The sequence below is a fragment of the Acinetobacter sp. ANC 3903 genome (assembly GCF_002135315.1).
Taxonomy (GTDB): Bacteria; Pseudomonadota; Gammaproteobacteria; order Pseudomonadales; family Moraxellaceae; genus Acinetobacter.
The window spans coordinates 1-115,343 of the sequence record NZ_NEGA01000010.1; the positions used below are offsets into that span (position 1 = coordinate 1).

Annotated in this window: 108 protein-coding genes and 6 pseudogenes (1 of these 114 running past the window's edge); 62 read left to right on the top strand and 52 right to left on the bottom strand. The window is 41.5% G+C overall.

Going from position 1 to position 115,343, the window contains the following annotated elements; translation table 11 throughout:
- The 3 genes and pseudogenes from B9T29_RS09230 to B9T29_RS09240 all read left to right on the top strand — a co-directional run.
- A pseudogene (locus B9T29_RS09230) lies at window positions 1–205 on the top strand (IS982 family transposase); the annotation flags it as partial.
- A 245-nt stretch (window positions 206–450) separates the two neighbouring features.
- Window positions 451–1,299: a trehalose-phosphatase gene (gene otsB, locus B9T29_RS09235; RefSeq protein ID WP_086175644.1), complete on the top strand. Its 849-nt coding sequence runs from the start codon at window positions 451–453 to the stop codon at window positions 1,297–1,299.
- On the top strand, window positions 1,287–2,720 hold the full coding sequence (locus tag B9T29_RS09240; RefSeq protein ID WP_086175645.1) for an alpha,alpha-trehalose-phosphate synthase (UDP-forming): 1,434 nt from the start codon (window positions 1,287–1,289) through the stop codon (window positions 2,718–2,720). Before otsB ends, B9T29_RS09240 begins: the two co-directional genes overlap by 13 nt.
- A 97-nt stretch (window positions 2,721–2,817) precedes the next feature.
- Here the strand turns inward: B9T29_RS09240 and B9T29_RS09245 are convergent, their stop codons facing one another.
- The 4 genes from B9T29_RS09245 to B9T29_RS09260 form a co-directional block, all read right to left on the bottom strand.
- On the bottom strand, window positions 2,818–4,008 hold the full coding sequence (locus B9T29_RS09245; RefSeq protein WP_086175646.1) for an MFS transporter: 1,191 nt from the start codon (window positions 4,006–4,008) through the stop codon (window positions 2,818–2,820).
- 714 nt (window positions 4,009–4,722) lie between these two features.
- Window positions 4,723–5,223 (bottom strand): pyridoxamine 5'-phosphate oxidase family protein, encoded by a 501-nt coding sequence (locus B9T29_RS09250; RefSeq protein WP_086175647.1) that lies wholly within the window; start codon window positions 5,221–5,223, stop codon window positions 4,723–4,725.
- Window positions 5,224–5,576: 353 nt separating this feature from the next.
- On the bottom strand, window positions 5,577–7,268 hold the full coding sequence (locus B9T29_RS09255) for an AMP-binding protein (protein WP_086175648.1): 1,692 nt from the start codon (window positions 7,266–7,268) through the stop codon (window positions 5,577–5,579).
- A 97-nt stretch (window positions 7,269–7,365) separates the two neighbouring features.
- Window positions 7,366–8,001 carry a TetR/AcrR family transcriptional regulator gene (locus B9T29_RS09260; RefSeq protein WP_086175649.1) on the bottom strand — a complete coding sequence of 212 codons (636 nt, stop codon included), beginning with the start codon at window positions 7,999–8,001 and terminating at the stop codon, window positions 7,366–7,368.
- A 147-nt stretch (window positions 8,002–8,148) separates the two neighbouring features.
- Between B9T29_RS09260 and B9T29_RS09265 the strand changes: the two genes are divergently transcribed.
- The 8 genes and pseudogenes from B9T29_RS09265 to B9T29_RS09300 all read left to right on the top strand — a co-directional run.
- Entirely contained in the window at window positions 8,149–9,321 is a 1,173-nt protein-coding gene (locus B9T29_RS09265) for an isovaleryl-CoA dehydrogenase (protein WP_086175650.1), read from the top strand.
- Window positions 9,322–9,356: 35 nt separating this feature from the next.
- On the top strand, window positions 9,357–10,958 hold the full coding sequence (locus B9T29_RS09270; protein ID WP_086175651.1) for a carboxyl transferase domain-containing protein: 1,602 nt from the start codon (window positions 9,357–9,359) through the stop codon (window positions 10,956–10,958).
- Window positions 10,959–10,970: 12 nt separating this feature from the next.
- Window positions 10,971–11,765 carry an enoyl-CoA hydratase/isomerase family protein gene (locus B9T29_RS09275; RefSeq protein ID WP_086175652.1) on the top strand — a complete coding sequence of 265 codons (795 nt, stop codon included), beginning with the start codon at window positions 10,971–10,973 and terminating at the stop codon, window positions 11,763–11,765.
- A 19-nt stretch (window positions 11,766–11,784) separates the two neighbouring features.
- Window positions 11,785–13,779, top strand: coding sequence for an acetyl/propionyl/methylcrotonyl-CoA carboxylase subunit alpha (locus tag B9T29_RS09280; RefSeq protein ID WP_086175653.1), 1,995 nt, complete (start codon window positions 11,785–11,787; stop codon window positions 13,777–13,779).
- The gene (locus B9T29_RS09285; RefSeq protein WP_086175654.1) at window positions 13,776–14,678 is read left to right on the top strand and encodes a hydroxymethylglutaryl-CoA lyase; all 903 of its coding nucleotides are present in this window, start codon (window positions 13,776–13,778) and stop codon (window positions 14,676–14,678) included. The genes B9T29_RS09280 and B9T29_RS09285 overlap by 4 nt, the downstream gene beginning before the upstream one ends.
- Before the next feature lie 93 nt (window positions 14,679–14,771).
- On the top strand, window positions 14,772–15,476 hold the full coding sequence (locus B9T29_RS09290; RefSeq protein WP_086175655.1) for a CoA transferase subunit A: 705 nt from the start codon (window positions 14,772–14,774) through the stop codon (window positions 15,474–15,476).
- A 2-nt stretch (window positions 15,477–15,478) separates the two neighbouring features.
- Window positions 15,479–16,117: a CoA transferase subunit B gene (locus B9T29_RS09295; protein ID WP_086175656.1), complete on the top strand. Its 639-nt coding sequence runs from the start codon at window positions 15,479–15,481 to the stop codon at window positions 16,115–16,117.
- Between the two features lie 42 nt (window positions 16,118–16,159).
- Window positions 16,160–16,336, top strand: a pseudogene (locus tag B9T29_RS09300) (DUF4198 domain-containing protein); the annotation flags it as partial.
- A gap of 91 nt (window positions 16,337–16,427) precedes the next feature.
- Here the strand turns inward: B9T29_RS09300 and B9T29_RS09305 are convergent.
- The 3 genes from B9T29_RS09305 to B9T29_RS09315 form a co-directional block, all read right to left on the bottom strand.
- Window positions 16,428–17,762, bottom strand: coding sequence for a DcaP family trimeric outer membrane transporter (locus tag B9T29_RS09305; RefSeq protein WP_086175657.1), 1,335 nt, complete (start codon window positions 17,760–17,762; stop codon window positions 16,428–16,430).
- 108 nt (window positions 17,763–17,870) lie between these two features.
- Window positions 17,871–19,241 carry an MFS transporter gene (locus B9T29_RS09310; protein WP_086175658.1) on the bottom strand — a complete coding sequence of 457 codons (1,371 nt, stop codon included), beginning with the start codon at window positions 19,239–19,241 and terminating at the stop codon, window positions 17,871–17,873.
- Between the two features lie 292 nt (window positions 19,242–19,533).
- Window positions 19,534–20,448 (bottom strand): LysR family transcriptional regulator, encoded by a 915-nt coding sequence (locus tag B9T29_RS09315; protein WP_086175659.1) that lies wholly within the window; start codon window positions 20,446–20,448, stop codon window positions 19,534–19,536.
- A gap of 115 nt (window positions 20,449–20,563) precedes the next feature.
- Here B9T29_RS09315 and B9T29_RS09320 point away from each other — a divergent pair, with 115 nt between their 5' ends.
- The 14 genes from B9T29_RS09320 to B9T29_RS09385 all read left to right on the top strand — a co-directional run bounded on the left by B9T29_RS09320 (window position 20,564) and on the right by B9T29_RS09385 (window position 33,669).
- Complete coding sequence (locus B9T29_RS09320; protein WP_086175660.1) at window positions 20,564–21,673, top strand: muconate/chloromuconate family cycloisomerase; 1,110 nt, start codon at window positions 20,564–20,566, stop codon at window positions 21,671–21,673.
- A 21-nt stretch (window positions 21,674–21,694) separates the two neighbouring features.
- A complete protein-coding gene (gene catC, locus B9T29_RS09325; RefSeq protein ID WP_086175661.1) occupies window positions 21,695–21,985 on the top strand; it encodes a muconolactone Delta-isomerase in 291 nt (96 codons plus the stop codon).
- Window positions 21,986–22,124: 139 nt separating this feature from the next.
- Window positions 22,125–23,045, top strand: coding sequence for a catechol 1,2-dioxygenase (gene catA / locus B9T29_RS09330; RefSeq protein WP_086175662.1), 921 nt, complete (start codon window positions 22,125–22,127; stop codon window positions 23,043–23,045).
- A gap of 81 nt (window positions 23,046–23,126) precedes the next feature.
- Entirely contained in the window at window positions 23,127–24,515 is a 1,389-nt protein-coding gene (gene benA, locus B9T29_RS09335; protein ID WP_086175663.1) for a benzoate 1,2-dioxygenase large subunit, read from the top strand.
- The gene (gene benB, locus B9T29_RS09340; RefSeq protein ID WP_086175664.1) at window positions 24,512–25,003 is read left to right on the top strand and encodes a benzoate 1,2-dioxygenase small subunit; all 492 of its coding nucleotides are present in this window, start codon (window positions 24,512–24,514) and stop codon (window positions 25,001–25,003) included. Before benA ends, benB begins: the two co-directional genes overlap by 4 nt.
- 90 nt (window positions 25,004–25,093) lie before the next feature.
- Window positions 25,094–26,110, top strand: a complete 1,017-nt coding sequence (gene benC, locus B9T29_RS09345; RefSeq protein WP_086175758.1) for a benzoate 1,2-dioxygenase electron transfer component BenC — start codon at window positions 25,094–25,096, stop codon at window positions 26,108–26,110.
- Between the two features lie 292 nt (window positions 26,111–26,402).
- A complete protein-coding gene (gene benD / locus B9T29_RS09350; protein WP_086175665.1) occupies window positions 26,403–27,188 on the top strand; it encodes a benzoate diol dehydrogenase BenD in 786 nt (261 codons plus the stop codon).
- Window positions 27,189–27,248: 60 nt separating this feature from the next.
- The gene (gene benE / locus B9T29_RS09355) at window positions 27,249–28,490 is read left to right on the top strand and encodes a benzoate/H(+) symporter BenE (RefSeq protein WP_086175666.1); all 1,242 of its coding nucleotides are present in this window, start codon (window positions 27,249–27,251) and stop codon (window positions 28,488–28,490) included.
- Window positions 28,487–29,158, top strand: a complete 672-nt coding sequence (locus tag B9T29_RS09360; protein ID WP_086175667.1) for a 3-oxoacid CoA-transferase subunit A — start codon at window positions 28,487–28,489, stop codon at window positions 29,156–29,158. Before benE ends, B9T29_RS09360 begins: the two co-directional genes overlap by 4 nt.
- A 19-nt stretch (window positions 29,159–29,177) precedes the next feature.
- Entirely contained in the window at window positions 29,178–29,831 is a 654-nt protein-coding gene (locus tag B9T29_RS09365) for a 3-oxoacid CoA-transferase subunit B (protein WP_086175668.1), read from the top strand.
- 139 nt (window positions 29,832–29,970) lie between these two features.
- Window positions 29,971–31,173 (top strand): 3-oxoadipyl-CoA thiolase, encoded by a 1,203-nt coding sequence (pcaF, locus tag B9T29_RS09370; protein ID WP_086175669.1) that lies wholly within the window; start codon window positions 29,971–29,973, stop codon window positions 31,171–31,173.
- Window positions 31,174–31,232: 59 nt separating this feature from the next.
- On the top strand, window positions 31,233–32,009 hold the full coding sequence (gene pcaD / locus B9T29_RS09375) for a 3-oxoadipate enol-lactonase (RefSeq protein WP_086175670.1): 777 nt from the start codon (window positions 31,233–31,235) through the stop codon (window positions 32,007–32,009).
- Window positions 32,010–32,159: 150 nt separating this feature from the next.
- Window positions 32,160–32,876, top strand: a complete 717-nt coding sequence (locus B9T29_RS09380) for an SIR2 family NAD-dependent protein deacylase (RefSeq protein ID WP_086175671.1) — start codon at window positions 32,160–32,162, stop codon at window positions 32,874–32,876.
- Between the two features lie 82 nt (window positions 32,877–32,958).
- Window positions 32,959–33,669, top strand: a complete 711-nt coding sequence (locus tag B9T29_RS09385; RefSeq protein WP_086175672.1) for an HAD family hydrolase — start codon at window positions 32,959–32,961, stop codon at window positions 33,667–33,669.
- 48 nt (window positions 33,670–33,717) lie between these two features.
- On the opposite strand, the gene B9T29_RS09390 is transcribed toward B9T29_RS09385, so the two are convergent.
- The 4 genes from B9T29_RS09390 to B9T29_RS09405 form a co-directional block, all read right to left on the bottom strand.
- Entirely contained in the window at window positions 33,718–34,074 is a 357-nt protein-coding gene (locus B9T29_RS09390; protein ID WP_086175673.1) for a hypothetical protein, read from the bottom strand.
- A gap of 225 nt (window positions 34,075–34,299) precedes the next feature.
- Complete coding sequence (locus B9T29_RS09395; protein ID WP_171264021.1) at window positions 34,300–35,799, bottom strand: acetyl-CoA hydrolase/transferase family protein; 1,500 nt, start codon at window positions 35,797–35,799, stop codon at window positions 34,300–34,302.
- A 121-nt stretch (window positions 35,800–35,920) separates the two neighbouring features.
- Complete coding sequence (locus B9T29_RS09400) at window positions 35,921–37,090, bottom strand: thiolase family protein (RefSeq protein ID WP_086175674.1); 1,170 nt, start codon at window positions 37,088–37,090, stop codon at window positions 35,921–35,923.
- Between the two features lie 107 nt (window positions 37,091–37,197).
- The gene (locus B9T29_RS09405; RefSeq protein WP_086175675.1) at window positions 37,198–38,979 is read right to left on the bottom strand and encodes an acyl-CoA dehydrogenase C-terminal domain-containing protein; all 1,782 of its coding nucleotides are present in this window, start codon (window positions 38,977–38,979) and stop codon (window positions 37,198–37,200) included.
- A gap of 605 nt (window positions 38,980–39,584) precedes the next feature.
- Between B9T29_RS09405 and B9T29_RS09415 the strand changes: the two genes are divergently transcribed.
- Complete coding sequence (locus B9T29_RS09415; protein ID WP_086175677.1) at window positions 39,585–40,184, top strand: TetR/AcrR family transcriptional regulator; 600 nt, start codon at window positions 39,585–39,587, stop codon at window positions 40,182–40,184.
- Window positions 40,185–40,208: 24 nt separating this feature from the next.
- Here B9T29_RS09415 and B9T29_RS09420 read toward each other — a convergent pair whose 3' ends face one another.
- Both B9T29_RS09420 and cysK read right to left on the bottom strand, forming a co-directional pair.
- Window positions 40,209–41,144: a LysR substrate-binding domain-containing protein gene (locus B9T29_RS09420; protein WP_086175678.1), complete on the bottom strand. Its 936-nt coding sequence runs from the start codon at window positions 41,142–41,144 to the stop codon at window positions 40,209–40,211.
- A gap of 346 nt (window positions 41,145–41,490) precedes the next feature.
- Entirely contained in the window at window positions 41,491–42,489 is a 999-nt protein-coding gene (gene cysK / locus B9T29_RS09425) for a cysteine synthase A (protein WP_086175679.1), read from the bottom strand.
- A 267-nt stretch (window positions 42,490–42,756) separates the two neighbouring features.
- Between cysK and plsB the strand changes: the two genes are divergently transcribed.
- A complete protein-coding gene (gene plsB / locus B9T29_RS09430; protein ID WP_086175680.1) occupies window positions 42,757–45,258 on the top strand; it encodes a glycerol-3-phosphate 1-O-acyltransferase PlsB in 2,502 nt (833 codons plus the stop codon).
- Between the two features lie 192 nt (window positions 45,259–45,450).
- The gene (locus B9T29_RS09435) at window positions 45,451–45,768 is read left to right on the top strand and encodes an ArsR/SmtB family transcription factor (RefSeq protein WP_086175681.1); all 318 of its coding nucleotides are present in this window, start codon (window positions 45,451–45,453) and stop codon (window positions 45,766–45,768) included.
- A 48-nt stretch (window positions 45,769–45,816) separates the two neighbouring features.
- Here the strand turns inward: B9T29_RS09435 and B9T29_RS16560 are convergent.
- Together B9T29_RS16560 and B9T29_RS09440 are read right to left on the bottom strand one after the other, a co-directional pair.
- Window positions 45,817–45,959 (bottom strand): annotated as a pseudogene (locus B9T29_RS16560) (IS5/IS1182 family transposase); the annotation flags it as partial.
- Window positions 45,952–46,143, bottom strand: a complete 192-nt coding sequence (locus B9T29_RS09440; RefSeq protein WP_086175682.1) for a hypothetical protein — start codon at window positions 46,141–46,143, stop codon at window positions 45,952–45,954. The pseudogene B9T29_RS16560 and the gene B9T29_RS09440, both read right to left, overlap by 8 nt.
- 213 nt (window positions 46,144–46,356) lie before the next feature.
- Here B9T29_RS09440 and B9T29_RS09445 point away from each other — a divergent pair, with 213 nt between their 5' ends.
- The gene (locus B9T29_RS09445) at window positions 46,357–48,918 is read left to right on the top strand and encodes an EAL domain-containing protein (protein ID WP_086175683.1); all 2,562 of its coding nucleotides are present in this window, start codon (window positions 46,357–46,359) and stop codon (window positions 48,916–48,918) included.
- 27 nt (window positions 48,919–48,945) lie between these two features.
- Here the strand turns inward: B9T29_RS09445 and B9T29_RS09450 are convergent, their stop codons facing one another.
- The gene (locus B9T29_RS09450) at window positions 48,946–50,511 is read right to left on the bottom strand and encodes a sensor domain-containing diguanylate cyclase (protein WP_086175684.1); all 1,566 of its coding nucleotides are present in this window, start codon (window positions 50,509–50,511) and stop codon (window positions 48,946–48,948) included.
- Between the two features lie 379 nt (window positions 50,512–50,890).
- On the opposite strand from B9T29_RS09450, the gene B9T29_RS09455 reads away from it, so the two are divergent.
- From B9T29_RS09455 to B9T29_RS09480, 6 genes are all read left to right on the top strand, one after another.
- On the top strand, window positions 50,891–52,615 hold the full coding sequence (locus tag B9T29_RS09455) for a SulP family inorganic anion transporter (protein WP_086175685.1): 1,725 nt from the start codon (window positions 50,891–50,893) through the stop codon (window positions 52,613–52,615).
- Window positions 52,616–52,948: 333 nt separating this feature from the next.
- Complete coding sequence (sstT, locus tag B9T29_RS09460; protein ID WP_086175686.1) at window positions 52,949–54,142, top strand: serine/threonine transporter SstT; 1,194 nt, start codon at window positions 52,949–52,951, stop codon at window positions 54,140–54,142.
- Between the two features lie 33 nt (window positions 54,143–54,175).
- Window positions 54,176–54,850: a YoaK family protein gene (locus B9T29_RS09465; RefSeq protein WP_086175687.1), complete on the top strand. Its 675-nt coding sequence runs from the start codon at window positions 54,176–54,178 to the stop codon at window positions 54,848–54,850.
- 14 nt (window positions 54,851–54,864) lie between these two features.
- A complete protein-coding gene (locus B9T29_RS09470) occupies window positions 54,865–55,401 on the top strand; it encodes a DUF2058 domain-containing protein (RefSeq protein WP_086175688.1) in 537 nt (178 codons plus the stop codon).
- A gap of 172 nt (window positions 55,402–55,573) precedes the next feature.
- A complete protein-coding gene (locus B9T29_RS09475; protein WP_416202484.1) occupies window positions 55,574–56,857 on the top strand; it encodes a mechanosensitive ion channel family protein in 1,284 nt (427 codons plus the stop codon).
- Between the two features lie 111 nt (window positions 56,858–56,968).
- A complete protein-coding gene (locus B9T29_RS09480) occupies window positions 56,969–58,390 on the top strand; it encodes a cryptochrome/photolyase family protein (protein WP_086175689.1) in 1,422 nt (473 codons plus the stop codon).
- A gap of 681 nt (window positions 58,391–59,071) precedes the next feature.
- On the opposite strand, the gene B9T29_RS09485 is transcribed toward B9T29_RS09480, so the two are convergent.
- Window positions 59,072–59,299: a hypothetical protein gene (locus B9T29_RS09485; protein ID WP_086175690.1), complete on the bottom strand. Its 228-nt coding sequence runs from the start codon at window positions 59,297–59,299 to the stop codon at window positions 59,072–59,074.
- Between the two features lie 122 nt (window positions 59,300–59,421).
- On the opposite strand from B9T29_RS09485, the gene B9T29_RS09490 reads away from it, so the two are divergent.
- Together B9T29_RS09490 and B9T29_RS09495 are read left to right on the top strand one after the other, a co-directional pair.
- Window positions 59,422–59,817, top strand: coding sequence for a transposase family protein (locus B9T29_RS09490; protein WP_086175691.1), 396 nt, complete (start codon window positions 59,422–59,424; stop codon window positions 59,815–59,817).
- Window positions 59,765–60,235, top strand: coding sequence for a transposase family protein (locus B9T29_RS09495; RefSeq protein ID WP_086175692.1), 471 nt, complete (start codon window positions 59,765–59,767; stop codon window positions 60,233–60,235). The genes B9T29_RS09490 and B9T29_RS09495 overlap by 53 nt, the downstream gene beginning before the upstream one ends.
- Before the next feature lie 303 nt (window positions 60,236–60,538).
- On the opposite strand, the gene B9T29_RS09500 is transcribed toward B9T29_RS09495, so the two are convergent.
- Window positions 60,539–60,808 (bottom strand): hypothetical protein, encoded by a 270-nt coding sequence (locus tag B9T29_RS09500; RefSeq protein WP_086175693.1) that lies wholly within the window; start codon window positions 60,806–60,808, stop codon window positions 60,539–60,541.
- 535 nt (window positions 60,809–61,343) lie between these two features.
- Between B9T29_RS09500 and B9T29_RS09505 the strand changes: the two genes are divergently transcribed.
- The 4 genes from B9T29_RS09505 (at window position 61,344) to gcvH (ending at window position 65,229) form a co-directional block, all read left to right on the top strand.
- Complete coding sequence (locus B9T29_RS09505; RefSeq protein ID WP_086175694.1) at window positions 61,344–63,197, top strand: ABC transporter ATP-binding protein; 1,854 nt, start codon at window positions 61,344–61,346, stop codon at window positions 63,195–63,197.
- Complete coding sequence (locus B9T29_RS09510) at window positions 63,197–63,646, top strand: MaoC family dehydratase (protein WP_086175695.1); 450 nt, start codon at window positions 63,197–63,199, stop codon at window positions 63,644–63,646. The genes B9T29_RS09505 and B9T29_RS09510 overlap by 1 nt, the downstream gene beginning before the upstream one ends.
- A gap of 108 nt (window positions 63,647–63,754) precedes the next feature.
- On the top strand, window positions 63,755–64,783 hold the full coding sequence (locus B9T29_RS09515) for a helix-turn-helix transcriptional regulator (protein ID WP_086175696.1): 1,029 nt from the start codon (window positions 63,755–63,757) through the stop codon (window positions 64,781–64,783).
- Between the two features lie 71 nt (window positions 64,784–64,854).
- On the top strand, window positions 64,855–65,229 hold the full coding sequence (gene gcvH, locus B9T29_RS09520) for a glycine cleavage system protein GcvH (protein WP_086175697.1): 375 nt from the start codon (window positions 64,855–64,857) through the stop codon (window positions 65,227–65,229).
- A gap of 116 nt (window positions 65,230–65,345) precedes the next feature.
- Here gcvH and B9T29_RS09525 read toward each other — a convergent pair whose 3' ends face one another.
- Together B9T29_RS09525 and B9T29_RS09530 are read right to left on the bottom strand one after the other, a co-directional pair.
- Window positions 65,346–66,533, bottom strand: coding sequence for a PilT/PilU family type 4a pilus ATPase (locus B9T29_RS09525; RefSeq protein WP_086175698.1), 1,188 nt, complete (start codon window positions 66,531–66,533; stop codon window positions 65,346–65,348).
- Between the two features lie 334 nt (window positions 66,534–66,867).
- Window positions 66,868–67,929, bottom strand: coding sequence for a 3-deoxy-7-phosphoheptulonate synthase (locus B9T29_RS09530; protein WP_086175699.1), 1,062 nt, complete (start codon window positions 67,927–67,929; stop codon window positions 66,868–66,870).
- A 739-nt stretch (window positions 67,930–68,668) separates the two neighbouring features.
- Here B9T29_RS09530 and B9T29_RS09535 point away from each other — a divergent pair.
- Window positions 68,669–69,874, top strand: a complete 1,206-nt coding sequence (locus tag B9T29_RS09535) for an aromatic amino acid transaminase (protein WP_086175700.1) — start codon at window positions 68,669–68,671, stop codon at window positions 69,872–69,874.
- 81 nt (window positions 69,875–69,955) lie between these two features.
- Here B9T29_RS09535 and B9T29_RS09540 read toward each other — a convergent pair whose 3' ends face one another.
- Complete coding sequence (locus B9T29_RS09540) at window positions 69,956–71,071, bottom strand: S-(hydroxymethyl)glutathione dehydrogenase/class III alcohol dehydrogenase (protein ID WP_086175701.1); 1,116 nt, start codon at window positions 71,069–71,071, stop codon at window positions 69,956–69,958.
- Between the two features lie 121 nt (window positions 71,072–71,192).
- Here B9T29_RS09540 and B9T29_RS09545 point away from each other — a divergent pair, with 121 nt between their 5' ends.
- Window positions 71,193–72,752, top strand: a complete 1,560-nt coding sequence (locus B9T29_RS09545; protein WP_086175702.1) for a phospholipase D family protein — start codon at window positions 71,193–71,195, stop codon at window positions 72,750–72,752.
- Here the strand turns inward: B9T29_RS09545 and B9T29_RS09550 are convergent.
- On the bottom strand, window positions 72,745–73,176 hold the full coding sequence (locus tag B9T29_RS09550; RefSeq protein ID WP_322853470.1) for a hypothetical protein: 432 nt from the start codon (window positions 73,174–73,176) through the stop codon (window positions 72,745–72,747). The genes B9T29_RS09545 and B9T29_RS09550 overlap by 8 nt on opposite strands.
- Window positions 73,177–73,517: 341 nt before the next feature.
- Here B9T29_RS09550 and B9T29_RS09555 point away from each other — a divergent pair.
- Both B9T29_RS09555 and B9T29_RS09560 read left to right on the top strand, forming a co-directional pair.
- A pseudogene (locus B9T29_RS09555) lies at window positions 73,518–73,950 on the top strand (hypothetical protein).
- Between the two features lie 195 nt (window positions 73,951–74,145).
- The gene (locus tag B9T29_RS09560) at window positions 74,146–74,616 is read left to right on the top strand and encodes a pyridoxamine 5'-phosphate oxidase (protein ID WP_086175703.1); all 471 of its coding nucleotides are present in this window, start codon (window positions 74,146–74,148) and stop codon (window positions 74,614–74,616) included.
- A 31-nt stretch (window positions 74,617–74,647) separates the two neighbouring features.
- Here B9T29_RS09560 and B9T29_RS09565 read toward each other — a convergent pair whose 3' ends face one another.
- The 6 genes from B9T29_RS09565 to B9T29_RS09590 all read right to left on the bottom strand — a co-directional run bounded on the left by B9T29_RS09565 (window position 74,648) and on the right by B9T29_RS09590 (window position 80,194).
- Complete coding sequence (locus B9T29_RS09565; protein ID WP_086175704.1) at window positions 74,648–75,241, bottom strand: uracil-DNA glycosylase family protein; 594 nt, start codon at window positions 75,239–75,241, stop codon at window positions 74,648–74,650.
- 30 nt (window positions 75,242–75,271) lie between these two features.
- Window positions 75,272–75,982: an SGNH/GDSL hydrolase family protein gene (locus B9T29_RS09570; RefSeq protein WP_086175705.1), complete on the bottom strand. Its 711-nt coding sequence runs from the start codon at window positions 75,980–75,982 to the stop codon at window positions 75,272–75,274.
- A gap of 243 nt (window positions 75,983–76,225) precedes the next feature.
- Complete coding sequence (locus B9T29_RS09575; RefSeq protein ID WP_086175761.1) at window positions 76,226–76,969, bottom strand: SDR family oxidoreductase; 744 nt, start codon at window positions 76,967–76,969, stop codon at window positions 76,226–76,228.
- Window positions 76,970–76,995: 26 nt separating this feature from the next.
- Window positions 76,996–77,694, bottom strand: coding sequence for a histidine phosphatase family protein (locus B9T29_RS09580; RefSeq protein ID WP_086175706.1), 699 nt, complete (start codon window positions 77,692–77,694; stop codon window positions 76,996–76,998).
- Window positions 77,691–78,812, bottom strand: coding sequence for a phosphotransferase family protein (locus B9T29_RS09585; RefSeq protein ID WP_086175707.1), 1,122 nt, complete (start codon window positions 78,810–78,812; stop codon window positions 77,691–77,693). The genes B9T29_RS09580 and B9T29_RS09585 overlap by 4 nt, the downstream gene beginning before the upstream one ends.
- Before the next feature lie 134 nt (window positions 78,813–78,946).
- Window positions 78,947–80,194, bottom strand: coding sequence for an acyl-CoA dehydrogenase family protein (locus B9T29_RS09590; RefSeq protein ID WP_086175708.1), 1,248 nt, complete (start codon window positions 80,192–80,194; stop codon window positions 78,947–78,949).
- A 93-nt stretch (window positions 80,195–80,287) separates the two neighbouring features.
- Here B9T29_RS09590 and B9T29_RS09595 point away from each other — a divergent pair, with 93 nt between their 5' ends.
- Both B9T29_RS09595 and B9T29_RS09600 read left to right on the top strand, forming a co-directional pair.
- Entirely contained in the window at window positions 80,288–81,205 is a 918-nt protein-coding gene (locus B9T29_RS09595) for a LysR family transcriptional regulator (RefSeq protein ID WP_086175709.1), read from the top strand.
- A gap of 360 nt (window positions 81,206–81,565) precedes the next feature.
- Window positions 81,566–82,120 carry a thermonuclease family protein gene (locus tag B9T29_RS09600; protein ID WP_086175710.1) on the top strand — a complete coding sequence of 185 codons (555 nt, stop codon included), beginning with the start codon at window positions 81,566–81,568 and terminating at the stop codon, window positions 82,118–82,120.
- A 125-nt stretch (window positions 82,121–82,245) separates the two neighbouring features.
- Here B9T29_RS09600 and B9T29_RS09605 read toward each other — a convergent pair whose 3' ends face one another.
- From B9T29_RS09605 to B9T29_RS09615, 3 genes are read right to left on the bottom strand one after another with little or no spacing between them, the layout of a single operon-like run.
- Window positions 82,246–82,359 (bottom strand): DUF2474 domain-containing protein, encoded by a 114-nt coding sequence (locus tag B9T29_RS09605; protein ID WP_086175711.1) that lies wholly within the window; start codon window positions 82,357–82,359, stop codon window positions 82,246–82,248.
- A gap of 9 nt (window positions 82,360–82,368) precedes the next feature.
- Window positions 82,369–83,373: a cytochrome d ubiquinol oxidase subunit II gene (gene cydB / locus B9T29_RS09610; RefSeq protein WP_086175712.1), complete on the bottom strand. Its 1,005-nt coding sequence runs from the start codon at window positions 83,371–83,373 to the stop codon at window positions 82,369–82,371.
- Complete coding sequence (locus B9T29_RS09615; RefSeq protein WP_086175713.1) at window positions 83,370–84,809, bottom strand: cytochrome ubiquinol oxidase subunit I; 1,440 nt, start codon at window positions 84,807–84,809, stop codon at window positions 83,370–83,372. The genes cydB and B9T29_RS09615 overlap by 4 nt, the downstream gene beginning before the upstream one ends.
- A gap of 283 nt (window positions 84,810–85,092) precedes the next feature.
- Between B9T29_RS09615 and B9T29_RS09620 the strand changes: the two genes are divergently transcribed.
- Window positions 85,093–85,536, top strand: a complete 444-nt coding sequence (locus tag B9T29_RS09620) for a MarR family winged helix-turn-helix transcriptional regulator (protein WP_228146589.1) — start codon at window positions 85,093–85,095, stop codon at window positions 85,534–85,536.
- Window positions 85,529–86,734, top strand: coding sequence for an MFS transporter (locus B9T29_RS09625; RefSeq protein ID WP_086175714.1), 1,206 nt, complete (start codon window positions 85,529–85,531; stop codon window positions 86,732–86,734). The genes B9T29_RS09620 and B9T29_RS09625 overlap by 8 nt, the downstream gene beginning before the upstream one ends.
- Before the next feature lie 221 nt (window positions 86,735–86,955).
- Here B9T29_RS09625 and B9T29_RS09630 read toward each other — a convergent pair whose 3' ends face one another.
- From B9T29_RS09630 to B9T29_RS09665, 7 genes are all read right to left on the bottom strand, one after another.
- On the bottom strand, window positions 86,956–87,558 hold the full coding sequence (locus tag B9T29_RS09630; RefSeq protein ID WP_086175715.1) for a nitroreductase family protein: 603 nt from the start codon (window positions 87,556–87,558) through the stop codon (window positions 86,956–86,958).
- Between the two features lie 281 nt (window positions 87,559–87,839).
- Window positions 87,840–88,331, bottom strand: a complete 492-nt coding sequence (locus tag B9T29_RS09635) for a hypothetical protein (RefSeq protein WP_086175716.1) — start codon at window positions 88,329–88,331, stop codon at window positions 87,840–87,842.
- Between the two features lie 260 nt (window positions 88,332–88,591).
- Complete coding sequence (locus tag B9T29_RS09640) at window positions 88,592–89,731, bottom strand: sensor domain-containing diguanylate cyclase (protein ID WP_228146590.1); 1,140 nt, start codon at window positions 89,729–89,731, stop codon at window positions 88,592–88,594.
- Between the two features lie 1,297 nt (window positions 89,732–91,028).
- Entirely contained in the window at window positions 91,029–91,169 is a 141-nt protein-coding gene (locus B9T29_RS16290; protein ID WP_171264022.1) for a hypothetical protein, read from the bottom strand.
- Window positions 91,170–91,325: 156 nt separating this feature from the next.
- Window positions 91,326–91,526 (bottom strand): hypothetical protein, encoded by a 201-nt coding sequence (locus B9T29_RS09655; RefSeq protein WP_086175719.1) that lies wholly within the window; start codon window positions 91,524–91,526, stop codon window positions 91,326–91,328.
- 199 nt (window positions 91,527–91,725) lie between these two features.
- Window positions 91,726–93,120, bottom strand: a complete 1,395-nt coding sequence (fumC, locus tag B9T29_RS09660; protein WP_086175763.1) for a class II fumarate hydratase — start codon at window positions 93,118–93,120, stop codon at window positions 91,726–91,728.
- Between the two features lie 113 nt (window positions 93,121–93,233).
- Window positions 93,234–94,241, bottom strand: a complete 1,008-nt coding sequence (locus B9T29_RS09665; protein ID WP_086175720.1) for an SDR family NAD(P)-dependent oxidoreductase — start codon at window positions 94,239–94,241, stop codon at window positions 93,234–93,236.
- A 71-nt stretch (window positions 94,242–94,312) separates the two neighbouring features.
- On the opposite strand from B9T29_RS09665, the gene tusD reads away from it, so the two are divergent.
- Genes tusD through B9T29_RS09685 form a run of 4 tightly spaced genes read left to right on the top strand, consistent with a single transcriptional unit; the run spans window position 94,313 to window position 95,705 of the window.
- Window positions 94,313–94,681, top strand: a complete 369-nt coding sequence (tusD, locus tag B9T29_RS09670) for a sulfurtransferase complex subunit TusD (protein ID WP_086175721.1) — start codon at window positions 94,313–94,315, stop codon at window positions 94,679–94,681.
- Window positions 94,682–94,724: 43 nt separating this feature from the next.
- Window positions 94,725–95,075 carry a hypothetical protein gene (locus B9T29_RS09675; RefSeq protein ID WP_086175722.1) on the top strand — a complete coding sequence of 117 codons (351 nt, stop codon included), beginning with the start codon at window positions 94,725–94,727 and terminating at the stop codon, window positions 95,073–95,075.
- Between the two features lie 20 nt (window positions 95,076–95,095).
- Window positions 95,096–95,380: a DsrH/TusB family sulfur metabolism protein gene (locus B9T29_RS09680; RefSeq protein ID WP_086175723.1), complete on the top strand. Its 285-nt coding sequence runs from the start codon at window positions 95,096–95,098 to the stop codon at window positions 95,378–95,380.
- A 13-nt stretch (window positions 95,381–95,393) separates the two neighbouring features.
- The gene (locus B9T29_RS09685) at window positions 95,394–95,705 is read left to right on the top strand and encodes a TusE/DsrC/DsvC family sulfur relay protein (protein WP_086175724.1); all 312 of its coding nucleotides are present in this window, start codon (window positions 95,394–95,396) and stop codon (window positions 95,703–95,705) included.
- Between the two features lie 15 nt (window positions 95,706–95,720).
- Here the strand turns inward: B9T29_RS09685 and B9T29_RS09690 are convergent, their stop codons facing one another.
- On the bottom strand, window positions 95,721–96,203 hold the full coding sequence (locus B9T29_RS09690) for a winged helix-turn-helix transcriptional regulator (RefSeq protein ID WP_086175725.1): 483 nt from the start codon (window positions 96,201–96,203) through the stop codon (window positions 95,721–95,723).
- A gap of 243 nt (window positions 96,204–96,446) precedes the next feature.
- Window positions 96,447–97,346, bottom strand: a complete 900-nt coding sequence (locus tag B9T29_RS09695) for a LysR family transcriptional regulator (RefSeq protein WP_086175726.1) — start codon at window positions 97,344–97,346, stop codon at window positions 96,447–96,449.
- 99 nt (window positions 97,347–97,445) lie between these two features.
- Here B9T29_RS09695 and B9T29_RS09700 point away from each other — a divergent pair, with 99 nt between their 5' ends.
- Together B9T29_RS09700 and B9T29_RS09705 are read left to right on the top strand one after the other, a co-directional pair.
- The gene (locus tag B9T29_RS09700; RefSeq protein ID WP_416202485.1) at window positions 97,446–97,871 is read left to right on the top strand and encodes a CidA/LrgA family protein; all 426 of its coding nucleotides are present in this window, start codon (window positions 97,446–97,448) and stop codon (window positions 97,869–97,871) included.
- 1 nt (window position 97,872) lies between these two features.
- A complete protein-coding gene (locus B9T29_RS09705; RefSeq protein WP_086175728.1) occupies window positions 97,873–98,565 on the top strand; it encodes an LrgB family protein in 693 nt (230 codons plus the stop codon).
- Window positions 98,566–98,614: 49 nt separating this feature from the next.
- Here B9T29_RS09705 and B9T29_RS09710 read toward each other — a convergent pair whose 3' ends face one another.
- From B9T29_RS09710 to B9T29_RS09745, 9 genes and pseudogenes are all read right to left on the bottom strand, one after another.
- The gene (locus B9T29_RS09710) at window positions 98,615–99,370 is read right to left on the bottom strand and encodes an adenosylcobinamide-GDP ribazoletransferase (protein WP_086175729.1); all 756 of its coding nucleotides are present in this window, start codon (window positions 99,368–99,370) and stop codon (window positions 98,615–98,617) included.
- Between the two features lies 1 nt (window position 99,371).
- Entirely contained in the window at window positions 99,372–99,983 is a 612-nt protein-coding gene (locus tag B9T29_RS09715; RefSeq protein WP_171264023.1) for a histidine phosphatase family protein, read from the bottom strand.
- Between the two features lie 18 nt (window positions 99,984–100,001).
- The gene (gene cobT, locus B9T29_RS09720; RefSeq protein WP_086175731.1) at window positions 100,002–101,054 is read right to left on the bottom strand and encodes a nicotinate-nucleotide--dimethylbenzimidazole phosphoribosyltransferase; all 1,053 of its coding nucleotides are present in this window, start codon (window positions 101,052–101,054) and stop codon (window positions 100,002–100,004) included.
- On the bottom strand, window positions 101,054–101,572 hold the full coding sequence (gene cobU, locus B9T29_RS09725) for a bifunctional adenosylcobinamide kinase/adenosylcobinamide-phosphate guanylyltransferase (protein WP_086175732.1): 519 nt from the start codon (window positions 101,570–101,572) through the stop codon (window positions 101,054–101,056). The genes cobT and cobU overlap by 1 nt, the downstream gene beginning before the upstream one ends.
- Window positions 101,569–102,180, bottom strand: coding sequence for a 2'-5' RNA ligase family protein (locus B9T29_RS09730; protein ID WP_086175733.1), 612 nt, complete (start codon window positions 102,178–102,180; stop codon window positions 101,569–101,571). The genes cobU and B9T29_RS09730 overlap by 4 nt, the downstream gene beginning before the upstream one ends.
- A gap of 208 nt (window positions 102,181–102,388) precedes the next feature.
- Window positions 102,389–103,627: pseudogene (locus B9T29_RS09735) on the bottom strand (MFS transporter).
- Between the two features lie 268 nt (window positions 103,628–103,895).
- Window positions 103,896–104,027 (bottom strand): hypothetical protein, encoded by a 132-nt coding sequence (locus tag B9T29_RS16750; protein ID WP_265733366.1) that lies wholly within the window; start codon window positions 104,025–104,027, stop codon window positions 103,896–103,898.
- Window positions 104,028–104,363: 336 nt separating this feature from the next.
- Window positions 104,364–104,831 (bottom strand): Cys-tRNA(Pro) deacylase, encoded by a 468-nt coding sequence (ybaK, locus tag B9T29_RS09740; protein ID WP_086175734.1) that lies wholly within the window; start codon window positions 104,829–104,831, stop codon window positions 104,364–104,366.
- Window positions 104,832–105,292: 461 nt separating this feature from the next.
- The gene (locus tag B9T29_RS09745; protein WP_086175735.1) at window positions 105,293–105,757 is read right to left on the bottom strand and encodes a MarR family winged helix-turn-helix transcriptional regulator; all 465 of its coding nucleotides are present in this window, start codon (window positions 105,755–105,757) and stop codon (window positions 105,293–105,295) included.
- A gap of 296 nt (window positions 105,758–106,053) precedes the next feature.
- On the opposite strand from B9T29_RS09745, the pseudogene B9T29_RS09750 reads away from it, so the two are divergent.
- Window positions 106,054–106,500, top strand: a pseudogene (locus B9T29_RS09750) (arsenic resistance protein); the annotation flags it as partial.
- Between the two features lie 195 nt (window positions 106,501–106,695).
- Here the strand turns inward: B9T29_RS09750 and B9T29_RS09755 are convergent.
- Window positions 106,696–107,904, bottom strand: a complete 1,209-nt coding sequence (locus B9T29_RS09755) for an alkane 1-monooxygenase (RefSeq protein ID WP_086175736.1) — start codon at window positions 107,902–107,904, stop codon at window positions 106,696–106,698.
- A gap of 194 nt (window positions 107,905–108,098) precedes the next feature.
- Here B9T29_RS09755 and B9T29_RS09760 point away from each other — a divergent pair, with 194 nt between their 5' ends.
- A complete protein-coding gene (locus B9T29_RS09760; RefSeq protein ID WP_086175737.1) occupies window positions 108,099–109,022 on the top strand; it encodes an AraC family transcriptional regulator in 924 nt (307 codons plus the stop codon).
- A gap of 1 nt (window position 109,023) precedes the next feature.
- Here B9T29_RS09760 and lpxB read toward each other — a convergent pair whose 3' ends face one another.
- A complete protein-coding gene (lpxB, locus tag B9T29_RS09765; RefSeq protein ID WP_086175738.1) occupies window positions 109,024–110,214 on the bottom strand; it encodes a lipid-A-disaccharide synthase in 1,191 nt (396 codons plus the stop codon).
- Between the two features lie 830 nt (window positions 110,215–111,044).
- Here lpxB and B9T29_RS09775 point away from each other — a divergent pair.
- The 3 genes from B9T29_RS09775 to B9T29_RS09785 all read left to right on the top strand — a co-directional run bounded on the left by B9T29_RS09775 (window position 111,045) and on the right by B9T29_RS09785 (window position 113,740).
- Window positions 111,045–111,935: a sulfite exporter TauE/SafE family protein gene (locus B9T29_RS09775; protein WP_086175740.1), complete on the top strand. Its 891-nt coding sequence runs from the start codon at window positions 111,045–111,047 to the stop codon at window positions 111,933–111,935.
- 126 nt (window positions 111,936–112,061) lie between these two features.
- The gene (locus B9T29_RS09780) at window positions 112,062–113,153 is read left to right on the top strand and encodes a 3-deoxy-7-phosphoheptulonate synthase (RefSeq protein ID WP_143223881.1); all 1,092 of its coding nucleotides are present in this window, start codon (window positions 112,062–112,064) and stop codon (window positions 113,151–113,153) included.
- Between the two features lie 62 nt (window positions 113,154–113,215).
- Window positions 113,216–113,740, top strand: coding sequence for a protein tyrosine phosphatase family protein (locus B9T29_RS09785; RefSeq protein ID WP_086175742.1), 525 nt, complete (start codon window positions 113,216–113,218; stop codon window positions 113,738–113,740).
- On the opposite strand, the gene ispF is transcribed toward B9T29_RS09785, so the two are convergent.
- Complete coding sequence (gene ispF / locus B9T29_RS09790) at window positions 113,728–114,219, bottom strand: 2-C-methyl-D-erythritol 2,4-cyclodiphosphate synthase (protein WP_086175743.1); 492 nt, start codon at window positions 114,217–114,219, stop codon at window positions 113,728–113,730. The two genes, B9T29_RS09785 and ispF, sit on opposite strands and share 13 nt — an antisense overlap.
- 99 nt (window positions 114,220–114,318) lie before the next feature.
- Between ispF and B9T29_RS09795 the strand changes: the two genes are divergently transcribed.
- The gene (locus B9T29_RS09795) at window positions 114,319–114,969 is read left to right on the top strand and encodes a hypothetical protein (protein WP_086175744.1); all 651 of its coding nucleotides are present in this window, start codon (window positions 114,319–114,321) and stop codon (window positions 114,967–114,969) included.
- Window positions 114,932–115,343: the 5' portion of a hypothetical protein gene (locus tag B9T29_RS09800; RefSeq protein WP_143223882.1), read on the top strand. The gene runs 188 nt beyond the window's last position; 412 of the gene's 600 nt are visible here — the first part of the coding sequence; it begins with the start codon at window positions 114,932–114,934; the stop codon falls past the right edge of the window. The genes B9T29_RS09795 and B9T29_RS09800 overlap by 38 nt, the downstream gene beginning before the upstream one ends.

The following is a 115,343-nucleotide window of genomic DNA, read 5'->3' on the forward strand; positions in this document are numbered from 1 at the left end:
ACTCTCAATATCAGATGAATATCACTTAAAGCAGCGTAATAAAATAGAGACTTTATTCAGCCTGTTAAAAGGGAAATATCATTTGGTGACGAGTAAAGCGAGAAGCATTGAAGGGTACTTAGCTGGAATTTATGCATCTTTATGTGCTTACCAGTTATGCCATCAAAACAAGCCAGCTATTCGAGTAATGGAATTATCGGCTTAAGCAGGATTCAGGTTAAATAAACCATGAAAATGTAATATATCATACATTTTACAGCTTTTCAGATCCTTCAATTCTAAATTTTACTCGAATAACAGCATGTTATTCAAAGTAAAAATGTTTCGAATTTGAAATAAGAGTAAAATATGTAAACTTTATTTAATTTATGTAGTTGAAATAATAATTTGTATTCTTCACTCATTTTTTAATGCTATTAATTATTGACCAGATAATGAGCAGAATTGAAAATGTATACCCCTAGTTCCTATTATCCAGATGAAAGATATTATTCAAAAAATTTATTACAACTTGTTACTTCTTATTTAAACGCAGATAAAAAAATTTGCTTATTTCTGGATATTGATGGCACGCTCTCAGAATTTCATGCTGATCCTTCCCGAAGTTTCATCCCTAAAACCACATTAAAAACATTGCAGCAAATCAATAATTTTAGTGTTGCCGTTAGCTTTGTTACGGGACGTTCCGTACAGATTGCTGAACGACTGATTGCCCCGCTTGAAATGCCGATTGCCGGAACGCACGGTCTAGAAATTAAAATAAATCATGAGGTGCAATTTAATATTGCAGCTGAAGAATTTGATTTATCACTCATTCAGCAAGAGATCCAGCAACTTTGCTGCCCTTACCCGCAGCTGCTCATTGAAAATAAGACCTATTCCGTTGCCCTTCATTATCGGCAATGTCCGGAATTGGCTGATATTGCCCGACAAATTGCTGAAGATGTACAGCACAGGCATGCGGGACTGAAAATTAATGAAGGCAAGTTTGTATTTGAACTGCTTCCGTTACAGGCCGATAAAGGCAAAGCCATTGAAAAAATATTAAAACATTTAAATTTCAGTGATGTTTTGCCTATCTTTATTGGTGATGACAGAACCGATGAATCTGGCTTCAAAGTCATCAATCACTATAACGGTATCAGTATAAAAGTTGGCCCAGAATCAACTCACGCTCACTACCGACTGAAGAATGTCTCTGATGTCGCCAATTTTCTCAATCTATTTTCACAATTTTTAAAAGCACGTTTTTTGGGACTGTCTCAAGTATCAAATGGAGAAAAAGCATGTCTAAATTAATCGTATTATCAAATCGTGTAAGTTTACCTAACCCCGATAAAGTAACGGCTGGCGGGCTGGCGGTGGCTTTACAAGATGCACTGACTGATATTGGCGGAGTCTGGTTAGGCTGGAACGGTGAAAAAATTGAAAATCATCAACAGCCCTATTTTAATCAAACCGAACATAAAGGGGTTGAATACGTTACTTGCCCTTTAACTGAGGAACAGTACCAAAATTATTATTGTGGCTTTGCAAATAATACTTTATGGCCAGCCATGCATGATCGAGCAGATTTAATTGAATATCATCCTCAGCAATATAAGACCTATCAACAGGTGAACCGTCTATTTGCCCAACAGCTCAAGAAAATTGCTCAGCCCGACGATATCATCTGGGTGCATGATTACCATTTTTTTAGCGTGGCCCGTTACTGTCGTGAACTCGGCATGAATAATAGAATGGGGTTCTTCTTGCATATTCCCTTCGCCGGCATAAAAATCTGGAATTTAATTCCTACTGTACATTCATTGATTCAAGACCTTTGCCAATATGATGTGGTGGGTTTGCAAACTGAACATGACCAAAAGAAATGTATGCAAGTATGTAGTTATTACCTGGCTACAAAACCTGTTCATAGCCAAATGTTGAACTGTAATCATCATCCGGTGACGGTGAAATGTTATCCCATTGGGGTTAACCCGGAACTGATACAAAAAGTCGCGCAACAAAAAGATGAAAATGCTTCTGCGGTATTTGAATTCGACAGTTTAGCTGATCAACAGACCATTATCAGTGTCGATCGCATTGATTATTCCAAAGGATTAATCGAACGGTTTAATGCCTTGGAAACATTTTTACAGAACAATCCTGAATATCATAAACATCTGACCGACATACAAATTGCCTGTCCCTGCCGGATGGAGATCGCAGCGTATAAAGATTTATTTGAGCATCTGCAATCCAAGGTCGATTTGATTAATCAGGAATTTTCCCAAGATGACTGGTTGCCGATTAACTGTACCCATGACACCATTTCACATGACCAATTAATGAAAATTTACCGGCAGGCCAATATTTGCTGGGTCAATTCATTACGCGATGGGATGAACCTGGTGGCCAAAGAATTTATCGCGGCACAAAATCCTGAAAATCCTGGTGTACTGATTCTTTCAAAATATACCGGTGCAGCAGCGCAAATGTCTGAAGCGTTAATTGTCGATCCTGAAAGTTGTAGCAGTATGATTCAGGCGCTAAAAAAAGCCTTAACCATGGCAAAATCAGAACGGTTAGAGCGTTATCAACAATTAATGAATGGGTTAAAACTTTTTGATATCAATGACTGGCGTAATGCATTTTTAGCCGATCTGAAAGGAGCTGATGAATTCAATATTCATCCATCACCCGCGAAAAAAACCTATCATAAAATTGTGAATTATTAAGTATTTAAAACAAGAATTTTATATTTTTTAGTGATAAAAAACGAGCATATCAACTCTTGAATATGCTCGTTCTATTTTAATAAATTAAATCAAGACACTAAGAAACTTTGACTTGAGTAAAACGGTTTAAAAAAGCAATTGTTAAAAGCAAAGTCGCAATAAACCCAAAGACGACAGACAAGCTCATCATTTCACTACTGATCCCGACCAAAGCAGGTCCCAATAAAGAGCCTGTATATGCCATGGTAGAAACACAGGACAATGCTGCTGCTTTAGACATGACATTTTGACGGCCCACACGTGAAAACATCACCGGAACAATGTTTGAACAGCCCAAGCCCAGTAAAGCATAGCCCAATAAAACCACAATCCAGTGAGGAGCAACCACCACCGTAAACAGTCCAAGCGCTGCACAAAGTGCACCGTAAATAATGATATTTTTTTCGCCCAACGCCTTGATTAAATAATGACCCGAAAAACGACCCAAAGTCATGGCGATTGCAAAGCAGGTATAAGCCAGCCCGGCAACTGTAGGTTTTACCCCATACTCACTGATTAAATAGATCCCACTCCAGTCCATAGCAGAACCTTCTGAAAGAAAGGCAATAAAACAAACCACACCCATCAAAATGATTAACGGACTGGGGAATTTTTTAGCTTTCTTTTCAACTTCAGTAGTATCGGTTTTTGGTTCTTTTTCAATGACCGATAAACTGTTAGGCACAGCCATGACACTCAAAATCACCAATAAAAGACAAATTGCCAAAGCACTCATCAACGGGCTCACACCTGATGCAAGTAAGGCAGTTACCGTCATTACCCCAGCCAGGCCACCTAGACTGCACATGCCATGAAACTGCGACATCATGCTTTTGGAACTGTTTTTTTCTACCATAACCGCTTGAAGATTAATAGCTACACCCAAGCTACCGGCTGCTGTACCAAACAGGAACAAAGCAATCGCCATGATTAATATACTGCTAGTCAAGGCAAAAGTAGGCAATACCATGAGCAATAATAAAACGGCTACCGAAATAATGGCACGACAACCCACTTTCTGAATCAATAAACCTGTTGCAGGCATAGCCAGCATAGAACCTGCACCGATACACAACAATAAAGTACCAAAATCGGCATGATTCAGGTGAAGTCGCTGCTGTGCAAAAGGAATAAGCGGTGCCCACGCTGCAGTACTTAGTCCTAAACTAAAGAAACTGAGCAAGGTGGATAGACGCTGTGCAGAGTGCTGAGTTGCATGATCCAGATGTGTTGTTTTAGATAAAAACATATGTGTGTGCCACCACAATAAATAAGCTGTTTGGCAGTCCCTTTCAGGATAATTCCCATAGAAAAAGCCCTGCACACTTATAGAAATTTCCTATAAATTCACAAGGGCTTTAATTTGGCGAAATTATACACAAAAAAACTGCAAATCAACCCTATTTTTTAGAAATTCTAAAAAATATTTTGTAACTGATACCAGAATATAATCAGCTTATATTGTTGAGCAATAAATAAACAAAAGAGTTCAAAACTCAATATTAAAAAATATTATAAAACAATAACTTATATATTAATATTTTATTCAGGTTATTATCTTTCTGAAATAATGCTTAAAAATTTTTCAGGGAGTTTGCACAGTTATTTCCATAAGAATCTTATCGTTATTATTTAGAAAAAAACTAACTTTAATGCGGTTATCTATCACTATTTTTTATATCTTTTTTATAAGAGATAAGACTTATTTTAAAATTATCTAAAGATTCATTATGTTAACTTTATGACATGTATATACTTCACTTTATGAAAACCAGTCAGCTCATTTTTTAACAAGTAAAAGCGTGGATTTTTATGAGTTGGCTAAACCTCACTACTTTTCCCTTGAAAAGTAGAATGATGATTCAATGAATTTGACTGTTCTATAATGAGAAAAGCCCAGTAGTTTTCACTACGGGGCTAAAATTTTTAAGTTGCTTCTTATCCATCAGTAGATTTTTAAATTTTATAGATTCATTTTTTTATGCTCTGCATGAGGCACATCGGTTTTACCGGTAAGACTACCTTTCATCACCTTAAACAGTTGGGTCATTTTATTATCTGTAACGTTCCAATACTCTGCGCTGACTGCTTCCGCAACCAGAATTCGTACACTCGGATCATCTCTTCCTTCAAACCAGTTTTCAGCCCATGCATTCCAAAGTTCATCGATCAGGGCCGAGTTTGTACTGATATGTGCATGCGCACTAATCGAAACATAAATACTGTCAGAAGGTTTGGCGAAGGATAGGCCAATCTGATTACGGCCAGATTCAATCGCATTGACCAGATCATTGGTATTTCTCAAGATAAAATAAAGATTTTGGCTTTCATTGATTTGCTCAGAGTTGAGCATGGTCATCGGTTGTGCATGGATTTCCTCAGATTCAGTGGTGTGACTGATCATGGAGAATCGTACATCCTTAATCAATTCCCATAATTTTTCACGATTTTGATTATCTGTCATAACTGTTCTCCTGAAGCTAAACCGAAATAAGAAAAAATGCTCTAATTTTGTGGATTAACTTATTTTCCAGATTAGTTTTAGTTATATTTTCCAGTTTGAATATCCCGCCTCACTGATCTTATACATTTGCACCATAAAAGCTGCTAGCAATACTCATAAGAAATAACGGAAATCAGCTGCTTTTTCCTGATTGAGTGAATGCTCTCTTTTTTGCAGTATTGAATAGCCGTGTTCCCAAAATCGATTAAAAATTCGTAAATAGTGAGCAGAAAAGGAATGCCGGCCATAAAAAAGCACTTGTGTCTAGTTTTAAGGCTAAAGACAAGTGCATAATGATTAAAATAAATGAATACTTATGAGGCGATATCCTGCAATTGCAGCTCTTGGCGCATCAACTCCTGTAACTTAAATTTTTGCGCTTTGCCTGACGCCGTCATCGGGAATTCATGAAAGAAACGTACATAACGTGGCACTTTATTGTGAGAAATATGCTCAGCACAATATTGACGAATTGCTTCTTCGGTACATGGATCATTTTCATGCAGAATGATGCAGGCACAAAGTTCTTCACCATAACGATGATCAGGCACACCAATCACCTGTACATCTGAAACTGCAGGATGGGTATAAAGGAAATCTTCAATTTCTTTCGGGAACAGGTTTTCACCACCACGAATTACCACATCCTTAATCCGACCCTTGATTTTGACAAAGCCATTATCGTCCATTTGTGCAATATCGCCAGTATGCATCCAGCGCGCAGCATCGATCACTTCCTGAGTTTTGTCCTGATCTTCCCAATAACCGAGCATCACGGAATAACCACGCACACAGAGTTCGCCCAATTGACCACGTGGAACCACTTTGCCATTTTCATCGACAATTTTGACTTCCAGATGCGGATGAACCCGGCCAACCGTACTGACACGTCGCTCGACACTGTCTTCAGTGGAGCTTTGTGCACTCACCGGCGCAGTTTCAGTCATACCATAACAGATGGTAATTTCAGTCATATGCATACGTTCAATCACACGCTGCATGATTTCCTGTGGACATGGGCTACCCGCCATAATGCCGGTACGCAAGCTGGACAGGTCGAATTCGTCAAATTGCTCATGTTCCAGCACGGCAATAAACATGGTTGGCACACCATAGGCCGCAGTACATTTTTCTTGCTGGATGGCTTTCAATGTTTCCAGCGGATTAAACACGGCTGAAGGATAAATCATGGCTGAACCATGGGTAATACAGGCCAGATTACCCATCACCATGCCAAAGCAGTGGAATAGCGGTACGGAAATACAGACCCGGTCTTGTGGCCCCAAATGAATGGCTTCACCGACAAAATAGCCATTATTCAGAATGTTATTGTGGGTCAGCATGGTGCCTTTCGGATTGCCTGTAGTCCCCGAAGTAAACTGGATATTAATGGTTTCATCGAACTGCAATTCACTCGACACTTGCTGTAAATTTTCCACGGCTTTTGCGCTCGGCTCAACCAGTAGGTCTTGAAAACGATGGATACCATTATGCTGCTGATCATCAATTTTAATCACATGCTTTAAATGCGGCAGACGCTCTGCTTTGAGTAATTTGCTTTCAGCCTGCTTTAGCTCAGGGGCAATTTTGGTCAGAATTTCCTGATAGTCCGTGGTTTTGAACTGCGCTGCAATCACCAGTCCCTTACAGGACACCTTGTTCAGGACATATTCCAGCTCATTGCTTTTATAGGCCGGATTCAGGTTGACCAGAATAATTCCTGCCTTGAACGCAGCAAACTGGGTAATGGTCCATTCCACACAGTTCGGCGACCAGATGGCCAGACGGTCACCTTTTTCCAGGCCCAGTTTCTGCAAACTGCAGGCAAAAGCATTCACTTGCTGTTGCAGCTGCTGATAGGTTAGACGCACATTCTGATGCAAGCTGACGATTGCATCAGAATGTGCATACTGTTCGCATGCCTGATCAAATTTTTCACCAATCGTCATCCCCAATAAGGGTTGACTGCTTGTTCCATAGGCATAGCTTAACCGTACTTGTGTCATTGAATCGATCTCCTTGATTCTTTGTAATTCTGATTTTCAACTTTACTAATTGTTTTATGACCACGACGACCTTGTCTATATGCCTGTTTTTGTGTGCTTATGCTGCTGAATTTCCCTCCTGTCGACGTACTGCGTTAACACAAAAATCGGCAATCTGTGTGACAAAGTGATCCTTATACTTCTGATCAAACATTACATTACGGGATGGATTCAAAGGTTCAATCACCACAAAGGTCATGGCACCCACCACGCCCAAAGCTACGGTATTTAAATCTTCAAATTCGAACTCTCCGTTCACCTTCCCTTCGGCCAGAATCTCCTTAATGCTTTGTTTGATCAGCTGTTTACTGCGAAAACGCTCATGTTCCATTTCCGGATCGACCGGCTCGAACATCAGTGAATACGCCAATTGGGGGCTGTTCATGGCACGCTTCACAAAAGTTGTAACAGATTTTTGCAATTTCAGTTTTGGCGACAAATCTGACCCGGCAATATGGTTCAAAATTCCTACTTCATGCTGAATCGCTGCCGATAAAACCTCAATCAAAATCTGGTTTTTGTTTTCGAAATATCGATATACCAGCCCTGTAGAAACGCCTGAACGTTCTGCAATCGCCTGAATCGATGCCTCCTTAAAGCCCCCTTGAGTAATCAGTTCACGAGCAGACTGTAAAATCGACAAGCGATTTTGTTCCATTCGTTCCTGCATCAGTGATGATCTTTTATAACTCATAAAATTATTCTCAACAAGATAAAATGAATTGTAAATCATTTTGTGAATATGGGTTCACTTTTTTAATTTTTCGTTGTATGTTAAAAAACAAGCACAACAAAAATGCTTTTTTGGACACAACAAATATAACCTCAGGATGGATGAAGAATGAATTTACAAAGCTTGGATTTCGGTTTGGATGAAACTCTTATTGCGCTTCGTGATTCAGTGGCCGCTTTTTGCGCCAAGGAAATTGCCCCTATTGCCCAACAGGTTGACCGTGACAATGAATTCCCTGCTCAGCTTTGGAAAAAATTTGGCGAGATGGGCCTGCTCGGCCTCACTGTGAGTGAAGAGTATGGCGGTTCGAATTTCGGTTATCTGGCACACATTATTGCCATGCAAGAGATTTCGCGTGCTTCAGCATCGATTGGTTTGTCCTATGGCGCACATTCTAACCTATGTGTGAATCAAATTAATCGAAATGGTAATGAAGAACAAAAGCAGCGTTATCTGCCAAAACTGATCTCGGGTGAATATGTCGGTGCGCTAGCGATGTCAGAACCAAATGCTGGCTCGGATGTCGTCAGCATGAAGCTTAAAGCTGAAGACAAAGGCGATCATTACCTGCTGAACGGTGCAAAAATGTGGATCACCAACGGTGGTGATGCCGATGTACTGGTGGTGTATGCCAAAACGGATTTGCAGGCTGGCGCCAAAGGCATGACGGCTTTCCTGGTGGAGAAAAATATGCCAGGTTTCAGTCATGGCACGCACCTAGACAAACTGGGCATGCGTGGTTCCAATACCTACCCCCTGTTTTTTGACAATGTTGAAGTACCAAAAGAAAACGTACTCGGTGGTGTCGGCAATGGTACCAAGGTGCTGATGAGTGGCCTGGACTATGAACGCGCAGTTCTAAGTGCGGGTCCACTGGGCATTATGGATGCCTGTATGGATACCGTCATTCCTTATATTCACGACCGTAAACAGTTTGGTCAGGCACTCGGTGAATTCCAGTTGATGCAGGGCAAAATTGCTGACATGTATTCCACCTGGCTGGCATGTAAAGCCCTGGTGTATGCAGTCGGTGCTGAATGTGACAAGGCAGATCATCGCCGTAGCCTGCGTAAAGATGCAGCCAGCGCCATTTTATATGCTGCTGAAAAAGCTACGTGGATGGCGGGTGAAACCATTCAGACCCTGGGGGGTAATGGTTATATCAACGAGTTTGCTGCCGGCCGTTTATGGCGCGATGCCAAACTGTATGAAATTGGTGCAGGCACATCGGAAATTCGCCGTATGCTGATTGGCCGCGAACTGTTTAATGAAACAGCCTAAACCTTAATAATCAGAATAAAACAAGGATGTTCGTCATGAATCAGTTACAGAGCAAGATCAATATTCGTAGTGAAGAATTTAAGACCAACCAGAATGCCATGCTGCAACTGGTGGATGACCTTAAACAGAAAGTTGAAAAAATTGCACTCGGCGGTGGAGAAACTGCCCGCCAGAAACATCTGGATCGCGGCAAACTGTTACCGCGTGAACGGATTAACCACCTGATTGATCCAGGGACTGCTTTTCTGGAAATTGGTCAACTGGCTGCCTATCAGGTTTATCAGGATGATGTACCTGCGGCTAGCGTTATTGCTGGTGTGGGTCAGGTCAAGGGTGTGACCTGCATGATTTTAGCCAATGATGCCACCGTTAAGGGCGGAACCTATTATCCCCTCACCGTTAAAAAGCATTTACGTGCGCAGGAAATTGCCGAACAGAACCATCTGCCATGTATTTATCTGGTCGATTCTGGCGGTGCTTACCTGCCTTTACAGGATGAAGTTTTCCCGGATCGCGACCACTTCGGCCGTATCTTCTACAATCAGGCACGTATGTCGAGCCAAGGCATTGCCCAGATTGCCGTGGTGATGGGTAGCTGTACTGCGGGTGGTGCTTATGTGCCTGCGATGTCGGATGAAACCATTATCGTGCGTAATCAGGGTACGATTTTCCTCGGTGGCCCTCCTCTGGTCAAAGCCGCAACCGGTGAAGTGGTTTCCAGTGAAGATCTGGGTGGCGGTGATGTACATACCCGCCTCTCAGGTGTAGCCGATCATCTGGCAGAAAATGATGAACATGCGATTGCGATTGCCCGCAATATTGTGGCCAATTTAAATAAAAAACTGAACAAGACCGCGGATGAAATCGAAGCACCGCGCTTTGACAGTTCAGAACTGTATGGCATTGTGCCAAGTGATGCCCGCAAGCCTTTTGATATACGTGAAGTGATTGCTCGTATTGTTGACGGCTCACGTTTTGACGAGTTCAAGGCGCGTTTTGGTACCACACTGGTGACCGGTTTTGCCAAAATCTATGGTATGCCGGTCGGGATTATTGCCAATAACGGGATTCTGTTTTCCGAGTCGGCACAAAAAGGTGCACATTTTATCGAACTGTGTACCCAGCGCAATATTCCGCTGATTTTCCTGCAAAACATTACCGGTTTTATGGTCGGTCGCCAGTATGAGAATGAAGGCATTGCCAAAAATGGTGCCAAGCTGGTGATGGCAGTAGCCACAGCCAATGTTCCGAAACTGACTTTGGTGATTGGCGGTTCTTTTGGTGCCGGTAACTACGGCATGTGTGGCCGTGCCTACTCTCCACGCTTTATGTGGACCTGGCCGAACTCGCGTATTTCGGTGATGGGTGGCGAACAGGCCTCCAGCGTATTGTCTACTTTAAAACGTGATCAAATTGAGCAAAAAGGTGGCAGCTGGTCGGCTGAAGAAGAAGACCAGTTTAAGCAGCCGATTCGTGATCAGTATGAGCGCCAAGGCCATCCTTATTATGCTTCAGCACGTTTATGGGATGACGGTGTGATTGATCCGGCGCAATCGCGTGAAGTATTGGGTCTGAGTTTGGCCGCAGCCCTGAATGCACCTATCCAGCCAACCAAATTCGGCGTGTTCCGCATGTAAGAGGTAACGAAAATGGATTATCAATTTTTACAGCTCGAACAGCAGAATCAGGTGGCAACGGTCTGGATCAATCGTGCTGAATTACACAATGCCTTTAATACTCAAGTGATTGAAGAGCTGCATGCCTGCTTCCAGTCTCTAAATGACCGTGATGATGTACGTGTGGTGATTCTGGCGGGTCGAGGCAAAAGCTTCTCCGCTGGTGCCGATCTGAACTGGATGAAACAGGCCGGTCAGGCATCACAAGCGGATAATGAAGCGGATGCCTTAAAACTGGCAAAAATGCTGCAAAGTCTGGCAACCTTGAAACAGCCCACCATTGCTCGTGTGCATGGCATTGCTTTTGGCGGTGGTATGGGTCTGGCATCGGCTTGTGATATTTGCATAGCCAGTACAGATGCAAAGTTTGCCACTTCTGAAGTACGTTTAGGTTTGGCTCCTTCGACCATCAGCCCGTATGTGATTCGCGCCATCGGTGCGCGTCAGGCTTCACGTTATTTCCTGACAGCCGAGCGAATTTCTGCGGAACAGGCCAAAACCATTGGACTGGCACATGAAGTCACCACACCAGAACAGCTCGACAGCAAAATTGATGAGATTGTTGAAGCCCTCTTACTCGGTGGCCCAGCAGCACAGAACGCATCAAAACAATTGATTCAACTGGTCGATCAGCAAGTCCTGACCGAAGACCTGCTGCTTAAAACAGCACAGCATATTGCCCATGTTCGCCAGGGAGATGAGGCGAAAAATGGACTGAATGCATTTTTAAACAAACAAAGCCCGGCCTGGATCAAGACCACGGCATAACAACAAGAAGGATCGTACGATGTTTGAAAAGATTTTAATTGCCAACCGTGGTGAAATTGCCTGCCGTGTGATTCGTACAGCAAAAAAGCTGGGGATTGCCACCGTTGCGGTCTATTCCGATGCCGATGCTCAGGCACAGCATGTCAAACTGGCCGATGAAGCGATCTATATTGGTGAATCGCCAGCAGCACAAAGCTATTTGCAAATTGAACGCATTATTCAGGCAGCCAAAACCACAGGCGCCCAGGCGATCCATCCGGGTTATGGTTTCCTGTCTGAAAATGACCAGTTTGCCCTAGCCTGTCAGGACAACAATATTGTCTTTATTGGCCCTCCTGTCGATGCCATCTTGGCGATGGGTCTGAAAGCCACCTCTAAAGTGCTGATGGAAAAAGCCGGTGTACCTTTAACTCCGGGTTATCATGGCACCAATCAGGATGCAGATTTCCTGAAACAGCAGGCAGACAATATTGGCTATCCGGTACTGATCAAAGCCAGTGCTGGAGGTGGTGGTAAAGGCATGCGTCTGGTGGAGCGCAGTGAAGACTTCTTAAGTTCACTGGCATCCTGTAAAAGTGAAGCACGTTCCAGCTTTGGCAATGAAGATGTGCTGATTGAGCGCTATGTGATTCAGCCACGTCATATTGAAGTACAGGTTTTTGGTGATACCCACGGCAATTATGTGCATCTATTCGAGCGTGATTGCTCGGTGCAACGTCGCCACCAGAAAGTGCTGGAAGAAGCCCCTGCACCCAAAATGCTAGAACATAAACTTGAAGCCATGCGCCAGGCTGCGATCGATGCTGCGCGTGCAGTGAATTATGTCGGTGCCGGTACGGTAGAGTTCATCGTTGAACAGGATGGCACGGCTTATTTCATGGAAATGAATACCCGTTTGCAAGTTGAACATCCGGTGACTGAAATGATTACCGGTCAGGATCTGGTGGAATGGCAACTCCGTGTCGCCTTCGGTGAGCCTTTACCTAAACAGCAACACGAATTGCAGATTCACGGTCATGCACTGGAAGCGCGTGTCTATGCTGAAGAGCCAGAAAAAGGCTTTATTCCTGCGATTGGCCAGATCAGCTATTTACATTACCCAACGCAAAATGACAGCGTGCGTGTGGATAGCGGCATTGTCGAAGGCGATGAAATCAGCACTTATTATGATCCGATGATTGCCAAACTGATTGTATGGGGCAAAAACCGTGAAGCAGCTTTAACCCAGATGCATCATGCACTCGGTCAGTTCCATGTTGATGGTTTAGGAAATAACATTGCTTTTCTGGATCGTCTGGTACTGTGTGAGTCATTTAAAAATGCACATTTGGACACAGGCCTGATTCAGCGTGAAGAAGAGTTTTTACTCAAGCCTTCTACTGAAATCAGTGCCGAGTTGGTGGCCAGTGCTGCACTGATTGAACTGCTATCGCGCCAGGCACAAAATCCGGTTCCGAGTAATCCGGTCTGGCAGCAGAAGCCGTTCTGGCGCCTGAACCAGCAAAATGCATATACAGTACAATTGCAACGCAATGGCATTAATCTTAAAGTTCAGTTCAGCACTCAGGATCAAGGCTTTGTGGCCAACTACAATGGTCAGCAGATTCAGCTTCAAGGTCAGTTCATTGATGCGCATACTTTAGCGCTACAACTGGCGGGCAAACAGCAAAAATTGGCCTTTAGCCAGACTGAACATGGCATTACCCTGTTCCACAATGGTCAGACGCATAAATTCGATTACCTAAAGTCTGATTTTAATAGCCAGGATGAACAAGGTACTGAAAATAACCTGACTGCACCAATGCCGGGTGTGATCACGCAAGTGCTGGTGGCTGCCAATGACAAAGTCAAAAAAGACGATGTATTGATGACTTTGGAAGCCATGAAGATCGAATATTCGATTCGTGCCCCACATGACGGCATCATCGCAAGCTCATATTTCCAGAAAGGTGATCAGGTCAAAGCCGGTGATGAGCTGGTGGAATTCCAGCCACTGACGGAGGAAGTTGCATGACTGATTTCGTCAAAATTGTAGAAGTCGGGCCACGCGATGGCTTGCAAAACGAAAAAACACCTTTAACGCTAGATGACCGTAAAAACCTGATTCTGGATTTGATGAAGACCGGTCTACAGGCGATTGAAGTCGGCTCCTGTGTTTCAGCCAAATGGGTGCCACAAATGGCCGACAGCGATGCGCTATTTGCCAGCTTGCCCAAAGACCCGAACATTCAGTTCAGTTTGCTCACGCCGAACCTGAAAGGTTTTGAAGCCGCTTTGGCGGTGGGTTGCAAGGAAGTTGCGGTCTTTACCGCAGCGTCCGAAAGCTTCACCCGCAAGAACATCAACTGCTCGATTGATGAAAGCTTTGAGAAGTTTTCGGATGTGATGGCAGCAGCCAAAGCCAATGATATTAAGGTACGTGGCTATGTCTCCTGTATGGTGGACTGTCCTTATGAAGGTGCCATTGATCCGAAACAGGTGGTGAAAGTCACGCAACGTTTGCTGGAGATGGGCTGTTATGAAGTATCGCTGGGTGAAACCATTGGCACGGCCACTCCGGATCGGGTGAAAAACGCCTGGGAAGCTTGTTTGGCTCAGATCGATGCCAAGGTTCTGGCGGGACATTTTCATAATACCTATGGCATGGCCATCGCCAATATTTACCAGTCGCTATTACAAGGCATTCGGGTATTTGATTCTTCCATTGCTGGCTTAGGTGGCTGCCCTTATGCCAAAGGCGCTTCTGGCAATGTTTCAACTGAAGACCTGTACTACCTGCTCTCGAATATGGGCTTTGAAACCGGTATTCAGCTGGATGCCCTGATGCAGGCCAGCCGTAATATCAGTGAAGTCTTACAGCGCAACAATCCATCTAATTATGCCAATGCCTATTGGCAAAAAGCCTGTGCTTGAAAATAAGCTTGCTTGAGCAAAATGATCTCAAACAAGCCATAAGGATATAAACAGCAGATTAAAGTCTGCTACAACAATAATAGAGGTGACAAGATGTCAAATAAGGTTTATGACAGCGCTCAATCCGCCTTAAAGGATGTGGTGCAAGATGGTCATACTCTGGCTGTCGGTGGTTTCGGCCTATGTGGTATTCCGGAAGCTTTGATCGCAGCTTTAAAAGAAACAGGTGCTAAGCAACTAACCTGTATTTCCAACAATGCCGGCGTTGATGGATTTGGCTTGGGACTCTTGCTGGAAACCAAACAGATTAAAAAAATGATTTCATCTTATGTGGGTGAAAACAAGGAATTCGAACGTCAATATTTAAATGGCGAACTGGAAGTTGAACTGACCCCACAGGGTACACTGGCAGAAAAATTACGCGCTGGCGGTGCCGGTATTCCGGCATTTTATACTGCAACCGGTGTAGGTACTGTCATTGCTGAAGGCAAGGATGAACGTGAATTTAATGGCAAGTCCTATATTCTGGAAGAATCATTAACGGCTGATGTCGCTCTGGTGAAAGCCTATAAGGCCGATAAAGCCGGCAATCTGATTTTCCGTAAAACTGCACAGAACTTTAATCCGGTGTGTGCCATGGCCGGCAAAGTCACCGTTGCTGAAGTAGAAGAAATTGTCGAGATTGGTGAGCTTGATCCCGATGAAATTCATCTACCCGGTATTTATGTGAACCGAATTGTCTTAAATACCCAACCGGAAAAACGTATTGAACAAATGACCTTAAAGGCGGAGGCTTGATCATGGCTTGGACACGTAATCAAATGGCGCAGCGCGCCGCACAAGAGCTTGAAGATGGTTTCTATGTCAATTTGGGAATCGGCCTGCCAACACTGGTTGCTAACTACATTCCAGAAAACATCAACGTCTGGCTGCAGTCCGAAAATGGCTTGCTCGGTATTGGTGAATTTCCAACGGCCGATACCGTGGATGCTGACCTGATCAATGCCGGGAAACAGACAGTAACTGCCCGTAAAGGCGCATCTTTCTTTTCCAGTGCAGACTCCTTTGCCATGATCCGTGGCGGTCATGTCAATATCGCCATTTTGGGGGCCATGGAAGTGTCTGAAAATGGCGATCTGGCCAACTGGATGATTCCGGGTAAAAAAGTCAAAGGCATGGGCGGTGCCATGGATCTGGTCGCTGGCGTGCAAAAAGTCGTGGTCTTGATGGAACACTGTGCCAAAGATGGTACGCCTAAAATAGTTTCACAATGTAGCCTGCCGCTCACCGGCCAGGCTGTGGTCAACCGGATCATTACCGATTTGGGTGTACTCGACATTACGCCACAAGGCGTACAACTGGTCGAACTGGCACCGGATGTGAGTTTTGAGGAAATCCAGAAAGTCACCGGTGTGCCTTTGCTCCGAAACGCAGCCTGATTTTCCCAGCCCTTAAAATAAAAATTTTAAGGGTTTCTTTATGCCAAACGTGAACAACCGCAAGCCAAAACCAATGCTAAAGGTGAAGTCGAAATTAAATTCGAACAAGCCGGTATCTATTTAATGACTGCATCTTATCCGGAAGCAAATCCGGATGCCACTAAAAAGCCGGCAACAGATAGTTTTACTTATGGCTTGACTGTTGAAGTCGCTGAATAATGTTTATAAGTAGATAAAATCTAAAAATGATGCATATAAGAAAGCCCCTATTTGAGAATAGAGGCTTTCTTATATGAATCGCTATAGAAGATTAAAAGTTATAGATCGCTACAACGTTCAGGCGGTTATCTTCACCGGTTTTACTGCCGTTTGGTGCGGCACCAAATGCTTCACGTTCACCATAGACGTATTCAAGGCCAAAACTTAAAGGCTTGGTTGGGCTATAGAAAACATTTGCCCATGCCTGCCAAAGTTCTTTGTTGGCTTTGGTTTTATCTGCAAGAGCGGCAATATAGTTTTGATCTTCTTCAAAACTCATATAACCATAACCTAGTGTACCGTGCAGTTTGTCACTGAATTTTTGAGTCACACCGACCATAATTGAATCAAATTCACTTTGAACGAGACTACCATCTGTCCGGGCAACTACACCGCTATTGGTAAATGATACGAAGCTGCTGTCCCCTTTCACATGGTAGTAATCGGCTTTTAGGGTCGTTCCCGGCACCACATCATATTTGGCTCCCACACCTACGCCCCATGCCATTTCTTCTGCAGAATTGATACGCTTTTCATGGCCCATCGCACGTGCACTAACATTCAAGTTATCTGCAAACTGGTGATTTAAACGTGCAGTGAGTGCAGGTAAACGCTGACTCACGGTGCTGTCTTTAGGATCTTCTGCTGCAACAACTAAATTGGTTTGTGGATTAAATTTAGCGGTATAACGAACTTGCGGTGTACGTTTTACAGCACCACCGACAAAAGCTAAAGCATCAATCGTTTCTGGCATATAATCTGGAATGGCAAAATTTGACCAGGTTTGACCCATTAACCAGTTTCCATAATTTAAGTAGGCATGACGAATGCGTAAATTATCGAGGTTTGCTCCACCCAAGAAGTCTACTTCGATTTTACCTTTTACGTCTTGCTCACCCACACTCATAGGGCTTTTGAAATCCAAGCCTAAACGTGTTGCAGAAAGAGTTGATCTTAAACGATCACTTTGTTCTGCATTGCCTTCAAGCGGTACGCCGTTAATTTGGTTATAAGGCATATCTTTCGCACCGCCTTCTACTTGATAGGATGCATCTAAACGCACATTACCATATAGATTAAACTCGGCACCTTTGGCAGTTTTTAGTACAGGGTTCGCTGGTGCGGCTGCAGCACTACGTTGTACGTTAGCAATTGCAGTTGCAGTTTGTGTATTTTGTACTTTTTGCTGCTCAACCAAACTGCGTAAAGCTTGAACTTCTTGTCTAAGTTGTTCAATTTCATTTTGCTGCTGGGTTTGTGCTTGAGCTGCAACACTCATGCCACCCATACTTAATGCAATCATGCTCATCATGAGCGTACGCTGCATTGTTGGTCGAACTGTTGTAGCTTGTAAATCAGTTGTTTGGGTTAATGTTTTCGCGTTCATCCTAAACTCGCTTGTTATTGTGCGATCAAATTTTAGCAACAGATCACCATCGCTTACGATGGCGAGCTATATCATTGATGACAGTAGGTTAATAAAAAGGTAAAGAAATTATTGAGTTGCTTTTTGCGCAACTGGATTGTTGTTCGCAATAGACTCTGTAAGATTTTTCGCATCTACAGAAGCTTTTAAGTTCACCATGAAGATTGCTAACGCCGCAATTACACCTGGAATCGCAATAGCCAAGAAGTTCATTTGGTGCGGTAAATTCATGGTTAATAATGCACCTGTTAATACTGGTCCAACGATTGCACCAATACGACCAATACCTGATGCCCAGCCCATACCTGTAGAACGTACAGTTGTTGGGTAGTACTGTGCTACAAAAGTATATAACAAGATTTGTGAACCAATGGTTGCTGCACCTGCTACTGCAATTAAGGTATACAACACGATTTGGGGGCTATTGAAACCAAGTAAAATTAACGCTGCTGAACCGCATACAAACATAATCGTGAGTACTTTTTTGATATGGAAACGGTCAGCCAATGCACCCCCACCAATCGCGCCAATCATGCCGCCAATGTTCAAGGCAAACAGGAAGATCATACTTGCACCAAGTGAGTAACCTGCTTGGATCATCAATTTTGGTAACCAGCTGCCTAATGCATACACCATCAATAAGCACATGAAAAATGCAATCCAGAACATGAAGGTACTGAAACTACGGCCTTGCTGGAATAACGCTTTGAGTGGAGCTTCGTCGCCTTTTAACACATCATTCAGGACAAATTGCGTATCTTTTTGAATGCTGAGTTGAGGCGCAATTTTCTGGATAATGCCATGCGATTTTACGGTCTGATTTTTCGCAGTTAAATACATCAACGATTCAGGCAGGAACATCCAGATCACCGGCAAAAGTAATAATGGCGCACCGGCAAGAAGAAACATGATTTTCCAGCCAAACTGCGGTACCAACCATGCACCCAATAATGCAGAGGACATTCCACCAATCGCATAACCACTAAACATCAGCGCAACGAGCGTGCTGCGGATACGTTTTGGTGCATATTCGGTCATGAGGGCGACCACGTTTGGCATCACGCCACCAATTCCCAAACCTGCCAAGAAGCGAAGAATACCGAACTCAGTAGGGTTGCTGGCAAAAGAACCTAAAAAGGTAAAGCCACTGAAAAGTGTTACACAGATCATAATGGTTTTTTTACGGCCAATTTTATCGGACAGGGTTCCGAAACTCATGGCACCAAACATCATGCCAAATAATGCGGTACTGGCCAGTAAACCCGCCTGTACTGTATTGAGTGCCCATTCCTGCATTAACAATGGTAGCGCTACTCCGTAAATCACCAGATCATAACCGTCAAAGATAATGATCATCAGGCACCAGAATAATACGCCCCAATGAAATGGTGTAAATTTTGCTTCATCAATCAATGTATTGATATTTATCTTATTGGACATGTTTCACCTCCTAATTGTGAAATCCTGTGAATGACCTCACAATGCAGAAAATGCGAAAAAATGTCCAAAACCGATTGCATATATATTCATACCTTAAAAGTTGTCTGAAAGCGCTGCAATACTTTAAAGATATCTGCAAAGGGCATTAATCAAGCTAAGTTCTTTTTTTATCATTCTTTTTATAAAAAAAATGCAGCGCATTACACCGGTTAGGATGAGCCTGCATAATGAAATGAGATGCCGCTGATTTTTTTCAGCCAGTCAAAAAATTGCGATGAATGGCGCTCGAAATTCAGATGATGCTACGGTCATAGGCAATGGCTTCCAGGTCATAGACCTGATAAATACAGTCAAATAGTGAACGGATATGCTCACTTTCATCCATGCTGCGAATGGCCAGAAAAATGGGGCTAACCGCGGCATCATCCAGTAAGGGAATATAATGCAGATGCGGTAACTGAATGGTTTTGGCACTTTCCGGGACAATGCAAATCCCTTCCCCTGCAGCCACCAGACCCAGAGCCAGCTGGATTTCACGCACTTCCTTCAAACTTTTTGGATCCAGACTATATTCTGAAAACAGCGATCTGACCTGGGTGGAAAAATTCGGTTTGGGATGGCTGGGATACAGGAACAGGTTTTCATCCACAATATCGGTCAGGAAAACTCCCTTTTTATGTTGCACGAGCGGATGGCTGGCATGCATGGCGACCATTAGCGGCTCTTCACGTAAAAGGATTCGTCTCACCGCAGGGTCAGAAATTCGTAGTCGACCAAAGCCTACATCTATCCGCCCTTCTTTAAGTGCTTGAATTTGATCTTTGGTGCTCATTTCAATCAGTTCAATTTTTAAATGCGGCTGCTGCTGACGGAATAAATACACTATTTTCGGCAATAAGCCATAAAGCAGCGAACCGACAAAACCCATGGTTACGGTTTTTTCGACCATCCCCACCCGTTTGGTCATGGCTTTAATTTCTTCTGCATTAGACAAAAGTTTAACCGCATGCTGATAAAAGAATTGCCCGGCTTCAGTGGTTAATAATGGTCGGCTACCCCGCTCAAAAAGCTGAATTCCCAGCTCTGCTTCAAGGTTCTGTATCTGCCGGCTTAAAGGTGGTTGAGCAATAAACAGTTTTTCCGCCGCTTTAGTGAAACTCTGCTCTTCTACGACGGCCACAAAGTAGCGTAAATGTCTCAGTTCCATGATCTTCTATACCTTTAAAGCATATTAAAATGCAAAATTGATCTTAGACAGTGAATATCTATTCTTTTAAGGTATATCACAAGAGATACACAAAGCAAGATTGAGAAGCTCAAAGATGTATAAATCCATAGAAACGTTGCTTGTCGAAATTCCAACCATTCGCCCACACAAGATGGCGGTAGCGACGATGCAGACCCAAACACTGGTACTGGTAAAAATCAGCACAGAAGATGGTTTTGTGGGCTGGGGTGAAGCGACAACCATTGGTGGACTAGGCTACGGTGACGAAAGCCCGGAGAGCATCAAGACAAATATCGATACCTATTTTGCGCCTCTATTGAAAAGCTTAACAGGGCTAAACGTTGCGCAAACTGTACAGACTTTAAAAAAGCATATCAATGGCAACCGTTTTGCCAAATGTGCCATTCAAACAGCCTTACTGGATATTCAGGCACAGCGTCTCGGTATTCCTTTAAGTGAACTGCTTGGCGGTCGTCTACGCAATAGCGTGCCGGTACTTTGGGTATTGGCTTCTGGCGATACCGAAAAAGATATTGCTGAAGCGAAGAAAATGATTGAGGCCAAACGCCATAACATTTTCAAGTTGAAAATCGGTTCACGTGCGGTCGAAGCCGATGTTGAGCATGTACTGGCCATTAAAAAGGCGCTAGGTCAAGACATTTCTATTCGCGTCGACGTTAACCGTGCATGGTCAGAGTTACAGGCCGTTAAAGGCATTCAGCTGTTGCAAGATGGCGGCGTGGACCTGATCGAGCAACCCTGCGCAATTGACAATATTGATGCCATGCAGCGTCTGACCCGTAAATTTGACATTGCCATTATGGCTGATGAGTCGTTGATGGGACCACAAACTGCATACCAGCTTGCCAAGTGCAACGCGGCATCAGTATTTGCAGTCAAAGTCGCGCAGTCTGGTGGACTGATGGAAGGCTGTGTGGTTGGCAAAATCGCCCAACTGGCTGGAATTGACCTGTATGGCGGCACCATGCTGGAAGGTCCTGTGGGCACGATTGCATCTGCGCACGTGTTCTCGACTTTTGAAAACTTGGCGTATGGCACAGAGCTGTTTGGCCCTCTGCTACTCACTGAACAAATTTTAAAAACCCCGCTTCAATACCAGAATTTTGAACTTGCCCTTCCAAAAGGTACTGGTTTGGGTATAGAGCTGGATGAAAACAAGATTGACAACTTACGTCGTCACTAATTGAAGATCAAGGAGTTTCACATGCTTTTTCAGGTACGTATGGACGTGAACATTCCACTGGATATGCCAGCGGAAAAGGCCAATGAAATTAAAGCAGTTGAAAAAGCTTATTCACAGGATTTACAGCGCCAGGGTAAATGGCGACATATCTGGCGCATTACCGGTCAGTATTCCAACATCAGTATTTTTGATGTGGAGAGCAATGAAGAACTGCACAACATTTTGCAGGGTCTTCCGCTTTATCCATACATGAATATCGAAGTGATGGCTTTAAATCGTCACCCTTCTTCAGTTCGTGACGATGACAGCTGATCAATAAACTGGAAAGGGAACTAAATATTCCTTTTCTGTAAACAAAACGCAGTTCAAACAAGGAATGTGGCAGCCAGTGCTCTCAAAACAAACACTGAGAAACTAGCCACCCAAAGGCATACTTCCAAGGAGTAGTAAAATGGATCGTCAAACCATTGAAAATGTAGTTAAAGCTTGTAACGTGGACACTTCTGAAGGTCCAGTAGATGCGCGTTTACAACAAGTTGTTGTTCGTCTGGTTACAGACTTTTACCAAGCCATTGAAGATCTTGATCTTAGCCAATCTGAAGTTTGGAAAGGTGTTGAAGCGCTTATCGACATGGCAAAAGCTGATGAGTTTGCCCTTTTGGGTTCTGCAATCGGCCTGGAACACTTCCTGGATCTTCGTGCTGATGAAGCTGATGCGAAAGCAGGCTTGACCGGCGGTACTCCTCGTACCATCGAAGGTCCTCTATATGTTGCTGGCGCACCTGAATCTGTAGGTTTCGCTCGCATGGACGACGGTACTGAAGAAGGCAAAATCGCAACACTCATCATCGAAGGTAAAGTAACTGACACTGATGGTGAAGTTCTTTCTGGTGCTAAAGTTGAAATGTGGCATGCGAACAGTAATGGTAACTACTCTTACTTCGACAAAACTCAATCACACTTCAACCTTCGTCGTACCATCCTTTCTGATGAAAATGGTCACTACACTGCACAAACCACGATGCCTGTAGGTTACGGTTTGAACCCGGAAGGTCCGTTACAACACATGTTGAACAAACTTTCTCGTCATGGCCAACGCCCTGCACACGTGCACTACTTTATTTCTGCTCCTGGTCACCGCAAGTTGACAACTCAGTTCAACATCGAAGGCGACAAGTACCTTTGGGATGACTTCGCATTCGGTACACGTGAAGGTCTGGTTGCAACTGCTGTAGACGTTACTGATGAAGCTGAAATCGCACGTCGCGGTTTGAAAGGTCCTTTCAAACACATCCAGTTTGACGTTGTACTTCAAAAAGACAAAGAAGGTGCTCCTTCTACTGAAGTTGAACGTCGCCGCGCAAGCGCTTAATGACCTCATGATAGGAAATCGAGATGTCAGTTTAATGACATCTCGGTGACTTGCCCAAAGTTGGACAGTCGGAGAACGGACATGCCTCGTATCCCAGTAATTAACACCAGCCATCTTGATCGTATTGATGAACTTTTAGTTGACGATTTTGAAAGTGGCGAATTTAAGCTTCACCGTTCTGTATTTACAGATCAAGCCCTGTTTGACCTAGAGATGAAATACATCTTTGAAGGCAACTGGGTTTATTTGGCTCATGAAAGCCAGATTCCAAACAACAACGATTTCTATACCACTTACATTGGTCGTCAGCCAATCATCATTGCACGTAACCGTCAAGGTGAACTGAATGCAATGATCAATGCCTGTTCTCACCGTGGTGCACAATTGTGCCGCAACAAGAAAGGCAACAAAGCGACTTATACTTGTCCATTCCACGGTTGGACCTTTAACAACTCTGGTAAGTTGTTAAAAGTTAAAGATCCGGCAGATGCAGGCTATTCAGACTGCTTCAACAAAGACGGTTCGCATGACTTGAAAAAAGTAGCCCGTTTTGAAAGCTATAAAGGTTTCTTGTTTGGTAGCTTAAATCCGGACGTTCCTTCACTGGAAGAATACCTGGGCGAAGCGACTAAAATCATTGACATGATTGTCGGTCAGTCTGATGAAGGTCTGGAAGTGTTACGTGGTTCTTCGACTTATACCTATGAAGGTAACTGGAAGTTGACTGCTGAAAACGGTGCCGATGGTTACCACGTGTCTGCTGTACACTGGAACTACGCTGCAACAACTCAGCAACGTAAAGAAAAAGAAGCGGGTGACAATATCCGTGCGATGAGCGCAGGCTCATGGGGCAAACAAGGCGGTGGTTCTTACGGCTTTGAACACGGTCACATGCTGCTTTGGACTCAATGGGCCAACCCGGAAGACCGTCCAAACTTTGCCAAGAAAGATGAATATACCGAGCAATACGGTGAAGCGATGGCGAAATGGATGATCGAACGTTCACGTAACCTGTGCCTCTATCCAAACGTGTATTTCATGGACCAGTTTGGTTCACAAATCCGTGTATTACGCCCTCTTTCTGTCGATAAGACTGAAGTGACCATTTACTGTATCGCACCTAAAGGTGAAGCACCGGAAGCACGTGCACGCCGTATCCGTCAGTACGAAGACTTCTTTAACGCATCAGGTATGGCAACCCCAGACGATCTTGAAGAATTCCGTGCCTGTCAGGCGGGCTATGCGGGTATCGCGCTGGAATGGAACGATATGTGCCGTGGTTCTAAACACTGGATCCAAGGTCCGGATGATGCTGCCAATGAAATCGGCTTAAAACCAAAATTGTCTGGCATTAAAACTGAAGACGAAGGTTTATACCTGGCTCAGCACCAGTACTGGCTAGAACTGATGAAAAAAGGCATTGCTATTGAGAAAGAAATTGCGGCATCTACTGAAGGAGAAAACGCATGAGCGACATCACTTTAGAAAAAGTTGCGCAGTTCCTGTATCAAGAAGCCCGCTTTTTAGATGATGAGCAATGGGATGACTGGTTAAAGTGCTACGCCCCTACTGCATCTTTCTGGATGCCGTCATGGGATGATGATGACAAGCTGACCACAGACCCACAGTCTGAAATTTCTTTGATTTATTATCCGGACCGTCAAGGTTTGGAAGACCGTGTGTTCCGTATTAAAACTGAACGTTCGTCTGCAACCATGCCAGACACACGTACTAGCCACAACCTTAGCAACATTGAAATTGTTGAACGTGATGGCGACAAGGTAACGGTTCGTTTTAACTGGAATACTTTGAGTTTCCGTTACAAAACCAACTACAGCTACTTCGGTATGTCACGTTATGTGATCGATTTTTCAGGCGACAAACCACAAATTTTAAGCAAGTACGTGGTGCTGAAAAACGATTACATCAATCAAGTCATTGATATTTATCACCTCTAAGACTGTTGATACAGCAAGGTAACCCCTTTCAGCTATATGGAAATTTGGCTGAAAGGTTCAGTTTTAAAGATTAATATAGGATATTCAGCCATGTCAAACTTAAATGTTGCTCTTCAATTTGAAGATGGCGTTACACGTTTTATCAGTGTCGTTCAAGGCGAAACTTTGTCTGATGCAGCATACCGTCAAAAGATCAATATTCCTTTGGACTGCCGTGATGGTGCTTGTGGAACGTGCCGTGCTTTTTGTGAATCAGGTTCGTATGACATGCCTGAAGAAACTTATATTGAAGATGCATTAACCCCTGAAGAAGCAGCTGAAGGCTACATTCTTGCATGTCAGTGTAAACCAACTTCAGATGCGGTATTTCAGATTCAGGCCACTTCAGATGTCTGCAAAACCGAAATTCACGCCTTCGAAGGGACTCTGGCCCGTGTCGAAAACCTGTCTGATTCAACCATTACCTTCGACATTCAGCTCGATGAAGGTCAGCCAGACATACACTTCCTTGCCGGTCAATATGTCAATGTCGGTATTCCGGGCACCACTGAAACCCGCTCTTACTCATTCAGCTCTAAACCGGGCAACCGTTTAACCAGTTTTGTGGTCCGTAACGTACCTAACGGCAAAATGAGTGAATTCCTAAGCCAAAATGCCAAAGCAGGCGACAAAATGACCTTCACCGGTCCATTTGGCAGCTTCTACCTGCGTAATGTCGCCCGCCCTGTATTGATGTTGGCAGGCGGTACGGGTATTGCGCCGTTTATGTCGATGTTGCAAGTACTGGAAGAAAAAGGTTCAGAACAGCCAGTGCGTCTGGTATTTGGTGTCACCAATGACTTCGATCTGGTGGCACTTGAAAAACTGAATGAACTGCAAGAAAAATTCCCGTGGTTTGAATACCGCACCGTGGTGGCAAATCCGGAATCTGCACATGAGCGTAAGGGTTATGTGACCGGTCATATCGATAACGAATGGCTGAATGGTGGTGATGTCGATATCTACCTGTGTGGTCCAGTCCTTATGGTCGAAGCTGTTCGCGGCTGGTTAGAAGCCGGTGGTGTTAAACCAGCAAGCTTCCTGTTTGAAAAATTCTCTGCAAATTAATGATTTTAAGCTGCGTATTTGTTTAAAACGATTTGATACGCGTAAACGTCATCCGCTGCTGTACGAGGCAAACCCAATTTAGATATATCTAAGTTTCTGCGACAAATTTAATTTACACGATGCAATGGACGAGTTCAGCGGATGACAATGGTTTTGCTTACTTTTCCCGAAAGAAAAGTAAGTCGAACCGAAGGTTAAACCTAATGTTGATTTATAAACAGTAAGACTCCGTCTTATCAAATTTAAAGGTTTTTAATCGCACATATAAAAATTGGTTCATGAGTTAAAAAATATGACTTCAAATCAAAGATTTCAAAATAAAGTTGTGATCGTAACCGGTGCCGCACAAGGCATCGGCCGTGGCGTGGCATTGCAAGTAGCCAGCGAAGGCGCTCAGGTTGTGCTAGCCGATATATCTGATTATGTCGAAGAGACATTAGCGGAAATTGAAGCACAAGATGGTGATGCAATTATCGTCAAAGCCAACCTAGAAACTTTTGCCGGCGCAGAATCTGTGGTTGCCAAAGCGATTGAGACCTATGGCCGTGTTGATGTGCTCATCAACAACGTCGGTGGTGCCATCTGGATGAAACCTTTCCAAGAGTTTTCTGAAGAAGAAATTATCAAGGAAGTGAATCGTTCATTGTTCCCGACCATGTGGTGCTGCCGTGCCGTGTTGCCTGAAATGATTAAAAATCAGCAAGGTACCATTGTAAACGTATCTTCAATTGCCACACGTGGTATTAACCGTGTGCCCTATTCGGCTTCAAAAGGTGGTGTAAACGGTTTAACCGCTGCCCTCGCCTTTGAACATGCCAAAGATGGTATTCGTGTCAATGCAGTGGCTACAGGTGGAACTGAAGCACCTCCCCGTAAAGTACCACGCAATGCCAATCCATTAACCGAATCTGAACAAGCCTGGATGCAGCAAGTGGTTGATCAAACTATTGATCGTACTTTCTTGGGCCGCTACGGCACCATTCAAGAGCAAGTCAATGCCATCACTTTCTTGGCATCTGATGAATCGTCTTATATGACAGGAACTGTGGTCCCTGTAGGTGGTGGCGATCAGGGTTAAACCTGATCTCATCAAAATTCAACAGGATCATTGAAATCTACGCATGGAGGCAATAGCCCAATGGCATCCCTGTTTAAAACTTTAAAAGATGATTGGTCACTTTCAGCAACGGTTGCAGGATTTCTAGCCGTGCTGATTTCCTATTCCGGGCCATTAATCATCTTTTTTCAGGCGGCACAAAAAGCCAATGTTGCCCCCAGCATGATGATTTCATGGATCTGGGGAATCTCTATTGGTGCAGCAGTTGCCGGCATTTTTTTATCGATTAAATACAAAGTGCCGGTGATTACGGCATGGTCAGCGCCCGGCACGGCTCTGCTGGTCACGCTATTCCCCAATATTTCTTTAAATGAAGCGGTCGCTGCCTATATCACGGCCGCTTTGGTGATTCTTTTTATTGGTTTGATAGGCTATTTCGACAAGCTTTTGAAATGGATTCCCCAATCCATTGCAGCGGGCATGATGGCCGGGATTTTATTTCAATTTGGTTTGGGACTGTTTACTGCTACAAACAGCATGCCCCTCATCGTGTTTGGCATGCTACTGGTTTTTTTAGTATCCAAGCGTGTAAGTCCACGCTACAGCATGGTTTGGGTACTAATTGCAGGAGTTTTACTGAGTTTAATTCTCGGCAAAATGAATCCAGTCACTGTTGATTTCAGCCTTGCCATTCCGCAGTGGATTAGCCCTGAATGGTCAATCAATGGCATGTTGAATCTGGCGATTCCACTAATCTTGGTCAGTCTTAGCGGGCAGTTTTTGCCCGGTATGGCCATCATGAAGCTTAGCGGTTATGACACCCCGGCCAAACCGATCATTACAGTCACCAGTATTGCTTCATTAGCGGTGGCCTGTGTCGGCGGGATTACCATTGTGCTGGCTTCTATTACCGCTGCTTTGTGTATGGGTAAGGATGCACATGAACTTAAAGATAAGCGCTATATCGCCGGGATTGCCAACGGCATTTTTTACATTCTAGGCGGTTTATTTGCCGGCAGCATCGTGATGTTGTTCAGCTTGCTGCCTAAAGAACTGGTCGCCGCATTGGCAGGCTTGGCTTTGCTGGGTGCAATTGGCATCAATATTACAACCGCCATGAAAGATGAACATCAGCGAGATGCCGCACTGATTACATTTTTAGCTACGGCTTCAGGCATGCATTTTTTAGGGCTCAGTTCCGTATTTTGGGGAATTTGTATTGGCTTAATTGCCCATCTCATGCTGAGTAAAAAAGCAGACACCCCGCCTCCTCATTCAATGTCTAATCAAGAAACGCCATTATTGCGTCAGGAAAAACTATGATTGATAAAAGTACAGCGTCTCTCACCGAAGCGCTCTCGCAGATTAAAGATGGTGCCATCATCATGATTGGTGGTTTTGGTACGGCTGGTCAGCCGGCAGAGCTGATTGATGGCCTAATCGAACTTGGTGTGAAAGATCTGGTCATTGTGAATAACAACGCCGGTAATGGCGATTACGGTCTAGCCAAACTTTTAAAGACGGGTGCTGTGCGCAAGATCATCTGTTCTTTCCCGCGTCAGTCCGACTCTTATGTATTCGATGAAATCTACCGTGCCGGCAAAATTGAACTGGAACTGGTTCCGCAAGGCAACTTGGCCTGCCGTATTCAGGCTGCAGGTATGGGCTTAGGTCCCATCTACACGCCTACCGGTTTTGGAACCTTGCTGGCGGAAGGCAAACCGACCCTGAACTATGAAGGCAAAGACTTCGTTTTAGAAAACCCGATCAAGGCGGATTTTGCCTTAATCAAGGCGCATAAAGGCGACCGTTGGGGCAACCTGGTGTACCGTAAATCTGCGCGTAACTTCGGTCCGATTATGGCCATGGCAGCAGACGTGACCATTGCTCAGGTGTCTGAAGTAGTTGAACTGGGTGCACTGGATCCTGAACATATCATTACCCCGGGAATTTTTGTTCAACACGTTGTTCAAGTTAAACCTGCACAATAATCGGTATCGGAGAGAAACAATGAGCTATAGCAAACTGACCCGTGACCAGATCGCTGAACGTGTGGCACAAGACATTCCTGATGGCGCCTATGTCAATCTCGGCATTGGCTTACCCACCAAAATTTCCAGCTACCTGCCTTCAGACAAAGACGTGTTTTTGCATTCTGAAAATGGTTTATTGGCTTTCGGTCCTCCTCCTGCTGAAGAAGACCGTGATCCTGAACTGATCAATGCCGGTAAAGAATATGTGACCTTACTGGAAGGCGGTGCTTACTTCCATCACGGTGATTCATTCGCCATGATGCGCGGCGGTCACCTGGACATCGCGGTACTTGGTGCTTTCCAGGTCGCTGAAAATGGTGACCTGGCCAACTGGCATACCGGTGCACCGGATGCGATTCCTGCGGTGGGCGGTGCAATGGACTTGGCTGTGGGTGCGAAAAAAGTCTTTATTACCACCGATCACGTGACTAAAAAAGGCGAGCCAAAAATCGTGGCTGAGTTGGCTTATCCAGCAACTGGCCTGAAATGTGTCGACCGTATCTATACCGACCTCTGCGTGATTGACGTGACACCTGAAGGTATGAAAGTAATTGAGAAAGTTGAAGGTCTGTCATTTGAAGAATTGCAGTCAATGACCGGTGCCAAACTGATTGATGCAACTCAGGGTTAATCGTCTTTAAACATAATTTTAAATCCCCCTAAATCCCCCTTTTTCAAAGGGGGACTTCCACCTCGTAATTTTAGGTAGGAATCTCCTCCCTTTTTTAAAGGGAGGTTGGGAGGGATTAAAAGATTTGGAAAAATAAAACATGAAAAATGCATATATCGTTGATGCCATCCGTACCCCATTCGGCCGTTATGCCGGTGGCCTTGCTCCTGTCCGTACCGATGACCTCGGTGCCTTGCCGATCAAAGCCTTGATGCAGCGCAATCCCTCAGTGAACTGGGAACAGGTTGATGACGTGATTTATGGCTGTGCCAACCAGGCCGGTGAAGATAACCGTAACGTCGGGCGTATGTCAGCACTTTTAGCGGGTTTACCGTACCAAGTACCTGCAACGACCATCAACCGTCTTTGTGGTTCATCACTGGATGCGATTGCCATGGCTGCGCGCACCATCAAAGCAGGTGAAGCTGAACTGATTATCGCCGGCGGTGTCGAGTCAATGAGCCGTGCGCCATTTGTAATGGGTAAATCTGAATCTGCCTATGGTCGTAGTCAGAAGATTGAAGACACCACCATGGGCTGGCGGTTCATCAATCCTAAACTGAAAGAAATGTACGGCGTAGAAACCATGCCGCAAACGGCTGAAAATCTTGCGGAACAGTTCAATATTAACCGTGCCGATCAGGACCAGTTTGCTTTAAGCAGCCAGCAACGTACAGCTGCTGCCCAAGCACGTGGTTTCTTTGCCAATGAAATCATTCCTGTCGTAATTCCACAGCGTAAAGGCGATCCAGTTGTAGTGGATCAAGATGAACATCCACGTGCGACCACTACAGAAGCTTTGGCAAAACTGAAGCCAGTAGTGAAAGCCGATGGTACCGTAACTGCCGGCAATGCTTCCGGGATCAATGATGGCGCAGCTGCCCTATTAATTGCATCTGACGAAGCAATTGCTCAACATGGGTTAAAACCACGTGCCAAAATTATCGGTTCGACAGTAGTGGGCGTTGAGCCACGTATTATGGGCTTTGGTCCTGCACCTGCCATCAAGAAATTATTGGCGCAAACCGGTTTGACCATTGAACAGATGGACGTGATTGAACTGAATGAGGCTTTTGCAGCACAAGCTCTGGCATGTACTCGTGACTTGGGCATTGAAGATGGTTCAGAGAAAGTCAATCCAAACGGTGGTGCAATTGCTTTAGGTCATCCCCTCGGTGCATCTGGCGCGCGTCTTGTGACGACTGCACTCAACCAGCTGGAACAGACTGGCGGTAAATACGCTCTTTGCTCAATGTGTATTGGTGTCGGTCAAGGCATCGCTTTGATTATTGAACGTGTCTAACAGACTATTAAAAATATAAACCTCCTCCCTTTATTAAAGGGAGGTCGGGAGGGATTTTAATGCCAACATTTACATCAAATGATGCTCAAATCAATTACCAGACTTTTGGTGATGCAGCCAACCCAGCCTTGATTTTTTCTAATTCACTCGGCACCAATTATGGGATGTGGCAAAAACAATTTAATTACTTCAAACAGGATTATTTTGTGATTTGTTATGACACCCGCGGTCATGGGGCTTCATCTGCGCCACAAGGTCCGTATAGCCTTGATCAACTGGGTCAAGATGTTATCAACCTGCTTGATCATTTAAAAATTGAAAAAGCTGCGTTCTGTGGTATTTCAATGGGTGGTTTAACCGGTCAATGGTTAGCGATTAATAAACCCGAACGTTTTAGCCACGTGATTGTCTGCAACACGGCAGCCAAAATTGGTCAGGAACAGGCCTGGAATGAGCGTGCTACTTTAGTACGTCAGCAAGGTCTTCAACCAATTGCATCTACCGCAGCATCACGCTGGTTTACCGAACCCTTTATCCAAAGCAACGCGACAGTTGTTGAAAACCTTCAAAACGACTTGGAAGCTGGCAGCACCGAAGGTTATGCAAGCTGTTGTGAAGCTTTGGCTAAAGCGGATTTACGCGAACAGATTAAAACGATTTCTGTGCCAGTATTGATTGTGGCTGGTCAGCAAGATCCTGTCACCACCGTTTCAGATGGTCAATATATGGTCAATCATATTAAAAATAGCGCTTTGTTTGAAATCAATGCCTCGCATATTTCAAATATTGAATGTCCAAACGAGTTCAATCAGGCTGTTCAGCAGTTTATTGCTTAATGTGAAAATTAAATTCCTAAGCCCTGCTAATGAGTGGGGCGTAGTTTTATGGTTGCTCAAAAAAATTAAAGTGCTGTATAAAAACTATAAAAAAAACATCAATATTTTATGATAAGTTGATTAAAAATTTAAAATAGTGAATCGATAGAAATGCCAAAAATCGTGATCTTTTCCGGTGCAGGAATGAGTGCAGAAAGTGGAATAAATACCTTTCGTGATCATGATGGACTCTGGGAAAACCACAAGATTGAAGAAGTCGCGACACCGGAAGCCTGGCAAAAAAATCCTCAACTGGTACAAGATTTTTATAATGCACGGCGTAAAAATGTACTGGCAGCACAGCCCAATTTAGCACATCAACTCATTGCCAAAATCCAAGACTTTACAGAATGTCATGTCATTACCCAAAATATAGACGACTTGCATGAACGCGCTGGAAACCAGCATGTACTCCATTTACATGGCAATATCCGCTTGGCCAAAAGCTCTGCACCGGGGGCACAATATTCTGAGATTTTCTATCCAATTCAAGGCTGGGAGCTAAACCTGCAACGCGATAAATGTCCGCAAGGCTATCCGCTACGTCCGCATGTGGTGTGGTTTGGCGAAGCCGTCCCTGCTTATGAACAGGCCATTCAACTGGTTCAAGATGCCGACATTTTTATTGTGATCGGCTCCAGTTTAGTGGTTTACCCTGTTGCAGGACTGATTCATGAAATACCTGCAACATGTGAAGCCTATTATATCGATCCTAAAGCAGATCATCTTCGTGTCCCCACGCAATATCATTTGATTCCTCAAACCGCAACTCAAGGCATGCAAATGCTATTTGACCAGCTTGAAAAACGATTTTCTAATCAGCGTTGAAACTGGAATTTTTGTACTTTAACCAATCTGCTGATTCAAACCAGATATACTTCGGCTCATTCAAACCAGATGTAAGATAAAAATGTTTCAAGGGAAAAAATTAATTTGTTTTGATTTGGATGGAACGCTTATTGATTCAGTCGGAATCTGGAATCAAGTCGATGCCACCCTGATTCAACAGTTATCGAATATTGAGGTGGATCTCAACGCAATTCAGCAGCAGCGCGATCTTCAGCTGAAAATTTTTAGACAATCCCCTGATCCATATTTGGAATATTGTGCTTATTTAAATGAGCTGTATGGTTTTGATCTGGGCAAAGAAGAGGTAAAAACCCGCCGTTATACTATTTCACGCCATTTTCTGGATCACGTGGTGGAGCTTAAACCCCAAGCGGAACTTTTGATTCAAGCCCTGAAACAGCAAGGGATGCGACTGGCCCTGACCACCACCACCAGTGTGTACAATATTCAGCGTTATCAGGACAATAATCAGAATATTAATCAAAAGATCAATTTTAATGATGATTTTGCCATCATGTTAACCCGTGAAAATGTCGAGAACATCAAGCCGCATCCAGAAATGTATTTAAAAGCACTTCAGCATTTTGATGTTCAAGCGGAGGACTGCCTGATTATTGAAGATTCTTTGATTGGGGTTGAAGCTGCAAACAATGCAGGCATTGATGTAGTGGCGATCTATGATCAATATTCAGCGCATGAAATCGACTTGATTCGCGAAAAAGCAGATTATTTTGTAGAAGATTTTGCAGCACTATTAAGTTTTGTCAGCTAAAAAAAGATGTCATGAATAATCCACATTCATGACATCTTCTGTATTCATTCACTGCTTGAATGAATATTTGGCTTTCTTATAGATTGAGCCTGAACCCACCAGATTTCCGGTTTTTTCGTCAATCGCAAAATCAACCATGCCGGCACCGGCATTGACCTGAAGAAAACCACTCTTGCCCACAGAGGCAGGCACCGGATTTTTCTTTTCTGTTTTACCGGTGGCTTTGTCTTTTAAGGTATTGGTAATGAAATAATTATCACCATTTTTGGCAATCACCAGTGAATTTTCAAGCTGTGGATTTTCTAAGGTATTCTTCCAGGTACCCTGATAATCCGGTGCTTCAGTGCTACAAGCAGTTAACAGCAGTAATAATGAGATTCCTGAAAAATATTGAAGATATTTCAAAACTTAAGACCTTGAGTGTTGCGACGCGGCCATTATAGGAACAACACGCTGCTGATGCAGTGGCTTGTTGTAGGCAAAGCGTTTCAGCAGTAACGAATCTGTCTTGCCTTGGTCATTTTTTTGAAAACTCTCTCCATATTTCATTCATAAAAACTTAGGTTAGAATTAAATTAGAAATTAAAAAACCCATCATGAGATGGGTTGTTTTTATACATTTAGCTATCTTTATGCAGTTCTATGCATGTTTCCAGTCTCTTCAAATGTTGCATGCCAAGACAAGGCTTCTTCAAGCAAATGCGGCGTTTGCCCACCACGCTGACAAGCGCGTTCAAAATAATCATTCAGTTCATCGCGATAATCAGGATGCGCACATAAATCGATAATCTTGCGGGCACGCTCACGCGGAGCCAGACCGCGTAAATCTGCCAGACCGTTTTCTGTCACCAAAATATCAACGTCATGATCGGTATGGTCAGTATGACTGACCATTGGAACTACAGATGAAATAGCCCCGCCTTTGGCGACCGATTTGGTCACAAAAATTGCTATATGGGCATGACGGGTAAAATCACCTGAACCGCCAATCCCGTTCATCATTTTGGTGCCGGTGACATGGGTAGAATTGACGTTGCCGTAAATATCGAACTCCAGTGCGGTATTGATGGCAATAATCCCCAAACGGCGGATGATTTCAGGATTATTGGAAATTTCCTGCGGACGCAGCACAATCTTGTCTTTGTATTGTTCAAAATTCTGCATCACACGTTGTGCACAAGAATCTGACAAGGTCATTGAACAGCCTGAAGCAAAGGTCATTTTGCCTGAATCAATCAACTCAAAGGTACAGTCCTGTAAAACTTCCGAATACATTTCCAAGTCATGAAAATTGGAATGCTCAAAACCTGAAAAAACCGCATTGGCAATCGAACCGACACCTGACTGAAGTGGGCCCAGATTTTCCGGTAAACGCCCTGCTGCCACTTCACCTTCAAAAAACTGAATCAGGTGTTTGGCAATGGCCAAGGTATTTTGATCCGGTTCATCCATGTTGAAGGAAGTATCGGGAATATCATTCAGGACGATGGCTGCAATTTTTTCCGGACTGACCTGAATACCCACCGTTCCTATCCGATCACCTGCATGAATCAAGGGAATCGGTACACGGTTTGGACGGGCTTTGGGTACATAAATATCGTGTACCCCTTCCAGAATAGGATTAATGGTATTGTCAATTTCGACAATCACATGATCCGCCATTTCCACAAAGTTGGCTGAGTTTCCACATGAACCGGTTGGAATAATCTGGCCATCTTCAGTAATGGCTGTGGCTGCAATAATTGCTACATTAATCGACGGCAAGTTGTGATGGCGAATATTATCGGCCATTTCAGACAAATGCTGATCGATATACATCACTTCACCAGCATTGATCGATTTACGCAGGCCAGGATCAGCCTGATAAGGATAACGGCGCGCAATCGCATGGGCTTCATTTAGACGGCCGTCAATTCTATTGCCTAAGCTTGCACCTGTAGCGAGGGTAATTTTTAAGGGATGTTGTTTGGCATGTTCCGCCAAAGCCAAAGGTACAGTTTTTGCCTCACCTGCACCGCCAAAACCACTTAAACCCACTACAGCACCGTCTTGAATCAATTCAATCGCTTGTTCAGCTGACATAACTTTGTCGCGAAGGGAGGCTAAGCGAATGCGATCTAAACCATTCATAATAAGAATCTCAAAAATAAACGTATTTTTTTTTGCCACGATCCCAGCGTGCTGGAATGGTGGCTTTTATTGCTTATCGAATTTCACATTCGTAACTTATAGCTTTACTTAATCAATATTTTTAAATCAGTTCAATGGCCACAGCTGTTGCTTCACCACCGCCGATACATAAGCTGGCAATTCCTTTTTTACCGCCAGTACGTTTTAAAGCATGAATTAACGTGACGATAATACGCGAACCTGATGAACCCAATGGATGGCCGAGTGCACAGGCACCACCGTTAATGTTCACTTTTGCTGGATCAAGATTAAAGGCATCCATAGCCGCCATGGTCACCATGGCAAACGCTTCATTGATTTCCCACAAGTCCACATCTTTAGCGTCCCAACCGGCTTTTTTCAAAACCTTTTCTATTGCGCCGACTGGTGCAATGCTGAACTCTGTCGGGTGCTGTGAATTTGAAGCATAAGCCACAATTTTGGCTATTGGAGCCAAACCGCGCTGTGCGGCAATTTCGTCAGATGTAATGACTAAAGCAGATGCACCATCTGAAATGGAGCTGGAATTGGCAGCGGTAATGGTGCCATCTTTCTTGAACGCAGGACGTAAAGTTGGGATTTTATCGGCCTTGGCATTCAAAGGTTGCTCATCCTGCTCAACCACCATATCGCCTTTACGTGTAGATACGGTTACAGGTACGATTTCTTCTTTAAAATAACCATTGTTGATTGCAGTCACTGCTTTATTCAATGAGCTGATCGCAAAGTTATCTTGCTGTTCACGGCTATAGCCTTTTTTGTCAGCCATTTCTTGAGCCAGGATACCCATTGAAAGCCCGCTTTCTGCATCTTCCAGACCTTCCTGGAACATGTGATCGGTAACTTTGCCATGCCCCATTCGATAACCAGAACGTGCCTTGTCGAGTAAATAAGGTGCATTACTCATTGACTCCATACCGCCTGCGACCACAATCTCTGCTGAGCCCGCTTTTACGGCATCGGCAGCCTGCATCACTGCTTTCATGCCTGAACCACAAATTTTATTAATGGTGGTTGCGCCCGTGCTATCAGGTAAACCTGCCTGACGCATAGCTTGGCGTGCTGGTCCCTGTTTTAAACCGGCCGGAAGTACGCAGCCAAAAATCACTTCATCAATATCTGTAGGTTGTAAACCAGAACGTGCAACAGCTTCTTTAATCGCTGCTGCACCTAAATCTGGTGCTGTACATGAAGAAAGCGCACCCTGGAAGCCACCCATTGCTGTACGAACACAATTTACGATAACAATCATTTTTTCCATCCTAATTTATATATTTTGTTGTGTGACATGAGCTGAACACTCAGCCCATGTCATTTCCATCTTTGTTAAACCCTGGGTTAAAGTGTGTAGTGCCTCACTTAAGATTGAGCTGTAAAGTATTCCTCTGGTAACTGCATCACCACACCGGCACCGGCTTGAATACGTTGTACACGTGCTGCCAAGTCTGGTAAAACTTTAGCGACATAGTACTGCGCCAACACCAGCTTGTTCTGGAAGAAAGCTTCAGCCTTCGGTTGAGCAGCCTGGCTAATACGCGCATACATATAAACAAAGCTGAGTAATCCCACAACATGTAAGTAATCCACTGCCACGGCATTGGCAAAATCTGGCGCTGTTTTCGCCTGATTCACAATAAAGGCGGTAATGTCTTCGACTTGTGTACAGACATCTAATACAGCGGATTTAATCGTCAATGCATCATCCAGACCTTGCGCAAATTCACGAATTTCTGCGATGTATTCAGCAACATATGCACCACCACATTTGATGGTTTTACGGCCAATCAGGTCAATGGCCTGAACGCCGTTGGTGCCTTCGTAAATTTGTGAAATACGCAAGTCACGAATACACTGTTCCATGCCCCATTCACGAATATAACCATGACCACCAAACACCATTTGTGCTTCCAGGCTTGAATCAAGCGCCTTGTCGGTTAAATAAGCTTTTGCAATTGGGGTCAGCAATGCAACACGGTCATTGGCTTTACGCACGGCTTCAGCGTCGGTTGAGTATTTGGTAATGTCGAGCTGTTGACCTACATAGACCGCAAAGGCACGTGATGCTTCGTTATTAGCACGTACATTCAATAACATACGGCGCACATCGCCATGTACCAAAATGGAATCGGCCGGTTTTTCTGGCGATTTTGCACCGGTTGCTGCACGGCCTTGCAGACGGTCAGTCGCATATTGCGCAGCATTCTGGTAAGCATATTCTGCTGCACCAATCCCTTGAATACCCATGGATAAACGTTCGTAGTTCATCATGACAAACATGGCTGCCAAGCCTTCATTTTCTTTACCAACGATATAACCTTTGGCACCGTCAAAGTTCATCACGCAAGTCGCAGATCCTTTGATCCCCATCTTGTGTTCGATCGAACCGGCTGCCACTGCATTACGCTCACCTACTGAACCATCCGCATTGACATGGAATTTCGGCACGATGAATAAGGAAATACCGCGTGAGCCAGCTGGTGCATTCGGGGTTTTTGCCAGAACCAGATGGATGATATTTTCACACAGGTCGTGTTCACCGCTGGTAATAAAGATTTTGGTCCCGGTGATATTGAAAGAACCATCTTCATTCGGTTCAGCCTTGGTTTTGATCAGCCCGAGATCTGTACCAGAATGCGGTTCTGTCAGGCACATGGTACCCGACCATTCACCAGTATAAAATTTAGGTAAATAAGTCTCTTTCTGTTCTTGAGAGGCACGGTCATTAATGGCCATACCGGCACCCACAGTCAATAAGGGGTACAACATGAATGATGGGTTGGTACTCCAGATCATTTCATCAGCCAGTACCGTCAGCATTTTAGGCATACCCTGACCGCCCCATTCTTCAGGTGCACCAAGACCAACCCAGCCACCTTCGGCAAACTGTTTAAATGCTTGCTTAAATCCTTTAGGTGTGGTCACCACACCATTATTAAACTGTGCGCCGCCTTCTTCATCACTGCTGCGGTTTAAATCGAGGATGACGTTTTTAGAAAACTTTGCCATTTCCTCTAAAATCGCGTTAGCCGTTGCCATATCTAAATGAGCCAGATTTTCATTGCCCTTCCAGAATTCATCTGCCTTAAATACATCATTTAAAATAAATTCCATGTCTTTAAGGGGTGCGTTATAAATAGGCATATTGCTTTCCTTGTGTGAAGACTTCGCATCAAAATATTGAAGTGCTTTTTAAAATTTTTAGGAACCTATACTGAAATTACGGGTTTATTCCAACGAACATCTATCCAAATAAAATCGGAGCATTCACGCGGTTTTCAACATTCATGAGGAGAAATGCATGGTGCGAAAAACCTGGGTTGAATGCTTTGTCCATCAGCTTGAGTATTAAGCATATCTTCATAATTTTATCATCACGCTTATGAATAACGAATAAATCATGGTTTCTGTAAATCACTTTCAACTGAAGGTTTTATCCTCAAGTGAAAACTCAAATGTACGAATGGAATACTGTTCAATCAGCATACCTGCGCTTTGCATTTTATGGGTTAATCCCTTTTGGCAACGCAAAAAGACAATAAAATAATTACGCTGCAATTGGAATTTTATTGATGATTATTGACCTCAATGGTTCTCATTCATTGACTTTTATTTTGTGCTATGCCTTTGAGAATATGAATTAAATTACACAGTAATTTGCTACTCACATCAGACATTAGTTGAGTTGCCATATTTATTTTATCGGTATATGTTGAATTGGCTTTTTATGTCTTTCCGGGACTTATGTGATGAATACCGTACGCCAACAAAATTTTCTACTCCGTAAAGAGAAAATTTTAGCCATGGCAGAAACCCTGTTGCTGGATAATCATCAAGATATTACCCTCGCAGAACTTGCTTTTGAACTAGATATTGCCAAAGGCACCATTTACAAGCATTTTAAAAGCAAGAATCAGCTCTATTTAGAACTCATCATCTTAAATGAAAAACGACTATTAGAAATTTCAAAAAAATATAAAAATAATATTAAAACTTATGTATCACAGTACATGCTCTATAACATGTTAAATTCCAACCGGACCATTTTATTGCATGTGATTGAAGAACGATTAACCAACAATGAGCGTAAACTGAAAGAATTATTTGAAGAATTATATCTAGTACGTGAAGAACGGATTATTGAAATTAAGGACATGACCGATGAATATCTGAAATCCTTTAATAGTGCCATGTCGATTCGCGATTATTTATCCTATATCTGGACCGTCACTTACGGCGCTTCCTTATTGCTCAATTCAACCCATTACCAGAAATCGATTGGTTCACGTGAACGCCTGATTAAACTGTATATCAACCAGGCCTTAATGACGCCAGATAAAATTTCTTAAGTCCATCCAGCTTATATGATTCAGTTATGGATGAATGACTTTATGTACTGAATCTTCTATATCATTCATTTGACTAAATAATTCATAACACATCTGCCTCAACCACTGATGGCTGGTTTTATGATGGCAGGACATATGCCAATACTGCTTGACCGCATAGGTGGGAAAGGTAATCGGTGCATCAAAAATCTGTAGATTGCCGCGCGACAATAATACTTCACTTAAATAATAAGGCACGGTGGCAATCGCATCGGTTTCCTGCACCACCAGCCCCACCCCTAAATAACTGGGCAGTCGCATTAAAAAATTACGCTTGAGTTCTAAATTTAACAGCTCGTTCTCAATATGGTAATGCCCCATCCCGGCATCAATATCAATATGGGTTTCGGCAATATATTGTTCGGTGCTTAAACTATTTTCACTGAGCCTTGGATGGTTTTTGGATGCAATCACCACATAATACTGCTCAAACAGTTTTTGCTGATAAAAACCGTTTTCCAGATTGGGTAGAAAACCAATCGCCAGATCAATTTCACCATTGGCCATTTGATAACTGGTTTCAGAAGTAATGGGACGAACATTTAAACGGATATGTGAAGCATGCTGTTTTAAATACTGCGAAATTTTAGGCAATAATACCAAATGCGACACATCGGTCATGGCTATGGTAAATTTTTGCTGTGAAGTAGTCTGGTCAAAATCCACGGTGAAATTATTAATAACTTCGACTTTACTTAAAGCTTCACTGACCAGTGGAAACAGCTGTTTTGACAGTTCAGTCGGCACCATTTCATTGCCAATTCTGAGAAAAAGCGGGTCATTATAATGCTGGCGGATTTTATTCAAAATATTACTGACTGTGGGCTGGCTCATGGCCAAATATTCAGCCGCGACAGAAACACTTTTATATTTATAAATATAAAGAAAAACACTGAGTAATTTACAGTCGAGCTCAAACACCGATTCAAATCCCTAAATCTTCTATTGGTAGAGGCAGTACATCTTCTGCCTTTTTAGTGCTATTTCCAATGTCCATTTATACCGAAATAGCATGCCATGCGTATAAACTGCCTGAAGCTTATAAAATAAATTCTATCAGTAAAAATCAAAATAACATAAAAGACTTCTTTCACTATTGTTGATACCCTCTTTATTTTTCTCCCTGAGCAGAATTGAAATGTATTTCAAGTCTGCGTAAGAGAGATAAAAGGGATGGATGAAAAAAGTCTAAAGAAACAAATCACTCAAACGGTTTGACTTAAACCTGAACCTCTCAAATTTAAGTCAAACCTTAACGTGTGAGCAATTAGTCTGCTGAAATATCTTCAAACAATACCGAAGACAAATAGCGTTCACCGGCATCCGGTAAAATCACCACGATGGTTTTACCGGCATTTTCAGGACGGGCTGCCAATTGAGCTGCTGCTGCCATGGCTGCACCACTTGAAATCCCCACTAAAATACCGTCATGGGTGGCAGTTCTACGTGCCCATTCAATGGCTTGTGCACTTTCAATGGCAATCACTTCATCCACCAGATCCAGATCCAGGTTTTTAGGAATAAAGTTGGCACCAATGCCTTGAATTTTGTGTGGTCCCGGCGTCAATGGCTCGCCGCGTTTCGCCTGGCCAATAATCGGCGATTCCGCAGGTTCAACAGCAACGGAATAAAGCGGCTGGTTTTTCACCTGCTCAAAATAACGTGAAATACCGGAAATCGTACCACCCGTACCTACGCCAGACACCAAAATATCGACCTTTCCGCCAGTAGCTTCCCAGATTTCCGGACCTGTGGTTTGTTCATGGATTTTCGGGTTGGCCGGATTTTCAAACTGCTGCGGTAAAAAATACACATCCGGTTGTTCAGTCGCTAAACGTACCGCTTCATCCACCGCACCTTTCATGCCTTTAGCCGGTTCGGTCAACACCAGATTTGCACCAAAAGCCTTCAATACCTTACGGCGTTCAACACTCATGCTAGCCGGCATGGTTAAGGTAATCTCATAACCTTTGGCAGCCGCAACAAAGGCTAGTGCAATCCCAGTATTGCCACTGGTTGGCTCGACAATGTGCATGCCGGGTTTAAGCAAACCTTTTTCTTCAGCATCTGCAATTAAAGCAGCACCCACACGGCATTTTACCGAAAATGCAGGATTACGGCCTTCTACTTTTGCCAATACTGTTGCTGCTGATGAAATAGCACGATTGATGCGAATTAACGGCGTGTTACCAATCGCTTCAGCATTATCGCTATAAACCGCTATACCTAAATTCTTCGGTGTTGGAAAAGCAGAATCAGTACTCATTTGAACTCCTTGAGCTGTCTTTTGATTTTAAAGTCATGGCTTCATCATAAGCCATTTAGACTGTTAAGATAAGTTTTTCTATGCCTTGTCTTATAATACTTAGGTGTATTTTTAAGATTAAAAGTCAAGATTTTTTAAACAAATACGCCGCTATTTTTAATCAAATCGTTACAACTTAAATGACTTATTTGTCATCAATAAGATTTGTATTTATTCATGCAATTGCACACAATATCCAGCAAATGAAAAACAGATTTAGGGAATCAAATGTCTAATAAGGGTTATAGTCGGTTCTATCGTCAATTTACGCAGAAAATTCTAGATAAAATCGTGACTCCTCAAGTCTTAGGCAATACTGAAGAATTAAAAAAAACCATACAAGATCAAACAGATAAAAAAATCATTTGCTATGTATTACAAGATGCCTCACTTAGCAATACGGTTTTAATTGATACCGAAGCAAAAGCCCGTCAGCTGCCTTCCGTGTTTGCACCTTTGAGCATTCATGAATATCAGGAAGATGATTCTATTCTGGCCTTAAATGTACCGAACTCAACCCATGAGGCCTATCATTATTCAGCGAAATTGATTCGCCTGATTGAAGCCCTGGAAAAATATCCCGAATACGATATTGAACTGGTTCCAGTCACAGTATTATGGGGACGCTCACCTGCCTATGAAGATTCCTGGTTTAAAGCTTTATTTGCTGATGCCTGGGCAACGCCTTCCAAATTAAAACAGGCCTTGAATATTTCTTTATATAGCCGTGAAAATTACATTGAATTTCACAAACCGATTTCACTTAAATTGGCTATAGAACAATCCAAGATTGAATATCCCAATTTTTCTCCGGCACATTCTGTGGTGAAGGAACTCAATAGCAATTTTAATAAATACAAAGAAGCCATTTTAGGCCCCGACTTATCTGACCGCCGTAATCTCATTAACAAGTTAATGAAAACCGAAACAGTGCAAGATGCGATTCGTAAAGAAAGCATTGATAACAAAATCAGCATGTTTGAGGCGGAAAACCGTGCCAAGGGCTATTTAACCGAAGTGGTTTCGGACTTTTCCTATTCCACCCTGCGTTTTGCCGAACTGGCACTGACCAAACTCTGGACGCAACTTTACGATGGTATTGAGGTGCATAATTTCGATACCGTGCGGGAATTGGCCAAAGAGTATGAAATTGTCTATACCCCTTGCCACCGCAGTCATATCGACTATTTACTGCTTTCTTATGTGATTTTTAACCGTGGCTTGATGGTTCCGCATATTGCCGCCGGCATTAACCTTAACTTGCCCGTAGTCGGTCAAATCATGCGTGGTGCTGGCGCTTATTTTATCCGTCGTACCTTCAGCGGCAATGAACTCTATACTTCTGTGTTTAAAGAATATTTACACAGCCTGTTATCTCGCAATACGCCTTTGGAATACTTTATTGAAGGTGGACGCTCCCGTACCGGCCTGCTGTTACCGCCGAAAAAAGGCATGCTGTCGATGACGATACAAAGTCATTTACGGGGTGCAAGCAAGCCAATTGCCTTTATTCCAACCTATTTTGGTTATGAAAAACTGATTGAAGGCACCTCTTATTTAAATGAACTGAATGGCAAGCCCAAAGAAGCCGAATCGATCTGGGGCATCTTGAGTTCAGTGCGTAAAATTGAAAAAGTCTTTGGACAGGTACACGTCAATTTTGGTGAACCGGTGTTTCTGGATCAGGTTTTGGCTGAGCATCAGGCCAAGCAAATTAAACTCAATATTCATGATGAATTGCCCCAACCGGTCATTCAAACGGTCAATCAGGTGGCCAATTCAATTCAGGAAAATATTAATAAAGCAGTAGTGATTAATCCTATTTCTTTAATTTCACTTATTTTGCTTAATGCAGATGATCATGCTTTAAGCGAAAAGCATTTAATTGCACAGATTAGCCAGTATCGTGATTTATTAAAAATGACTCAATATGATTCGCGAATGATAATGAGCGAATTATCCAGCGCTGAAATGATTCAATATGCTGAAAAATTAAAACAAGTTGAAACAGTTAACCAAAATAATGAAAAATGGGTACAAGTTGCTGAAAGTCAAAAAATTCTGTTAAGTTATTTTAGCAACAATATTTTGCATTGTTTTATTCTACCGGCATTAATTGCCATGCTCATTCATTCCTATAAAAAAATCTCCACCCATTATTTAAGCGATACCCTTAAAAATATCTATCCTTATTTTAAGGAAGAATTTTTCTTAAAATGGTCTATGGATGAATTAGAAAAAGAAATAGTATTAATTATAGACAAATTAGAGCATTTAGGCTGGATTGTTCGTCAGGATACTACCCTTTCTATTCCAGTCGATGAACAAATGCAAAAGCAGCTTTTAACTTTGGCGCATTTGTCTGCTTCTAGCCTGAATAACATGAGCATGATTGCTGCATTGCTGCAGCAGTATGCTCCGCTGCAAGCGCTTAGCCTTAAAGAACTGGAGAAGATGGGTAAAGCAGTACTGAACAAACTGTCGCAAACGAAAAAGATTCAGGCAGGATATTACTTTGACAGTGCAACTTTAAAAAGCTTTATTGCTATTCTTAAACACAATGGATTACTCAGCATTCAAGAAGACCGTTTTATTATCAGCGATGATTTTGAAGAAAAAATATCCGCTATTTTTAATTGGTATAATCCGGAAACACAGCAAGCTATTATTGAAGCCCTGCAATTTAATGAAAAGGAATTAAAAGGATTTAAACAGTCCAAGAAAATATAATCAGCATTTCCCACCCATACTCGCACCAAGATAAGGCATTTAATAAAAATTAAATGCCTTGTTTTATTTATATAAGAATATCTGATAATTACTTTCATTAAAAACCATTGAAATGGCATTTTATATAATGTATTGGATTATTCAGGCATTATATACTGCGTACATTACTGATGTGTAGTATGGAAATGCTGTATGAATACCGATCTTGAAATTGCTTCTATGCATGATGCTATTGATACCGTGGTCACGGTATTAAAATCATTAGCCAATCCAGATCGTTTACTTATTTTATGTTATCTCGCAAAACAAGAATTGAATGTTTCACAAATAGAAGAACTGACTCAAATTAATCAGCCCACCTTATCCCAGCAGCTGATGATGTTACGTAAAAGTGATGTGGTGAGCACGCGTCGTGACGGCAAACAGATTTTTTATTCCATTAAAGATCAAAAACTGGTTCAGGTACTGAATACCCTATATCAACTGTATTGTCCTAAAAATCTAATTTAATCATACTTATAAAAGAAAATTGGGAAGATATTAAAATCTTTTGACATTTCATAGTGATAACCAGATAAAGATACAAGCTAAGACAACAGTACTTTTATAGTTTTGCTTTAGCTTGTCATATTGGGTTGCAACAGCTCAAACTGTTTTAATCTTGCAAATGCATTTCCCCCTAAATATCTGATTTTATATAAATACCCCTCTATCTGGATAGGACTTTATTTTATATTCAATTTCTTTGCAATATTGACTATTCCCGTTTAAAAATAAGTACAGATTTTTCATGGCTCTGAACAGAACGCCTGGTACAGTAGGTTTGTTTTCCGGTTTTAAGAAGGTCAGATCGCTTTTGTTTTTTAAAAATAGTTCTACTTTCATGGCTATTATCTTTAGAGAAATGACTATTGATGCAAGTTGTTTAAGTCAATGCTTGATATCCATTAAGATTTTCAAATAATTATATGTAAGGAGAATCACATTTTTGTTATATTGTTTATACAAAATTAATAATCAGTATATCGATCTGATTTAAAGATTTTTGATTGAGAATCTATTAAAAATACGCGATACAATTTAAGGAGGGGATGCGATATGAGTCAAACAGCGAATTATTTAGATACTCAATCTATCTTTAATTTAATTGGACATCGCGCTGACTTAACCCTCATATTTCAGACCGTCAGTGAATGGTTAGAAGCCCGGATACCTGATTCAATGGTATCTATTATGTTGTACTCAGAGACAGAACAAACTTTGAGCCTGATTAGTGGTACCAAACATTTTTCAACCCAATATCAAGAAGCGATCAATGGTATAAAAATAGGCCCAAATGTCGGTGCTTGTGGTGCAGCAGCTTTTCACCGAGAACTGGTGATTTGTGAAAATTTAGTCACTGATCAGAACTGGAAGAATTTCAAGCCCCTGATTCAAGAAGATAATCTAAACGCGTGCTGGTCTACACCTATTATTAACGCGCAAGGAAAACTCTATGGTACCTTTGGGACATATTATCGTTCGCCTAAATGTCCAACCCCCACTCATATTAAATTACTTCGTCATGCAGCCTCTTTAATTGCCTTAAGTATGGATCTGCATGCAGAATGGCAACAAAAACTGGCTCTTCATGATAAATATCGTTCTTTCTTCACCTACCATCCGGACGCGATTTTTGAACATAATCTAGAAGGCATCGTGATTGATGTTAATCTTGTCTGTGAAGATATCACTAAATTCAATCTTGAACAGGCGCGGGGCTTACATTACTCGAAATTTATTTGTGCTGAATTTCAATCCATAGCTCAAACTGCATTCGAACAAGCGTTGAAGGGAAACAGTCAGCACTTGGAAATTCAGGCGCTAAATGCTTTAGGTGAATGTTACTGGTTAGACCTGACCTATTTACCCATTAAACAAGCTCAACACGTGGTTGGCGTATTTGGTGTCGCTCGTGATATTACAGAGCGGCGTGAAACTGAAGAAATGCTACGTCTGCTTAAACGTAGTGTCGATGCTAATCCTCTTGGAATCGTGTTAGCGAATGCCGCTCCGGATCAGGCCATTGAATATGTTAATCCTGCATTTGAAAGCCTGACCGGTTATAAAAAAGAAGAAATTATCGGTAAAAATTGTCGTTTTCTGCAAGGTCCTGATACAGATCCTAAAGCAGTTAATAAAATACATAATGCGCTTAAAGAGCAACAAGAAATCCAGATCACCTTAAAAAACTATCGTAAAGATGGGAGCTGGTTCTGGAACCAACTGATATTAGGCCCGGTTTTTGATGACAAAAATTTCTGTACCCATTTTATTGGAATTCAGCAAGATATTACTCAACAGCGGGCAAATAGCGAATATATCGCCCGTCAACAAACCCACGACAGTTTAACCGGATTAATTAATCATCATACCTTTGAAAAAATACTGGATGCCGCATTCCACATACAACCTGAGCATCATCGCCCTCTGATCGTCATGTATGTTGATTTAGATGGTTTCCAGCCTTTAAATCAAAGTTTGGGACACCTCAATGGTGATCAGCTTCTGATTGCTGTAGCAAATCGCCTGCGTCAGATCATTCCAGAAGAGGATATCATTTCTCATTTTTCAGCAGATGAATTTGGCATACTGTTGAATAAATGCAATGATTTAAAACAGGTCGCGGTCATTGCAGAGCAAATATTAAAAAGCCTGTCCGTTCCATTTGATATCGATGGCCATAAAATCCATATGAGCGCGAGTATTGGTATTGCAGATAATGAATCTCAGATAGAAAAATCTACCCAATTGCTTCATCATGCGATACATGCGATGAATGAAGCAAAAAAAGAAGGTGGAAATACCTGGCACTGGTATGCTTTTGACGCTACGCGCACACCAAAAATTGATTATGTGCTTATGCGGCATGAATTAATGGTGGCCCTAGAAGAAAAACAGTTTAGGTTAGTCTATCAACCGGTTATTGATGCTCATTCAGGCCAGTTAAAAAGTGTAGAAGCCTTAATCCGTTGGCAGCATCCACAAAAAGGTTTTATCTCTCCAGCAGATTTCATTCCATTCGCCGAAAAAACTGGTCAAATTGTAGTCATTGGCCAATGGGTTTTACAGCAAGCCTGTCAGGATATTGTTGAATGGAATCAGAAAAATGGCGCTAGCCTGAGTGTAGCCGTCAATCTTTCTCCCTTACAGTTCAAGCGCACAGGCTTTTTGCATGACTTACAAGAAACACTGGTCAATACACAGTTGCAGCCTGAATTATTAAAAATTGAAGTCACTGAAACCATGTTAATTGCAGGTGCTGACCGTTCTTTAGAAATTTTAATGGCGATTCGTGATTTGGGTATTAAAGTTTCTGTCGACGACTTTGGAACAGGATACTCCAGCCTGAGTTATTTACGTACCTTACCTGTTGATGAGATAAAACTTGATCGCAGTTTTATTGAACATTTACCTAAAAATGAGAAAGATGGTGCTATTGTAGCAGCCATTATTGTCATGGCTCATCAACTAGGATTACAAGTGGTTGCTGAAGGTATAGAAACTCAAGCCCAAGCCAAGTTTCTCAGAGAATATAAATGTGATCATTTTCAAGGCTACTATTTTGCTAAACCGGCTCCCCTTACAGAGCTCAAGCTTAATTATAAGCCTGTAGAATAAGTAGAAAAACAAATACCGTTCCACCCTCTAATAACGAATACAGTTACGTCCGCTATTTTTAGCTTGATAAAGTTTATTATCAGCCATTTTAAAAACTTCGGTCACACTGTCTGAGCTTTTAGGCCAAAATGCAATTCCAATAGATATTGTTATTGGTCCAATAGAATTGATGTTGCTTGATTCCATTGTTTTTCTTAAACGTTCCGCAGCATTGTAAGCTACCTTAGGATCTGAGGTGATCATTAATACAATAAACTCTTCCCCTCCTATACGACAACAAATGTCTCCGTCTCTGAAGTTATCATTCATAAAACTGGCCAGGGTTTTTAAAACTATATCCCCCTGATCATGGCCATAGGTATCATTCACCTTCTTAAAAAAATCGATATCAATCGCAAGAACGGCAAAATCTCTCTCTAAACTCACCACTTCTTTTAAGAAAATTTGCATCCCCCGTCGATTATATAAACCTGTCAGTGGATCGGTATTTACATGTTGACGCAATTCAGTAATCTTTTCACTAAACGTTTGAGAACTGAGCAGCAATGACGTTCTAAATTTTAAAACTTCAAAATACCAAGGGTCGACTTGTTTAATTTTATCTTGGATGTCTGGCTGATTGAGCATACTGGCCATTTTTGCCAAGCTATTTAAAGGTGAAGAAATAAAGCGCGACATTCTCCAGACAATAAAAAAAATAAATAAATAAAAAAATAAAATTCCGACCGAAACTTTTAAAAGAATCACATTGGCCTGCTTCAACAACTCTTCGGTTGGTTGCTGGGAAACTACAATCCAGTTCGTACTCGGAATGTAGGCAAAACCTGCCAAATTTTCGACTCCCCGACTATTGATTAACCGGATATTTCCCATCCGTTTATGTACCATATAGTCCAGACCCGTATTATTGACAATTTTTTCGCCAATTCTTGTCGGATCGGGATGAAAAATAATTCGATTATCCTGATCCATGACATACATATAACTTTTCTTGAAGTCATACTCGGTTGAAAGCATTTTCTGGATCAGATTATTTTTTTGTAAATAAATCGTGCCACCAATCATGCCCTGATAGTTTTTATTCTGGTCATAAATAGGTTGAGACAGGAGTACCACCAGATTATGTCGAACTGACCAATAAGGAGGAGAAATATAAGTGGTTTTATGCTTTAAGGATTCAATAATTCCCACTGTTTTATATGAAATATGGGTACTCAAATTTAAACTTTGCGGTGCAAAAGAGATGACTCTTCTTTGTTTATCAACAATCAATAAACTATTAAATTTGTTGGATTGATTTTTAAGACGCTTTGCTTCTTCTTGTATTAATTGAGGATTAGAAAAATCCTGTCCTAACAGGTCAGCACTATACTTTAACTCTTTGAGCATATCATCGAAATGTTGATCTGCACTGTTGGCAACCTTTGAAGCATATTTAGCATTCACTAACAGTGAATTTTGAATGAGTTGGTCTTTAATCACATAATTGAGAATAAATACAGAAACAATAAATAAGCACGAAACACTAACGATAGTCGAAATCAGGATCAGTTTACGAAGATTTAATTTAAGTGCCAAAAGAATCTGTTTCAAAAACCTGACCCTAAAATAGTGTGACTATATTTACATTTTATAACATATTTATTGTTAAAATTAACAAAAAATTTAATCATGAATTTCAATTTGAACCGTGCCTAGACTATGAGTCCCGCGCTTTTGTGAGTGAAAATGTTGATGACAGAATCATCATATACGCCAACACTCAAGGAATGCCCTGTGCGCTTACTTTTTAAATCCGAAAAAAGATTATCCTTTTATCTGGACTTCACTGGCTGCTAAATTTGGTTTGGCGATTGAACTTTAAGTTCTCGCTATTTTTGCACATTAAATGTCATCAAGCCCTATCTTCCTGACAAGACTTCTTAGCATTTTTTATGCATAATATATCTAAAATAGTGATTTAGTTTTAGATATGTCAGATTTAAATTCTCGCTTAACGATGTTATTACCGGCTTGGCGATGGCTGCGTACATACAATCAAGACAAGTTTAAATCTGACCTTCTTTCTGCCCTGATTGTGATTGCCATGCTAGTTCCGCAAGGCATGGCCTATGCCATGCTGGCAGGACTACCGCCCATTATGGGACTGTATGCCAGTATTCTGCCCATGATCATTTATGCCATGGTCGGGAGCAGTCCTACGCTCTCTATTGGCCCAGTCGCGATTATTTCCATGATGACTTTCGCGACCCTTAATCCCCTGTTCGAAGTTGGCTCTCCGGTTTATATACAGGCCGCCTGTCTGCTTGCAGTAATGGTCGGTGTCATTTCCTTATTGCTCGGGATTTTTAGATTCGGCTTTCTGATTCAGCTGATTAGCCATCCGGTGATCAAGAGTTTTATTATTGCCTCTGCCTTGCTGATTGCTTTAGGCCAGTTTAAATTTTTAGTCGACCTTCCGTTAAAAGCCAATAATCTTCCTGAATTTTTTTTTAGTGCCTGGCACTACCTGCGTTATAGCCATATCGAAAGTTTCATTTTCGGCCTGCTTGCCTTACTCTTTCTGATTTATCTTCCTAAAGTTTTAAATTCCAATGCCCTTCAAAGCCGGATCGGATCAACGGCTTTTGTTGTTAAAGCCTTGCCTTTGGCTTTGGTGGTGATTTCGATTGCCGCGGTGTACTTTCTGGATTTAAAAGCCGTAGGCATTAAAACCGTAGGTGAAATCCCTTCAGGTTTTCCGCCCATCAGCATGCCCTACTGGAATATGGAACTGGTCATCACTCTGTTTCCCGGTGCGGCAATGATCGCCATGATTAGCTTTGTTGAGTCTTTATCTATTGCACAGGCGACGGCATTACAGCAACGCAGTCATTTAAATAGTAACCAGGAACTGATCGCGTTGGGTTTATCCAATTTAAGCGCGGGCTTAAGTTCAGCATTTCCGGTTACCGGTAGCTTATCGCGCACGGTGGTCAATGCGGATGCCGGTGCTAAAACGCCGCTGGCAGGCGTGATGTCATCATTATTTATTGTCATGGTTAGCCTCTATTTCACGGCTTTTTTCCGTGACTTGCCTTTGGCTATTCTGGCTGCGACCATTATTGTTTCAATCTGGAAACTGGTCGATTTCAATCCCTTTATCGACACCTGGCGCTATTCCAAAGCAGATGGCATTGCCATGTGGATTACCTTCTTTGGCGTGCTCTGTATCGATATCTCCACCGGATTGATAATGGGTATTGTTTCAACCTTTATCCTGCTGCTGTGGCGGATCAGCCGTCCACATATTGCCGTGATTGGCCTGGTGGAAGGCACTCAGCATTTTAGAAATGTACAACGCCATCAAGTACTGACTTCAAACAAAGTCCTGTCTATGCGAATTGATGAAAACCTGACTTTTTTAAATGCCAATACCTTTAAAGGGTTTTTAATTAATGCGATCAGTCAGTATAAAAATCTGGAACATGTGGTCATTAACTGCTCCAGCATTAGTGCAATTGATCTGAGTGCGCTGGAAATGCTGGAAGATCTCAATGCCGAGTTAAATAAACTGAAGATTAAACTGAATTTCTCTGAAATTAAGGGTCCAGTCATGGATAAATTACAGCATTCAAAACTGCTGAATCAGTTAAGTGGCCAGATTTATCTGACTCATTTTCAGGCCATGCAAGAACTTTCACCAGAAGTTTTTTAAGATGATTGAGATACTTATTGCAACACTCTATTTCTCGTGGAGATATCTAAAATAGTCCCGGATATCTGCTTGGTCTGTTCATATAGAATTTAAAATTGATTGAAATTGAATGCTTAAACATAATACAGCACAGTAGAATGATCAGAAGCATTTGTATTATTTGAATATTTAAAAATCGGCAAAAATTTTATTAAAAAGTAAAAATATCAACTTTAAAAATAGACAGTTATTTTTTATAGGGCAATTATTTTTTAGCAAGATCATTTTTTAGGTATAAAATGCCACTCATCTATGTGATTTTTTTAGTCCTCGTATTTGTAACAAGGCACTTTTATGTTCTCTGCTTTAATGCGTTTGAGTTTAGTCTCCCGAATTATTATCGCCATTATTTTAGGTATTGGCGTAGCTGTTTTATGCCCAAATGTGGCTCCTTATTTAAGCCTGTTGGGTGACTTATTTATTAAAGCACTTAAATCTGTTGCGCCTATTTTAGTTTTTGTTCTGGTTTTATCTTCCATTGCCAATTTCAAAGTAGGTCATAGTGCCAAAATCAAGCCCATTATGCTGATGTATGCTGTGGGTATGTTCCTGGCTGCATTAAGTGCCGTAGTTGCCAGCATGATGTTTCCAAGTACCTTATTTTTGGATGTTCCTACGCAAACTGACCTTCAGGCACCAGATAGCCTGGTTCAGATTTTAAAAAATCTGCTGCTCAGTTTTATCGCAAACCCGGTGGTTGCCATTAGCGAAGCAAACTTTATTGGTATTCTAGCTTGGGCGGTTGCTTTAGGTGCTGCTTTCCGTCATTCATCTGACAGTACGAAAACCTTTTTAACCGATGCCGCAACTGCTGTGAACCAGGTGATTCGTCTGGTGATTAACTTTGCTCCAGTCGGTATTTTTGGTCTGGTTGCAGTGACCTTTGCTGAAGCCGGTTTAAGTACTTTTGAAAGCTATGCACAATTGTTGGCGGTATTGATTGGTACCATGTTTTTTGTGGCATTGGTGGTCAATCCCATTATGGTGGCCTTTGTTACCCGTGCGAACCCTTATCCATTGGTGCTTCAATGTGTGCGCGAAAGTGGCATTACTGCGTTCTTTACCCGTAGTTCAGCGGCCAATATTCCTGTCAACCTGGATTTGGCAAAACGCTTAGGCGTGAATGAATCTACAGCAAGTGTTGCAATTCCTCTAGGTGCTACAATTAACATGGCTGGTGCTTCGGTAACGATTACCGTACTTACTCTAGCTACTGTGAATACTTTGGGCATTTCGGTCGATTTCACCACCATGCTGGTTTTATCGGTACTTGCGACCATTTCAGCCTGTGGTGCTTCTGGTGTTGCGGGTGGTTCTTTATTGCTGATTCCTGTTGCTTGTGGCCTGTTTGGGATCAGTTCAGATATTGCTATGCAAGTTGTAGCCATCGGTATGGTGATCAGCGTATTACAGGATTCGACCGAAACTGCATTAAATTCTTCAACAGATGTACTATTTACTGCTGCTGTTGATCGCGGTTTAGAGTAAGATAGTCATTATTAAGTATTTTTTTATGACGTTATGCCTTTTCAAACTTTACCGCTCTGGGTTCAATTAGGTGCTTTTTTTCTTGCAGTCAATGCAGGAATGATTAACGTTCTCGGACTGGTGACCGTGCTGCATCAGTCCGTCTCGCATATGACCGGAAATGTCAGCATGTTGGCCATGGCTTTACTGGATTGGCAACCTGAACACATCCTTTACTTATGCCTGGTTATTCTATGTTATGTGACCGGTTCATTTTATAGCGGATTCATCCTCGGAAACAGCCAGTTTAAGTTAGGAAGCCGCTATGGCTTACCTTTAAGTCTGGTGGCTTTTTTTATCCTGCTGTGTTGGTTTTTGCTTCCCTACTTCCCGCGTTATGCCTTACTTTGGGCATGTGCTGCCATGGGCGTACAAAATGCTATGGTGAGTCATTACAAGGGTACTATCATCCGGACAACGCATCTATCTGGCGTTTTGACGGATTTGGGTTTAGCTTTAGGCTATATGTTACGTGGCTTAAAGGTAGAGCGTAGACGCATTATTCTGCACTTGCTCATTTTAGTTGGATTTTTCCTGGGCGGTTTGCTTGCCAGCGTGATTTATCCTTATTTAAAATTAAATGCCTACCTTGTTCCAGCGATGTTAACTGGGATACTTAGCTCAATTTATTGGGTGATTTATTATCGTTATCGGCAGACTCAAGAGTAATATCGGAATTTATTATGGTCAAAAATGCATTACAGGCTCAATTGCTAAAAGCGGGTTTAGTTGATAACAAGAAAGCTAAAAAACTGTCCAAACAGGCAATCCATGAGCAGCGTACCGGTCAAAGCGATGAAGCGGAATTAAAAGCCAAAATCGCACAGGCTCATCAAGAAAAGCTGGCGAAAGATCAGGCTTTGGATTTAGAAAAAAAACGCCTGTTACAAGGTAAAGAGCTCAAAGCTGCCATTGTGCAAATGATCAACCAGCACAAAATTAAAGAGATTGATGGTGAGGTGGCCTATCAGTTTATCGATGACAATAAAGTCAAAAAGATCTATCTCAATCAGCAGATTTATAATGCCTTGGTGGCGGGTTCATTAATCATTGCCAAAGAAGCCGAAAGTTACGCTGTTTTACCCAAAGCCTTGGCTGAGCGAATTAATGACAAAATGGAAGGCTTCATTATCGTCAACAATTCTGAACAGAATGAACAAACCACAGATGAAGACGATCCATATGCAGCTTATGTGATTCCAGATGATTTAATGTGGTAAGACCTTCTTGCTAAAAAGCTCCTGATTGGGGCTTTTTTTAATATCAGACCAACTAAATTTACACTGCTTTGACGTAGTAAAGATGCAAACCTATATATACAAAACAGTATCATAAAATATTGTTTAAAATTAAGACAATGAACTATGCTTAAAGTACATTGAAAAAAACAAGATGAGCATGGTTTTGCAGCAATTTACCTTTATACAAAATATTCAGGACTGGTCAGATCAATATCCCTGGCTGGAAATGTTGACTTCCTTAAGCCTGTTAATTCTGCTGGCAATCGTTGCCAATTTTATTGCCAAGCAGGTGGTGGTTCGTGGAATTCGCAAGCTTATTTCCAAAATAACTTCAGCCAATCATGAAATTTTTGCCCAGCACAGTGTCATCCGCCGTGTTGCCAACATTGTGCCGGCAGTAGTGATCATGAATGGCATTGTTACGGTTCCGCATCTTTCAGAAAAAGTGATTACTTTTGTTCAGATGGCGGCACAAGCATTTATCTTTCTTACCATTGCTTTGGCTATCAGTGAATTTTTAAGTATTTTCAATCTTGTTTATCAACGTAATCCGAAATCAAAAAACAAGCCGATTAAAGGCTATTTGCAGCTGGTTAAGCTGATTATTTTTATTGTCTGTGGCTTGATGATTTTGGGTATTTTCCTGAAAAAAGATGTCTTTACCTTGCTGGCAGGTTTTGGCGCCATGGCAGCGGTACTCATGCTGATCTTCCAGAACACCATTCTGTCCTTAGTGGCATCGGTACAAATTTCTTCCTATGACATGGTGCGTATTGGTGACTGGATTGAAATGCCCTCACTGAATGCTGATGGCGATGTCATTGATATGTCATTACATACCATTACCGTGCAGAATTTTGACAAGACCTTAACCACTATTCCAACCAATAAACTGGTGACAGACACTTTTAAAAACTGGCGCGGTATGGCGTATGCGGGAGTTCGGCGGATCAAGAGATCAATCTTTATCGATCAAAGCAGTGTGCATTTTATGACCCCGGCCGAACAGCAGAAGCTGAAAGAATTTTTATTGCTGGATCAATATTTAAACAGCAAGCATCATGAGCTGGAAAACTTCAATCAGCAACTCTCGAACCAATCCTCATATAATCAGCGTCGTTTAACCAATTTAGGCACCTTCCGCGCCTATGTCGAGTTTTACTTAAAACAGCATTCCGGCATCGCGCAAAATCAATCGCTGATTATTCGGCAATTACAGCCCACCAGTGAAGGCTTGCCACTGGAAATCTATGCTTTTGCAAATACCACGGTATGGAAGGATTATGAAGCGATACAATCCGATATCTTTGATCATTTGATTGCCATTATTCCTGAATTTGGCTTGAAAGTTTATCAGGCGCCATCCGGTGCTGATTTCAGGCAATATACGGCAAGCTCAGCAGATCAAGGAAAATCCAGTGATCCTGAAGTTTAGGCTTTTAAAAGTCATGCTATAAGGTGCCATATTTAAAGCAGGGTAATTTAAAGCATCGTACTGTTCCTGTTAAACTTGAATGATTCAGCTTGAGATAAGGCATCCCGGTTCATGCAATTAATATGGTTTCGACAGGATTTACGCATACAAGATCATGCTGCGCTTTGGCATGCAACTCAATCTGGAAACTGTATTGCCTTGGTGATCCTCTCTCCTGAGCAAGGGCAACGCCATGATGACAGCCCTGCCAAGCAAATTTTTTATTTACGCCAACTGGAAACTCTAAAATCCCAGCTCAATCAACTGAACATCCCGCTGTTCATCAAACCGATTCCTTTATGGGAAGATGTCCCTCATCTAATGCTGCAACTTTGTCAGCAACTCAGCATTAATGCTGTACATGCCAATATCGAAATTGGGGTCAATGAATTAAAGCGTGATGCTCAGACCCAAAAAAATCTGGAAAAACATCAGATCCCACTTGAGCTTTATCATGACCAGACGATTTTTCCCGTCGGTTCGATCTGCAATAAATCTCAACAGCCTTATCAGGTCTTTAGTGCTTTTAAAAAGCGCTGCTATGAACTTCTGAGTATCAGCCTGCCGCAATGTTATCCGACAGTCGCACAGCAGGAAAAAATACAGCTGGACTTTGATTTGGGTCATGCGCTCATCAGCGCATCAACATCTATGCAAAATCCTGCCGCAGATCAGTTACAGCAACTTTGGCCTGTGACCGAGAACTATGCACTGGATCGTTTGGATGACTTTATCGACGCTAAAATAGAACACTATCAACAGGAGCGGGATTTCCCTTATCTCAATTCCACCAGTCAACTGTCCCCTTATTTAAATATCGGTGCAATTTCAATCCGGCAGTGTTTACAGGCTATATTTAGAAAGCAATCAGGCTATTTCCATATCGATAATGTAGGACAGCAAACCTGGCTTGATGAATTGCTGTGGCGAGAATTTTATCAACATATTCTTTATCAATTTTCTGCCGTTTCCAAACATCAACCGTTTAAGGCCAATACTCAGAACCTCTCATGGCGTAGCTGCGAAGAAGATCTGATTGCCTGGCAGCAAGGACAAACCGGTATACCTATTGTAGATGCCGGTATGCGGCAGTTACTGCAAACTGGCTGGATGCATAATCGGGTTCGTATGATTACGGCAATGTTTTTGACCAAGAACCTGCTGATTGACTGGCGTCTGGGTGAAAAATGGTTTATGCAGCATTTAATTGATGGTAACTTGGCAGCCAATAATGGGGGCTGGCAATGGTGTGCTTCGACGGGAACAGATTCGGTGCCCTATTTTCGAATTTTCAACCCGGTGAATCAATCGCAAAAATTTGATAAAAATGGAGATTATATCCGCACCTGGGTACCTGAATTGGCACATCTGGATGCAAAAAAAATACATGAGCCTTATGCTTTTGAACATGCTCAGGCATTACATTACCCACGCCCCATTGTGGATTTAAAGTTATCTCGCAACCGTGCCATAGAGGCATTTAAGGCAATATAACTTAAATATTGAGTTCCCTTCCCAAACAGGCTTAAGTCGAAAGTCCCTGAAATCTAGCCAGTTTTTGACTTAGCCATTTCATCTAAAGGTTACTTTAAGATGACCAAACAAAACCAAAATCGGTGGTTTAGCTATTAGATCTCTTTCATAAATCAAAAAATGTTCAATATTAGATTTCTTAAATCAGCACGGCCTCATTTGATTGATTTAATTTTTTTACCTTTTCGTAGGCAATCTTTCTACTTTTGAAAGGTCAAAAGTAGACAAAAACCTTTTATTTCCCATACACGACATCCTTGTCGTGATGGGAAACATGTGGCATCCATGCCACACTCATGAATCTAATATCGACTAAAATCTATTTTCAATTTTGGCCTTACGAACAATTTTTAGTTTCTAAAATAATTTATGAAAGAAGTCTATTATTATTTTCATTCCAGAATAAAATTGATTTAAACCAATTATTCCATAAATTTAAATCATTTTTCTCTTCGTTAATTTAAAGGAAATCATTATTACTTAGCAATAAAGTGAAATTACATTAATGTTCCAGCTTTAGATTAATTTCAAATATGAGTTATTTTTTTAATTTTTAAAAGCTATACAAATATGTCTTTGTATTTTATTTCTAATATTTTTCCAAAATGAGATCAATATAATGGTTGAGTTTTTCTTTTAAATTTAAAGAATTGTTTTTTTCATGACCTCGAAAATTTTTCCTGTTCCAGGATGAATAAAAGTATTATTTTCATTTAAATTAATCACCTTTTCCGTGATCACAATTTTAGGTAAGGGCAACCAGATCAATCCCTCGGGGTTTAAAATCTTTTCAAAAACCTGCTCTACAATTATTTTAGTGCCACATGCACTTTTCGCACTCACCTCTTTTAGAATCAAAATTTTAGCCATTTTTTTTGCTCTTATTATGGTTAAGCCTAATAAATTAGATCTCTTTCATAAATCAAAAAACGAGCACCTTTTTGATTGATATTTGTACTCTAACTTTCTTAGTATTCGTGCATAATCTGCGGATGAAATACATCGATTCAAAGAAGCTTTCTGAAACACAGTTTAAGCGATATACGGGCATCTCATGGACAACCTTTTATTTAATGGTTGAGCAGGTGCAGAAGCATGTTCCAGCTAAAGGCAGACCACCCAAGTTAAGTGTGGAGGATCAGGTTCTGCTCTGTCTGAGCTATTGGCGGGAATACCGAACTTTATTTCACATTGCTACGAGTTATGGGGTTTCAGAGCCAACAGCCTCAAGAATTGTACGTCATGTTGAAGATTGCCTGATTCAGTCCAATCTGTTTAATTTACCGAAGAATTTGCCCGAAGGCGAAGGCATAGACTGGAATGTGGTGATCGTGGATGCCACAGAAATTCCAATTCAAAGGCCTAAAAAAACAGAAGAAAAGCTATAGTGGCAAGAAAAAGACGCATACCTTTAAAGTACAGGCCATCATTCATTATAAAACTCAGCAAATTCTGAGTTTATGTACTGATCGCGGTACGGTGCATGATTTCGAGCTATTCAAACGCAATTTAAAGCAGATTCCTTCAGGAGCTTTTATCCTTGCAGATAAAGGCTACCAGGGAATTTATGCTGTGTACCCTAATAGCCTATTACCATTAAAAGCCCAAAGAGGCTGTAAACTGGATCCTGAACTCAAAATCTATAATCAGGAAATCAACAAAAGAAGAATCGGGATCGAGCATGTATTTGGTCGCCTGAAGACCTTTAAAATCCTTGCTGAACGTTACCGAAATAGAGGTAAACGACTGGGTTTGAGATTCAGTTTAATCGCTGGAATCTATAACTTGGAGCTGAGTAAAAAATGATTTATGAAAGAGGTCTATTATAGAAGAGCAGCTTTTAAAGGTGTTAAATTTATGTCTATATATGTGTTTAATTATATCTTTAGGTAAATATTTTTAAATTAGCTCCAAAATATTTTTATTTACAGAGCATTTTTACTCATAATTATCAAATAAAATCAACAGTATGATTACATTCAAACCATTCGGTTTTAAAACACCATACATAGTGCAATGATTTAAATAAGTCCTATTCATTCAGGCCTTGAAATAAGATGCTGATCTGATCAGAACCTTATAAAAATAATCTCTTCAATAGCTTTTTTACTAACGATGCAGCTGCTTATAGGCCCAGCTAAGAAATTCATTTTTATTTTTTAAGGAAGGTGCCAGTTGAATATTCACGATATTTCGGCTTCCAAATTTACCAATAATTTTAGAAGGTGAATCTAGTCTTATGCCTTTTTGGTCATCCTCATGAATAACTGAGAAAAAATCCAACATGAGATCAAGTTCCCCTTTGCTTTGAAATTTTGGTCGCTCAGCAATAAAATTATAAACTTGCTGTAACATCTGAAAATTAGCAGTATTTTTCATTTCCAATATTCCAGAAAGTATTTAATTAACTTTAAATATAACTTGAAATTACGAGTAAATTAATTAGACTATTTGTTATTCAATTGTTAATTATTATTTTGTAAAAATAAATATTTATATTCAATCAAATATTTCTCAAAGCTTGATATAAGCTAGTTTTAATTAAAATATATGCTTACATTTTTAATATTAATTTTATGAATTTTTTATATAATAAATAAGCTAACAGAATAATGTTAAAACATAGATTTTTTTAATTCATTGGGGTTTATTCTGATGCTTTTGACAGTTTGCATCGCTAGATAGAAACGAATAATTTTCTCCCTGATACTTTACAAAGCCTTCTAGCACCAGACATAGACTGTATGGATGAATTTACACTTTATTCTTTGTTGTTTGACATCAATAGCTTCAGCTATCGAGTTGTATGTTTTACTGAATGAAACAAGTTTTTAGATATCACTTTGATTATTATTTATAATATTAGAGTTCCAATAAAATTAAGCCTAATTGACATTCACTCAAGGAAATTCGCATGCTGCAGTGGTTTGAAAAACTCGTCGATCCTTATCCATCCAAAGGTTTAAACGAACCACTTCCTACCCGCTTTTTCCCTTTTGTCTGGCACGCTGCCCAAGGTGTGCGCCCTTATTTATTGTTGCTGGTACTTTTTACCGCAGCTGCTGCAAGTTTTGAAGCCTTCCTTTATTCCAAAATTGGCGATTTGGTCAACTGGTTAAGCAAGAGTCAACCAGACACTTTTTTGGCTCAACATAGCCAAAATCTTACAATCCTGAGCTGCATTTTACTGGCCAATATTCTATTCGCCAGTTTTCAATCCATTATTAAACATCAGATTTTATATAGCACCTTCCCCATGCGCCTGCGCTGGCGCTTCCATAACCTGCTTTTGCAGCAAAGTCTAGATTTTTTCCATAACGACTTTGCGGGGCGTCTGTCTGCTAAAGTGATGCAAACCTCGCTGGCAGTACGTGAGTTCTGGGTGATCTTGGGCGATATGCTGGCTTATGTGCTGATTTACTTTGTCACCATCAGTTTTGTGTTGGGAGCAATTTCCCCGATGCTGATTTTGCCGCTGCTACTGTGGCTGATACTGTTTATTTGTGCGGCCTGCTTTTTTATTCCACGCTTAAGCCGAATTTCCAGTCAACAGGCCGATGCCCGTGCAGTGATGACCGGTCGCGTTACCGATGCCTATACCAATATTCAAACCGTCAAGCTATTTGCCCATGCTGGCCGTGAAAGCCACTATGCCAAAGAGTCCATGCAAGGCTTCATGGTCACGGTATATAAGCAAATGCGCCTGGGTGTGCAGTATGAAATCAGCATTAATTTGCTCAGTGTGGTTTTATACGTCGGAGTTTTAGGGACCGCGATTTGGCTCTGGATTAACGGTCAAGCCGAACTCGGGATTATTGCCGCAACTACAGCCATGATCTTAAAACTCAACAGTATTGCCGAATTTATGATGTGGCAGTCATCCGCACTGTTTGAAAATGTCGGAACCATTCAAGATGGCATGAAAACCATGGGGCGTCCGATTCACATTCAGGACAAACCTGATGCGCAACCCTTGCAGTTACGGCATGGGGAAATCAAATTTGAAGATGTCAGCTTTGCTTATCAGAATAAAAATGTGATTGATCATTTTAATCTGACCATTAAACCGGGTGAAAAAATTGGTATTGTCGGTCGCTCAGGTGCAGGAAAATCGACGCTGATTCAACTGTTATTGCACTTTTATGATATCAACCAAGGTCGTATTTCGATCGATGGTCAAAATATTCGAGATGTGACCCAGGACAGCCTGCGAAAAAGCATTGCTTTTGTGACTCAGGATACCTCTCTGTTACACCGTACCGTGGCTGAAAACATTAAATATGGTCGCCCCAATGCCACCGATGAAGAGATGTTTGAAGCTGTGCGCAAAGCCAAGGCAGAAGATTTTATTCCACAGCTCACCGACTTGCGCGGAAAATCCGGTTATGAAGCCTATGTCGGTGAACGCGGCGTCAAACTGTCAGGTGGTCAACGCCAGCGTATTGCAATTGCCCGGGTGTTTTTAAAAGATGCGCCTATCCTGATTTTAGATGAAGCCACCAGTGCCTTAGATTCTGAAGTTGAAGCCGCCATTCAATCCAGTCTGGATGACTTGATGGAAGGTAAAACCGTGATTGCCATCGCGCACCGATTATCGACCATTGCCCAAATGGATCGTTTGATTGTACTGGATGAAGGCAGCATTGTAGAACAAGGTACGCATGATGAACTGGTCGCACTGGGCGGTATTTATGCACATTTGTGGCAAAGACAAAGCGGCAGTTTTTTGATAGAACAACAGGCATTGAAGAAAAAGGAATTGCATTAATGCTGTATTTAGAAGATATAAAAGTAGGTGATCGTTTCATTAGCCATGAATATGAAATGACTTTAGAAGAAATTAAACAGTTTGCCCATGCTTATGATCCTCAAGTTTTTCATACCGATGAAACTCAGGCCAAAGCGCATCCTGTTTTTCAGGGCATTGCTGCCAGCGGCTGGCACACCTGTGCAGTCACCATGCGTTTATGGACCGAATGTTTTCCAGTGGCTTATGGCCTGATTGGTTCGGAATCCAGTCTGCGTTGGCCACGCCCGACGCGTCCTGGCGATAAGATTCATGTCGAGGTCGAAATTGTGGCAATTACGCCATCAAAAAGTAAAACCGACCGCGCTATAGTGAGTTATGTGACCCAGGCATTCAATCAGAATCATGATGTGTTACTTATTTCCACCACTAAAATTTTGGTCTTCAAAAAAGACTATCAGCCTGACTAATGTGCAGGCTTTAAAAATATTGTCGAACAATTTTAATAGGATAGTCTTCCAATTCGTGCCAATATGGCAGTTACAAATAGAAAAACGAATGAATGCAATGGATGGCGCATGAAAACGATTTCTCCAAGACAGGATCAAGGAATACCCGGCGTTTATGGCCTGCTGCTATTAGATGTGGTCTCCCGCTGGGGCTACACTGCTGAAGCACTATTTACACCTTTTCACTTAAATAGTGAACAATTGGCAGATCCCAACTTTCGTATTCCGACTCCAGTTGCCAATGAACTGGTCACACATGCGCTACGTTTAACCGGTGAACCGACCCTGGGTTTCCATTTGGGTACCCAAATGCGTATCTCGATTCATGGCTTTATTGGCTATGCCATTATGACGGCGCATGATATTACCGATGCCCTGATCCTGGCCAATCGATTTATTCAGCTACGTCTGCCTTTTTTACAGCTTTATTTTTCCACTTTTGGTGAAAAGGCCACGCTGCAATTGCAATGTGACTTTGACATTGAACCATTACGCACTGAAATCGCCATCGCCCTGACCTTTGGTATTATCACCATGGCCAAAGCCCTGACCGGTTGTGAAGACCTGTCTGGGGAAATTGATTTCGATTTTCCAACACCTGCCGGTTTTGAACGCTATATGGCAAAATTCCCATCGCATCAGTTCCGTTTTGAACAGCCGCACCTGTTAAGCAGTTTTGATAAAAAATATCTGGGTTTAAAGATGGTCAATGCGGACCCGATTGCCAGCCAGATTGCGATTAACCAATGTGAATCGGAACTATCTGCACTGGGTGAACGCCGCCGCTTGGCCATGCGGGTACGTGATATTTTAACCAAATCGGAGCAGCATTATTTAAGCATCGAAAATGTTGCAGACCGGCTACATATGTCGGATCGCACCTTAAAACGTCAACTGGCAGCTGAAGGCACATCCTTTTCCACTTTGGTGGATGAAGTACGCTATCGTCATGCCACTTCCCTGTTGTCACGCACCGATTACACTCTGGAGCAGATTGCCGATGAAATTGGCTATAGCGATGTCGCCAATTTCAGCCGTGCATTTAAACGCTGGAGTGGACGTAGTCCAAGCAATTGGCGTAAAGATCCTTATTTATAAACTTTTGTTTTTATCAAAAAACATGTATAAAACATGGCAAAAATGATTTGAATATTTTAAAGGAGTCATCCATGAATCACCCTTCAGAATTAAAGTACGCCACTACTCACGAATGGGTCAAAGTTGAAGGTGATCTGGTTATTACTGGTATTTCCGACCATGCACAGGATGCTTTAGGCGACTTGGTCTATGTTGAAGCGCCAGAAGTGGGTCAGCAAATCACTGCCGGTGAACAGGCGGGTGTAGTCGAGTCGGTTAAAACTGCATCTGATATTCATGCTCCTGTTTCAGGTGAAGTGGTTGAAGTGAACTCGGCACTTGAAGATGATCCTGATTTTGTCAATGATGACCCTTATGGCAAGGGCTGGATTTATAAAATCAAGCCAAACAATATGGCAGATGTAGAAAAGTTACTTTCAAGCAGTGAATACGAAGCAGGTTTGTAAGACTGTTTTTCTATAAACTGGTTGTCGACAAACCAGCAGTGACAGACTAATGATTCTAACTATAATTAAAAAAGCATGCTTTTAAACATGCTTTTTTAATTCATGACTCAGCAGCCTTATTCAGGAGCAGCTCCTTCTGTTTTTTCTTGACTTGCTTCTTGCACCATACTGAATCCACTCATTTCAGCTGGACTGGCAGTATTTTGCCGGGTACTTTTTAATTTAATCTGCAAACGTAATTCATTCATGGAATCGGCATTACGCAAGGCTTCCTCATAACTGATCGAACCTTCATTATATAAATCATATAAAGCCTGATCGAAAGTTTGCATGCCCAATTCACGGGATTTTTTCATGATTTCTTTTAATTCATGAAACTGACCTTTAAGAATATTATCGCCAATCAATGGAGTATTCAGCAAAATTTCAATGGCTGCACGACGCCCCCGTCCATCCTCGGTACGTACCAAACGCTGCGAAATAATAGCTTTCATGTTGGAAGATAAGTCCATCAACAATTGATTACGACGTTCTTCCGGGAAAAAGTTAATGATTCGATCCAGCGCCTGATTGGCATTATTGGCATGCAAGGTACCCAAACATAAATGCCCGGTTTCGGCAAAGGCAATGGCATGTTCCATGGTTTCGGTATCACGGATTTCACCAATTAAAATCACATCTGGTGCCTGACGTAAGGTGTTTTTCAACGCATTGTGCCATGAATGACTATCCACCCCAACTTCACGATGGGTGATCATCGATTTCTTATGCTTATGTACATATTCAACCGGATCTTCCACCGTAATAATATGCCCGGCAGAATTTTCATTACGATGATCAATCATGGCGGCCAAAGATGTCGATTTACCCGAGCCGGTAGCACCGACCACAAGTACCAGACCACGTTTTGCCATCATTACATGCTTTAAGGATTCAGGCAGCTTTAACTGGTCAAAATTTGGAATTTCTGCGGTAATGGTTCGGATCACCATCCCCACCTGTAACTGCTGCTGAAAAACATTGATACGAAAACGCGAAACATTGGGAACGCTAATGGCAAAATTACATTCCAGCTCAGTTTCAAATTCCTGCCGCTGTTTCTCATTCATTAAACTATAGGCAAACAGCTTGGTCTTGTCGGCAGTCAATGTCTGTTGACCAATAGGTTTCATTAAACCCTGATGTTTAATACTCGGTGGAAAATCTGCTGAAATAAATAAATCCGAGCCACCATATTCCACGACCTTGGTCAGCATATGGAACATCATTTTACGTGCTTCTTCCAGTAATTCTGTACTATACATATCTTCCCCGATGAGAATTGTTTCTATGATGCACGCATACTGAAATTGGTTTAATTTATTTAAATGCTTATCTCAGTCGTGAAGAAACAATTCATGTTTTATTGATTACTATTTTTCCCTATTGTGCATAAACATAGTAAAGTACTCAACTTTGTTATTTTTAACTGGTTAAAAGTATGAATAAAAATTGTAAACCACATCAATGAATGACTGATTTAAAATTAACCAGATAACACAACTATGTCTTTAAATAGAAAAAAGCCCCTAAAGTTCAGGGGCTTTATCGTAACGTTATGTATAAATCTTTGATGGTCTATGACTTTTTCTTAGAAAATCAGGCACTACGTTTTAATCGAGATACACGCAGTGAATCTGCCGCCTCCAGCAAAATTTGCTGGGTTTTGTCCCAACCTAAACAACCATCTGTCACAGATTGGCCATAAGTCATCTCACAAGAAATCTTTTGCTGGCCATCAACCAGATGACTTTCCAGCATTACCCCACGCACATTGGTTTGCAAGCGTTCTGCCACGATCTGTTGCAGTACTTCAGGTTGCAGCATTGGATTTTTCGAGCTGTTGCCATGACTGCAATCAATCACCAGAGCCGGCAATTCAGCCGCATGCTTGGCTTTGATTTTTTCAATTTCTGACAACTGATAGTTCGGGCCGCTATTTGAGCCACGCAGAATCAGATGCGCTTTCAGATTGCCCTGCGATTCTAAAATACATGGTAATCCCGATTGGCCCAGACCCAGGAATTGATGGGGATGCGATGCAGATTGAATGGCATCTAGAGCAATTTGAATCGAGCCATCGGTACCATTTTTGAAACCAATGCTGTATGGCATATGGCTTGAAATTTCACGGTGAATCTGGGATTCACTGGTACGTGCACCAATAGCACCCCATGCCAGTAAATCGTCGAAATATGCTGTCGCCATTGGGCTTAAAATTTCCGATGCTATCGGCAAGCCCATTTCAATAATTTGTAAATATAACTCACGTGATTTTTCCAGGCCCAATTGCATATTGGATGAACCATCCAGATTTGGGTCATAAAGGAAGCCTTTCCAGCCAATGGTGGTACGTGGTTTTTCAATATAGGCACGCATGACCAGGAAAATTTGATCTGCGATTTGGCTTTGTAATTGTTGTAATTTCTGTGCATATTCAAGTGCAGCAACGGGATCATGAATCGAACATGGGCCGGTCACGGCCATAAAACGATTGTCTTTGCCTGCCAAGATATTTTCAATGGTTTGACGCTGATCGGTAATTTGTTGCGCCAGCTTGTTCGATAAAGGCAATTGTGCCTTTAATTGATGAGGCAAAGTTAAAATGGTTTCTTTTGCAGTTGTTTGAGTTTGTTGTAAAGCAGTATTCAAAGCATTCATTGGTCTTTCCTGGGGACTGTTTTAGTCCAATCTTTTATTTGAGCGTTATGGGTCTAATGGATTGCGTGTGCAGAGTCATCAATTGACTAAAGTAAGACCAATAAAAGTTGCTAAAGTATGAATAATTTAATGTTTGCATGAGTAAACTCCAAAAAGTGTAAGAAAAATAAGATATAAAAAAACCTGATCAGGTTTGCCGATCAGGTTATAAACTGGGTGGGCAACCTTTTCTTGCCCGAACGCGTTCAGGCAATTATCTAAATTGCCAAAAATAATAAGTTGCGTTTGAGATGACTGGTTGCTTTAACATCTTTATTTCTTCAAAAAAGTATGTGTCTTGAAATTAAAATACGCTGTATTGCCTTATTTGACAATAGTTTTATTTAAAATAAAACTACATCAATCATTAAACTTTTACTTATCATTTGCGTATAAAAAAGCCAATGAGATAAAATTTAAACTATTTATAATCATTTAGATAGCTTACATATTCTTGTTTATATTGAGTTCTACACGTCAGATCTCAACAAAAATTCCAATCACCGATTCCGCTCTACTTTATCGACAGACCTAGACTGTATTTTTAAAATTATGCTCTGCCCCATTTCCAGGCCTGAATTCAGCCAGACGATTATTTTATAATATGAAAAAAGAAGCCCAGCTATTGCAATAAACAGCTAAAATGCCCGTTATACCGAAGGCTTGATTTGTTCTACCCCCTATAACGAAGGATGTATTCATGTTCCAACATGTTGATGCGTATGCAGGTGATCCGATTCTTTCTTTGATGGAAGAATTTGCTAAAGATGAACGGACTCAAAAAGTTAATCTAAGCATCGGGCTTTATTATAATGAGGACAATATTGTGCCTCAACTTGAGGCCATCAAAGCAGCATATAAGAATATTGAAGCGAGCAATGATCAGGTCAAGCTGTATTTGCCGATGGATGGTTTAAAACCTTATAATCAGGCCACTCAAGCCTTGGTGCTGGGCGAAAACAGTCCAGCACGCCGTGATGGTCGTGCAGTCACCATCCAGACTTTAGGCGGTTCTGGTGCACTGAAAGTGGGTGCCGATTTTCTGAAAAAATATTTTCCTGAATCTGATGTCTGGGTCAGTCAGCCAACCTGGGAAAACCACATTGCCATCTTTAATGGTGCCGGCATTCACTCACATTTTTATCCTTATTTTGATGCTGCAACCAATGGTGTCAATGTACCAGCGATGCTGGAAAAATTAAGTCAGTTACCTGCTAAAAGCATTGTGTTATTACACCCTTGTTGCCACAACCCGACGGGTGCTGACCTGACTCCTGCTGAATGGGATCAGGTGATTGCAGTATTGAAAAAGCAGGATCTGATTCCATTCCTGGATATTGCCTATCAAGGCTTTGGTCAAGGACTAGAAGAAGATGCCTATGCTATTCGCGCACTGGATCAGGCCGGCATGAATTTTATTGTCAGTAATTCATTCTCTAAAATTTTCTCGCTCTATGGTGAGCGTGTGGGTGGCTTAACTTTTGTTTGTGATGATTCAGCCACTGCACAAAAAGTATTGGGCCAGCTAAAAGCCACTGTACGCCGCAACTATTCAAGTCCGGCAACTACCGGAGCATTGTTAGTGAATAATGTCTTGCAAGATGAACAGCTGACGGCATCATGGAAAGCTGAACTGCAAGAAATGCGCGAACGCATTATTAAAATGCGTCAAATTTTAAAAGACAAACTCAGCCAAACTTTACCAGAGCGTGACTTTAGTTATCTGGTTAAACAGCAAGGCATGTTTAGCTATACCGGTCTAACGGCTGAACAGGTTGATATTCTAAAAGATCAATATGGAATTTATCTGGTGCGTAGTGGACGTATGTGTGCAGCAGGCTTAAATTTAAGCAATATCGATTATGTGGCTGAATCCATTGCAGCAGTAATCAAGGCTACTGCTTAAATTGGACTAATACTTCTATTAGGCTGATATAAAAAAACGGGCAATCTGCCCGTTTTTTATTTCGTTTTTATTTGAGAATGTTTAGTCTTCAAAATGGATCACGGTACGAATAGATTTACCGTCATGCATTAACTCAAAGGCTTCGTTAATTTTTTCCAGTCCCATGGTATGGGTCACAAATGGTTCAAGCTGGATATCTCCCTTCATGGCTTCTTCCACCATACCCGGCAATTGTGAACGGCCTTTAACGCCACCAAAAGCGGTGCCTTTCCAAGTACGGCCAGTCACCAGCTGGAATGGACGGGTTGAAATTTCCTGACCTGCACCGGCTACACCAATAATGATGGATTGTCCCCAACCACGGTGAGCACATTCCAGTGCAGAACGCATCACGTTGGTATTGCCAATACATTCAAAAGAATGGTCTACGCCCCAGCCGGTTTTTTCAACAATCACTTCCTGAATCGGTTTGTCATAATCTTTAGGATTCAAGAAATCTGTTGCACCAAACTCTTCAGCCAGTTTGAATTTATCCGGATTCATATCGACCACAATAATCCGACCTGCCTTGGCTTGACGGGCACCTTGAACCACCGCCAGACCAATCCCGCCCAGACCAAATACGGCTACTGTATCACCTTCCTGAACTTTGGCCGTATTTTTCACCGCACCCAAACCAGTAGTTACGCCACAACCGAGCAAGCAGACATGTTCATGATTCGCCTCAGGATTAATTTTCGCCAAGGATACTTCAGCCACTACGGTATATTCACTGAAAGTTGAGCAGCCCATATAGTGGTAAATCGGCTGACCATTATAAGAAAAACGTGTGGTGCCATCTGGCATCAAACCCTTACCTTGCGTTGCACGAACCGCTACACACAGGTTGGTTTTACCCGATTTACAAAACAGGCATTCACCACATTCTGCTGTATACAGTGGAATAACGTGATCACCCGGTTTTACGCTGGTTACGCCTTCACCAACTTCAACCACAACACCAGCGCCTTCATGGCCCAGCACAGCAGGAAATACACCTTCAGGATCATCACCCGACAAAGTAAAAGCATCGGTATGACATACACCGGTATGGCTAATTTTGACCAAAACTTCACCTGCTTTGGGGGGTGCTACATCAATTTCAACAATTTCGAGGGGTTGACCTGGACCAAATGCGACTGCAGCACGTGATTTCATGAATAATTTATCCTTTTTGGGTTCTTTAACAGATGAGCTACAGTAACCTCTTTTTATTGTCCGATTCAACCTATAACATGATGATAATATGTACTTATAACTTTATGACTTCATAACAATTATGCAGATTAGACCATCCATGCATGCTGTCATGTTTGCTGTTACAATTTTTACAATGATGGGGTGCGGTTTGCCGATGAATGAATCAAAAAAGCAGCTTCCCATTCAGGTTCATGCCGAACACTGGTTAAACGGTTCCAATGCAGATACACAAATTACTCAAGGCCTCACCGCCTATCTGGCTTTAGATGATGCCTTTATCAGTATAGCCTCAAGGCTGCATCTGATTAATAAAGCACAATATAATATCGATTTGCAGTATTACATCTGGGAAGATGACTCGATTGGTCACCTGATGCTGGCTGAATTGTTCAAAGCCGCAGATCGTGGGGTAAAAATCCGTTTATTGATTGATGACCAGAACGGTTCCCAACTTGATGCAACCTTAAAGCAACTGGCCCAGCATCCTAATTTTGAAATTAAAATTTTTAATCCTTACACATTTAGATTGAGACAGTTGCGTCTGTTTGATTATGTTTTTCGTTTTAACCAGATCAATCACCGGATGCACAACAAGCTGATTATTGCCGATGGTGCCATAGCGGTGACAGGTGGACGCAACATCAGCCGTGAATACTTCGAAGCCAGTGAAAATTTCCAGTTTACCGATATGGATATCCTATTTTATGGCACTGCCGCTCAACATGCCAATAAAGTCTTTCAAGACTTTTGGAATGATGATTTGAGTTATTCGGTACCTCAGCTGCTGGGTAAAAGTCGACCCGAACAGCTTGCCAAATTACGTAAATATTATGAACTGACTGCCTTACAAAAAGACCAGTTAAAAAGGCGGATTGAACTGGCTGAAAAACAGATCAATGAACATTTAGAAGATCGTCCGATTAACTGGGCAAAAGCGCATTTTGTTGCCGACTCTCCTGATAAAATTCGTGGTCAGGCATCCAGAAATCAGCTGATTTACCGTCAGATCTTCCAGATTATGGGAGAACCGAAACAGCATATGGAACTGGTCTCCGCCTATTTTGTACCGACTCGCAAGGGCACGGATTATTTAACCGGTTTAGTCAAAAATGGCGCCAATGTTCGGGTACTCACCAATTCATTTTTAGCCAATGACGTTCCCTTGGTGCATGCCTTTTATCGACAGTATCGGTATGATTTACTGAAAAATGGGGTAAAACTCTATGAATTTAAGCCCTATATAGAGCGTACTAAACGCACATGGTATGAAGTGGTCACAGGTAATGTCATTCCGGCCAAAGGTAAAAATGCATCCAGCCTACATGCCAAATTCTTTGATATTGATGGCATGGTGTTTATTGGTTCCTTTAATTTTGACCCACGTTCCGCCAACTTAAACAGCGAAGTCGGATTGGTGGTCGAATCCGATACCTTACAAAAACAAATTTCGGACTCATTAGATAAATATTTACCGCAAATCGCCTATGAATTGAAACTTAATTCACAAGGTGAAGTCATCTGGATAGAGCATCATAAAGATGGTTCAAACACTGAATATCCCCATGATCCAGAATCGACACGATTCGAGCGTTTTGCCATGAAAGTTGTGTCTTATTTCCCGATTGAATGGATTATGTAATGACAAGTGAATGACATTCAAATATACATAAGTCCTTTATCTCCAAGGGAATTGCAATTTCTTTTTGTTGCAAACAGTCTAAATGTTCTTGTTTCGACATATACAGTTCAGAATTACTCATGGCATTTTCAGCAAACAGATGATCACAGACTAGGTAGCTTGCACCCGTTCGCAGTAAGCTGCTTTTGACGGTTTTATGAAAATCGGTGGCATAAGCTTTATGGGGTAATTCATGCAGCGCTTGATGGATGATCATTACCTCATATTGTTTTAGTCGATCTGTCCAATCCGGCTGTTTAGGCTCTCCAAGGATATAATCAACCCTGTTCAATTCACTGATAATTAACTTACTTTTTGATAGCTTATGTATGGCTGCTGAAAAATCGAAAGTGCTATAGTGACTTGCTGGACAACGTTCCAGCAAATGTTTAACCAAATATCCCGGCTCTGCACCAATTTCAAGAATCTCTACGGCATTTTGCTGCTGAATCAGTTCTGCATAACAATTAAAAAAATCGTATCACCAAGGTCTTTTCAGATTGACGTCTCTGTCCCACTGCTATGCCTGTTCTGGATTTTCAGGTCTATCGGGCTTGCCACTTATTTTGATGAACATTTGCGACCAACTTATTTATAGGAAATTGAAGCGTATTTATACAAAATTTCGATCAATCTATGCAAAGGTTTTACTCAGTCCACGCTTTGCTTTAACATTCCAGTTTTCGGGTATTTAGCCCATTTATCTCCTGTCGTGATTTTCCCGCAATGCAATTTTTTGATTTAAGCCGTTAATTTAAGTGATATTTTAACGCCACATAAAACCCTTGAAGATTTAGGCGCTCAAGACTGGTTTTTGTCTAAAGTCCGGGTTGAGCACGATTGTCTGTCAGACTCGGAAATCGTTGAAGGTCAGGCGGTATTAAAATCCAATCAAAATATCCACCTTGAACTGGAATGGCTAATTCAGGATACCGGCTTCGAGCTTCAGGTGCTGTTTAAAGGCATTGAAACAGCCGCAAGTGAAGAAACCCTGGTCATGATCAAAGGTGCAAAACTGATTGATGCCAATCAACAGCTGATTTCAGCACACGCCTTAAGCCTGTGGATTGATGGAACCCTGCTGCCGATGTTGCCCAATATCCGCAAAGAGATTAAATCCCGTTTAAATTTATGGGATTATGTGGAATATGATGGTTAAACCTTAGCCTATTCAGGCATATTTAACTTTTATTATGGGATATTATGGGAATCGTTTTTCATTAAACGAAGACCATTTCTATCTTTCTTACATATAAAACTGATTTTTCTGCCTGCCTATAGGTCTATTTCAGTCAATTATTAAATGGATAAATCTGCTAGATTAAAGTTGAATTCATAACAAAAAACAACTGCAATGCTTATAACCCAACAATGGCAACATATTCGTAAAGTTGTCAATGACGCTCAAAAAGCTGCAATGCACTGCTCTATTGCTACGGTAGATAGCAACTTGCAGCCTACTGTTAGTCCTATCGAGACTCTATTTCTTAAAGAAAATCCAAGTGGGTTTTTCTTTGACACCTATACAGAATCGTTGCAACAGAATCTGCCACAAAATAGTAAAGCCTGCATTCAGGCAGTCAACAGTAGCCGCTTATTCTGGTTGAAAGCCTTATTGAAAGGTGAGTTTAGTGATTATCCTGGCGTGCGGCTGTATGTAGAAATTGGCGATCTTCGTCTTGCTAATGCCGAAGAACTAACCCAGATTTCACGACGCATTCAAAGCCTAAAATGGACGAAAGGCAGCCATACCCATGTACGGGGTTTTCAGGTGCACGATTTTAAATGGGTGAAATATCCCAAGATGATGCCTTTTGATCAATAAAATCTTTAATTTTTTTATTCCCAAAACTTACTTATAGTAAGCCTATTTCATTAAATAACTGAGCATAGGCTTCCGCTTTTTTTTCAATTGCCAAGGGATAAGCACGTGATGAAGATGGCATCCGATATAAAGTCAGCTCACGTTCAATAAAACAGGTCGTTGAAGGATGTCCAATAAGTGGTTTTTCAGTGCCTGCAGGCATGGAGAGCATCAGAGTATCGGTGGCTTTATCCCCTGTGGTCATAATGCTGTGGCATTCAGGAATCTGCTGTAGAAGCTTACTTAAATCGGTTGCTTGAGCAATGTGCAGAAATTTATCCGAAGCATTGCCTCTTAAACGAATAATTTGATATGCCGTATCAAAAATTGCAATGCCTTTTTCAGCCAAAAAGTCACGGATCAGTTGTTCTTTGAATTTTTTGTTGGCTACCTCTAAAAAGTGTTCTTTATCTTGGAAGAAAACCAAGCCAAAAATTTTCCACATGTCATTTTGATAATTGGGATAATAAAACTCCATTTTCCAGCGAGCTTTAGGCGGAGGAAAGCTGCCCATCATCAGCAATTTGGCATTTGAAGGTAAAAAAGGTTCCAGTGGGTGAGTTTCTATTTCCAGTTCGGTGCTCATAACAGTCCATTTATCGATATTCGGTTTAATTTAAAACATTTGACGGACTTTATCTGCTACCTGTTTGCCCCAAAGTGCATAAATTTCCTTGCTGGGATGAAAGCCATCCGCCGCCATTTCTAAGTTTAAGGTTTTAAAACGCTCCAGATCGTATTCAATCCATTGCATATTGGCTTGCTGCTGTACAAATTTTGCAAGATTTTTATTCATGCCTTTAGCATATTGCCCAAATAACCATGCCAGTGGATTAGGTAAAGCTGGAAACAGGTTCATTGGCGGCACGCCAGATGCAATAACTAATTCAGGCATGAATTTCCGGTTAATTTCTGCATAAAGTTGTTGCTGCTTTTGAATCCAGTCTTTAGGCTGCGTCAGTTTGGTAATGTCGTTCACCCCGACAGAGGTAATCACCACATCAAAGTGTTGAGCCGACATATTCTTTACCGTTTGAATCACTTGTCCGCTGGTATGACCGGTTGTTGCTTCAAGTTGATAACTGATTTCATATCCATCTTGTAACTGGTTCAGCACTGCCCCGAGTAAAGCATCGTCCTGAATTTCAACGCCTACACCTGCTGCTGCAGAATCACCTAAAATCAGGATAGATAATGGTTTCCCATTTCCAACCATTCCCTGACGGCTTCCTTCCGGTTCGGGTAAGCGTAAAGTATTTTTTTTAACAGCATTACCTTGAATAATTAAAGATGGAATCAGGGCGATGGTTGAAATTTTTAACAGCATAAACAATAAAATTCACAATGATATTTGTATCAATATAGGAGTTTATGGGGTGAGACGCATTGACTTAAATTACAATAAGTTTCATCTAATTAAATATTAAATGTGCTGCATCAGGTCAGTAGTTATCTAGGGCTGAGGGTGGTCGATATCTGCTGATGATGTTATTTTTTATCGAGCTTAGTTTTACAATGTTTTTCCCGCGTATAAAAAAGCCCATTGAATGGGCTTTTTAAGATTCTAAAATCAGCCTAATTTATTCACCAGTTTCAGCGGCAAAATTTTCATGGCCAAACCGAGCGGCAACCAAGGCCACTGTGGCACATAAGCTTTAACTGGGGCTTTTTCAATGGCCTTGACCAATAAATGCGAACCGGTTTTTTCATCCACTTCAAAAGGCAGTTTCTTGGCACCTTCATTCAGTTCAGTACGGATATATCCCGGGAAAATGGTGGTGACTTTAATTGGGGTATCAATCAGTTCAGCACGAATGCCTTCTGCCAAATGTGCAACGCCAGCTTTACTTGCCCCATAAGCCGTTAAGTGTTTAGGCATACCACGCATTGCACTCATCGAAGAAATCATCACCAGATGACCTGCATTTTGCGCACGGAAAATTTCCACCGCAGCTTCACATTGTGCCAAAGCTGAAATGAAGTTGGTTTCTACGGTCGCCTTGTTAATTTCAAAATTACCTTTGCCAATACGACGACCTTCACCCACACCCGCATTGACAATAATACGGTCAATCGTGCCAAACTCTGCTTTAAAGGCGCGGAACACTTCAAAGACCTGATCGTAATCGGTCACATCTAAAGTTTTGGCAATGACTTTCACGCCATACTTGCTTTCCAGCTCTTGTTTTAAAGTTTCCAGACGCTCCAGACGACGCGCACAGATGGCTAGGTTATAACCTTTTTGGGCAAATTCGCGTGCCATACCTGCACCAATCCCTGAACTTGCCCCGGTAATTAAAATTGTTTTCGCCATGTTTTCTTCCTTTGCTATTTTTTTAATCAGATCCATGTCAATAACTTGGAATCTTCCGCTTTAATAAAATGATGTTCATTCAAGCTTAATAATTGAGCTTCATTCCCCACCAAACGCAATGTGGTCATGCTGGTATTGGCAATGGCCCAGTTCAGGGCAAAAGTCCGGTTTGCATTTAGTTCTAACAGTTTTCCGGCAGCCACTGAAATAACGCCACCGGAGGTAAATACCACAGCATAACGGGGTTTGGTTTTGGCCAGTTCATTACATAACTTTTGCAATGCTGTTTCCACCCGGTTTTTAAAATGTGGCCAGGATTCATCATATTCATGATGATAGTCACCACCGGTCCAGCGCTCAATGGCCCCTTCAAAAATTTTCGCCAGATAAGCACGCGGATTTTCTTCTTTGGCCACATCCTGCTTTAACAAGTGTGGTTCATTAAAGCGTGGTTCGTACTTGGCAAAAACTTGCTGGTGATTAAACTCATTCCATGCATTGTCAGTCTGAATTTCAGCTTCGGGAAAACATTCGGCTAAAGCAAGTTGCGCCGTTTGCTGATGGCGTTGCATCGAACCAGCCACCACATAGGGCGTTTCTTTTAGAATCTGATCGAAATATTGGCCCAATAATTTCGCCTGTAATTCCCCATTAGGGGAAAGCTGATCATAGCTTTCCGTTCCAAAAGAAGCCTGTCCGTGACGAATCAGATAGATTGTGGTCATGATGGCATCAGCTCCTTAAATTTGGCGATATATTTTTGCGCAAGTTCATTGGCTTCAAGTTTCTGTAAACCAATCAACTTAAGCGCACGGATATGCAAGGCATGAATCACAATCCAAAAATCCTTAAAAGCTGGATTATTGGTTTGTTTGTGGAAATAACGATAATAGATTTGTTGTGCAATCACGGCTAAACGGAAAATGCCGAACACTTCATAAAAGGTCCAGTTCTCAGGTTGCAAGCCGGTTTTTTCTAAATAATAATCCACGACTTCTTGACGCGTGAACATGCCTTTTAAATTGGTCGGCTGACGACGGGTGGCTTTAAAAATGTGGTTGTCGCTTTCTTCCACCCAATAGGCCAGTGCGCAACCCAAGTCCATTAAAGGATCACCAAGTGTAGCCATTTCCCAGTCCAGCACCCCAATCACTTGAGTCGGATGGTTTGGGTCTAAAATCACATTATCAAAACGCCAATCATTATGAATGACGCAGGTTTTTGAATCGGCAGGGATATTATCTTTCAGCCAGTTACGAACATACTTGAATGAAGGCACATTTAAGGTTTTTGCTTTTTCATAGCGCGCATCCCAGCCTTCAACCTGACGGCGGCAATAGCCCTCACCTTTACCCAATTTTTCCAGTTCTGTACCGACATAAGGTACTTGATGCAGCTCGATCAGTTTGTCGATGACATTAATACACAGTTCGTGAGTCTGGGCTTCATTAAAGTTCAGCTCTTTAGGTAAATTGGCACGTGGAATAATGCCTTCTACGCGTTGCATCACATAGAAGTCACAGCCAATGACGGATTCGTCCTGACACAGCGCCAGCATTTCAGGCAAGACCGGATAGAAAGGGGCCAGATTTTTTTGCACGTTGTATTCACGTGCCATATCATGGGCAGATTTGGCTTTGGTCCCTTTAGGTGGGCGACGTAAAATTAAGTCAGCATTATCGTATTTCAAACGATAAGTCCAGTTGGATGCCCCGCCTGAATATTGCGTAACTTCTACCTGACCTTGTAAATCAATGCCTTGTGCTTTGAGCCAATGTTCAACCGCCATGACATCTAACTCTTCACCTTGACGGACATTTCCACCCACATCAATAACTGACATTCTTATTTCCCTACATCTTCAATTTCAAAAGACTTCTTCGCTTGCTTATTTATAGCTAATTCATTGTTCATAAACAGCAAAATTTTCAGGCAAGTTGTAAGAAGTCTCAACACATATTTCTCTATTTAATCTTTTTACGATTCTTTCTTATGACGTGAGCTATAACCGCGTTTTGCCAGTTCAAGTTTGGCAATCATGCCTTTATGTACTTCATCCGGACCATCGGCCAAACGTAAACTACGTGCCTGAGCAAAGAAACCGGTCAGTGGTGTATCACGTGAAACGCCGGCACCGCCGTGAATTTGCATGGCCATATCCACCACTTTTTCCAGTACACTTGGCGCAACCACTTTAATTGCTGAAATTTCAGTCAGTGCTGCCATATTACCCAAAGTATCCATCTTATAAGCAGCATAAAGTGTAAGTAAACGTGCCTGGTCAATGGCGACCCGTGCTTCTGCAACGCGTTCCAGATTGCCACCCAGTTTTAAGATTTCCTTGCCAAAAGCGGTACGGCTCATACCACGATCAATCATCAGCTCAAGTGATTTTTCCGCCGCGCCGATACAGCGCATGCAATGGTGAATACGGCCCGGCCCTAAACGGCCTTGCGCAATTTCAAAACCCTGGCCTGCACCGCCAATAAAATTGGCTACCGGTACTCGTACATTGTTAAAGCTGATTTCGCCGTGACCATGTGGTGCATCATAGTCTCCGAACACTGGCAGCATGCGTTCAATTTTCACCCCCGCCTTATCAATAGGAACCAAAACCATAGAATGTTGGTGATGACGGTCTTTGCTTGCATCAGGCGTATGGGCCATAAAAATGATGATTTTGGCATTTGGATCGCCTAAACCCGATGACCACCATTTACGGCCATTCAGAACAATTTCGTCTCCCTCAACAACCGCCGTCGCCTGCATATTGGTGGCATCAGAGGATGCCACAGCAGGTTCAGTCATGCAAAACACTGAACGGATTTTTCCTTCAAGCAGTGGCGTTAACCATTGTTGCTTCTGTTGTTCAGAACCATAACGCCATAATACTTCCATATTGCCGCTATCAGGTGCATTACAGTTAAATACGATTGGCGCAATTAAACTACGACCGGAAAGTTCGGCAATATGTGCATATTCCTGAACTGAAAGCCCTTGCCCAAGTTCAGGACAAGGTAAAAACATATTCCAGAGACCTGCTGCCTTGGCCTTATTTTTTAATATTTCAAGTTGAGTCGGCCATTGCCATGTTGTCCAGTCATCCCCTTGATTGAGCTCATGAACATCATTCCAAAACTCGGTTTCAACCGGTTCTATTTCATTTTTTATAAAGGCTTTGGTCCGTTCAATAAAATCCTGTGTGCGTGCTGACAATTCAAACATGGCAACTTCCTTAAAATATTATGTGATCTAATCTTTACAACAACATAACCTGAAAACTATTATGAATAAAATGATTTAATTCAATAAAACATCATGAATAGTATGCATAATAAAGCCGTGATTGATATGGCTGTTTTTCATCGCATAGACATCAACTTATATCCCTTATTTATTGCTGTTTATGAACAAAAAAGCATTTCCAAGGCTGCGCAGATTTTGTGTATTAGCCAATCTGCTGCCAGCCATGCCCTCCAGCGTTTAAGACAGCACTTACAGGATGACTTGTTTGCACGTGCTGGCAGTAAAATGTTGCCTACACCTTTTGCCGAGCAGATTTATCCGGTCGTTAAAAATGCACTGGTTGCCATTCAAAATATATCCATACAAAAACAAAGTTTTGATCCCAGCATGGTGCAAAGCCTAAAAATTACAGTACATGATGAAATTGAACCGATGATTTTTCCCAAACTGGTTCAGCACTTCCAAAGACTGGATCTGGATATTCAATTTTTCAGTAGCAAACTCGACCGTAAAAGCATTGTGACTGACCTTGCTACCCAGCAAATAGATTTTGTCATTGATCTGGAGCAAAATTTTGGTGAAAAAATTCAATTCCAAAAACTCGTGCAAGACCATTTTGTGGTATGTACCCAGCAGCAAAATATGAATGAACAAATCTATCTCGCCTCGTCGCATATTGGCGTTTCATCACGGCGTACTGGTGTTTTAGTTGAAGATATTTATTTAAACCGTCAACAACTGTCACGACAGATTTCTTTACGCTGCCAGCACTATTCAACTGCTTTACAGATTTTGCTGCAAAATCCAAAATCGGTTTTAACTATTCCTCAAAATTTGCTGACTCATTTGCAAGTTTCTCCAGCATTAAATATTTTCCCGGTGCCTGTAGACATGCCGCTTATTTATTTGGGAATGTATTGGCATAAAGATTTGAAAGAAAATTCACGGCATCATTTTTTGCGAAGCGAAATTTCTAAAATTTTTACTTAGGCTATTTTATAGTTGGGTAATTAACTTGCTTAGGCTATTTGAACGTGAAATCAATATATGTCATTTCTAAAAAAGGGTCTTGTTATAGCTTAGCTTCCGCATGAAAAAAACATAGAATCTACTTAGGCTATTTACATTATCTTTGGCATGGAAAATTGATCTATGTTATTTGTGATTCAAATATAAGCTATTGCCGAATAAATAAACGAAATGCTGAATTGGTAAGGGATTGAGTGCTATTTGGTTATTTATTCAGCCCTTAATTTATGCCAATTCACTTAAACTTGACCTCCATATTTTTCTCATTTTTATAGATAAATTGGCGCTGAAATTTCCGGCTCATTTATCCAAAATTTTTCTATGTTAGCAAATCTCTCCCCTTTCTGGCTCATTGTATTGGGCATGCTACTGTGTGCGATTTTATTTCTTGTTTTTCGAAAAATTAACCTGTATTTGACCCAACTTTTTAAACCCTTCAAAAAAGGGAAAAAATACTGGTGTAAAGTCATTGCTGTCAGTGATGGTGATACCCTGACCTGCACACGTTTTAACTTACGACGTTCAAAAACCAAACTTCGCTTTGCCTATATCGATGCCCCAGAATCGACACAAACTTATGGCAAGGAATCACAGCATCTGGTTAAAAAGATGGTCTATTACAAACTGGTCCGTGTCGAGATTACCGATGTCGATCGTTATGGCCGCTGCGTTGGGGTGATTTATCGTTTTAGACGCAATATCAATCAGGAACTGGTCAAACGTGGTGCTGCCTGGGTATACGAGGAATATATTAAAAATCCGACTCAAAAACAAAAATGGCTGGCGCTACAAAACCAGGCCAAAAAGCAGAAAAAAGGCTTATGGAAAAATTCACATCCGGTACGTCCCAGAGTTTATCGTAAGCAAAATAAATAGCATTCAAGTATAGAAAAACAATGACGTTAAAAAGGGAGTTGAGTGAGTATGATCACATCAAATTTTCTCTATAAAAATAAAGTGGCCTGTTTTAAGCTGGCCACTTTAATAGCTATTTTTGAGAGTTAAAGATAATAAGCCAATTGAACCAGCAGCCGGAATACCCCGACAATAAGGGCTAAAGCAAAAAATCCACCCAGCCATAACACAATAAACCACTGCGTTTGTGAAAGTTTCATTATTACTTCCTAATGATAGCCTTTATCACCAATACGTACTTTGTCGCGGAAGACCCAGTAAGACAACCCTGTATAAATAATAATGATTGGAATCAATAGCAATGCACCAATCAGGGTAAATAACTGACTACTTTGAGGTGCTGCTGCCTCCCAAATAGTGACTGAACGCGGAATGATATAAGGCCATAAACTGATCAGAAATCCAGTATAGGCCAGGAAAACCAGTGCCAAAGTATAAACAAATGGACTCAGTTCCTTACGTTGCTTGCAGGCACGTAACGCCAGGTAGGTAAATACTAAAACCAGAATGGGAACCGGACTGAAATAGGTAAGCTGAGGCTGGCTAAACCAGCGTTCAGCAATTGCAGGATGGGCCAAAGGCGTATAAATACTGACGCAACCGAAAATGATGAATAAGGCAATAATCAACTTTGGCATGAGCTGAAACATTCGATTTTGTAAGTCTGCATCTGTTTTAAAAATGAGCCAGCCACAGCCCAAAGTGGCATACAGCACCACCACTCCAACCCCAGTAAAAACCGAAAATGGCGTGAGCCAATCTAAACCGCCTCCAGTGTAAACCCCATTGGTGGTTTTAATGCCTTGAATATAGGCTCCCAGAATGATGCCCTGGAAAAATCCGGTCAGAATAGAGCCCCCTATAAAGGCCATATCCCAAAGATGGCGGTTACGTCTGGATTTAAAACGAAATTCGAAAGCTACTCCACGGAAAATAAGGGCAACAACCATCAAAATGATAGGCAGATATAGTGCAGAAAGTACCGTCGAATACACCAAAGGAAAAGCGGCAAATAGGCCTGCCCCGCCCAACACCATCCAGGTTTCATTGCCATCCCATACTGGAGCCACGGTATTCATCATCACGTCACGTTCTTGTTGCGGTTTAAAGAAAGGAAACAAGATGCCGATACCTAAGTCAAAGCCATCCAGTACCACATAAATCAGCACACCAACCGCAATAATTACAATCCAGATAAAAGATAAATCAATCATTTGTCATTCTCCTGGTGGTTGTCTAAAGGCTGACCATCCAGCTCTTCATCGGTACTGCCCAATGGACGATGTGAAGCTTGAATAACCTTCTCTTCACTATGCGGCATATAATGAACAAATTCCGGGCCTTTATGCATGATTCGGAGCATGTAATAGATGCCAACCCCGAACACTACGCAATACACCAGTACAAAGATAATCAGGGTTAATCCAACCTGTTCTGCCGACACCGGGGACAGTGCATCTTTAGTCCTTAATACCCCATACACGACCCAAGGTTGACGTCCAACCTCTGTAGTAAACCAGCCAGCCAGCATGGCGATAAAACCCGAAGGTCCCATTATCAAGGCAAAACGGTGAAACCCTGAACTTTCATAAAGACGACCAGTTTTTCTGAGCCATAAACCGACTAGCGCCAATAACAGCATCAACACGCCCAAGCCCACCATGACCCGGAAACTCCAAAAAATAATGGGTGAGTTTGGACGGTCTTCAGGTGCAAATTCTTTCAAGCCCGGCACTTTACCGTTCATGGAATGGGTCAGGATCAGACTACCGGCATTGGGAATGGCCAATCCATAGCGGGTCTGCTCTGCCTGCATATCCGGAATACCAAACAGATACAGCGGCATGCCTTGGTTATGGTTGGTTTCCCAATGTCCTTCTATTGCGGCAATTTTTGCAGGTTGATGCTTTAAGGTATTAATACCATGCAGATCGCCAATCAGAACCTGCAAAGGGGTAAGCACCAATATCATCCATAAGGCCATGGAAAAAGAGGTTTTGACCATGGCATCACGGTGTCCTTTCAATAAGTGCCACGCTGCTGTACTTGCCACCAGCAAGGCAGAGACCAGAAATGCAGCCATTGCCATATGCGCCAAGCGATACGGGAAAGAAGGATTGAAAACAATGGCTAACCAGTCCTGCGGAACGATAATGCCATTTTCAATACTGAAACCTTGTGGTGTCTGCATCCAGCTATTGGATGAGAGAATCCAGAACATGGAAATACAGGTTCCGAGAGCCACCATGACCGTGGCAAAGAAATGTGCCCGAGGACCAACACGCCCCCAGCCAAACAGCATAATGCCCAGGAATCCGGCTTCAAGGAAGAATGCACTGAGCACCTCATAGGCTAGAAGTGGCCCGGTTACACTACCGGAGATGCGTGAAAATTCACTCCAGTTGGTTCCGAACTGGTAGCTCATGACCACACCGGAAACCACGCCCATACCAAAGGCAATCGCAAATATTTTGACCCAAAACTTGAACAGGTCCTGATAGACCGGATCTTGAGTTCTTAGCCAGCGCCATTCTAAAACCGCCAGAAAGCTTGCCAGGCCAATGGAAATAGCCGGGAAAATAATATGAAAAGAGACAGTAAAAGCAAACTGAATACGTGCAAGCTCAAGTGCTGTTAATCCTAGATTCATAACCTCACCTTTTTTAATTTATTCATCTGCTGATTGATCATGCAGATTTTTAGGGATGTCATTTTGTTGTTTTGAACAGTTTTTAGAATACGCTTAAATTTTAAACAAAGTATGTTGCTTTAATATTTCCAGCCCAATTAACTAACCTGAAATAAAGCCTAACCTGCTAGCTTTCATTGACCTGTATTTTGACCAGGAATCTTGATCCCGGCCTGATTTGAACTTGAACAATCATATAAAGAAGCATAAAATTGCAGATAGTTAGTTACCCTGGTTAACTATTATGAATTCCTTACTCAGGTTCCGTCCCTCACTGCTGCGCTGCGCACGAATGATGAGTGATGAAATCAATACAATTTTACTTCCCTATCAGCTTAATTATTCCTTATGGCAAATCCTGTTTGTGATTCAGGAAAAGCATGGTTGTACCTCTATAGAAATGGCAGACTATTTAAATGTGTCCAAACCATCGATTGCCAAGCGTATACATGTGCTGATGCAAATGGGTGTTTTGAGCCAAATCGAAACTGAAGACAAACGTCAAAAAAAACTGATGCTGAGTGATCAAGGCATAGCGCTTTTTCAACAGTGTGCTGCCGAAATCGACAACTTTGAAAGACAGCTGATTCAAAACCTGGATCAGCAAGATATTCAACGCTCCATCAAGATTTTGCATGCCATCATAAATGATCTTGAAATCAACAAAACAGGTGAACAGCATGAGTGATAATGCCCCCTTATGGACAAGAAATTTTATTCTTGTCAGTTCCATTAACTTTCAGCTGGTACTGACCTTTTATCTTCTTGTGGTGGTTATTGTCGGTTATGCCGTTGCTGAACTGGGTGCGACAACTGCTCAGGCAGGTCTAGTTTCCGGATTATTTATTGTTGGCACCCTGATTGGCCGTTTGCTTGTGGGTAAGTTTCTGGAACGTTTTGGCCACAAAACCACCATGATTGTAGGGTTAATTGGATTTCTGATTTTTTCCGGATTCTATTTCATTCCCCTGAATGTCGCTGCCTTGCTGGGTGTACGTTTCATGCATGGTTTTATGATGGGCATGGCATCGACCGTATTGGGAACCATCATTGCCCAGATTTTACCGCCAACCCGTCGTGGTGAAGGTATTGGCTACTACAGCATGAGCAGTACTTTGGGTACCGCAATTGGCCCTTTTCTAGCTATCTGGATGATGCTGCATGTCGGTTATAACGCGATTTTTGCCTTATCTACCTTCATTGCTATGTGCTGTTTAATTGTGGCATTGATGATTCAAGTTCCCAACTTACCACAACATCCCAAAACAGTTGAAACTCAAGTCAGCGTAAAAAAACCAAGTTTTATTTCCCAGTTTATTGAAATGAAGGCCCTACCTATTTCAATCATTATGCTATTGGCATCGATTTGCTATTCGGGTGTGCTGTCCTTTATCAATTTCTATGCCAAAGAAATCGATCTGGTTGAAACCGCTTCTTTCTTCTTTTTGATGTATGCCATTGCCATCTTGATATCACGACCATTTACTGGCCCGCTGATGGATCGTAAAGGTGAAAACATCATTATGTATCCGGCCTTTATTATCATGGCCATTGCCCTGATTTTATTAAGTCAGGCACACAGTTCATTTATGCTGCTACTTTGTGCAGGCTTACTCGGTTTTGGCTATGGCAACATTCAGTCGGTTTGCCAAACCGTGGCCGTGAAAAGTGCCAACATTGAACGGATGGGCTTTGCCACCTCAACATTTTTCATTTTCCTCGATGCAGGCCTAGGTTTTGGTCCTTATTTCATTGGCCAGGCACTCGGCTATATTTCCTATTCACAGCTGTATTTTTATAGTGCTATGGCTGTATTGGCTTGTATCGTCATCTATTTTCTGTTGCATGGACGTACTGCAAGCAAACGTCAGCAGGCTTCTGCTTAAAGCTTAAGTATCACATTCAATTTAAATCTGTAATTCAAACGGCGGCGTTACTCCAAGGAGTGAGCCGCGTTTTTTTATAAATAGCTGAAAGAAAAAGAAGTAATATTCGAAGATTATCTTCTAAAAAATTATCTGCTATAAAAAATAAACCACACCCTCCTTGAGCCAGCCATAAAATACGGTTTGATGACTCGGCGCAAGAAAGGATGCTGATCTAAAAATTATTTAAACACTTTAAAACGGGCTGCATCATCCATATAGCCTTTGTCTTTGGCTTCACCTTCTACCGAACCAAACACGAGCTGGGCACGAAGTTTCCAGCTGGCAGGAATATCCCATTCTGCATGAACCTGTTCATCGACAATTGGGTTGTAATGCTGAAGTGAAGCACCCAAGCCATCGGTATGTAAGGCCGTCCAAGTGGCAAACTGAGCAATCGCGGTAGAATGTTCCGCCCAAACCGGGAAGTTATCGGCATATGACGGGAACTGCTCTTGCAAGCCTTGAATCACATCCATATCTTCAAAGAATAAAACCGTACCCACGCCCGCAGCAAAGCTGTCCATTTTGGCAGTGGTTTTTGCTGCGCTTTCTTCGTCTTTTGCATAGGCCTTAAGTTGTTCTTTTACAAAGCCCCAAAATTTCTCATGCTGCTCATTAAACAAAATCACTGCACGTGAAGATTGCGAGTTAAACGATGATGGACTTTGCTTAATGGCATGCTTGATCAAATCAGTTAAATATTCAGGACTTTGCTCTACATTTTTACCTATGGCATAAATGGTACGGCGTTTATTAATTAAATCTAAAAACTGATTCGACATTTGATGAAATCCTTTGATATTTCTTCGGGAAGATTTTAGACAAGCTGCCCACACTGTTAAGCAAATGTGAAATATCAACTTTTACAACAATGCAGACAAATACTTGCAGTGAGCCTACCATATGCAATAACTATTACAATTTCTAGTATATTTTATTGATAATTAAATCTTTAATTTTTTATATGCAAAGGTTTAGTTCCCTCAAAGCAGTTTTAAGATATTCTATCTTAATAAAAAAATCCCCCAATATTTGGAGGATTTTTACTATATTTCAGCAAAGTTTAGAATTTAGCATTCAACACATTTTGCGGCACTTTATTCTTCCAGAGATCTCGTAAAGTTGGCAAATAGAATTTTTCACCAATTTCGACCAACTCGGCATCAATCAACGCATGAACTTCATGCATAAATAGATAATCAAGTTCAACTGTTTTCAATTTTGGATGATTTTTGGCAAAGGCTTTACGCTTTTGTTGTGCAGTTTTAACCAATTGATCTGCATAATTTTTATTTTTAAATTGGGAAATTGCATTTAAACGCAATTCAATAATCCCCCAGCCACCCACCAATAATTTGAACAGTTCAAAATCTTCAGTGGTTGATTCCCAAGTCATTTCATCCAGATTTTCATCATTAGGAAGTACCGGAAGTAGCAGCTCCATCACACTTGGGAAAATCTTCTTAAAATTCAAAATAAATTTAACAGGATGCTCACCCGGATAATCCTTGAATTGCACCTTTTTCTGAACATCTGTTAAATAAATATTGAGCATTGAAAATTTCCGCATGTAAGTTACTGTATTCAATAAGTTTAAAAATAGCCTATCAAAATTCTATCAAAACTTTAGAAAAACAGTATTTTGAAGTGTTGCGTATTTTAGCAATTATGCCAATTTATTCAACGCTAAATTAAGCTTTATAAATCTCACTAATTGGGGACATACACTCTTATTTCGACATATAAATAACAAAGCTTAAGACAAAACAATCAAAACTTGGTTCTATTTCTATATTGGGCATACAATTAAAAAGCTTAATTAAAGCAGACCCTATTTCGGCCAGCATTTTTAGCTTTGTATAAACGTTTATCTGCAATTTCTAAAGCACTAATGAACTGAGATTCTGTATCTATTCGAGCTGCACCAAAACTTACAGTAGCTTTAATATTATTAATAAAAAGTTGATCTTCAATTTTTTTGCGTAAGCGCTCAACTAAAGCTAATGAAGATTTTTCATCTGAACTTTGCAGCAATATAATAAATTCTTCTCCGCCATATCTGCCGATAACATCACCTTCCCTAATGTTGGATCTGCATATGTCCGCAATTGTGCACAAGATTTTATCCCCTACGGTATGTCCCCATGTATCATTTATAATCTTGAAATGATCAACATCACACATCACAAGATAAACTTCACCATGCTGCATTTTTTTAAACAAATCTTCTGTTTTTTCTAGAAAACCATTACGGTTATACAGCTGCGTTAAAGGATCTTTCAACCTTTCTTCGTTAATGATACTAAACCTTTCTTTTACAGCTACAGCTGAAACGACAATTGCAAACCACAGACTGAGGAGTATATTTACTGCAATCATCATCATCCACCACTTTGTTGTGGCTAAGGTGACCATTTGCACATTTTGAAGGTATACAATGACTATTAAAGTTCTGATAACCGCATAAGCAACTAAGAGAAAGTAACTAAAGCATAAAAGCTTTTCCAAGACCTCTGTTCTTTTCAATAAAACATACACTTTCGGAAGTGCTAAGGCCTCTAAACATAAAATCACAATATTAATTATGACTATGCGTGGCCATAACTGCTCATCGATATACTTGAAATATAAAAGTGAAGCCATAGCCGCTATCACAAAAAGAGAAGCTACAAATATATTTAACCTGGAATTGGCTTTTAATAGCATTCCATGTGCGACTGCCCACGCCCCGCCTAAATAGAAAAGTGCAAACCAGGGTGCAGTCAGTTTCAGTTGTACATTGGTCATCAGAGTCTGTGCACCTAATGCTACTGATGGCAAAATACAACTCAGCCCCATCCACAATAAATATTGGGGAGCTTTAAAGCATAAATGTGCAACAACAAAGACGGCACCAATGAGCATTAAGCAAATCGGGTAAACTAACAAAAAATACTGGGTATCTGGTAAGTTCACGGACTGAATGACACCTAGAGCTGTGTAGTTTTTATTCTAAATTGTTTAGCTAAAATTATTCAATAAATATTTATTTTTAATAATAAAAGCTGTATTTTTTATCATTCCTGCTCTGAAGAAGTTCGTTAATTCACATTTTATCTGATTGCCGGGTAGGAATGCTAAGAACTGTCCAATAATGAAATATGTAATCATAATTAAAATTGTGACTACCAGTATGGTCTGGTTATTTACTCTTCCGTTTTTCTATAGGGCTTTAAAGGATGTAAATCCTGATCACTTTCGTGAACATCTAAATGATTTACCAAACCTAACAGTACTAACTCTTCATCAATTATTTGACCAGTTACTCTTTCCTTATGGATTGGCTTGGGTCTACTTCTAATTCCTGGCATTTGGTTTACTAGTTACTTAGGACACCGATATTTAACTTATCACTCCAAAACTACCGATGCTTTTCTTAAATAAAAAATCCAATCAGAGGTAATTGAAGTTAACATAAAGGTTAAGAAAGTGATTTATATCAAAATAATTTTTCATTTCGTATAAGGTATATTAAGTTAATTTTAGAAATACTTAAAAATGAAGAAATTAGAAATCATCTTTTCAGTAATTTTAATCCTCGTTATTTTGTATGGGATCCAATGGATGTTTCATGGTTTTCCAACAGGAAATTAGCATTTCCCTATCAAGTCTTCCTTCTGATTCAAGGTGAGTAATCGTTTTAATGCTTTACATTACATCAATACCGAAATGGCGCAAAATGACAGCCCAGGCAAGAAAAATAAGGATAGTCATTACGCAACACATGGCTAGAGACAGCCAGAATCCATAATGCTGATAAAGTATTGGAAATGCTAAAAACATAGGTCATGTCGGGACTACATACCAAAAAGTATACCAAGCATGATTGGAAATTTTCTGGGGATCTTGATTCTCAATTTTCATCCATATCAGCACCAGTACCGTTACCATAGGTAAGGCTGCAATCAATCCCCCACACGGTCACTACGTTTAGCAACTTCTGAAATTAGTATGACCATCCCAGCAGTTATAGCATATTTAGCAACAAGCCAAACCATATGCATTTCCTATATGAAATAAAACTCTATTTATAGGTCGTTTAAATCACCTACACGCTTTATTCAATCTATAGATTACTAATTAGACAAAAAATTTATCATTCTTGTCATCGATTTAAGTTGTATTACGAATCAAAAAATTTAGCTGTGTAATCAAAATCATGGCTCTGGAAAATTAACAAAGGCCTCACAAAGTTGTGAGACCTTTTGATAAATTAAACAGTGATATTCTGTGCCTTGGTTTGTTCCTCTATTTCTCGAAAGTCATTGGATTTTGTGTTTTTCTTCCTATTTTTAACTTTCTTATAACAATATCCGGCTGCCACACCTGCACCAATTAAAGTTAATAATTTCATATTTCACCTCAACCAATCAGAAATCCAAGCATATATAACTATCACTTATACCGATTGCACTCCAAGCCCAGTTCGATAGCTTTTTGTATGGTAGGTAAATTTATGTGTATTAAATAAAGCCCACCTTTCGATGAGCTTCTACTTTCTGACTATTCACTATAAATCTGTACTAACAAACACACTTTCAATAAAAGCATCTGCTTCATGATCATCCAGTACTTCAATGTTTACGTCTAAATGAATAACTTCAGCCCCAGTCTTTTCTTTAAATTCTGCGAATTTTTGGGTAAGAAATTCTTGTATTTCATCTTCAAGCTTGGTTCTTTCAATGCGATATTCTTTTAGTGCTTCTTTCACAGACAATCCCCATGGGCTTTTAATTGTGCAATTAATTTACCATAAAGATCAAAAAAGCCCACCATTTGGCGAGCTTTTAAATTAAAACATCAAGCATAATCAATCATCGGCAGTTAATTTTTCCATATCTTGTACGCATATATGCCCCAGATAAAAAACCACTTATGAACAATTGATAGTTGTTCCCGTCCTTAGATGCTTATTTCACATTAGGTGAAACCATATTTTCAGGAATCACCACGGCATCAAACTGTTCCGCAGTCACCAGATTCAGTTCAACAGCGACCTGTTTTAAGGTTTTACCTTCCTTATAAGCCGTTTTTGCCACCTTCGCTGCATTTTCATAACCAATTACCGGGTTTAAGGCAGTCACTAACATCAGTGAGTTATGCAGGAAGTGATCAATTTTTTCCCGGTTTGGCTCAATGCCCACCGCACAATGGTCATTGAAGCTATTACATGCATCACCCAATAACTGAATCGATTGCAATAAGTTAAATGCTATCACCGGCATAAATACGTTCAGTTCAAAATTACCCGAAGCCCCTGCCACGTTAATGGTCGTATCATTTCCCAGCACTTGTGCGACCACCATGGTCATGGCTTCACTTTGGGTTGGATTGACCTTGCCAGGCATAATGCTTGAGCCAGGTTCATTTTCAGGAATGCGAATTTCGCCAAAGCCACAACGCGGACCACTGGCCAACCAGCGAATGTCATTGGCAATTTTATTTAAACTGCTGGCTAAAGTTTTTAAGGCACCCGATGCAAATACTGCAGCATCCCGCGCAGCTAAAGCTTCAAACTTATTCGGTGCAGTCACAAAAGGTAAACCGGTTAATGTAGCCAACTGTGCTGCTACTTTAACCGCATATTCAGGATGTGCATTTAACCCGGTTCCGACCGCTGTACCACCTAAAGGCAATTCATATAAACCCAATAAGGCATAATGCAAACGCTTTAAAGCATGCTCAAGTTGTGACACATAGCCACTAAATTCCTGACCCAGTGTTAAAGGTGTGGCATCCTGTAAGTGGGTACGGCCAATTTTAACAATATCTGAAAATTCTTTTGATTTCGCTTCTAATGTATCGCGTAGACGTGCGACCGCAGGAATCAGCAGTTCATTGATCTGCAAACTTGCTGCAACATGAATGGCGGTTGGAAATGAGTCATTGGTCGACTGCGCACGATTGACATGATCATTGGGATGCACCGGTTTTTGTGCACCTAAAGGATTGCCCAATTTCTGGTTGGCAATATTGGCAATCACTTCATTGCAGTTCATATTGCTTTGCGTGCCTGAACCGGTTTGCCAAACCACCAACGGAAATTGGCTATCCCATTTCCCGCTAATGACTTCTTCTGCAGCATCGACAATATAATGTGACAATTCATGAGGAATTTGTTCTAACTCGGCATTGGTGATGGCTGCTGCTTTTTTTACCAGCCCCATGGCACGAATCATTGGCCGTGGTAAACGCTCCTGTCCGATTTTAAAGTTTTGCAAACTACGCTGTGTTTGCGCACCCCACATTGCTTCACTGGGAACCTCTACATCGCCCATGGTGTCGTGTTCAATACGTGTCTGCATCATCAACCTCATTTCCATTTTATAGCTTTAGCCAATTCATCTGTTTTGACATATTCAATGATCTTAATCAAATACTTTATTAATATAAATGATTATTGTTTGCATTTGATTTATTAATGTCCTTTTAATGTTTGCTGATAAAAACGCCAGCCATCTTCAACAATCTGGGTAATACTGCGTTTCGGTTGCCATTGTAAAATTTCATGGGCTTTTTCCGCAGTTGCACCGACCTGATCCATTTCCGCATAACTATAAAATGGGGCATCAATGGTTTTAATTTCAGTCTGGGTAACTTTAGCCACTTCGCTCAGCAAAGCGCGAATGGACATATTCTGCCCGGCTATATTAAACGCATCACAAGTATAGGGCTGAATCCTGAGCCACTTTAAGGTTGCCATAATGGCATCGCAGCAGTCCAACACGTGTAAGAAGCTACGTTCTACAGTACGATCCAAGGTCTGCGCCTGCTGACGCAGTTCAATATATTCACGCTGTCTGGCTGCTGCCTGTAAGACCAATGGAATAATATTTTTCGGTAAAGGGGCAACGAATTCTCCGAGCACGGCGTGTTCAAAAGCACCGGCAATATTGCACAATCTTAAAATGGCAATTTTCCATTCACTGTCGGTCAAAGCAGTATCACGGATAATTTCTTCCACCATTTGTTGTGATTTTACATAGGGGTTCGGATAAGAATAGTTAAAAGGTACATCCTCGGTCAGGATCAGACTCGACTGCCCATAGACTGCCAAGCTGGATAAATGAATCAGCGTTCGGATCCCTGTGCGCTGCATGGCACGCAGCAGACTCATGATACAACTGACATTGTCGTTATAATATTCCAGCGGTTTCAGTGCCGATTCTTCTATCGATTTAAAACCGGCAGTATGAATAACCACTTCTACAGAATATTGTTCAAAAACTTTGTTTAATGCGGGCGTATTGCGAATATCTATTTTTACAAAGGGCACATAGCTGCCCGAAATATATTCAAGTCGTTCTAAGGTCTGTAAATTTGCATTGGATAAATTGTCGACAATGATGACTTCTTGTCCATGAGCCATCAGGCTTAACGCAATATGTGAGCCTATAAAGCCTAAACCACCAGTCACTAAAATCATTGTATACTACCCTTTTCTTATGAAGTTTGGATGCATCAATATTGGATTGGGCATTCCTCAAGTGAATTTCGATGAGCACCTTATTACTAATTACCTCCGCTCCAACCTCGATCTATGCCTGGCACGTGCTAGGTCTGGCACAGGCTTTACAGGCAAAAAAGCAGCCATTTCGCGTGTTTTTCTATCAGGACGGAGTCGCTGTTGCCAATGCCTTACAATGGGTTCCAGATGACCAGCGTAATTTAACTGAAGAATGGCAGAAGCTGGCCATTCGCTTACCGGTATGTGTCAGTGCTGCTTTGGCACGGGGTATTTCGGATCAGGAAAATGCTAAACGACATCAGATTAGCCAACATAATCTTGCTCAAGGCTTTGAACTGGTTGGACTGGGTGAACTTGCCGATGCAGTACAATCAACACAACGTCTGATTCAATTCTAAGATGTTATTTTTGGAAATTTGTTGCTTTTAAAAGGTAAATTGTGTGAAATCTGTACTCGTTATTCTAACTCAAGCAAATCTTGCCAATTTACAAGTGCATGAAAGCTTGTCTGCCACTATGGTACTGGCAACGTTTGGCTGTGAAGTCAAAGTTTTGTTGCAAGATGCCGCGCTAAGTTTACTCCATTCAGAAGTGCAATTTGATCAGCTTAAACATGCCTTTAAAGTCGCTTCGAACATGGTCGATAGCTTTGAATTTTACGATTTAAGTCCCGTGCTGGTGGAAAATAAAAACCGTAACTCCATCTTCGTTGCTCAAACTCAACAAGATATTGAATTTATTGAATTTAGTCATGAGCTGATTCAAAGTTTCGATTTTGTGCTGTACTGGTAAAGATGACGAGTGAAACAAGAATGATGAACAAAAGTTTATATTTGCTACAAAGTAGTTTTTCAGCGACACCCGCCGCTCTGGAAAAATTAGCACAAGTCTACGGCCCTGAAGATAGTGTGGTACTGATGGGCGAATCGGTCTTACAGTTTCAACAGCCATTTTTGCAACGGCTGGATCGTATCTATGTGCTGGATACAGATGCGGAAATTCTGGCAGGCCAAACATCAGAGCATATGCAGATTATTTCTTATGCCGAATTTGCAGATCTCTGCCTGAATTATAGCCGTTGTATCCGTTTGAACTAATTTGAGATTAATGATGAATTTAGAACTTGACCAAGATGGTCACTTAGTCGATTACACCATTTGGAATGAACAGGTTGCACAAGAATTAGCAAACACTTTAAGTTTAGAACTTACAGCATGGCATTTTGAAGTTTTGCATGCCGTGCGCCAGTTCTATCAGCAGTTTGGACATTCACCGGCCACCCGTCCGCTGATTAAATTTCTGATGAAAACAGTCAGTACCGACATCAATAATGCGCTATTACAAGATAGATTTCAGACCGGTTTAGTGGCACGTCATTTAAGCCGTCTGGCAGGGATTCCCAAACCACCGAATTGCCTCTAATGCCCAGCAGTTGGATTAGGGCTGGGTCTTGCGTTGTTGCAGATAATTGAAATAATCCGGAGTCAGTTCAGCTTTAATGTGCTTGGCCTGAATGGTTTCATTACATTCTGAACAGACCAGACGTGGCGTCATGCTATGCCCACAGCTTTGATGAGTGTATTGCATGGGCTGGCCAAGATCTTCATTCATCCATTGGTCTGCCCAATGTGCCATAGACATTAAAATGGGATAAAGTGCCAGCCCTTTTTCCGTCAGGCAATATTCATAACGCTCTTGCCGCTGTACATAGGGCTTTTTGACTAAAATCCCATGCTCGACCAAATGCTTTAAACGGTCAGACAGCACATGGCGGGTAATACCCAGATTTTGCTGAAAGGATTCAAAACGGCGCATACCTAAAAAAGCATTTCGCAAAATCAGCACAGTCCAGCGATCACCAATCACCGATAAGGTTCTGGCAATTGAACAGGGTTGTTCGCCAATTTCGTCCCATTTCATTTTCTTGAGTCACCGCGCTTAAATTGATACTAAAATGAAGTGATTTATGAATTTTTGCAAGGAGTTTATAGCTGCTCTTATGCCTGAATCATGATCTATCGTCATGACTCAATACCGCTGCTCGACTTTAGCAATTCGGTAAATACCTGAGCCTAAATCAGGACAATCATTCCGCCTAAAATAATAAGAATGTACCCATCAAACTAAAAAAAGCCCATACTGAAAGAAAGTAGCAAATAAGCTTTAAAAATGAATTTTATCCTGATTTTCTTCAATAATTTTTAACCATGCCCGCGTGGCAGGATTCATGGCAACCGTGGTATTCCAGGCCATGCTTAAGGTCCAGTTCAGGTTAGGACTTTCCAGTAGGCTGATGTTATATTTTTCCTGATCGAGCTGTTCACAATAAATTTTTGGCAATAAGGCGATCCCGACATCAGATTCAACCATTTTGGCAATAAAGTCCCATTGACTGCTTTTACACACCACATGCGGTTCAAAACCGACATAATTTGCGGCCTGAATAATCATATTGTTTAAACTGAAGGTGTCATCATAGAGCAAAAACGACTCTTCTTTTAATTCAATAAGCTGAATTTTTTTTCGGTCTTTCCAATGGCTTGCTTTACGTGAAAGCAGGCATAATGGTGAATCCATTATTGGAATTCCACTGAATTGCGGTTTTAAATGCCCCAGTAAAATCCCGACATCGACTTTTTTGGCCAAAATCGCCTCTTCAATGCCAGATGCCCCAACTTCCAGAAACCTTAATTCTATATGCGGATATTGTTTGTGAAATTTGGCAATCAAGCTACTTAAAAGCACCGACCCCAGTGGCGGCAAGCCCAGTATGAGCTTGCCCTTGCGTAAATGCCGAACTTGCTCAATGGAGTCAAAAATACGCTGCTGTTCTTCTATAATCACCAAAGCATGTTGATAAATCTGTTCGCCCATATAAGTAAGTAAAACTTCACGTTTACGTCCAGCTTGCCCCTTGTGAAATAAGGCTACGCCGGTTTCTTCTTCCAGTTGCCGAATTGCTTTACTGATGGTTGGCTGGGTCACGCAAAGATGTTCAGCTGTACGGGTAAAGCTTTGCAATTGCACAAGTTTGACAAAAATATTCAGGCCCTTAATATCCACAAATATTCCAAATAAGCATAATCTTTTTCTTATTATTCATAATTGACCAAGTCAGTCAAATTTAAAATATATGAAAATTCTCCTATTAAGACGATGGCTATGTCACAACGATATTCGCACTTTTTGCTGATTGTGCTGCAACTCTGCATTTTAATCGCAATCTGGTTTTTAGGCTCAGTCATTCAGCATGCCTTCAATTTGCCAATTTCCGCGGGTGTGATCGGACTATTGCTGTTACTGGCTGCATTGCTGACAGGGTTATTTAAACTGCAATGGGTCAAAACTGGTACTGACTTTATTTTGGCAGAACTGGTTTTATTATTTATTCCCTGCGTAGTCGGCCTGGTCAAATATAAAAACCTATTTCTCGCTCAAGGCTGGCAACTGATTTTGGCTGTTGTCCTGGGAACCCTGTGCGTGATGGTTATTACTGCATATTCCGTACACCTTGGCTTTAAAATTGAATCACGTTTAAAGCAGCGTCAGCACAACCAAGAAGCAAGCATGCTTAAACACGGGGAATAATATGAACATGATTGCAATGCTTTGTTTTGTTCTTACTATTGTGGGATACATCTTGACGAAAAGGCTTTATCGCAAGTTTCCTTATATACTGCTTTCCCCGGCACTTTTTGTGCCTTTTTTGTTGATCATTTTCATGGTCGTATTTCATATTTCCTATGACACTTATATGCAAGAAAGTCATTGGATTGTGTGGATGCTGGGTCCGGCAACCGTTGCCTTTGCCATTCCAATTTTTGAGTATCGTCAGGTCATTAAACAACATGCCATTTCAATTGGTTTAGGTATTGTGATTGGCATGCTGGCAGGTGTGATGAGTGCTTTTTACCTGGCTAAACTGTTTCAGTTTGATCAGGAAACATCTTATAGTCTCATGGCACGGTCTATTTCGACCCCCTTTGCGATGGAATTAACTTCACATATAGGCGGTTCGGTGGAACTGGTCATTTTATTTACCATGATTACAGGCATTGCTGGCGGCGTACTAGCCGATTTCGTACTCTTAAGTTTAAAGCTCAATTCACGTTTTGCCCAAGGTGCTGCTCTGGGTAATTCGGCACATGGTTTTGGTACCAGTAAGGCCTTCATGCGCCATAAAGAAGAAGGCGTGGTTGCCTGTTTAAGTATGGTACTTGCAGGGGTATTTATGGTGTTGTTTGGGCCTACGATTATTTCGATTGTTGTCACTTATTTATAAATAAAAAGTACAATTAAGGTGGAAGTGATCAGCATGATCATTTCCTACTTTAGAACCAAGTGAGAGGTAGATAAAAGCTAGCTATAACAAAACTCAAAAGACTAATCGCCTCTGTAATTTCAATTCCTGCCCCTACGGTATCTCCAGTAATACCCCCAATGCGCTGCATAAATTTGAATCTTAAATAAAGCACTGTCGCTATAAAACAGACGCTGCTTAAAATACCGGACCAGCCCCAATATGCGGATGCCATTAAACACAAGCTAATCACAAAAATTGCAGCAGTTTTTGGAATAAATTCTGCCATTGAAGATCCCAAACCTTGGGTACGGACATAGCGCGTGCTTAAAAACAAAATCAGTGGCACCAAACGCCCGAGTAGCGGAAATAAAATTAGGGCTGAATAAAGTTGCTGTTCTAACAGCACATAAATGGCTGACCATTTTAATAAGCACACTATTAGTAGGCTGAGTACACCAATCGGGCCACAACTCGGGTCTTTCATGATGGCTAAGGTACGTTCAGGATCACCAAAGCCGCCCACCCAGGCATCAGCAGTATCAGCCAGACCATCCAGATGCAAACCACCTGTTAGCCAAATCCAGACCACCAGCAGCAAACTGCTTAATAATATGACTGGAATTGCCTGCAAGCTCAGTGCGAGTCCAAACAGGATCAATCCGATCATCAAACCCACGATTGGGTAAAACAGCAAGGATTGCCCGTTTTGCTGTTTCGTCGGCATCGCTTTGAGTTGTATGGGGAAAGTGGTTAAAAACTGTAGTGCGATCAAAAATGGGGTCATGTTATTGCTCCAGATATTGAAGCATTAAATTGTCATGCAAAACAAAGTGGTTCAGTTGCCCCAGCTCTGCCGACATTTTCAGAATATTATCCAGCGGCTGATTCATTGCCAGACATTTTAACAGTTTAATCACGCCGCCATGGGTGACCACCAGCACATGTTCAAATTGCTTATGCTGCATATAAGTCTGAATTTGCTGTATAGCCTGATTAATTCGCACATGAAACTGCTGCAGGGTTTCAGCATTGGGCGGGCTAAACTGGGAGGGTTTCTCCCAGAATTGCGCCAGTAATTCCGGTTGGGTTGCATAAATGCTTTGGGTGGTAAGTGCTTCCCAGTCACCAAAATGCATTTCCTGCAAATTGGTATCCAGGACCACTTCAAGTTTCAGTTTGAGTGCCAATTCATCTGCAAATACACGACAGCGTTGCAAAGGTGAACTGATTATGGCATCCCAAACCAAGGTGTTAGGATCTTGCTGTAACGCTTGTTCTACTGTCTGATGCATTTGTTGCCAGCCGGATTCGGTCAATGCATCATCTGTGGAACCTCGCAAAGTATGACTTAAACTGGTTTCACCATGACGGAGCAGATCAATGCGATACATGTTCATATCCTCAATGCAAACACATTAAACCTTGTCGCCGATCACTGCCGCTTCAGCAAAAGTCGCCATATTATTATGCAGACTGCAGGCTAATTTGATAATTCCTAAAGCCGCACCGGCACCACTGCCTTCTCCCAAACGTAAATTCAGCTTGAGTAAGGGACTGGCTTTCAGTTCCTGCAATAGACGCTGATGCCCATATTCAGCGGATTGATGACCAAACAGCATCCATTCACGTACTGCCGAATTTAAACGTACTGCCACCAAAGCCGATGCCGTACTGATGAACCCGTCCACCACCATGGCCAGACCCAGTTGCGCACAACGAATATAGGCACCCACCATGGCTGCAACTTCCAGACCACCAACGGCGCATAGTGCCTTGAAGGCATCCTGACCCACATATTGCTGATGCAAAGCCAAGGCCTGATTAATCACATTTTTTTTATGGTTGAGCTGTTCTGCACGAATGCCGGTACCCACACCGGTCAATTGCTCGGCAGGCTCATTCAGTAAAAAACAGGCGACAGCAGAAGCGGAACAGGTATTGCCAATGCCCATTTCCCCCGCTACATAAATAGACGCCCCATGCGCTACAGCCTGTTCCACACTTTTTGCACCCAGCAGCATAGCTTCGGCACATTGCGCTTCGGTCATGGCCGGTTGTTTGGCGAAGTTGGCCGTACCCGGAATAATGCAATGACGTTCGACACCTGCATATTCATAGGCATCACCGACAGAGCCACAGTCAATCACTTGCAGTTTGGCATTGTATTCTTTGGCAATCACGCTGATGCAGGCACCGCCACCAGTAAAGTTTTGCAGCATCTGCCGGGTTACAGCCTGCGGATACGCCGAGATATTTTCTTCCATCACCCCATGGTCACCGGCAAAAATGCTGATCCAGGGATGGTCGATATTGGGACGAGGATTATTTTGCAAACTGGCAAGTTGAATCGCAACATTTTCCAGTTCGGAAAGTGAACCGGTAGGTTTGGTTAACTGTAATTGACGCTCTGTAGCCTGTAGTCTGGCTTCTGCACTTGGCGTTTTACACGCATCTAACCACCAGTTCATTATTTCTCTCCTTTTAAAATCATTGGGAAACCTGCCACACAAAAAACCACCTTATCGGCAATCTGCCCCAGCTGTTGATGTAAACGGCCAGATTCATCCACAAATTTACGGCTGATCTCGCCCATGGGAACAACTCCCAATCCGGTTTCATTGCTCACTAAAATGATCTGCGATTGCAACTTAGGCAGCACATCAAGTAATTTTTGACATTCCACGGCTTGCAGACTGTCATCTTCATGCATCAACAGATTGCTCATCCATAGCGTCAGGCAATCGACCAGGATCAGCTGATTCGGTGCATCAATTTGCTGCAATCGCTCTGCCAGTGAGTAAGGTTCTTCAATCAGCTGCCAATGGGCAGGACGTTGGGTTTGATGATGGGCAATTCGCTGCTGCATTTCCGCATCTAAGGCTTGAGCGGTTGCAATATAGCTCACAGCCAGGCCAGAATCTTGCGCGATTTGTTCCGCCAGACGACTTTTGCCGGAACGGGCACCGCCTAAAATGAGTTGGATCATGCATCACCCAATAAAAATTGATGGTACGGTGTTAATGGCCCTTGCAAAACCTGGGCATGATATGTCCCAAAAGTTAATTGCCGGGTCTGAAATTCAAATTGCTGCTGTGAAATTTTTTCAATGTGCTCAAAAACAGCATCACTATTCAAATTCTCTTTATATAAGCCCAAAGTAATATGCGGACAATACTGGAGGGGGGCAATTTCGTCTGAACAGGTATAGAACTGTTGGCGTATCTCGGCCAAGCTTCCATCAGGATCTTCAATTTCAATAAAAAGCGCACTTTCAAAACTATTTATGTATCCTGTTTTTAATTTAAATGAAGATTTTTGTGCCGAGCTTAAAGTTTCAATCTGTTGTTGTAATTGCTGCTGGCTAAAATCGTCATCCCAATCAGACTGGTGTGCAGTCAAAAATCCGCAAATAAACAAGGTAATATGAAACTGGCGCGTATTGGGCGTATACAGTAGGTCGGAAAAGTGCTGACGTAGGTGGTGTAAATATTGCAGTAATTCAGGCTGCTGTATTTCCAGATACCAGAGTGAATAATCCATGCGCCCCTTATGCCACTCAGGATAATCCTGTGCAAGCGTGGGTACAACTGGCATAGAGGGTTTCAGAAACACGTAAAATTCACATTAAATTCAATCGGCTTATTTAACCATGAATTTTGCCAGATGAATCAAAGCTTTGGTTTAACAATATTCAGCTTATGCTGAAATTTATTCAGTTCCTTAACCAAATTCATATTTTATCGCTTTTTTGCAGACATATACTTAGGAGAGTTTATTGCACCCAGTTCATACCGATGAGCCTTTAGCCATCTACCATATCATTCTGATTCAACAATATTTTCTTCTTGTCCTGCGCAATACCAATCATAGAAAAATAAATCATCAAACCCAGCATTAACAACAGTAAAAAATAATAAGGATAACTCTTATGCCACTGATACAAGCCGGTACTCAAAATTGGGCCTAAAACAAAACTAAGGGCCTGGGTTGCGGTACACCAGCTAGCGACTTTGGCTTGCATAGACTTCGGTGCATCTTTTGCCGCTCCCGTGGTAAATGCAGGAATTAAACACGCGACCGCAATCCCATAAAGAATATAAAGGAACTGGAAAATACGGATATGTTCGGTCTGTACAGAAATAAGAAGTGCTGTGGTCAAGGACAGAATCCCCACCCACAACAAGCGATAGACTGACCATTGCAGATATCTGGAAATCAGGCTTTGCATAACCACCAGTGCAATACCCACAATTAAAGAACACTGGGAAAAATATACGGCGCCTTGTGCAATACTCATGTGAAAATAATCCTGGATATAAAAACCGGTAGTCAAATTCACAGTCACAATGGCCAGATACAAACTAAAGCCAAGCAGCAACCAGGCAGAACATTGATAAATGGAAAAGTCTGAGTCTGTATTGGCTGTATTTAGAACATGCTCCTGTTGAGCAGATTGAACCGTGCTGCTACGTTCAAATCCAAACACAATCACCACGCTAATCAAACTTAAAATGATTATCGCAGCCCATAACGGAGCCAAGATGCCCCACGCTAACAGTAAAGTCGTTAAAAATGGGCCCACAATCACGCCTACACTATTTAACGCGCCAAATTTTGACATGGTCTGGCTGCGTTCTTGTTCCTCGACATAACGGGTCATCACATAGGTTTGTAGCGAAATCTGCGGCATAGCCATAAATACCCCCGTTCCTGCACGTGCCGCCATGAGCAAGCCAAACAGGCTTATTAACGACACCTGAACCGACAGGCCATAGAGCAATGCGGCAGTGAAAATCCCCCAGGTAATGGTCCAATAAAACCAAGGCTGAGCAACTGGTAAATCGAAATTTTATTTTGATTTTTAGAAATATAAATGGCTGCAATCGCCATCAGTAATGCCCCACCCGAGACCATGGCACCGCCTTGCAGTTCCGACAACTTTTAACTGGCGAACCAGAGGCGCCAGCAAAGGTAAAATCATCGAAAAACTCGCCCCATTGGCCAGACTTGCCGCAATGAAAATTTTGTTATTTTTATCCATGCCTTATTTTTAATTCCCACTCGCGGTTTGTATTTATAAGAACCAGAGCCAACATACACTAGCTCTTTCATGCTTTTTCAGAACGAAATTTAGGACTTCACGCTATAGCTCAGGCCATAAGTTCGGCCTTGGATAGGTAACACCAATGCAACAGATTGATTATAAAAAAATTTACAGTCAGTATTCCAGACGCTGGAATACCCAACCCCGGGTTCCCAAAGCCCACTTGGGTATTGGCAATCACATCCATTGTGGCAAACCCATTGTTTCAGTTTGCAGCCGAGCTATATTTAATCGTATCTTGCCGGGCTTTATCAGTACCGCCAATCACCAAAGCTTGTACGCGCAAGATCATATTATTAAATTGTCCAACTGCTAGATCGGGTTCTTTTAATGGCATGAAACAAATAGGATTCAGTTTTTTGCCCAAGCCACTCTGAGTATTTTTTATTGATTACGGGTATTAGCCAGTGTTCAACCCAGCGTCCCGTCTGGTATAATCTTATAACTTACATACATTTGATTTTATTTACTATTCACCACGAATTCTGCGGCATCTCACGTAGCACATTAGGCTCTACAATCGGTTAAATAAGAACCTTTCAAAAAATTTCTAAACTGCTATTGATGATCAATTAAATGAAAATTTTCTCATTTATCATTGAGAAGCCAATTAAACTTCTATAAAAAAGCCCTAAATTTCTTTAGGGCTGAAGAGAAGTATTGAAGTCGATTTTTATACGTCTAGCACATCTACAAATTCTGCGCCCAAGACCTGTGCTAAATCTTGTGGTTTTACGCCTATATCCAGGCCTCTTTTGCCGCCACTGACATATATTTTTTGCAGCTGCTGTGCTGAAGTATCGATGACCGTTTTTAAACGCTTTTTCTGTCCAACCGGGCTAATTCCCCCGACCAAATAGCCTGTCAAGCGTTCGGCATTTTTAGGATCGGCCATCTGCAATTTTTTACAGCCCACTGCCGCTGCCACTTTCTTTAAATTCAGTTGGTGATTTACCGGTAATACCGCCACAAAATAGTTCTTATCATCGGTCACCAACAGGGTTTTAAATACTTCTTCAACCCTTAGACTCAGTTTTTCGGCTGCTTCCAAACCGAAACTTTTAGCATTGGCATCGTGTTCATATTCATGGATAGAAAATTCAATTTTATTTGATTTTAAAACTTTGCAAGCAGGTGTCATTTTTTGATGATAGTAAAAACGAGTTAAATAAATTATATGCCTTTTAAAAGTGAATGTTTAGTATACTTAGGCTATTTTTAGATTCATGTTTATCTCTAATCAATCTATAAAAACACTGAAAATCGTTTTAAGACTTATATTTTAAAATCAAATTATAGATGTGGCTAAAACCTAATCCTAAAGAAATATTAAGTGCTCTTCCTATTTTACCGTCGACCAACTCAGCATTTCTTTAAGAGTCTTGAGGGTGATAGTTGGTCTCTTTCTTCCTTTAATCGATCTATCTTTAATCAGGACACTTTTACTTAAAAAACCGGTTTTATCCAAGCAATCTTCTATAGCAAGATACTGAGGTTTAAACCAGATTTCTTAAAAGTGTTATTTTTTAGTTTAAAAAAGTAGATCAGACAATTGATAGAGCGCGTGGACATTGCATCCACGCTTTTTTAATTAAATTGAGATTAATGTGCCAAGTTTCTGAAAATGAGTTTCAAACTATCTAGCATTTTTTCAATTTGTAATGGTGTTAAACCTTCAAAAGATTGATCTAGAACAATGTGACTAAGATCATTAATTTTTTGCACCATTTGCTCACCCAAATGAGTTAAAACGACCCGGGTAATTCGTGCGTCATCTTCACAACAATAAGTACGCACTAAGCCTTCATCTTTTAGACGGTAAATAATTTTTGTCGTGGTCGACATCTTGCAAATTACCATTTCAGATAAATCGGATACACTCGCGTTGGGTTTGGATTTTAAAGCCTGTAAAATACGACGACGAGAATTATCTAGACCATATTTTTTTAACGCATGATCCACATTCTGCACATATTGAGAATGTACTTGAGTAATCCAGTAGTATGGAAAATTATCTAGATTAAACTCAGATGCTGCAGAAAAAAATTTGCTGTATTTAGTTGACATGGTTAAAAACCTCTAATTTATTGTTGTAATTGAAATTATTTTTAAGCATCAGATATTATTCGAAACGGCTTGTTTTAGCAATATATATTAAATTATTTTTATCGCTTATTGAGATTTTGAGCTTCTTATAAATTAAACAGAAAATCTACAAAATATGTTCAATGTTGTCTAACAAAATTCGTATAAAATAAAAAACTGGCGTCCTGCCCGGTTTTTTCATACTTGTTAGCTAAGTATGACTCCTGTCGTACCTCACATTTCTGGTGTAAGAATTATTTTTATTTAACCTGGATCCTGTTTATTTAGGTATCCCATTTTTACTTGACTTTTTAACTCGATTGATCTTGGTCAAAACAAAGGGATTAGTTTAGTATCAAACGCACTTTATTGCCAAGATTAGTCCGCTTAGCCTTTTTGCCCTATTATTTACAATTGTCGCCATGTTTAGCCTTAAGGGAGCCGCTGTGGTCAGTTTGCCACTAGACGTGCTTAGAATCGCAATGCCTTTAACTATTTATTTTGTAGTAATGTTCTTTATTAGTTTCTTTATGAGTAAGTGGATGGGGAATGATTATCCAAAAACTGCTGCCATTTCTTTTACGGCAGCAGGCAATAATTTTGAATTAGCTTTAGCTGTGGCAATTGCAACCTTCGGATTGGCCTCACCTGTTGCTTTTACGATAGTCATTGGCCGATTGGTTGAAGTACCTGTTTTAATTGCTTTAGTGAGCGTTTCGCTGTGATTAAGAAAAACGGTTTTTAAACAAGTGTAAATCAAAATAATATTGGTTTGATTTAAAATCAACCTCATACAGCCGAGACCAATTTCACTATACAAATTTAGTAAAATCAATAAATTGCAATCTAAAAAAGTCCTGCTTGAACAGCCGGGCTTTTTTAATGATGTTTTTTATTTCACGACTGTTTTTTAATCTATCTCAATTTTGTAGAGACAAACCAAACTTCTTGAATATGCTGGCACGGCGTTTTGGATGAATATTGGCTTTGCTTAAATCGCCTTGATAATGATCGAATACGCGTTTATCCATCATTTTAAACCAGAGCGATGGAATTAAAGCCGGTAATAACATAGTGGCATAACCACTAGGTAATTCAGGCGCTTCATCAAAATGGCGTAAGGCCTGAAATGGTCGTGTCGGATAGGCATGATGGTCGGAATGACGCTGTAACTGGTACAAAAACAGGTTGGTGGTAATATTGTTATTGTTCCAGCTATGCTCCGGCATGGTACGTACATAAGTCCCATCTGGTTTTTTATCGCGCATTAAACCGTAATGTTCAATATAGTTAATAATTTCAAATAAGCTCACTCCATAAAAAGCCTGCGTGGCTAAATAAGGCAGTACTTCTTTACCAAATAACTTCAGCATGGTGGCATGAAAACCGGCACTCATTGCCCAGCCTTGAAACAGCTCATTTTCCGCACTAAAGAAAGATAAACCTTTGCGTTTTAAACGGTTTTTTTCAATTTCAATGGCCGACTTGATGCCGCCAAATACCGTTCTTGGCCAAAATTCATAGAAACTTTCGCCCATTTTAGATGATGCCGGATCTTCAGGGGTTGCCGCACGCTTATGGTGTCCATAAGGATGTTCAACACGAAAATGATTATAAAACAGTGGGCTTAATGTGGCATGGGCAAGATAATGATCTTTCTTATGCGGTCTATGTGACAGCTCATGTGCTGTATTCACGCCCACACCATTAATCGCCCCCATGGAAATTCCCAACAGGATCTGATCGACAAAAGAAGTTTCTTTACGGCTCACTACATAACCGGCAAAAAGATTGGCAGCCATTTGTAAAGGAATGAATAATTTTACAATTCGGTCATAATAAGGATCTGCCACCAGCGATTTAATTTCGTCATCATTGGGATTATTACTGTCATTGCCCACCAACGCATCAATACTGGGAATAATCACGTGCAGCAATAAAGGGCCACCCAAGGCAAATATTTTTTTCGTAGCTTTAGGGCCGAACTGGTAACCGGCCAAAATTCCCATGCCAATCACTGGTAAACCCGGGCTCAGCAGCCACCAATAACGTTTTTTATCGAGTGCCAGACCTGAAGCAGTTTGCATGGTTAACGTTGTTTTTTGATCAATTTGTACTGGTGCATTCATGCTCGCGATCTTCCTTATTTTCTGTTCTCCCTTTATATTTCTAGAAATGCAGCATCAAGAACAGTTGTAAACGTCCAAAAAACCTATGCAAGCGTTCTTGGCGTATTAAGCCCCAATTTGTCCTATAAACACATGCTGGAATAAATTCAGGCTTTTTATAATTTTTAATCAAAATGAAGACAGAAACATAAGACATGGATGCCTTAAGTAAAATTTTTGATGATATTCATCTTAATAAATCTGAATATATTTATTTAAAACCGCAAGGCAACTGGGCCTATGCTTATCAGGAACAGGATGCCATGATTGGCTATGTGGTTCTGGTGGGCACGCTCAACATACAATTTGAATCGCAAAAAATGCTGCAACTGGAAGCGGGAGATTTGATCCTGATCCCTTCTGGACAGACCCATAGCTGTCACAGTAATGATAAAAAAAATCTAATTGAAGCACTTAATATTACAGGGCTTTTTGATGAAAAAAGGCAAGAAACCATTGAGTTTGGCAGTGAGAGCGGTGAACCGGTGCTAATTTTGGCCATCCGTTGTCATATCGATACCATTATGGCCCGGCCTTTACTGAATGCCCTGCCCGACTATATTCATATTCAGCATATTACCGGCAGTACCGCGCCTGAATGGCTGCAAATAGGCCTACATTTTTTGGCCGTGGAAGCCTATCAGCTGCGTCCGGGTCGTGACAAAATTCTCGACCATCTGGTGAGTATTCTTTTTATTGAATGTGTACGCGATTATATTGCGCAATTGCAAGATTCGAATAACTGGCTGCGAGCACTTTCCCATACCGAACTGGCCAATGCCTTAGCAGCCATTCATGGCAAACCTGAACAGCCATGGACCGTTGAAAGTCTGGCGGAACAATGCTGCATGTCTCGCTCAAAATTTGCGACCTTGTTTAGCACGATCGTCGGGGAAACGCCGCTGGCCTATCTACAGCAATACCGCTTCCGTTTGGCTTCACAGCATCTGCGTGAAGGGCAATTATCCATCCAGCAAATTGCCCACCGTGTCGGATATTCTTCCGAAACAGCCTTTAGTCAAACCTTTAAACGACTGTTTAACCTGACTCCAAGCCAATATCGGCAGCAGTTCCAGTAAATTATGCCTGATCAGCGACTGCATTCAAGGTATTCAGAATCGCCTGAACCGGATCTTCACTATTATCTGCCAGCAGCTGCTTATGCATGGTGATATGCTGCATGGCCTGAATCTGTGCAGTCTCCCCGTTCATCAGTTTTTCAATTTCAGCCGCCAGATTTTCTGGGGTAGCATCATGCTGAATCAGTTCCCGAATGACTTTTTTTCCGGCAATAATATTCGGCAAGGAATAATACGGAATCTTGATCAGCAACTTGACCAGATGATAAGTCAGCCAGTTCAATTTATAGAAAGTAACCATGGGACGATGTAACAGCATCGCTTCCAGTGTTGCGGTTCCCGAAGCCAATGCCACAATATTGGAAGCATTCATCACCTGACGGCCAATTTTGGATTCCACATCAGTATTTTCCAGCAAGCACACTTTAGCCACAAAATCTGCAGGATATTGTTGTAGCAATGCCTCAATCTGCTGCTTGCGTGCATCATTAATCGCAGGAATCAAAAACACATATTCAGGATGCTTTTGACTGATGATTTGCGCTGCGTCCAGCACTAAAGGCCCTAGACGTTCAACTTCACCACGGCGGCTTCCCGGTAACAGTGCAATATGTTTTTGTTCTACATTTAAGCCCAGCTCTTGCTTGGCTTCAATCAAGGGATTTTGCGGAGGCAATTGACTGGCCAATGGATGCCCGACAAAAGCTGCGGGCACATCAAACTTTTTATAAAAGGTTTTTTCAAACGGAAATAAACATAACACTAGATCGATACTGGCTTTAATGCCATACACCCGTCCCTGACGCCAAGCCCACACCGAAGGACTGACATATTGCACGGTTTTAATCGGCAGATTTTTCTGCTTTAAACTTTTAGATAAACGTAAATTAAAGTCTGGTGCATCTATACCGACAAAAACATCGACTGGATCTTTGCTCCAGGTTTCAAGCAGTCCATCACGCACGGCAAAGAGTTTTTTAAGATCTTTAAGCACTTCCACAATGCCCATGACCGATAAAATATCCATTGGATAATAGCTTTTGAAACCTTCAGCAATCATCTGCGGACCACCGATGCCTTCAAATTCAGCATCAATGCCTTGCTCTCGAAAACGGCGGATGAGTTTAGCGCCCAGTGTATCTCCAGACACTTCCCCGACAACGATACCGATTTTAAGCTTCCGATTTTGCAAGACTTTTATCCTCTTTATGCCGTATATTTTGCAGTTAGGTCTATTTTAACATAGGCCTTTCAATTTAATTGATCAGCCGCCAAGCTTTTGAAATAATTCAAAACAAGCGTTGTTTTATAAAATATCTATGTTGGGTTTAATTCATCAATAACTTCAAACAGAAGTCATTCAGCCACTACAAGCTACTTGGCAATGGTGGGGTAACCGTTATTATATCCATACTCATCCATATTGTATGATTTATTGTCTTTCCTAGTATGTGGCTTTCTTCTCCTCCCAAAACGGTCCATCTCAAAATGGTCCATCTGGATCATCCCCCTGCTTATGTAAAGTACGGTCGACTATCACAGATTATTTTTAAACAACAACAAATATGGTTTGCCAATTGTGCGTTTATGCAGGAAGCACTTCAGGCTGTTTGCCAGCAAAATTCTAATAAAAACACAATTCAATGTGGTGCATGCCAATCTTCAACTCTTCACCCGTTCAACATGGAATTAGAGTAAAAAACAGGTTTTTGTGCAAACCCTTATCATTCTGGATGCTAAAACTTCCAATACGATGCAATTATCAAACCCATAGCAGCAGTATTTGCAGCAATGGCAAAGCGCAATATCTTTGCCCATTTATTTACTTAGATTCTTTATTTTATGCAATTTTTTAGGTTTAACTCTCTTATTCCTCCAAAATTTCAGGCTAAAACCACAAAATTTATAAAACACTTTTCATCTTTATCTTTTTTTAGAATAAGCAAATCAATAATCAAGACAACGTCTTATATTGAAAAGTCATAACATATGCAGGTTTTTTGATATTTGGCATATATAACCATGTTTGGTTCAATTGAATATATTTTAGCGGGTGTTCTGGTTGGTTTCTGCGTCGGGATCACAGGTGTTGGCGGCGGTTCATTAATGACCCCGATCCTGATCAGTCTCTTTAAGATCGAACCGCACATCGCAATTGGAACCGACTTGCTTTATGCCGCCATTTCAAAATTTTGCGGTTCTATGGTTCACGCCAAAAAAATGAATATTGTCTGGCCGATTGTAATCTGGCTTGCTGTGGGCAGTATTCCGGCTTCATTTGCCACGCACTGGGTTTTAGAAAATTACCTCAGTCAATCCAGCAGCTATAAATCTGTTTTGACCATGGTGCTCGGTTTTATGCTGACCCTGACCGGTGTTTCCATCATATTCCGCGGTCATATTGAACGCTTCTTTACCAAGTTCCGTAAAGATGAACCTCTGGATATGACCCAGGATTTAGAAAAGGTTAATTTTCAGGCGAAAAACAAACGTGCTTATATTGTGATTATGGGCATTATATTGGGTGTATTCGTAACCTTATCTTCAGTGGGTGCTGGTGCATTTGGAATCATGGCATTGGTTTTAATGTTTCCTAATTTACCCATGATCCGAATTATTGGTTCAGATGTGGTTCATGCCGTGCTTTTGACTTTAGTCGCAGGTCTTGGACACATGAGTTCCGGTAATGTAGATTTACACTTGCTCGGTTGGTTACTGGTCGGTTCAATTCCTGCAATTGTGGTGGGTACTTTAATCAGTTCTCGCTTGCCAGAAAAAATTATCCGTAAGATTCTCGGTATTACCCTATTCGCATTAGGCATGAATTTCATGCTTCATCCGGTAAAAGCAAAACCTGTTGAAAAACCTGTAACTGCTATGATTTTAACTGCTGAAAAATCAACCAACGGTTAAACTATCTATGCGATTAATCGGTTTTTTTCACGGATTTATTGGTGTTTTGTATAGCAACTCACTGCTGAAATCGTGTTATATTCAGGCTACTAAAAATACTCTTGTATGATCAAACCAGTGACGGCAATGAATACACTACAGTCAAAACCTATTACACAATCTGACATCGATGACGTGAATGTACAAAGCATTCAGCCTCTTGTAACTCCAGCTGAATTAAAAAAAGAGTTGCCTTTGACTGAACAGGCTTATCAAACCGTCCTGAAAGGTCGTGAAACGATTCGCAATATTCTGGATGGTAAAGATAACCGTCTATTTGTAGTGATTGGTCCTTGTTCAATTCATGACACTGTGGCTGCTCATGAGTATGCTGATCGTCTCAAAGTTTTAAGCGAAAAAGTTAAAGATAGCCTGTATATCGTGATGCGTGTTTATTTTGAAAAACCGCGTACCACTGTAGGCTGGAAAGGTTTAATCAATGACCCGGACATGAATGACTCTTTCAACATTGAAAAAGGTCTTCGCATTGGCCGTCAGCTTTTGGTTGAATTGAATGAAAAAGGATTGCCATGTGCTACTGAAGCACTCGATCCAAACTCGCCACAATATTATCAAGATCTTATTTCATGGTCAGCGATTGGTGCACGTACCACCGAAAGCCAGACACACCGTGAAATGTCTTCAGGTTTATCTTCACCTGTAGGTTTCAAAAATGGTACTGATGGCGGCTTAACCGTTGCAACCAATGCCATGCAATCGGTTAAACATGGTCACAGCTTCCTTGGCCTGAATGACCAGGGTCAGGTTTCCGTGATTCGTACCAGCGGTAACCAGTATGCACACGTAGTACTGCGCGGCGGTAACGGCAAACCGAACTACGATGCAGGTTCTGTTGCAGATGCTGAAAATGCTTTAGCCAAAGCCAAAGTCAGTAACAAAATCATGATTGATGCCAGCCATGCCAATTCCAACAAAGATCCGTACTTGCAACCGCTGGTATTGAAAAATATCACTGAACAGATTCAGGATGGCAACAAGTCTATTGTCGGTATTATGGTAGAAAGTCATATTAAAGGTGGTCGCCAGGACATTCCCGAAAATCTGGATGATCTTGAATATGGCAAATCAGTGACTGATGGCTGTATCGATTGGGAAACTACAGAAAAAGCCCTACTCGACATGCACGAAGCATTGAAAGACATTTTGCCAAATCGCTAAGAGCTAAAACGCCATCTAAACAGATGGCGTTTCTACTTTAACCTTAGGAAAAATTTTATCTTATGAATGAAATTGAAAATGCACTCAGTCATATCGAAAATTTCCAGTTTATTCACGAACACCTATTCACTTCTGCTCAGCCTACAGCGGAACAGTTAAAGCTGATTAAAGAATACGGCGTGACTAGCATTGTGAATCTGGGATTATCCGATGCAGCGCAGCATTTAGATCATGAAGATAAAATTTGTCTGGATTTGGGCTTAAATTATATTCAGCTGCCCCTTTCTCCAGAAATCCCTTCAGATGATCAATGCTTACTGGCATTAGATATGCTAGATCATTTGGTACAGGAACAGATGGTGTGGGTGCATTGCGCCACCAATTACCATGTCAGCTGTCTGATGTATTTATATCGTCAATATTATATGGATATGGACATGCCCACTGCGCAAGAGCTGATGCACAATATTTGGGAACCAAATGAAACCTGGATCGGCTTAATCCATGCAGTAGCCCTACAACTTCAAGGTCGTAAAGCTACCCAGGAATTACAGCAGTCGTTGATTCATCCCGATCATTTTGGCTGATGTGAAACCAGCACCGTTGCCATCGATAAAATCCCTTCCTGACGTCCGGTAAAGCCCAGCTTTTCAGTGGTGGTGGCCTTCACACTGATCTGGTTCACATTCACATCCAGCACATCTGCAATACTCTGGCGCATTTCCAGATTATGTTTAGCCAGCTTTGGACGCTCACAGGCGACCGTAATATCGGCATTGTTCAGCACATAACCGCGGTCTAAAATCAGCTGGTAAACATGCTTAAGTAGAACGCGGCTGTCTGCACCCTTAAATTTTGCATCGGTGTCGGGAAAATGCTGTCCAATATCGCCCAGAGCCAAAGCCCCCAATAATGCATCACAAAGTGCATGCAATACCACATCGCCATCCGAATGTGCTTTTAAGCCATGCGTATGTGGAATCTTGACCCCTGCCAGAGTAACAAAATCACCTTCTTCAAAGGCGTGTACATCCATTCCCTGACCAATCCGAATTTGTGCGACCACGTTAAGCATCCTTAAGAAATAAATGATTGAGATGTTGTATTCACGCTTTCTATTTCGCTATAGTTACAGCAGCGCAACATAGTGAAATTATAAGCGATCATGCTGGTGAATACCGATATTAATCTCATTAAAACATTAAGCACATTATTCAGTATTGGCTGTTTGTGCTCAACCATGGCATATGCTCAAGACATTGACTGTACACAGCCCGATACAGCATCAATGAAAAATATTTGCGCTGACAATTTTGCAGAATCGCGAGAAAAACTCTCTAATCACTATATCACGGCTTTTTTAGTCAGCGATGCACCAGTACATTTACTCGAAGATACACACCGTTTATGGTTTAAGCGCTTGCAGCAATGTAAAAGCCTGGACTGTTATAAGCAGCAATTTGAAATACGTATTGAAGACCTTAATTTTTATACCTCATTGAACCAGACTTTAACCAATCACTATTTAAAATTTGAAAATGGTCAATTTGCCCATCAACCGGTACATTTACAGGTGCATCAACTGACCAAAGATAAAATTAAAATTGAAGGCATTGCCTACCGTAATCCAAATAATAAATTAGAAACGCAAACCATTCCTTTTTTGGCTTACACCACGGCTAACCAGAAAAGTGAGATCACCGATAACGAACACGATTGTAAATATCATTTCGATTTTAACAAGGCGATTTTATCGGTTAAAACCGAGCAGAAAGGCTGTGAACGTTTTGCAGGTATATACCGGCTTTATGATTAAAAATATCAGTTCTTTTGAATTTAGAAAAAAGACTCATCAATATTGGTATAATAAATCAAGTGATTTAAGAGCCTCTGCTGGTGCGTTATGGTTTGCCATGAGGGATTCAGATAATAATATTGCTGAACAGTTAAAATTAGGCAGTGGCTTTTCTATGAGAATCGCTTGTTATCCTGTTTTTCCCATGTTGTGTGGACTTTCATTAGAGGTTCTTTACAAAGCTATCTGTGTGAGAAAAGATATAAAATTTAATTCCACTCACAACTTAATCTTTCTTGCGAGAGATGCACAAATAGATATTACTGATGAAGAATCTAAATTTTTAAAAATTTTTACTGAATCTATTATCTGGAATGGGAAATATCCAGTCCCCT

Excerpts from the sequence above, each read along its gene's own strand:
- otsB (WP_086175644.1), top strand. The coding sequence starts at position 451 with ATGTATACCCCTAGTTCCTATTATCCAGATGAAAGATATTATTCAAAA.
- B9T29_RS09240 (WP_086175645.1), top strand. The coding sequence starts at position 1,287 with ATGTCTAAATTAATCGTATTATCAAATCGTGTAAGTTTACCTAACCCC.
- B9T29_RS09245 (WP_086175646.1), bottom strand. The coding sequence starts at position 4,008 with ATGTTTTTATCTAAAACAACACATCTGGATCATGCAACTCAGCACTCT.
- B9T29_RS09250 (WP_086175647.1), bottom strand. The coding sequence starts at position 5,223 with ATGACAGATAATCAAAATCGTGAAAAATTATGGGAATTGATTAAGGAT.
- B9T29_RS09255 (WP_086175648.1), bottom strand. The coding sequence starts at position 7,268 with ATGACACAAGTACGGTTAAGCTATGCCTATGGAACAAGCAGTCAACCC.
- B9T29_RS09260 (WP_086175649.1), bottom strand. The coding sequence starts at position 8,001 with ATGAGTTATAAAAGATCATCACTGATGCAGGAACGAATGGAACAAAAT.
- B9T29_RS09265 (WP_086175650.1), top strand. The coding sequence starts at position 8,149 with ATGAATTTACAAAGCTTGGATTTCGGTTTGGATGAAACTCTTATTGCG.
- B9T29_RS09270 (WP_086175651.1), top strand. The coding sequence starts at position 9,357 with ATGAATCAGTTACAGAGCAAGATCAATATTCGTAGTGAAGAATTTAAG.
- B9T29_RS09275 (WP_086175652.1), top strand. The coding sequence starts at position 10,971 with ATGGATTATCAATTTTTACAGCTCGAACAGCAGAATCAGGTGGCAACG.
- B9T29_RS09280 (WP_086175653.1), top strand. The coding sequence starts at position 11,785 with ATGTTTGAAAAGATTTTAATTGCCAACCGTGGTGAAATTGCCTGCCGT.
- B9T29_RS09285 (WP_086175654.1), top strand. The coding sequence starts at position 13,776 with ATGACTGATTTCGTCAAAATTGTAGAAGTCGGGCCACGCGATGGCTTG.
- B9T29_RS09290 (WP_086175655.1), top strand. The coding sequence starts at position 14,772 with ATGTCAAATAAGGTTTATGACAGCGCTCAATCCGCCTTAAAGGATGTG.
- B9T29_RS09295 (WP_086175656.1), top strand. The coding sequence starts at position 15,479 with ATGGCTTGGACACGTAATCAAATGGCGCAGCGCGCCGCACAAGAGCTT.
- B9T29_RS09305 (WP_086175657.1), bottom strand. The coding sequence starts at position 17,762 with ATGAACGCGAAAACATTAACCCAAACAACTGATTTACAAGCTACAACA.
- B9T29_RS09310 (WP_086175658.1), bottom strand. The coding sequence starts at position 19,241 with ATGTCCAATAAGATAAATATCAATACATTGATTGATGAAGCAAAATTT.
- B9T29_RS09315 (WP_086175659.1), bottom strand. The coding sequence starts at position 20,448 with ATGGAACTGAGACATTTACGCTACTTTGTGGCCGTCGTAGAAGAGCAG.
- B9T29_RS09320 (WP_086175660.1), top strand. The coding sequence starts at position 20,564 with ATGTATAAATCCATAGAAACGTTGCTTGTCGAAATTCCAACCATTCGC.
- catC (WP_086175661.1), top strand. The coding sequence starts at position 21,695 with ATGCTTTTTCAGGTACGTATGGACGTGAACATTCCACTGGATATGCCA.
- catA (WP_086175662.1), top strand. The coding sequence starts at position 22,125 with ATGGATCGTCAAACCATTGAAAATGTAGTTAAAGCTTGTAACGTGGAC.
- benA (WP_086175663.1), top strand. The coding sequence starts at position 23,127 with ATGCCTCGTATCCCAGTAATTAACACCAGCCATCTTGATCGTATTGAT.
- benB (WP_086175664.1), top strand. The coding sequence starts at position 24,512 with ATGAGCGACATCACTTTAGAAAAAGTTGCGCAGTTCCTGTATCAAGAA.
- benC (WP_086175758.1), top strand. The coding sequence starts at position 25,094 with ATGTCAAACTTAAATGTTGCTCTTCAATTTGAAGATGGCGTTACACGT.
- benD (WP_086175665.1), top strand. The coding sequence starts at position 26,403 with ATGACTTCAAATCAAAGATTTCAAAATAAAGTTGTGATCGTAACCGGT.
- benE (WP_086175666.1), top strand. The coding sequence starts at position 27,249 with ATGGCATCCCTGTTTAAAACTTTAAAAGATGATTGGTCACTTTCAGCA.
- B9T29_RS09360 (WP_086175667.1), top strand. The coding sequence starts at position 28,487 with ATGATTGATAAAAGTACAGCGTCTCTCACCGAAGCGCTCTCGCAGATT.
- B9T29_RS09365 (WP_086175668.1), top strand. The coding sequence starts at position 29,178 with ATGAGCTATAGCAAACTGACCCGTGACCAGATCGCTGAACGTGTGGCA.
- pcaF (WP_086175669.1), top strand. The coding sequence starts at position 29,971 with ATGAAAAATGCATATATCGTTGATGCCATCCGTACCCCATTCGGCCGT.
- pcaD (WP_086175670.1), top strand. The coding sequence starts at position 31,233 with ATGCCAACATTTACATCAAATGATGCTCAAATCAATTACCAGACTTTT.
- B9T29_RS09380 (WP_086175671.1), top strand. The coding sequence starts at position 32,160 with ATGCCAAAAATCGTGATCTTTTCCGGTGCAGGAATGAGTGCAGAAAGT.
- B9T29_RS09385 (WP_086175672.1), top strand. The coding sequence starts at position 32,959 with ATGTTTCAAGGGAAAAAATTAATTTGTTTTGATTTGGATGGAACGCTT.
- B9T29_RS09395 (WP_171264021.1), bottom strand. The coding sequence starts at position 35,799 with ATGAATGGTTTAGATCGCATTCGCTTAGCCTCCCTTCGCGACAAAGTT.
- B9T29_RS09400 (WP_086175674.1), bottom strand. The coding sequence starts at position 37,090 with ATGATTGTTATCGTAAATTGTGTTCGTACAGCAATGGGTGGCTTCCAG.
- B9T29_RS09405 (WP_086175675.1), bottom strand. The coding sequence starts at position 38,979 with ATGCCTATTTATAACGCACCCCTTAAAGACATGGAATTTATTTTAAAT.
- B9T29_RS09415 (WP_086175677.1), top strand. The coding sequence starts at position 39,585 with ATGAATACCGTACGCCAACAAAATTTTCTACTCCGTAAAGAGAAAATT.
- cysK (WP_086175679.1), bottom strand. The coding sequence starts at position 42,489 with ATGAGTACTGATTCTGCTTTTCCAACACCGAAGAATTTAGGTATAGCG.
- plsB (WP_086175680.1), top strand. The coding sequence starts at position 42,757 with ATGTCTAATAAGGGTTATAGTCGGTTCTATCGTCAATTTACGCAGAAA.
- B9T29_RS09435 (WP_086175681.1), top strand. The coding sequence starts at position 45,451 with ATGAATACCGATCTTGAAATTGCTTCTATGCATGATGCTATTGATACC.
- B9T29_RS09440 (WP_086175682.1), bottom strand. The coding sequence starts at position 46,143 with ATGAAAGTAGAACTATTTTTAAAAAACAAAAGCGATCTGACCTTCTTA.
- B9T29_RS09445 (WP_086175683.1), top strand. The coding sequence starts at position 46,357 with ATGAGTCAAACAGCGAATTATTTAGATACTCAATCTATCTTTAATTTA.
- B9T29_RS09455 (WP_086175685.1), top strand. The coding sequence starts at position 50,891 with ATGTCAGATTTAAATTCTCGCTTAACGATGTTATTACCGGCTTGGCGA.
- sstT (WP_086175686.1), top strand. The coding sequence starts at position 52,949 with ATGTTCTCTGCTTTAATGCGTTTGAGTTTAGTCTCCCGAATTATTATC.
- B9T29_RS09465 (WP_086175687.1), top strand. The coding sequence starts at position 54,176 with ATGCCTTTTCAAACTTTACCGCTCTGGGTTCAATTAGGTGCTTTTTTT.
- B9T29_RS09470 (WP_086175688.1), top strand. The coding sequence starts at position 54,865 with ATGGTCAAAAATGCATTACAGGCTCAATTGCTAAAAGCGGGTTTAGTT.
- B9T29_RS09475 (WP_416202484.1), top strand. The coding sequence starts at position 55,574 with ATGAGCATGGTTTTGCAGCAATTTACCTTTATACAAAATATTCAGGAC.
- B9T29_RS09480 (WP_086175689.1), top strand. The coding sequence starts at position 56,969 with ATGCAATTAATATGGTTTCGACAGGATTTACGCATACAAGATCATGCT.
- B9T29_RS09485 (WP_086175690.1), bottom strand. The coding sequence starts at position 59,299 with ATGGCTAAAATTTTGATTCTAAAAGAGGTGAGTGCGAAAAGTGCATGT.
- B9T29_RS09490 (WP_086175691.1), top strand. The coding sequence starts at position 59,422 with ATGAAATACATCGATTCAAAGAAGCTTTCTGAAACACAGTTTAAGCGA.
- B9T29_RS09495 (WP_086175692.1), top strand. The coding sequence starts at position 59,765 with ATGCCACAGAAATTCCAATTCAAAGGCCTAAAAAAACAGAAGAAAAGC.
- B9T29_RS09500 (WP_086175693.1), bottom strand. The coding sequence starts at position 60,808 with ATGAAAAATACTGCTAATTTTCAGATGTTACAGCAAGTTTATAATTTT.
- B9T29_RS09505 (WP_086175694.1), top strand. The coding sequence starts at position 61,344 with ATGCTGCAGTGGTTTGAAAAACTCGTCGATCCTTATCCATCCAAAGGT.
- B9T29_RS09510 (WP_086175695.1), top strand. The coding sequence starts at position 63,197 with ATGCTGTATTTAGAAGATATAAAAGTAGGTGATCGTTTCATTAGCCAT.
- B9T29_RS09515 (WP_086175696.1), top strand. The coding sequence starts at position 63,755 with ATGAAAACGATTTCTCCAAGACAGGATCAAGGAATACCCGGCGTTTAT.
- gcvH (WP_086175697.1), top strand. The coding sequence starts at position 64,855 with ATGAATCACCCTTCAGAATTAAAGTACGCCACTACTCACGAATGGGTC.
- B9T29_RS09525 (WP_086175698.1), bottom strand. The coding sequence starts at position 66,533 with ATGTATAGTACAGAATTACTGGAAGAAGCACGTAAAATGATGTTCCAT.
- B9T29_RS09530 (WP_086175699.1), bottom strand. The coding sequence starts at position 67,929 with ATGAATGCTTTGAATACTGCTTTACAACAAACTCAAACAACTGCAAAA.
- B9T29_RS09535 (WP_086175700.1), top strand. The coding sequence starts at position 68,669 with ATGTTCCAACATGTTGATGCGTATGCAGGTGATCCGATTCTTTCTTTG.
- B9T29_RS09540 (WP_086175701.1), bottom strand. The coding sequence starts at position 71,071 with ATGAAATCACGTGCTGCAGTCGCATTTGGTCCAGGTCAACCCCTCGAA.
- B9T29_RS09545 (WP_086175702.1), top strand. The coding sequence starts at position 71,193 with ATGCAGATTAGACCATCCATGCATGCTGTCATGTTTGCTGTTACAATT.
- B9T29_RS09560 (WP_086175703.1), top strand. The coding sequence starts at position 74,146 with ATGCTTATAACCCAACAATGGCAACATATTCGTAAAGTTGTCAATGAC.
- B9T29_RS09565 (WP_086175704.1), bottom strand. The coding sequence starts at position 75,241 with ATGAGCACCGAACTGGAAATAGAAACTCACCCACTGGAACCTTTTTTA.
- B9T29_RS09570 (WP_086175705.1), bottom strand. The coding sequence starts at position 75,982 with ATGCTGTTAAAAATTTCAACCATCGCCCTGATTCCATCTTTAATTATT.
- B9T29_RS09575 (WP_086175761.1), bottom strand. The coding sequence starts at position 76,969 with ATGGCGAAAACAATTTTAATTACCGGGGCAAGTTCAGGGATTGGTGCA.
- B9T29_RS09580 (WP_086175706.1), bottom strand. The coding sequence starts at position 77,694 with ATGACCACAATCTATCTGATTCGTCACGGACAGGCTTCTTTTGGAACG.
- B9T29_RS09585 (WP_086175707.1), bottom strand. The coding sequence starts at position 78,812 with ATGTCAGTTATTGATGTGGGTGGAAATGTCCGTCAAGGTGAAGAGTTA.
- B9T29_RS09590 (WP_086175708.1), bottom strand. The coding sequence starts at position 80,194 with ATGTTTGAATTGTCAGCACGCACACAGGATTTTATTGAACGGACCAAA.
- B9T29_RS09595 (WP_086175709.1), top strand. The coding sequence starts at position 80,288 with ATGAATAGTATGCATAATAAAGCCGTGATTGATATGGCTGTTTTTCAT.
- B9T29_RS09600 (WP_086175710.1), top strand. The coding sequence starts at position 81,566 with ATGTTAGCAAATCTCTCCCCTTTCTGGCTCATTGTATTGGGCATGCTA.
- B9T29_RS09605 (WP_086175711.1), bottom strand. The coding sequence starts at position 82,359 with ATGAAACTTTCACAAACGCAGTGGTTTATTGTGTTATGGCTGGGTGGA.
- cydB (WP_086175712.1), bottom strand. The coding sequence starts at position 83,373 with ATGATTGATTTATCTTTTATCTGGATTGTAATTATTGCGGTTGGTGTG.
- B9T29_RS09615 (WP_086175713.1), bottom strand. The coding sequence starts at position 84,809 with ATGAATCTAGGATTAACAGCACTTGAGCTTGCACGTATTCAGTTTGCT.
- B9T29_RS09620 (WP_228146589.1), top strand. The coding sequence starts at position 85,093 with ATGAATTCCTTACTCAGGTTCCGTCCCTCACTGCTGCGCTGCGCACGA.
- B9T29_RS09625 (WP_086175714.1), top strand. The coding sequence starts at position 85,529 with ATGAGTGATAATGCCCCCTTATGGACAAGAAATTTTATTCTTGTCAGT.
- B9T29_RS09630 (WP_086175715.1), bottom strand. The coding sequence starts at position 87,558 with ATGTCGAATCAGTTTTTAGATTTAATTAATAAACGCCGTACCATTTAT.
- B9T29_RS09635 (WP_086175716.1), bottom strand. The coding sequence starts at position 88,331 with ATGCTCAATATTTATTTAACAGATGTTCAGAAAAAGGTGCAATTCAAG.
- B9T29_RS16290 (WP_171264022.1), bottom strand. The coding sequence starts at position 91,169 with ATGAAATTATTAACTTTAATTGGTGCAGGTGTGGCAGCCGGATATTGT.
- fumC (WP_086175763.1), bottom strand. The coding sequence starts at position 93,120 with ATGCAGACACGTATTGAACACGACACCATGGGCGATGTAGAGGTTCCC.
- B9T29_RS09665 (WP_086175720.1), bottom strand. The coding sequence starts at position 94,241 with ATGATTTTAGTGACTGGTGGTTTAGGCTTTATAGGCTCACATATTGCG.
- tusD (WP_086175721.1), top strand. The coding sequence starts at position 94,313 with ATGAGCACCTTATTACTAATTACCTCCGCTCCAACCTCGATCTATGCC.
- B9T29_RS09680 (WP_086175723.1), top strand. The coding sequence starts at position 95,096 with ATGATGAACAAAAGTTTATATTTGCTACAAAGTAGTTTTTCAGCGACA.
- B9T29_RS09685 (WP_086175724.1), top strand. The coding sequence starts at position 95,394 with ATGAATTTAGAACTTGACCAAGATGGTCACTTAGTCGATTACACCATT.
- B9T29_RS09690 (WP_086175725.1), bottom strand. The coding sequence starts at position 96,203 with ATGAAATGGGACGAAATTGGCGAACAACCCTGTTCAATTGCCAGAACC.
- B9T29_RS09700 (WP_416202485.1), top strand. The coding sequence starts at position 97,446 with ATGTCACAACGATATTCGCACTTTTTGCTGATTGTGCTGCAACTCTGC.
- B9T29_RS09705 (WP_086175728.1), top strand. The coding sequence starts at position 97,873 with ATGAACATGATTGCAATGCTTTGTTTTGTTCTTACTATTGTGGGATAC.
- B9T29_RS09710 (WP_086175729.1), bottom strand. The coding sequence starts at position 99,370 with ATGACCCCATTTTTGATCGCACTACAGTTTTTAACCACTTTCCCCATA.
- B9T29_RS09715 (WP_171264023.1), bottom strand. The coding sequence starts at position 99,983 with ATGAACATGTATCGCATTGATCTGCTCCGTCATGGTGAAACCAGTTTA.
- cobT (WP_086175731.1), bottom strand. The coding sequence starts at position 101,054 with ATGAACTGGTGGTTAGATGCGTGTAAAACGCCAAGTGCAGAAGCCAGA.
- cobU (WP_086175732.1), bottom strand. The coding sequence starts at position 101,572 with ATGATCCAACTCATTTTAGGCGGTGCCCGTTCCGGCAAAAGTCGTCTG.
- B9T29_RS09730 (WP_086175733.1), bottom strand. The coding sequence starts at position 102,180 with ATGCCAGTTGTACCCACGCTTGCACAGGATTATCCTGAGTGGCATAAG.
- B9T29_RS16750 (WP_265733366.1), bottom strand. The coding sequence starts at position 104,027 with ATGCCATTAAAAGAACCCGATCTAGCAGTTGGACAATTTAATAATATG.
- ybaK (WP_086175734.1), bottom strand. The coding sequence starts at position 104,831 with ATGACACCTGCTTGCAAAGTTTTAAAATCAAATAAAATTGAATTTTCT.
- B9T29_RS09745 (WP_086175735.1), bottom strand. The coding sequence starts at position 105,757 with ATGTCAACTAAATACAGCAAATTTTTTTCTGCAGCATCTGAGTTTAAT.
- B9T29_RS09755 (WP_086175736.1), bottom strand. The coding sequence starts at position 107,904 with ATGAATGCACCAGTACAAATTGATCAAAAAACAACGTTAACCATGCAA.
- B9T29_RS09760 (WP_086175737.1), top strand. The coding sequence starts at position 108,099 with ATGGATGCCTTAAGTAAAATTTTTGATGATATTCATCTTAATAAATCT.
- B9T29_RS09775 (WP_086175740.1), top strand. The coding sequence starts at position 111,045 with ATGTTTGGTTCAATTGAATATATTTTAGCGGGTGTTCTGGTTGGTTTC.
- B9T29_RS09780 (WP_143223881.1), top strand. The coding sequence starts at position 112,062 with ATGAATACACTACAGTCAAAACCTATTACACAATCTGACATCGATGAC.
- B9T29_RS09785 (WP_086175742.1), top strand. The coding sequence starts at position 113,216 with ATGAATGAAATTGAAAATGCACTCAGTCATATCGAAAATTTCCAGTTT.
- B9T29_RS09795 (WP_086175744.1), top strand. The coding sequence starts at position 114,319 with ATGCTGGTGAATACCGATATTAATCTCATTAAAACATTAAGCACATTA.